At 68.5% G+C, this 113,604-nt stretch carries 100 protein-coding genes, 1 other RNA gene, 5 pseudogenes and 1 riboswitch (1 of these 107 only partly in view); of the genes and pseudogenes, 35 read left to right on the top strand and 71 right to left on the bottom strand.

Features of this window, described 5'->3' with window-relative positions; translation table 11 throughout:
* The 8 genes in view from ftsW to mraZ are tightly spaced (each overlapping or abutting the next) and all read right to left on the bottom strand, a layout consistent with a single transcriptional unit that may run on beyond the window.
* Positions 1-1,251, bottom strand: the 5' portion of a protein-coding gene (gene ftsW, locus AC1Q5B_RS07170; protein ID WP_492631046.1) for a putative lipid II flippase FtsW. The gene continues 66 nt to the left of window position 1, outside the view; only the first 1,251 of its 1,317 coding nucleotides appear in the window; its start codon is at positions 1,249-1,251; the stop codon falls past the left edge of the window.
* Complete coding sequence (mraY, locus tag AC1Q5B_RS07165; protein WP_492631045.1) at positions 1,251-2,336, bottom strand: phospho-N-acetylmuramoyl-pentapeptide-transferase; 1,086 nt, start codon at positions 2,334-2,336, stop codon at positions 1,251-1,253. The genes ftsW and mraY overlap by 1 nt, the downstream gene beginning before the upstream one ends.
* Positions 2,326-3,705 (bottom strand): UDP-N-acetylmuramoyl-tripeptide--D-alanyl-D-alanine ligase, encoded by a 1,380-nt coding sequence (locus tag AC1Q5B_RS07160; RefSeq protein WP_492631044.1) that lies wholly within the window; start codon positions 3,703-3,705, stop codon positions 2,326-2,328. The genes mraY and AC1Q5B_RS07160 overlap by 11 nt, the downstream gene beginning before the upstream one ends.
* On the bottom strand, positions 3,702-5,186 hold the full coding sequence (locus tag AC1Q5B_RS07155; RefSeq protein WP_492631043.1) for a UDP-N-acetylmuramoyl-L-alanyl-D-glutamate--2,6-diaminopimelate ligase: 1,485 nt from the start codon (positions 5,184-5,186) through the stop codon (positions 3,702-3,704). The genes AC1Q5B_RS07160 and AC1Q5B_RS07155 overlap by 4 nt, the downstream gene beginning before the upstream one ends.
* Positions 5,183-7,030, bottom strand: a complete 1,848-nt coding sequence (locus tag AC1Q5B_RS07150; protein WP_492631042.1) for a peptidoglycan D,D-transpeptidase FtsI family protein — start codon at positions 7,028-7,030, stop codon at positions 5,183-5,185. Before AC1Q5B_RS07150 ends, AC1Q5B_RS07155 begins: the two co-directional genes overlap by 4 nt.
* The gene (gene ftsL, locus AC1Q5B_RS07145; protein WP_492631041.1) at positions 7,027-7,290 is read right to left on the bottom strand and encodes a cell division protein FtsL; all 264 of its coding nucleotides are present in this window, start codon (positions 7,288-7,290) and stop codon (positions 7,027-7,029) included. The genes AC1Q5B_RS07150 and ftsL overlap by 4 nt, the downstream gene beginning before the upstream one ends.
* Positions 7,287-8,255: a 16S rRNA (cytosine(1402)-N(4))-methyltransferase RsmH gene (rsmH, locus tag AC1Q5B_RS07140; RefSeq protein ID WP_492631040.1), complete on the bottom strand. Its 969-nt coding sequence runs from the start codon at positions 8,253-8,255 to the stop codon at positions 7,287-7,289. Before rsmH ends, ftsL begins: the two co-directional genes overlap by 4 nt.
* Positions 8,252-8,698 (bottom strand): division/cell wall cluster transcriptional repressor MraZ, encoded by a 447-nt coding sequence (gene mraZ, locus AC1Q5B_RS07135; protein ID WP_492631039.1) that lies wholly within the window; start codon positions 8,696-8,698, stop codon positions 8,252-8,254. The genes rsmH and mraZ overlap by 4 nt, the downstream gene beginning before the upstream one ends.
* Positions 8,699-9,018: 320 nt before the next feature.
* On the opposite strand from mraZ, the gene AC1Q5B_RS07130 reads away from it, so the two are divergent.
* On the top strand, positions 9,019-9,789 hold the full coding sequence (locus AC1Q5B_RS07130; protein WP_492631038.1) for an NRDE family protein: 771 nt from the start codon (positions 9,019-9,021) through the stop codon (positions 9,787-9,789).
* Between the two features lie 289 nt (positions 9,790-10,078).
* Here the strand turns inward: AC1Q5B_RS07130 and rnpB are convergent.
* Positions 10,079-10,428, bottom strand: an RNA gene (gene rnpB / locus AC1Q5B_RS07125) — RNase P RNA component class A.
* 39 nt (positions 10,429-10,467) lie between these two features.
* Positions 10,468-11,286, bottom strand: a complete 819-nt coding sequence (rsmI, locus tag AC1Q5B_RS07120; protein ID WP_492631037.1) for a 16S rRNA (cytidine(1402)-2'-O)-methyltransferase — start codon at positions 11,284-11,286, stop codon at positions 10,468-10,470.
* Between the two features lie 215 nt (positions 11,287-11,501).
* On the opposite strand from rsmI, the pseudogene AC1Q5B_RS07115 reads away from it, so the two are divergent.
* Positions 11,502-12,767 (top strand): annotated as a pseudogene (locus AC1Q5B_RS07115) (penicillin-binding protein activator); the annotation flags it as partial.
* A complete protein-coding gene (locus AC1Q5B_RS07110) occupies positions 12,757-13,146 on the top strand; it encodes a YraN family protein (protein WP_492631036.1) in 390 nt (129 codons plus the stop codon). The pseudogene AC1Q5B_RS07115 and the gene AC1Q5B_RS07110, both read left to right, overlap by 11 nt.
* Before the next feature lie 7 nt (positions 13,147-13,153).
* Here AC1Q5B_RS07110 and AC1Q5B_RS07105 read toward each other — a convergent pair whose 3' ends face one another.
* Positions 13,154-14,560, bottom strand: coding sequence for an FAD/NAD(P)-binding protein (locus tag AC1Q5B_RS07105; RefSeq protein WP_492631035.1), 1,407 nt, complete (start codon positions 14,558-14,560; stop codon positions 13,154-13,156).
* A gap of 234 nt (positions 14,561-14,794) precedes the next feature.
* On the opposite strand from AC1Q5B_RS07105, the gene AC1Q5B_RS07100 reads away from it, so the two are divergent.
* Positions 14,795-16,171 carry an FAD-binding oxidoreductase gene (locus AC1Q5B_RS07100; RefSeq protein ID WP_492631034.1) on the top strand — a complete coding sequence of 459 codons (1,377 nt, stop codon included), beginning with the start codon at positions 14,795-14,797 and terminating at the stop codon, positions 16,169-16,171.
* A 15-nt stretch (positions 16,172-16,186) separates the two neighbouring features.
* Here the strand turns inward: AC1Q5B_RS07100 and AC1Q5B_RS07095 are convergent, their stop codons facing one another.
* The 6 genes from AC1Q5B_RS07095 to AC1Q5B_RS07070 all read right to left on the bottom strand — a co-directional run bounded on the left by AC1Q5B_RS07095 (position 16,187) and on the right by AC1Q5B_RS07070 (position 22,980).
* On the bottom strand, positions 16,187-17,767 hold the full coding sequence (locus AC1Q5B_RS07095; protein WP_492631033.1) for a CocE/NonD family hydrolase: 1,581 nt from the start codon (positions 17,765-17,767) through the stop codon (positions 16,187-16,189).
* Positions 17,768-17,909: 142 nt separating this feature from the next.
* Complete coding sequence (gene thiL / locus AC1Q5B_RS07090) at positions 17,910-18,857, bottom strand: thiamine-phosphate kinase (protein ID WP_492631032.1); 948 nt, start codon at positions 18,855-18,857, stop codon at positions 17,910-17,912.
* Between the two features lie 7 nt (positions 18,858-18,864).
* Positions 18,865-19,116, bottom strand: a complete 252-nt coding sequence (locus AC1Q5B_RS07085) for a helix-hairpin-helix domain-containing protein (protein WP_492631031.1) — start codon at positions 19,114-19,116, stop codon at positions 18,865-18,867.
* Position 19,117: 1 nt separating this feature from the next.
* Positions 19,118-19,585 carry a transcription antitermination factor NusB gene (gene nusB, locus AC1Q5B_RS07080; RefSeq protein WP_475496756.1) on the bottom strand — a complete coding sequence of 156 codons (468 nt, stop codon included), beginning with the start codon at positions 19,583-19,585 and terminating at the stop codon, positions 19,118-19,120.
* Positions 19,586-19,628: 43 nt separating this feature from the next.
* Positions 19,629-20,096 (bottom strand): 6,7-dimethyl-8-ribityllumazine synthase, encoded by a 468-nt coding sequence (ribH, locus tag AC1Q5B_RS07075; RefSeq protein WP_492631030.1) that lies wholly within the window; start codon positions 20,094-20,096, stop codon positions 19,629-19,631.
* 115 nt (positions 20,097-20,211) lie between these two features.
* Entirely contained in the window at positions 20,212-22,980 is a 2,769-nt protein-coding gene (locus AC1Q5B_RS07070; protein WP_492631029.1) for a tetratricopeptide repeat protein, read from the bottom strand.
* A gap of 108 nt (positions 22,981-23,088) precedes the next feature.
* Here AC1Q5B_RS07070 and AC1Q5B_RS07065 point away from each other — a divergent pair, with 108 nt between their 5' ends.
* From AC1Q5B_RS07065 to AC1Q5B_RS07050, 4 genes are read left to right on the top strand one after another with little or no spacing between them, the layout of a single operon-like run.
* Positions 23,089-24,801, top strand: a complete 1,713-nt coding sequence (locus AC1Q5B_RS07065) for a type II secretion system protein GspD (RefSeq protein WP_492631028.1) — start codon at positions 23,089-23,091, stop codon at positions 24,799-24,801.
* Entirely contained in the window at positions 24,798-25,520 is a 723-nt protein-coding gene (locus AC1Q5B_RS07060) for a hypothetical protein (protein ID WP_492631027.1), read from the top strand. The genes AC1Q5B_RS07065 and AC1Q5B_RS07060 overlap by 4 nt, the downstream gene beginning before the upstream one ends.
* A 22-nt stretch (positions 25,521-25,542) precedes the next feature.
* Positions 25,543-26,607: a hypothetical protein gene (locus AC1Q5B_RS07055; protein WP_492631026.1), complete on the top strand. Its 1,065-nt coding sequence runs from the start codon at positions 25,543-25,545 to the stop codon at positions 26,605-26,607.
* Positions 26,607-27,722 (top strand): hypothetical protein, encoded by a 1,116-nt coding sequence (locus tag AC1Q5B_RS07050; RefSeq protein ID WP_492631025.1) that lies wholly within the window; start codon positions 26,607-26,609, stop codon positions 27,720-27,722. Before AC1Q5B_RS07055 ends, AC1Q5B_RS07050 begins: the two co-directional genes overlap by 1 nt.
* 102 nt (positions 27,723-27,824) lie before the next feature.
* On the opposite strand, the gene ribB is transcribed toward AC1Q5B_RS07050, so the two are convergent.
* The 8 genes from ribB to AC1Q5B_RS07010 form a co-directional block, all read right to left on the bottom strand.
* Positions 27,825-28,919 carry a 3,4-dihydroxy-2-butanone-4-phosphate synthase gene (gene ribB, locus AC1Q5B_RS07045; RefSeq protein WP_492631024.1) on the bottom strand — a complete coding sequence of 365 codons (1,095 nt, stop codon included), beginning with the start codon at positions 28,917-28,919 and terminating at the stop codon, positions 27,825-27,827.
* The gene (locus tag AC1Q5B_RS07040; RefSeq protein ID WP_492631023.1) at positions 28,916-29,518 is read right to left on the bottom strand and encodes a riboflavin synthase; all 603 of its coding nucleotides are present in this window, start codon (positions 29,516-29,518) and stop codon (positions 28,916-28,918) included. Before AC1Q5B_RS07040 ends, ribB begins: the two co-directional genes overlap by 4 nt.
* Positions 29,519-29,657: 139 nt before the next feature.
* Positions 29,658-29,856, bottom strand: a riboswitch (FMN riboswitch).
* A gap of 80 nt (positions 29,857-29,936) precedes the next feature.
* Positions 29,937-30,701, bottom strand: coding sequence for a class I SAM-dependent methyltransferase (locus AC1Q5B_RS07035; RefSeq protein ID WP_492631022.1), 765 nt, complete (start codon positions 30,699-30,701; stop codon positions 29,937-29,939).
* Positions 30,702-30,711: 10 nt separating this feature from the next.
* Positions 30,712-31,809: a bifunctional diaminohydroxyphosphoribosylaminopyrimidine deaminase/5-amino-6-(5-phosphoribosylamino)uracil reductase RibD gene (ribD, locus tag AC1Q5B_RS07030; RefSeq protein WP_492631021.1), complete on the bottom strand. Its 1,098-nt coding sequence runs from the start codon at positions 31,807-31,809 to the stop codon at positions 30,712-30,714.
* Positions 31,802-32,320, bottom strand: coding sequence for a GNAT family N-acetyltransferase (locus tag AC1Q5B_RS07025; protein ID WP_492631020.1), 519 nt, complete (start codon positions 32,318-32,320; stop codon positions 31,802-31,804). The genes ribD and AC1Q5B_RS07025 overlap by 8 nt, the downstream gene beginning before the upstream one ends.
* Positions 32,321-32,323: 3 nt before the next feature.
* A complete protein-coding gene (nrdR, locus tag AC1Q5B_RS07020) occupies positions 32,324-32,860 on the bottom strand; it encodes a transcriptional regulator NrdR (protein ID WP_192202052.1) in 537 nt (178 codons plus the stop codon).
* 9 nt (positions 32,861-32,869) lie between these two features.
* Positions 32,870-34,123, bottom strand: a complete 1,254-nt coding sequence (glyA, locus tag AC1Q5B_RS07015; protein WP_492631019.1) for a serine hydroxymethyltransferase — start codon at positions 34,121-34,123, stop codon at positions 32,870-32,872.
* Positions 34,124-34,257: 134 nt separating this feature from the next.
* Positions 34,258-34,755 carry an RcnB family protein gene (locus AC1Q5B_RS07010; RefSeq protein ID WP_492631018.1) on the bottom strand — a complete coding sequence of 166 codons (498 nt, stop codon included), beginning with the start codon at positions 34,753-34,755 and terminating at the stop codon, positions 34,258-34,260.
* A 215-nt stretch (positions 34,756-34,970) separates the two neighbouring features.
* Between AC1Q5B_RS07010 and ettA the strand changes: the two genes are divergently transcribed.
* Positions 34,971-36,638, top strand: coding sequence for an energy-dependent translational throttle protein EttA (ettA, locus tag AC1Q5B_RS07005; protein ID WP_192272905.1), 1,668 nt, complete (start codon positions 34,971-34,973; stop codon positions 36,636-36,638).
* Positions 36,639-36,702: 64 nt separating this feature from the next.
* Here ettA and AC1Q5B_RS07000 read toward each other — a convergent pair whose 3' ends face one another.
* Together AC1Q5B_RS07000 and pncB are read right to left on the bottom strand one after the other, a co-directional pair.
* Positions 36,703-37,497 (bottom strand): DUF3667 domain-containing protein, encoded by a 795-nt coding sequence (locus tag AC1Q5B_RS07000; RefSeq protein WP_492631017.1) that lies wholly within the window; start codon positions 37,495-37,497, stop codon positions 36,703-36,705.
* 60 nt (positions 37,498-37,557) lie between these two features.
* A complete protein-coding gene (gene pncB, locus AC1Q5B_RS06995; protein WP_492631016.1) occupies positions 37,558-38,727 on the bottom strand; it encodes a nicotinate phosphoribosyltransferase in 1,170 nt (389 codons plus the stop codon).
* A 223-nt stretch (positions 38,728-38,950) separates the two neighbouring features.
* Here pncB and AC1Q5B_RS06990 point away from each other — a divergent pair, with 223 nt between their 5' ends.
* Positions 38,951-40,036 carry a methyl-accepting chemotaxis protein gene (locus AC1Q5B_RS06990; RefSeq protein ID WP_492631015.1) on the top strand — a complete coding sequence of 362 codons (1,086 nt, stop codon included), beginning with the start codon at positions 38,951-38,953 and terminating at the stop codon, positions 40,034-40,036.
* An 11-nt stretch (positions 40,037-40,047) separates the two neighbouring features.
* Here the strand turns inward: AC1Q5B_RS06990 and AC1Q5B_RS06985 are convergent, their stop codons facing one another.
* On the bottom strand, positions 40,048-40,371 hold the full coding sequence (locus AC1Q5B_RS06985) for a Rieske (2Fe-2S) protein (RefSeq protein WP_492631014.1): 324 nt from the start codon (positions 40,369-40,371) through the stop codon (positions 40,048-40,050).
* A 90-nt stretch (positions 40,372-40,461) separates the two neighbouring features.
* Here AC1Q5B_RS06985 and AC1Q5B_RS06980 point away from each other — a divergent pair, with 90 nt between their 5' ends.
* The 4 genes from AC1Q5B_RS06980 (at position 40,462) to AC1Q5B_RS06965 (ending at position 43,474) form a co-directional block, all read left to right on the top strand.
* Positions 40,462-40,737, top strand: a complete 276-nt coding sequence (locus tag AC1Q5B_RS06980; RefSeq protein ID WP_492631013.1) for a hypothetical protein — start codon at positions 40,462-40,464, stop codon at positions 40,735-40,737.
* A 66-nt stretch (positions 40,738-40,803) separates the two neighbouring features.
* Positions 40,804-41,511 carry a fumarylacetoacetate hydrolase family protein gene (locus AC1Q5B_RS06975; RefSeq protein ID WP_492631012.1) on the top strand — a complete coding sequence of 236 codons (708 nt, stop codon included), beginning with the start codon at positions 40,804-40,806 and terminating at the stop codon, positions 41,509-41,511.
* Positions 41,512-41,587: 76 nt separating this feature from the next.
* Entirely contained in the window at positions 41,588-41,992 is a 405-nt protein-coding gene (mscL, locus tag AC1Q5B_RS06970) for a large-conductance mechanosensitive channel protein MscL (RefSeq protein ID WP_492631011.1), read from the top strand.
* 93 nt (positions 41,993-42,085) lie between these two features.
* Positions 42,086-43,474, top strand: a complete 1,389-nt coding sequence (locus AC1Q5B_RS06965) for a M28 family peptidase (RefSeq protein WP_492631010.1) — start codon at positions 42,086-42,088, stop codon at positions 43,472-43,474.
* A gap of 100 nt (positions 43,475-43,574) precedes the next feature.
* Here AC1Q5B_RS06965 and AC1Q5B_RS06960 read toward each other — a convergent pair whose 3' ends face one another.
* The 7 genes from AC1Q5B_RS06960 to cysD all read right to left on the bottom strand — a co-directional run bounded on the left by AC1Q5B_RS06960 (position 43,575) and on the right by cysD (position 53,956).
* A complete protein-coding gene (locus AC1Q5B_RS06960) occupies positions 43,575-44,489 on the bottom strand; it encodes a TrmH family RNA methyltransferase (protein ID WP_492631009.1) in 915 nt (304 codons plus the stop codon).
* Positions 44,443-45,942, bottom strand: coding sequence for an alanine/glycine:cation symporter family protein (locus tag AC1Q5B_RS06955; RefSeq protein ID WP_492631008.1), 1,500 nt, complete (start codon positions 45,940-45,942; stop codon positions 44,443-44,445). The genes AC1Q5B_RS06960 and AC1Q5B_RS06955 overlap by 47 nt, the downstream gene beginning before the upstream one ends.
* 106 nt (positions 45,943-46,048) lie before the next feature.
* Positions 46,049-46,600, bottom strand: a complete 552-nt coding sequence (locus AC1Q5B_RS06950; protein ID WP_492631007.1) for a GNAT family N-acetyltransferase — start codon at positions 46,598-46,600, stop codon at positions 46,049-46,051.
* Positions 46,593-49,727, bottom strand: coding sequence for an efflux RND transporter permease subunit (locus tag AC1Q5B_RS06945; RefSeq protein ID WP_492631006.1), 3,135 nt, complete (start codon positions 49,725-49,727; stop codon positions 46,593-46,595). The genes AC1Q5B_RS06950 and AC1Q5B_RS06945 overlap by 8 nt, the downstream gene beginning before the upstream one ends.
* A 5-nt stretch (positions 49,728-49,732) precedes the next feature.
* Entirely contained in the window at positions 49,733-50,833 is a 1,101-nt protein-coding gene (locus AC1Q5B_RS06940) for an efflux RND transporter periplasmic adaptor subunit (RefSeq protein WP_492631005.1), read from the bottom strand.
* 164 nt (positions 50,834-50,997) lie between these two features.
* Positions 50,998-52,872: a sulfate adenylyltransferase subunit CysN gene (gene cysN / locus AC1Q5B_RS06935; protein ID WP_492631004.1), complete on the bottom strand. Its 1,875-nt coding sequence runs from the start codon at positions 52,870-52,872 to the stop codon at positions 50,998-51,000.
* 172 nt (positions 52,873-53,044) lie between these two features.
* Complete coding sequence (cysD, locus tag AC1Q5B_RS06930) at positions 53,045-53,956, bottom strand: sulfate adenylyltransferase subunit CysD (RefSeq protein ID WP_492631003.1); 912 nt, start codon at positions 53,954-53,956, stop codon at positions 53,045-53,047.
* A gap of 202 nt (positions 53,957-54,158) precedes the next feature.
* On the opposite strand from cysD, the gene AC1Q5B_RS06925 reads away from it, so the two are divergent.
* The 6 genes from AC1Q5B_RS06925 (at position 54,159) to AC1Q5B_RS06900 (ending at position 61,263) form a co-directional block, all read left to right on the top strand.
* Entirely contained in the window at positions 54,159-56,027 is a 1,869-nt protein-coding gene (locus tag AC1Q5B_RS06925; protein WP_492631002.1) for an assimilatory sulfite reductase (NADPH) flavoprotein subunit, read from the top strand.
* A 165-nt stretch (positions 56,028-56,192) separates the two neighbouring features.
* Positions 56,193-57,896, top strand: a complete 1,704-nt coding sequence (gene cysI / locus AC1Q5B_RS06920; protein ID WP_492631001.1) for an assimilatory sulfite reductase (NADPH) hemoprotein subunit — start codon at positions 56,193-56,195, stop codon at positions 57,894-57,896.
* Positions 57,893-58,606, top strand: a complete 714-nt coding sequence (locus tag AC1Q5B_RS06915) for a phosphoadenylyl-sulfate reductase (RefSeq protein WP_492631000.1) — start codon at positions 57,893-57,895, stop codon at positions 58,604-58,606. Before cysI ends, AC1Q5B_RS06915 begins: the two co-directional genes overlap by 4 nt.
* Before the next feature lie 145 nt (positions 58,607-58,751).
* Entirely contained in the window at positions 58,752-60,014 is a 1,263-nt protein-coding gene (locus tag AC1Q5B_RS06910; protein ID WP_492632056.1) for a sensor histidine kinase, read from the top strand.
* Complete coding sequence (locus tag AC1Q5B_RS06905) at positions 60,011-60,781, top strand: LytR/AlgR family response regulator transcription factor (RefSeq protein ID WP_492630999.1); 771 nt, start codon at positions 60,011-60,013, stop codon at positions 60,779-60,781. Before AC1Q5B_RS06910 ends, AC1Q5B_RS06905 begins: the two co-directional genes overlap by 4 nt.
* A gap of 113 nt (positions 60,782-60,894) precedes the next feature.
* Positions 60,895-61,263 (top strand): hypothetical protein, encoded by a 369-nt coding sequence (locus AC1Q5B_RS06900; protein ID WP_492630998.1) that lies wholly within the window; start codon positions 60,895-60,897, stop codon positions 61,261-61,263.
* 12 nt (positions 61,264-61,275) lie between these two features.
* On the opposite strand, the gene AC1Q5B_RS06895 is transcribed toward AC1Q5B_RS06900, so the two are convergent.
* The 5 genes from AC1Q5B_RS06895 to AC1Q5B_RS06875 all read right to left on the bottom strand — a co-directional run bounded on the left by AC1Q5B_RS06895 (position 61,276) and on the right by AC1Q5B_RS06875 (position 63,731).
* Positions 61,276-61,593: a type II toxin-antitoxin system RelE/ParE family toxin gene (locus AC1Q5B_RS06895; RefSeq protein WP_492630997.1), complete on the bottom strand. Its 318-nt coding sequence runs from the start codon at positions 61,591-61,593 to the stop codon at positions 61,276-61,278.
* Entirely contained in the window at positions 61,581-61,838 is a 258-nt protein-coding gene (locus tag AC1Q5B_RS06890) for a type II toxin-antitoxin system Phd/YefM family antitoxin (protein ID WP_492630996.1), read from the bottom strand. The genes AC1Q5B_RS06895 and AC1Q5B_RS06890 overlap by 13 nt, the downstream gene beginning before the upstream one ends.
* 106 nt (positions 61,839-61,944) lie before the next feature.
* The gene (locus AC1Q5B_RS06885) at positions 61,945-62,325 is read right to left on the bottom strand and encodes a DUF2809 domain-containing protein (RefSeq protein WP_492630995.1); all 381 of its coding nucleotides are present in this window, start codon (positions 62,323-62,325) and stop codon (positions 61,945-61,947) included.
* Positions 62,322-62,717, bottom strand: a complete 396-nt coding sequence (locus AC1Q5B_RS06880; protein ID WP_492630994.1) for a hypothetical protein — start codon at positions 62,715-62,717, stop codon at positions 62,322-62,324. Before AC1Q5B_RS06880 ends, AC1Q5B_RS06885 begins: the two co-directional genes overlap by 4 nt.
* A gap of 30 nt (positions 62,718-62,747) precedes the next feature.
* The gene (locus AC1Q5B_RS06875) at positions 62,748-63,731 is read right to left on the bottom strand and encodes a LysR family transcriptional regulator (RefSeq protein WP_394695571.1); all 984 of its coding nucleotides are present in this window, start codon (positions 63,729-63,731) and stop codon (positions 62,748-62,750) included.
* A gap of 176 nt (positions 63,732-63,907) precedes the next feature.
* On the opposite strand from AC1Q5B_RS06875, the gene cysG reads away from it, so the two are divergent.
* Both cysG and cysK read left to right on the top strand, forming a co-directional pair.
* Entirely contained in the window at positions 63,908-65,365 is a 1,458-nt protein-coding gene (gene cysG, locus AC1Q5B_RS06870; protein WP_492630993.1) for a siroheme synthase CysG, read from the top strand.
* A gap of 22 nt (positions 65,366-65,387) precedes the next feature.
* A complete protein-coding gene (gene cysK / locus AC1Q5B_RS06865) occupies positions 65,388-66,362 on the top strand; it encodes a cysteine synthase A (protein ID WP_492630992.1) in 975 nt (324 codons plus the stop codon).
* 4 nt (positions 66,363-66,366) lie between these two features.
* Here the strand turns inward: cysK and AC1Q5B_RS06860 are convergent, their stop codons facing one another.
* The 12 genes from AC1Q5B_RS06860 to gap form a co-directional block, all read right to left on the bottom strand.
* Positions 66,367-66,834, bottom strand: coding sequence for a DUF6265 family protein (locus AC1Q5B_RS06860; protein WP_492630991.1), 468 nt, complete (start codon positions 66,832-66,834; stop codon positions 66,367-66,369).
* A 225-nt stretch (positions 66,835-67,059) separates the two neighbouring features.
* The gene (gene gloA2, locus AC1Q5B_RS06855; RefSeq protein WP_492630990.1) at positions 67,060-67,446 is read right to left on the bottom strand and encodes an SMU1112c/YaeR family gloxylase I-like metalloprotein; all 387 of its coding nucleotides are present in this window, start codon (positions 67,444-67,446) and stop codon (positions 67,060-67,062) included.
* Between the two features lies 1 nt (position 67,447).
* Positions 67,448-69,004, bottom strand: coding sequence for an MDR family MFS transporter (locus AC1Q5B_RS06850; protein ID WP_492630989.1), 1,557 nt, complete (start codon positions 69,002-69,004; stop codon positions 67,448-67,450).
* Between the two features lie 139 nt (positions 69,005-69,143).
* Positions 69,144-70,235 carry an HlyD family secretion protein gene (locus AC1Q5B_RS06845; RefSeq protein ID WP_492630988.1) on the bottom strand — a complete coding sequence of 364 codons (1,092 nt, stop codon included), beginning with the start codon at positions 70,233-70,235 and terminating at the stop codon, positions 69,144-69,146.
* A gap of 9 nt (positions 70,236-70,244) precedes the next feature.
* Positions 70,245-70,718, bottom strand: a complete 474-nt coding sequence (locus AC1Q5B_RS06840) for a MarR family winged helix-turn-helix transcriptional regulator (RefSeq protein ID WP_492630987.1) — start codon at positions 70,716-70,718, stop codon at positions 70,245-70,247.
* Between the two features lie 358 nt (positions 70,719-71,076).
* Positions 71,077-72,081, bottom strand: a complete 1,005-nt coding sequence (locus AC1Q5B_RS06835) for a class I fructose-bisphosphate aldolase (RefSeq protein WP_162336790.1) — start codon at positions 72,079-72,081, stop codon at positions 71,077-71,079.
* A 136-nt stretch (positions 72,082-72,217) separates the two neighbouring features.
* Positions 72,218-73,687, bottom strand: coding sequence for a pyruvate kinase (pyk, locus tag AC1Q5B_RS06830; protein WP_492630986.1), 1,470 nt, complete (start codon positions 73,685-73,687; stop codon positions 72,218-72,220).
* A 274-nt stretch (positions 73,688-73,961) separates the two neighbouring features.
* Positions 73,962-74,603: an HAD hydrolase-like protein gene (locus AC1Q5B_RS06825; RefSeq protein WP_492630985.1), complete on the bottom strand. Its 642-nt coding sequence runs from the start codon at positions 74,601-74,603 to the stop codon at positions 73,962-73,964.
* A complete protein-coding gene (locus AC1Q5B_RS06820) occupies positions 74,600-75,775 on the bottom strand; it encodes a phosphoglycerate kinase (RefSeq protein ID WP_492630984.1) in 1,176 nt (391 codons plus the stop codon). The genes AC1Q5B_RS06825 and AC1Q5B_RS06820 overlap by 4 nt, the downstream gene beginning before the upstream one ends.
* Before the next feature lie 71 nt (positions 75,776-75,846).
* Entirely contained in the window at positions 75,847-77,205 is a 1,359-nt protein-coding gene (locus AC1Q5B_RS06815; protein WP_492630983.1) for a DUF3999 family protein, read from the bottom strand.
* Positions 77,202-79,901, bottom strand: coding sequence for a DUF2339 domain-containing protein (locus AC1Q5B_RS06810; RefSeq protein ID WP_492632055.1), 2,700 nt, complete (start codon positions 79,899-79,901; stop codon positions 77,202-77,204). The genes AC1Q5B_RS06815 and AC1Q5B_RS06810 overlap by 4 nt, the downstream gene beginning before the upstream one ends.
* Before the next feature lie 222 nt (positions 79,902-80,123).
* On the bottom strand, positions 80,124-81,128 hold the full coding sequence (gene gap / locus AC1Q5B_RS06805; RefSeq protein WP_492630982.1) for a type I glyceraldehyde-3-phosphate dehydrogenase: 1,005 nt from the start codon (positions 81,126-81,128) through the stop codon (positions 80,124-80,126).
* Positions 81,129-81,293: 165 nt separating this feature from the next.
* Here gap and AC1Q5B_RS06800 point away from each other — a divergent pair, with 165 nt between their 5' ends.
* The 8 genes and pseudogenes from AC1Q5B_RS06800 to AC1Q5B_RS06765 all read left to right on the top strand — a co-directional run bounded on the left by AC1Q5B_RS06800 (position 81,294) and on the right by AC1Q5B_RS06765 (position 87,995).
* Positions 81,294-81,914: an OmpW/AlkL family protein gene (locus tag AC1Q5B_RS06800; protein WP_492630981.1), complete on the top strand. Its 621-nt coding sequence runs from the start codon at positions 81,294-81,296 to the stop codon at positions 81,912-81,914.
* Positions 81,915-81,977: 63 nt separating this feature from the next.
* Complete coding sequence (locus AC1Q5B_RS06795) at positions 81,978-82,793, top strand: S1/P1 nuclease (protein ID WP_492630980.1); 816 nt, start codon at positions 81,978-81,980, stop codon at positions 82,791-82,793.
* A gap of 29 nt (positions 82,794-82,822) precedes the next feature.
* Positions 82,823-83,317, top strand: a complete 495-nt coding sequence (locus AC1Q5B_RS06790; RefSeq protein WP_492630979.1) for a hypothetical protein — start codon at positions 82,823-82,825, stop codon at positions 83,315-83,317.
* A gap of 26 nt (positions 83,318-83,343) precedes the next feature.
* Complete coding sequence (modA, locus tag AC1Q5B_RS06785) at positions 83,344-84,129, top strand: molybdate ABC transporter substrate-binding protein (protein WP_492630978.1); 786 nt, start codon at positions 83,344-83,346, stop codon at positions 84,127-84,129.
* A 6-nt stretch (positions 84,130-84,135) separates the two neighbouring features.
* Complete coding sequence (gene modB / locus AC1Q5B_RS06780; RefSeq protein WP_492630977.1) at positions 84,136-84,837, top strand: molybdate ABC transporter permease subunit; 702 nt, start codon at positions 84,136-84,138, stop codon at positions 84,835-84,837.
* Entirely contained in the window at positions 84,837-85,454 is a 618-nt protein-coding gene (locus tag AC1Q5B_RS06775) for a molybdenum ABC transporter ATP-binding protein (RefSeq protein WP_492630976.1), read from the top strand. The genes modB and AC1Q5B_RS06775 overlap by 1 nt, the downstream gene beginning before the upstream one ends.
* 38 nt (positions 85,455-85,492) lie before the next feature.
* Positions 85,493-85,915: pseudogene (locus AC1Q5B_RS06770) on the top strand (flavin reductase family protein); the annotation flags it as partial.
* Between the two features lie 139 nt (positions 85,916-86,054).
* The gene (locus AC1Q5B_RS06765) at positions 86,055-87,995 is read left to right on the top strand and encodes an acetyl-CoA hydrolase/transferase C-terminal domain-containing protein (RefSeq protein WP_492630975.1); all 1,941 of its coding nucleotides are present in this window, start codon (positions 86,055-86,057) and stop codon (positions 87,993-87,995) included.
* A 78-nt stretch (positions 87,996-88,073) separates the two neighbouring features.
* On the opposite strand, the pseudogene AC1Q5B_RS06760 reads toward AC1Q5B_RS06765, so the two are convergent.
* From AC1Q5B_RS06760 to AC1Q5B_RS06695, 14 genes and pseudogenes are all read right to left on the bottom strand, one after another.
* Positions 88,074-88,547: pseudogene (locus AC1Q5B_RS06760) on the bottom strand (REP-associated tyrosine transposase).
* A 124-nt stretch (positions 88,548-88,671) separates the two neighbouring features.
* Positions 88,672-90,669 (bottom strand): transketolase, encoded by a 1,998-nt coding sequence (tkt, locus tag AC1Q5B_RS06755; RefSeq protein WP_492630974.1) that lies wholly within the window; start codon positions 90,667-90,669, stop codon positions 88,672-88,674.
* A 98-nt stretch (positions 90,670-90,767) separates the two neighbouring features.
* Positions 90,768-92,081, bottom strand: a complete 1,314-nt coding sequence (locus AC1Q5B_RS06750; protein ID WP_492630973.1) for a dicarboxylate/amino acid:cation symporter — start codon at positions 92,079-92,081, stop codon at positions 90,768-90,770.
* A 131-nt stretch (positions 92,082-92,212) separates the two neighbouring features.
* Complete coding sequence (locus AC1Q5B_RS06745) at positions 92,213-93,883, bottom strand: BatD family protein (protein ID WP_492630972.1); 1,671 nt, start codon at positions 93,881-93,883, stop codon at positions 92,213-92,215.
* On the bottom strand, positions 93,880-95,631 hold the full coding sequence (locus AC1Q5B_RS06740; protein WP_492630971.1) for a VWA domain-containing protein: 1,752 nt from the start codon (positions 95,629-95,631) through the stop codon (positions 93,880-93,882). The genes AC1Q5B_RS06745 and AC1Q5B_RS06740 overlap by 4 nt, the downstream gene beginning before the upstream one ends.
* A complete protein-coding gene (locus AC1Q5B_RS06735) occupies positions 95,628-96,650 on the bottom strand; it encodes a vWA domain-containing protein (RefSeq protein WP_492630970.1) in 1,023 nt (340 codons plus the stop codon). Before AC1Q5B_RS06735 ends, AC1Q5B_RS06740 begins: the two co-directional genes overlap by 4 nt.
* The gene (locus tag AC1Q5B_RS06730; protein WP_492632054.1) at positions 96,647-97,102 is read right to left on the bottom strand and encodes a DUF4381 domain-containing protein; all 456 of its coding nucleotides are present in this window, start codon (positions 97,100-97,102) and stop codon (positions 96,647-96,649) included. Before AC1Q5B_RS06730 ends, AC1Q5B_RS06735 begins: the two co-directional genes overlap by 4 nt.
* A 2-nt stretch (positions 97,103-97,104) precedes the next feature.
* Complete coding sequence (locus AC1Q5B_RS06725; protein WP_492630969.1) at positions 97,105-98,001, bottom strand: DUF58 domain-containing protein; 897 nt, start codon at positions 97,999-98,001, stop codon at positions 97,105-97,107.
* Between the two features lie 20 nt (positions 98,002-98,021).
* A complete protein-coding gene (locus tag AC1Q5B_RS06720) occupies positions 98,022-99,011 on the bottom strand; it encodes an AAA family ATPase (RefSeq protein WP_492630968.1) in 990 nt (329 codons plus the stop codon).
* Positions 99,012-99,180: 169 nt separating this feature from the next.
* Positions 99,181-100,953, bottom strand: a pseudogene (locus tag AC1Q5B_RS06715) (type IV pilus secretin PilQ); the annotation flags it as partial.
* 161 nt (positions 100,954-101,114) lie between these two features.
* Entirely contained in the window at positions 101,115-101,636 is a 522-nt protein-coding gene (locus AC1Q5B_RS06710) for a pilus assembly protein PilP (protein ID WP_492630967.1), read from the bottom strand.
* Positions 101,636-102,325, bottom strand: a complete 690-nt coding sequence (locus tag AC1Q5B_RS06705) for a type IV pilus inner membrane component PilO (RefSeq protein WP_492630966.1) — start codon at positions 102,323-102,325, stop codon at positions 101,636-101,638. Before AC1Q5B_RS06705 ends, AC1Q5B_RS06710 begins: the two co-directional genes overlap by 1 nt.
* The gene (locus tag AC1Q5B_RS06700) at positions 102,322-103,077 is read right to left on the bottom strand and encodes a PilN domain-containing protein (protein WP_492630965.1); all 756 of its coding nucleotides are present in this window, start codon (positions 103,075-103,077) and stop codon (positions 102,322-102,324) included. The genes AC1Q5B_RS06705 and AC1Q5B_RS06700 overlap by 4 nt, the downstream gene beginning before the upstream one ends.
* Complete coding sequence (locus tag AC1Q5B_RS06695; protein ID WP_492630964.1) at positions 103,077-104,135, bottom strand: pilus assembly protein PilM; 1,059 nt, start codon at positions 104,133-104,135, stop codon at positions 103,077-103,079. The genes AC1Q5B_RS06700 and AC1Q5B_RS06695 overlap by 1 nt, the downstream gene beginning before the upstream one ends.
* Before the next feature lie 216 nt (positions 104,136-104,351).
* Here AC1Q5B_RS06695 and AC1Q5B_RS06690 point away from each other — a divergent pair, with 216 nt between their 5' ends.
* Both AC1Q5B_RS06690 and AC1Q5B_RS06685 read left to right on the top strand, forming a co-directional pair.
* A complete protein-coding gene (locus AC1Q5B_RS06690; RefSeq protein WP_492630963.1) occupies positions 104,352-106,775 on the top strand; it encodes a penicillin-binding protein 1A in 2,424 nt (807 codons plus the stop codon).
* A gap of 101 nt (positions 106,776-106,876) precedes the next feature.
* Positions 106,877-107,533 carry a hypothetical protein gene (locus tag AC1Q5B_RS06685; RefSeq protein WP_492630962.1) on the top strand — a complete coding sequence of 219 codons (657 nt, stop codon included), beginning with the start codon at positions 106,877-106,879 and terminating at the stop codon, positions 107,531-107,533.
* Positions 107,534-107,602: 69 nt separating this feature from the next.
* Here the strand turns inward: AC1Q5B_RS06685 and AC1Q5B_RS06680 are convergent, their stop codons facing one another.
* From AC1Q5B_RS06680 to AC1Q5B_RS06660, 5 genes and pseudogenes are all read right to left on the bottom strand, one after another.
* A complete protein-coding gene (locus AC1Q5B_RS06680) occupies positions 107,603-108,892 on the bottom strand; it encodes a citrate synthase (protein ID WP_492630961.1) in 1,290 nt (429 codons plus the stop codon).
* Between the two features lie 261 nt (positions 108,893-109,153).
* The gene (locus AC1Q5B_RS06675; protein ID WP_162336762.1) at positions 109,154-109,396 is read right to left on the bottom strand and encodes a type B 50S ribosomal protein L31; all 243 of its coding nucleotides are present in this window, start codon (positions 109,394-109,396) and stop codon (positions 109,154-109,156) included.
* Between the two features lie 73 nt (positions 109,397-109,469).
* Positions 109,470-110,408 (bottom strand): nucleoside hydrolase, encoded by a 939-nt coding sequence (locus AC1Q5B_RS06670; RefSeq protein ID WP_492630960.1) that lies wholly within the window; start codon positions 110,406-110,408, stop codon positions 109,470-109,472.
* Between the two features lie 136 nt (positions 110,409-110,544).
* Positions 110,545-111,735, bottom strand: a pseudogene (locus AC1Q5B_RS06665) (ATP-dependent DNA helicase RecG); the annotation flags it as partial.
* Between the two features lie 65 nt (positions 111,736-111,800).
* The gene (locus tag AC1Q5B_RS06660; RefSeq protein ID WP_056877930.1) at positions 111,801-112,031 is read right to left on the bottom strand and encodes a helix-turn-helix domain-containing protein; all 231 of its coding nucleotides are present in this window, start codon (positions 112,029-112,031) and stop codon (positions 111,801-111,803) included.
* Positions 112,032-112,115: 84 nt separating this feature from the next.
* Here AC1Q5B_RS06660 and AC1Q5B_RS06655 point away from each other — a divergent pair, with 84 nt between their 5' ends.
* The 3 genes from AC1Q5B_RS06655 to AC1Q5B_RS06645 are packed head-to-tail and all read left to right on the top strand — an operon-like array spanning position 112,116 to position 113,494.
* Positions 112,116-112,442 (top strand): hypothetical protein, encoded by a 327-nt coding sequence (locus AC1Q5B_RS06655; protein WP_162108761.1) that lies wholly within the window; start codon positions 112,116-112,118, stop codon positions 112,440-112,442.
* Positions 112,375-112,761 (top strand): BPSL0761 family protein, encoded by a 387-nt coding sequence (locus tag AC1Q5B_RS06650; RefSeq protein WP_338014929.1) that lies wholly within the window; start codon positions 112,375-112,377, stop codon positions 112,759-112,761. Before AC1Q5B_RS06655 ends, AC1Q5B_RS06650 begins: the two co-directional genes overlap by 68 nt.
* Positions 112,762-112,771: 10 nt before the next feature.
* Positions 112,772-113,494, top strand: a complete 723-nt coding sequence (locus tag AC1Q5B_RS06645) for an SseB family protein (protein WP_238394868.1) — start codon at positions 112,772-112,774, stop codon at positions 113,492-113,494.
* Positions 113,495-113,604: the final 110 nt, after the last annotated feature.

The raw sequence follows: 113,604 nt of genomic DNA, 5'->3' as shown, positions 1-113,604 counted from the left end.
CGACAGCGACATCGCGGGAGCCGCGGACGCAGGTGCGGGCGACGCCGGGCGCGGATCCCCCGATGCACGCGGCGGCTCGTTGCCGCCATGCAGCGCTTCTCCGCGCAGCGCGACCTGGCGCTGCGTGCGCTCCAGTTCGTACGACACGCGCAGCAGCAAGCCCATCGCCACGCAGGTCATCAGGATGCTGGAGCCACCCGACGAGATCAGCGGCAGGGTCAAGCCCTTGGTCGGCAACAGGCCCAGGTTCACGCCCATCGACACGAAGCTCTGCATGCCGATCCACAGCGCCACGCCGAAGGCGACGTAGCCGGCGAAGTGGCGGCGCATTTCCACACAGCGCAGGCCGATGACGAAGGCGCGGCCGACCAGCAGCGCGTACAGCGCCACCACCAGGCAGATACCGACGAAACCGAGTTCCTCGCCGATCACCGAGAAGATGAAGTCGGTGTGCACTTCCGGCAGGTAGTTGAGTTTCAGCACCGAACCGCCCAGGCCGATGCCGGCCCACTCGCCACGACCGATCGCCATCAGCGCGTTGGTCAGCTGGTAGCCGCTGCCGAACGGATCCGCCCACGGATCCGAGAACGAGGTCAGGCGGCGCATGCGGTACGGTTCCGCGATGGCGATGATGGCCAAGATCGGCAGGCCCACCAGCACCGGGCCGAACATGCGCGGCATGTTCACGCCTCCCAGCACAAGCATGCCGGCGGTGATCGCCAGCAGCAGCGACGACGAACCAAAGTCCGGCTGCATCAGCAGCAGCGCAACCAGCACCACCACCACGCCGAGCGGCTTGAGCATCGCCGCCCAGGTCGCGTTGACCTCGTCGCGGAAGCGCACCAGGTAGCTGGCCAGCCAGACGATGAAGAACACCTTCACCACTTCGACCACCTGGAAATTCGACACGCCCAGGTTGATCCAGCGGTGCGCGCCCTTGACGCTCACGCCCAAGCCCGGCACGAACACCATCAGCAGCAGCACCAAGCAGCCCAGCAACAGCAGGTGATTGCGCGCCTCGATGCTTTTCAGTTCGGTACGCGTCACCCACCACGCCAGGCCCGCGCCGGCCACCAGGAACATGCCGTGGCGGATGAGGTAATAGAACGGGTTGCCGTGCTGGTAGATCGAGGCCGACGCCACCATCACCACGCCCAGCGACGCCAGCGCGAGCATGGCGCCGAGCAACCAGGGGTCGAAACGGCCCCCGATGGCTTCCAGTCGCGTGGCCTGGCGCGGCGTGTCGTTCATCAGCGCACCTTCAACGTGGCCAAGCCGACGAGGACGAGCACGACGGAGATGATCCAGAAGCGCACGATCACGCGCGGCTCCGGCCAGCCCTTCAGTTCGAAGTGGTGGTGGATCGGCGCCATGCGGAACACGCGCTTGCCGGTCAGCTTGAACGACGCGACCTGGATCATCACCGACAGCGTCTCGATGACGAAGATGCCGCCCATGATCACCAGCACCAGTTCCTGCCGCACGATCACGGCGATGGTGCCCAGCACGGCGCCCAGCGCCAGCGCACCGATGTCGCCCATGAACACCATCGCCGGGTAGGTGTTGAACCACAGGAAGCCCAGCCCCGCGCCGGCGATCGCGGCGCAGATGATGGTCAGTTCGCCCGCGCCCGGCACCGGCGGAATCTGCAGGTAGTTGGAGAACACCGCATTGCCCGACGCATAGGCGAACACGCCCAGTGCGCAGGCCACCAGCACGGTCGGCATGATCGCCAAGCCATCCAGGCCGTCGGTCAGGTTCACCGCGTTCGAGAAGCCGACGATCCAGAAATAGGCAATGGCGACGAAGCCGATGCCGGCCAAGGGCAGCGCGATCGACTTGAAGAACGGCACGTAGAACGTCGTCGCCGCCGGCACGTCGGCGTAGAGGTACAGATACAGGCCGGCGGCGAGGCCGAAGATCGACTGCAGCAGGTACTTCCACCGCGACTTCAGGCCGTTCGGATCGCGCTTCACGATCTTGATCCAATCGTCGTACCAGCCGATGGCGCCGAACGCCAGCATCACGAGCAACACAACCCACACGTACTTGTTGCGCAGGTCGCCCCACAGCAGCACGGACAACAGCACCGTCATCAGGATCAGCGCACCGCCCATGGTCGGCGTGCCGGCCTTGGAGAAGTGGGACTGCGGACCGTCCTTGCGGATCGGCTGGCCGCCCTTCAGCTGGCCGAGCTTGCGGATGACCGCCGGACCCAGCCACAGCGACAGCGCAAGCGACGTCAACGCGGCCAGGATGCCGCGGAACGTCAGGTAGCCGAACAGGCCGAAGAAGTTTTCCAGGCTCTGCAGCCAACGGGCCAGTTCAAGCAGCATGCGATGCGTCCTCCCCGGTGGACAGCAGGGCGGCGACGATCCGGTCCATCGCGCTGCCGCGCGAACCCTTGACCAGACAGCGCACGCCGGCCCGCAGGTCGGCGCGCAGGGCGTCGGCCAGCGAAGCGTGGTTGTCGAATGAGTGCGCGCCTTCGCCGAAGGCGGCGGCAGCGGCGGCACTGAGCGGACCCAGCGTGTACAGGCGGCGCAGTCCGGCGGCTTTGGCGCGGCGGCCGGCATCGGCGTGCAGCGCTTCGGCATCGTCGCCGAGTTCGCGCATGTCGCCCAGCACCAGCCAGCCCTCCCCGCCCGCCTGCGCGCTTGCGGCCGCCAGCGTATCGATCGCCGCGACCAGCGAGCCGGGATTGGCGTTGTAGCTGTCGTCGATCACCACCGCGCCGTTCGGCAGCGCGTGCGCGATCTGGCGACCGGCCACCGGCTGCGCGGCCGACAGGCCCTCGGCGATGATGGCCAGCGACACGCCGCACGCCATCGCGATGCCGGCGGCGGCCAGCGCGTTGAGCACGTTGTGGCGGCCCGGCAGGTGCAGCTCGACCGCGACCTCGCCGTGCGGGGCCACGAGGACGAAGTCCGAACCGTCCGCGGTCGCGCGGATGTCGCGCGCGGTCAGGTCGGCGGTCGCTTCCAGGCCGAAGCGCAGGATGCGGCGGTCCGGCACGCGGCTGGCGAAGTACTCGGCGAAGGCATCGTCGGCATTGATCACGGCGGTGCCGTCGGCCGGCAGCGCGTCGTAGATGGCGCCCTTGGTCTCGGCCACGCCCATCAGCGAGCCCATCCGTTCCAGGTGCGCGGCGGCGATGTTGTTCACCAGCGCCACTTCCGGCGTGACGATGTCGGTCAGGTAGGCGATGTCGCCCGGCTTGCCCGCGCCCATCTCGTAGACCGAGAAGTCGGCATCGTCCGGGCCGTCGATCACGGCCATCGGCAGGCCGATCTCGTTGTTGCGGTTGCCGGGATTGAAGTAGGTGACGCCGGCGCGCTGCAGGATCGACACCACCAGCGTCTTCACCGAGGTCTTGCCGTTGCTGCCGGTGATGGCGACCGCCTTCTCCACGCGGTCGCGCTGCAGGCCGGCGGCGATACGTGCCAGGGCCAGCAGCGTGTCGGGCACCACCACCTGCGGCACGTCGACCTTCACCTCATGATCGACCAGCACGGCGGCGGCACCGCGCATCGAGGCGTCGTAGGCGAAGTCGTGCCCATCGAAACGCTCGCCGCGCAGGGCGACGTACAGGCTGCCTGGCACCAGCGCGCGGGTATCGTGGGTCAGCGAACCGATCACCAGGTCGTCGCCCAGCAGTTCGCCGCCCGCCCAGTGCGCCAGCAGGGAAAGGGGAAGCCGCTTCATCGACGGTCCTCCAGCGCCTGGCGCGCCACGGCGGTGTCGTCGAACGGATGCTTCACGCCGTGGATTTCCTGGTAGGGCTCGTGGCCCTTGCCGGCCACCAGCACGATGTCGTCGGGTCCGGCCTGCGCGACCGCCTGCGCGATCGCCTGTGCGCGGTCGCGCTGCACGAAGACCGCATCCGGCTTCGCGAAGCCGGCCATGATGTCGGCGACGATGCGGTCGCCGTCCTCGGTGCGCGGGTTGTCGTCGGTGACCAGCACCACGTCGGCGAGGCGCTCGGCGATGGCCGCCATCTGCGGGCGCTTGCCGGTATCGCGGTCGCCGCCGCAGCCGAACACGCAGAACAGCCGGCCCTGCACGTGGTCGCGCAGGCTGGCCAGTGCCTGCTCCAGCGCATCCGGCGTGTGCGCGTAGTCGATGACGACCAGCGGACGACGGTTGCCCGCGGCATCGCTGTCGCCGCCGAGCCGGTTCATCCGGCCATGGATCGGCGCCAGCCGCGACAGCGTGCGCGCGATCTCCGCGGTCGTATCGCCGAGCGCATGCAGCACGCCCGCCACCGCCAGCAGGTTGTCCACGTTGAAGCGGCCCAGCAGGCGCGACTGCACCGGCTGCGTGTCGTCGCCGATAGCCAGGTCGAAGGCGATGCCGCTGCCGTCCAGCCGCAGCGCATCCGCGCGCACGACCGCCTCGTCCTGCCCGCGCGAACTCACACCGATGCGCTGCAGGCCGTGCGGCAGGCGCGCGAACAGCTCGCGCCCATAGGCGTCGTCGAGATTGACCACGCCGGCCTTCAGACCGTCGCGCGAGAACAGCAGCGACTTGGCGGCACCGTAACGCTCCATGTCGCCGTGGTAGTCCAGGTGATCGCGGGTGAGGTTGGTGAACACGCCGACATCGAAGTGCACGGCGTCCACGCGACCCTGGTCCAGCGCATGCGAACTGACTTCCATCGCGACCGCCTTGGCGCCGGCATCGCGGAACTGCGCCAGCAGCGCATGCATCTGCAGCACCAGCGGCGTCGTGAAGCCGGTCGGCACCACTTCGCCATACATGCCTGCGCCCAGCGTGCCGACGGTCGCGCAGCGGACGCCGCGCAGATGCCAGGCCTGCGCCAGCAACTGCACCGTCGACGTCTTGCCGTTGGTGCCGGTGACGCCGACCATCTTCATGTCGTGCGACGGCGCGGCATGGAAACGGTCCGCCATCGTGCCCATGCGCGCGCGCAGGCCGGGCACCGCGATCGCATCGCGCGGCGCCTCCAACCCGTCCGGCACCGGCGGTTCGAACAGGATCGCGCTGGCGCCGTTCTCCTTCGCCTGCACGGCGAAGTTCAGGCCATGCGCGCCGAAGCCGGCGATGGCGACGAAGGCATCGCCCGACTGCACGCTGCGGCTGTCCAGCGTCAACCCGCGCACGACGATGTCGCGCGGCACGTCCACGTCGGGCAGCAGTTCGGCGAGGGCCATCATCCGCCTCATCGCGTCGCCTCCGTCGCCGGCAGCGCCGCCTGCGGCGCATCGAACGCGGCCGGATCCGTCGTGTCGACGGCATCGTCGGCGATCGGGGTCGGCGCGGGCGCCTGCGCCACGGCGCCCGGCTTGCCCGCGTTCTTGGCCTGTGCGGCGAGCCACGCCTCGATATCGTCCGGCGGCACATCCATCAGCCGCAGCGTCCCGTCCATCACGTCATGGAACACGGGAGCGGCGACCAGGCCACCGTAGTAGCCGCCTTCCTGCGAGTCGTTGATCACCACGACGGCGGCGAAGCGCGGGTTGCTCGCCGGCACCAGGCCGGCGAAGAACGAGGCGTAGCGCCCCTTCGCATAGCCGCCGCCCGACGCGATGCGCGCCGTGCCGGTCTTGCCCGCCACGCGGTAGCCGAGCACGCCGGCGCGCTTGGCGCCGCCCTGCGTCACCACCGTTTCCATCATGCCGACGACTTCGTGCGCGATCGCCGGATCCAGCACCTGCGGTGCCTCGCCGCGCTGGCCCTTCACGAACGTCGGCGTGACCAGCCTGCCGCCGTTGCCCAGCGCCGAATACGCACGCGCGATCTGCAGCGGGGTCACCGCCAGACCGTATCCGTACGACATCGTCGCCTTCTGCAGACCGTTCCAGCGGTCCGGCGGCGCAAGCATGCCGGCGGACTCGCCCGGGAAGCCGCTGCCCGGCTTCTGGCCGTAGCCGAAGCTGTGGATGCTCTCGTAGAAATAGGCGTTCGGCAGCTTCTCGGCGATCTTGATCGAGCCGATGTTCGAACTCTTGGTGATCACGCCGGTGACCGTCAGCACGCCGTTGTTCCGTGGCACGTCGCGGATCGTGTAGCGGCTGTTCAACGCCAGGTAGCCGGGGTTGGTATTGACCAGCGTCGACGGCGTGACCACGCCGGCCTTCAGCGCGGTCGATACGGTCAGCGGCTTCATCGTCGAACCCGGCTCGATCATGTCGGTCAGCGCGCGGTTGCGGCGCGCATCCGGCTTCACGCGATCGATCGCGTTGGGGTTGTAGGTCGGCAGGTTGACCATCGCCAGCACCTCGCCGGTGGCCACGTCCATGATCACGATCGAGCCGCTGCTGGCCTGGTGCGCGAGCAGCGCGTTGCGCAGTTCCCGGTGCGCCAGGTACTGGATGCGGCGGTCGATGCTGAGCGTCAGGTCCTTGCCCGGCTGCGCGGAGCGGATCAGGTCGACGTTCTCGACGATGCGGCCGCGGTTGTCGCGGATCACCTTCTGCGCGCCCGGCGTGCCGCTGAGCCATTCGTCGAAGGCCAGTTCCAGGCCTTCCTGGCCGCGGTCGTCGATGTTGGTGAAGCCCAGCACATGGGCCATCGCCGGCCCCTGCGGATAGAAACGACGGAACTCGCGCTGCGAGAACACGCCGGGAATCTTGTGCGCGAGGATCTTCTGCGCCTCGTCCGGATTGATCCGGCGCTTGAGGTACAGGAATTCCTTGTCGGCCTTCTGCGACAGGCGGTTGGTCAGGTGGTCCAGCGGCACGCCCAGCGCCTGCGCCAGTTCCGGCAGGCGGTCGGGCGTCTTCAGCAGTTCCTGCGGATTGCCCCACACCGACTCCACCGGCGACGACACCGCCACGGGCTCGCCGTTGCGGTCGGTGATCATGCCGCGCGAGGTGGGAATCGGGATCTCGCGCAGGAAGCGCGCATCGCCCTGGCGCTGGTAGAAGTCGTGGTTGATCAGCTGCACGTAGGCCGCGCGGCCGACCAGGCTCACCGAGCACAGACCCATCGCACCGAGCACCAGCGCGAGGCGGCCACGCAGGTTGAAGCGCGCGCGGTTGCGGTTCTTGGTGGGCGCGGCGTTCATGGGCGGATCACCACCACGTCGGCCGTTTCCGGGAACTTCATGCCCAGGCGCACGCGTGCGACCTGGTCGATGCGGGTGGCTTCGGCGACCGTGGCCTGTTCGAGCTGCAGGCGGCCGAACTCGACGTTCAGTTCGTCGCGCGCGCGCTCCAGCCGCGTCACCTCATCGAACAGCACGCGGTGGCGGTGGCGCGCGTAGACCACCCCGATCGCCGACGCGATGTTGGCCAGCACCAGCACGATGATCAGGAAGCGGCTCATGCGGCCACCGCCAGCTTTTCCGCCACGCGCAGCACCGCGCTGCGGGCGCGGGGATTGGAGGCGACTTCGTCGGCCTCACCCTTCTGTCCGCTGCCGATGGCACGCAGCGTCGGCGTGAAATCGATCGCCACCGGCAGCCGGCGGTTCGCCGGCGGCGCCTTGGCGTGCTTGTTGATGAACTGCTTGACGATGCGGTCTTCCAGCGAGTGGAAGCTGATCACCGCCAGCCGGCCGCCGGTCTTGAGCCGCGCCAGCGCCGCGTCCAGACCAGCTTCGAGGTCGGCCAGTTCGCGGTTGATATGGATACGGATGCCCTGGAAGCTGCGCGTGGCCGGATGGATCTTCTCGCCGCGCGGCATCACCGACGCGATCACGGCGGCCAGGTCGCCGGTCCGGGTGAAGGGCTGGGTGGCGCGACGGGCGACGATGGCGCGCGCGATGCGGCGGCTCTGCTTCTCTTCGCCGTGGGTCCACAGCACGTCGGCGATCTCGCGCTCATCGGCGCGCGCGATCCAGTCGGCGGCGCTTTCCCCGGAATCCGGGTCCATGCGCATGTCCAGCGGACCGTCCTTGCCGAAGCTGAAACCGCGCTCGGCCACGTCCAGCTGCGGCGACGACACACCGAGATCCAGCAGCACGCCGTCCAGGCCGGCAGCGGTTTCGTTCCACTGCGCGAGGGAAGCGAAACTGCCACGGAAGATCGACACGCGCGCATCGCCCGCGAACGTCCGTTCGGCATGTGCGATCGCTTCGGGATCCTTGTCCATCACCAGCAGCCGGCCTCCCGGGCCGAGGTGTTGCAGCACGCCGCGCGCATGGCCTCCGCGCCCGAAGGTGCCGTCCAGATAGGTACCGTCCTCTTTCACCTGCAGCCCTTCCATGACCTGCGTGTACAACACCGGCAAGTGCAGCGCTGGGAGGTGACCGGCCGGCGCGGACTGCCGCTCGCCGTCACCCCGGGTCACAAGCGCAGCTCGAGCATGTGCGCGCTCAGATCGTCGTCAGTGAGGGTCTGACGGATCTGCGCGTGGTGCGCCTGTTCGCTCCAGAGTTCGAACTTCTCGCCCATGCCGAGCAGCACGGCCTTCTTCTCGATGCCCACCGCGCTGCGATGGCTGGCCGGGACGCTGATGCGCCCGTTGCCGTCCAGTTCGACCGGCGATGCCGCACCGATGAGCTTCAACTGCAGGCTGCGGTGCGCCTTCTGGGTGCTGGGCAGCTTGCTGACGTCGTCGCGGACGCGTTGCCAGACCTTCTCGGGGTACAGGTACAGGCTGCCGGCTTCGAACGGGTTGTAGGTGATCACCAGGCGGTTGCCGCACTCGCGCGCAACGACGTCGCGGTACGCGGTGGGCACCGCGAGCCGTCCCTTGTCGTCCACTGTGATGGCGGTCTCACCCTGAAACACGACCCCTGCCTTCCCGACCCGCTAAAGAGCGATCAATTGAACCACGAAAAACCACTTAAAACCCGGTTTTACCTCTGTTGCCCACCTTAGCACCGCGCACAGGGTTGTCAACAGGAATGCGGACCGGAAATCACTTGGAGGATCAATGGCTTGCAGCAAACTTCAGAGACTTGTTCAAGCCTTATCCACAAGTTGCTGTTTCGTCTCAAATTTTGAGATTGAGGAATGATTCAGTGAGGTGACCGTCGTTTCACATCGAGACGGACGCGGCCTCCGCGGCCGGAGTGGAACTGCGCAAACCGGAGGGCGAGAATCCGCTCATGTGCCTGGTCGCCTTCGCCTGGAAAGTCCACCCGCGCTGGCGCCTGATGCTGGCCGGCAACCGGGATGAATTCCATGCCCGTCCCACCGCTCCGTTGGCCCATTGGGCGGACGCGCCGGCCCTGATGGCGGGCCAGGACCTGGAATCGGGGGGTACGTGGGCCGGGGCGGACGCGACCGGCCGGGTCGCGGTGGTGACCAATGTGCGCGATCCGGCGATCAGGATCCCCGGCGCGCCCTCCCGCGGCCAGCTGGCGGCCGGCTTCCTGCGCTCTCGGGACAGCGCGGACCACCGCGCCAACGGATTGCTGGTGGCGGCGGAGGTGTTCGCTCCGTTCAACCTGCTGCTGGCCGATGCGACGGATTGCGAATACATCAGCAATTACCCCACGCCCCGCCGGATCACCGTGGCGCCCGGCCTGCACGGGGTCTCCAACGGCGACCTGGACGAGCCCTGGCCGAAGACCGTGGCGCTCAAGCAACAGCTGGCGGCGTGGCTGGCGACGGACGCGGACGACGTGTCGCCGCTCTGGCAGGCGTTGGCGGACGAGACGCGGGCGCCTGACGACCGGCTGCCCGACACCGGCGTAGGCATCGAACTGGAGCGCATGCTGTCCCCCGCCTTCATCCGCGGCGACCGCTACGGCACCCGCGCCAGCACCCTGATCGCCATCGATCATGCAGGGCATGGGTGGATCAGCGAGCGGAGATTCGGGCCGGAGGGGGTATTCGAAGGAGAGACGACCCTGCGTATAGGTTCCGGCGCTTAGTCAGCCCTTCTGCGGCTGAAAATTCGCGATCGCGACTTACGTCGCTCCCACAAGAAGCATCGAGATGTGTCAGCGCCGTGCTTTGCCAGCCCCCTGAGTCAGGGGGCGATTCGCACCAGCGGTGCGAATGGGGGTGTGGCAGCGACGGCCCGGGGCCCGAAGTTCGCGCAGCGAACTTTGGGAGCTGCATCGCGCGTCGCGCGATGCAGCTGGAGGCCAACGGCTTGGGGCCCAAGGTTTGCGCCGCAAACCTTGGGGCTTTTCAAAGCGCCGGTGGCGCTTTGAAAAGCGGCGGAGCCGGCCGGTAAGCCGGGTTCTGTCGTGGACAGTCATTCCTCTAGGCGCAACGTCACCGTTACGCTCAAGCAACCTACCCGGAGACACTGCGGGCCGCAGCATAGCCTCCCTATTTGGTCTTGCTCCCGGTGGGGTTTGCCGTGCCGGTCCGTTGCCGGACTCGCGGTGCGCTCTTACCGCACCATTTCACCCTTGCCGTCCTGCCGAAGCAGTCTTGGGCGGTATCTTTCTGTTGCACTTTCCGTCGGCTCGCGCCGCCCAGGCGTTACCTGGCACCGTGCCCTGTGGAGCCCGGACTTTCCTCGGCATTGTTTCCAATGACGCGACTGTCTGGCCGGCTCCGCCGTGCGTATTGTCGCACGCGGGCGCCGCCGTGCGGGATCAGCTGCCGTACAACGCCTTGCGCGGCGCGCCGGTGATCTCGGCGGCGAGCTTGGCGGCCGCCGAGGGCGGCAAGTGTTCGTTGAGCAGTGCGTAGACGCGGCGGCCTTCGACCAGCCGCGCCTCCAGATCGTCGCCGGCGCCCTGCACCATCACCACGAATTCGCCCTTGCGCTGGTTGTCGTCGGCTTCGACCTGCGCCAGCAGCTCCGCCAGCGTGCCATCAAGGACGGTTTCGAACAGTTTGGTCAGTTCGCGCGCCAGCACCGCCGGGCGGTCGTCGCCGAAGGCGATGCGCATGTCGACCAGCGATTCGGCGATGCGGTGCGAGGATTCGTAGAACACCAGGGTGCGTGTCTCGCCGGCCAGGCGCTGCAACTGCTCGCGCCGCGCCGACGCCTTTGCCGGCAGGAAGCCCTCGAAGGTGAAGCGGTCGCTCGGCAGTCCGGCCACGCTCAACGCGGCGATGGCCGCGCAGGCGCCCGGCAGCGGGCTGACCTTGATGCCCGCGGCACGGGCCGCGCGGACCAGCCGGAAGCCGGGATCACTGACCAGCGGCGTGCCGGCGTCGCTGACCAGGGCCAGCGAGTCGCCGGACAGCAGGCGCTCGACCACACGCTGGGCCAGCGCGTCCTCGTTGTGTTCGTGCAGGGCGATCAACGGTGTGGAAACCCCGAAGTGCGACATCAACTGGCCGCTCCGACGGGTGTCCTCGGCGCAGATTGCGGCCACCCCGCGCAGGGTCTCCAGCGCACGCGGCGTCAGGTCGCCCAGGTTGCCGATCGGGGTGGCGACGATGAACAGGGTTCCGGCAGGCATTCCAGTGAGGCTCGGTGGCTGGGGGTAGAATCGTAGCCGGTTCCCCTGCCCGAACATCGACGATGCCCCTGGACCTGCCTGTCGCACGCTCGCTTTCCGCACGCCTCCGTCCTGCGCGGACCCTCGCGGCCCTGCTGCTGGTGGCCCTGCTGGCCAGCTGCGCGACCACGCCCGGGGCAGGCCCGGTCACCTCGGCGGCGCGTTTCGCGCCCGCATTCGCCAATGCCGCCACGCTCGCGCGCCAGGACGCCGCCCTGAGCGGCCAGGCCCGCAGCGACAACGCACGCGAGATCGATCGCCTGCTGGCGACGCTCGACGACGCCACCCTGACCCGCGATGCCGCGGCGTTGCCGTCCGGCGACCCGCTGTACAACTTCGCCGGTCGCGCACTGCAACGCCGCGGCCTGCCGCTGCCGCGGCCGTTCGACCGTGGCACCCAGTGGCGCTTCGATACCGGCAACCGTCCGCCGGCCGAGTCCGACGGCTACCGTCCGCCGATGAAGCTGGCCGTGCTGCTGCCGCTGTCGGGCAACCTCGCCACTGCCGCTGCACCGGTGCGCGACGGCCTGCTGGCGGGCTATTACGGCGAACGCCGCCGCCGTCCCGACATCCAGTTCTACGACACCACCGGCACCGCCGCCGGCGCGACCGCCGCCTATGCGCGCGCCACCGCCGAGGGCGCCGATTTCGTGGTCGGCCCGCTCGGTCGCGACGAAGTGAGCGCGCTGTTCCAGCAACCGCAACTCGCCACCCCGCTGCTGGTGCTCAACCGTGGCACGGTGGCCGTGCCGGAGGGCAACGCCGGCTTCTCGCTGGCGCCGGAAGACGATGGCCTGGCCGCGGCGGAATACCTGTTCGCGCGCGAACGCCGCGCGGCGCTGGTGATCGAAGGCAGCGACGACAACGGCCGCCGCGCCTCGCAGGCGTTCGCCGAACGCTTCGCCGAGCGGGGCGGCAAGGTCACGCGCGTGATCCGCGTGCAGGACGTCCCGGGCGACCTCGCGGCCGTGCTCGCCACCGCCGCACAGGAGGGCGCCGATGCGGTGTTCCTGGCCGTGCGTGGCGGCACCGCACGCGCACTGACGCCGCAGCTGGCGCTGGCCGGCCTGGGCGGCAAGACGCGCGTGGGCACCTCGCAGCTCACCTCGGGCACCGGCAAGCCGGAAGAAGACATGGCGCTCGACGGCATCGCCTTCCCGACCGAGGTGTGGACCTCGCGCGGCGTGCCGGCCCTGCCGGCTGCCAGCGTGACCGGCGAGCGCGTGCCGACGGCGCGCGGCCCCGCGGCGCGCCTGTTCGCCTTCGGCTATGACGCGTGGCTGCTGACGGCGTATCTGGAAAGGTTGGCCACCGGCGCGAATGCCGAATTGCGTGGCGCCACCGGGCGCTTGCAGCTCGACGGCTTCGGCAACGTCGTGCGCACGCCGTCGTGGTCGACGTTCGCCGGCGGCCGCCCCACCCCGATCGCGGATGGCGGTTGACCGGCGCGCCCGCGGGCGCGCCGTCGAAGTCGCCGCGCGCGCACTGCTGCTGCGCGCCGGATTGACCGAGCTCGCCACCAACGCGAACTACCGTGGCGGCGAACTCGACCTGGTGATGCAGGACCCCCGCCGGCCCGGCGCGCCGACCGTGGTGTTCGTCGAAGTGCGTTACCGCCGTTCGCAGGCGTTCGGTGGCGGGACCGCATCGATCGATGCCGGCAAGCGCCGCAGGCTGGTGCATGCGGCGCAGCGCTTCCTGCAGGAGCATCCCGCCCTCGCCAACGCCCCCTGCCGCTTCGACGTGATCGACGCGCAGGGCGATCCCGACGCGCCGCACCTGGAATGGATCCGCGACGCCTTCCGCGCCGACGAGATCTGAGGCCGCGTCAGAGTCCGGCCGACAACGCCAGCTCGCGCGCCAGCCCGGCTCCCCGGTGTCGTACCGAAGGCGCCGCACCCGCACGCAGCGTTGCGGCAAGGGCGGCCGCCGCCGCGCGCAGTTCGGGCACGGCGGTGATTTCCCACAGCCGCCCACGCAACAGCGGCCCCAGACAGTAGAGCCCGCGCACCGGTGCCCCGTGACGGTCGCGCACCTGCAGGTCGTCCCCGACTTCCACGCCGAGTCCGTGCGGATCGGGCGCGAGCAAGCCCGACTCCAGCAGGTGCGACACCAGCGGATGCGTGGTGCGCACGATGTCGGTATCCAGCCCGGTCGCGCGGATCACGTAGTCGTATTGCGCCACGTCAGCGTGGTCATGCCCACGTTCCTGCAACAGCACTTCGGCGCTCTGCGCGCGCAAGCCGGCCCGCAGCAGACGCGCGGCGCGCACACGCAACCGGCCGCTCGCCTGGAGGGACTCCAGCACGTCGGCCACGCGCGGCGCGATGCGATGTCGCGCCACTTCCCAGTGCGAACGCAGGTGACGCAGGAAACGGGCGCGCTGCGTGTCCGGCAGACTGCGCCAGAACGCCTGCGTGTGCGGACGCAGCGCGTCCACCACGCTGCGCCAGTCGGGCGCCACGTGCACCAGCGAGCAGACCGCGGCGAGCAGTGCACGCAGGTCGCGCCCGCCCAGCGCCTGGCGGACGCTCGGCGGCAGTTCGATCGCCGGGCCCGGCACCGCCGCATGCGCGCGCGGCAGCAACCCGTGGCGCGAGATCGCGGTCAGTTCGCCGCGATGTCCACGCGCCGCCAGCGTCGACACGACGTCGGCCATGGTCAGCCCGGTGCCGACGATCAGCACGCGCGCATCGGCTTCGATGCGTTCCAGCGCGTCGTCCTGCCACGGCCAGCCGATGTAACGCGGGCTCTGCGCGAGCCGCGGTCCGATCCCGGCCAATCGCTGCGGCGGCAAGGCGCCCAGCGCCAGCACCACGCGATCGCTGGCGAAGTAGCCACCGTCATCGAGGTGCACGCGATAGCCTTCGCCGACGCGACTGAACGAAACGGCCTCCTGCCGCACCAGCGACAGGTTGCCGGCGGCTTCGTGCGCTTCGCGAAGGCGCTCGGCCAGATAGTCGCCATACGCCACGCGCGGCAGGAACTCGTCGCGGCCGCGCGCCCCCAGACTCAGCCACGTGGCGAAATCGTCCGGCGCATCCGGACGCGCACCCAGCTGGCCGGCGCGCACGTTGAGCAGATGCTCGGGGCGAGCCTGCCCGTACGCCACGCCGCGCGCGAACGTATCGCCCACGCCGACCAGGCAGATCTCCGGCGCGCCTTCTTCGGTCGACGCCAGTTGCGTCGCCAGCACGCTGCCGCTGAAACCCGCTCCCACGATGGTGATGCGCATGTGTGTCCTCCGGTCGAATGGGCCGGGCGATTTCTAGCAGTCGCGGTGCGCGCGGTTGTAAGGAATCGGTTAGCGCATCGCGCGCACGCGCCTTCCGGCGATCGGCTTGGCGGCGAAGACGTTGATTTACCGGCGCTGAGGCGGCCTGCCGCATCGACATGGCAAACCGGCATGAGGACATGCCGTCGCAGTATCAGGCCGGGACAGCGCACACGCGATCCGTACAATGCCGCCATGGATGGAACACTGCCCCCTGCGTTGCACACGGCGATGTCGGCCCGCCTGGGCGATGGCTGGCTGACCGGTGACGCATGTCGACCGTTCGGCGGCGACGATTCGCGACGGTGGGCGATGCCGGGCGCGGTCGCGTTGCCGCGCACGCAGGACGATGTCGTCGCGATGGTGCGTGCCTGTCGCGAACATCGCATGCCGATTGTCGCGCGCGGTGCCGGCACGGCCACGACCGGTGCCGCGGTACCCACGCAGGGCGGCGTGGTGGTGTCGTTCTCGCGCATGAACCGCATCGTCGACGTGCGCGCCGCCGATCGCTGCGTGGTGGTGGAACCCGGTGTGCTCAATGGCGAGCTGCAGCAGGCGCTCGCACCGCACGGCCTGTTCTGGCCGCCGGATCCGTCCAGCGCCGAGTTGTGCAGTGTCGGCGGCAACCTCGCCACCAATGCCGGCGGTCCGCGCGCGGTGAAGTACGGCACGGCGCGCGACAACGTGCTCGGCCTCGTCGCGGTGACCGGTGCGGGTGAACTGATCCGCTGCGGCGGCGCGTATACCAAGGATGCGACCGGCTACGACCTCACCCACCTGATCGTCGGCAGCGAAGGCACACTGGCGATCATCGTCGAAGCGACGCTGAAGCTCGCACCGCGTCCACGTGCGCAGGCCGGTTTGCGCGTCCTGTACCGCGATGCCGCGACCGCGGCGGCGGCGGTGTCGCGCATCATGGCGCGGCCGGCGACGCCAGCGATGCTCGAGTTCATGGATCGCAGCGCGATCGCGCTGATCCGCCGCAACGGCAGCGACGTGCCCGACGCCGGCGCCATGCTGCTGGTCGAAGCCGATGGCGACGACGAGACGCTGCCCTACGCATTGCAGGCGCTGGCCGAGGCAGCGGAAGGCGACGGCATGATCGCGCTGGACGTCGCCGCCGACGGCAGCGCGCGCGACCGGTTGTGGGCGGCACGACGCGCATTGTCGCCGGCGCTGCGCACGATCAGGCCCGGCAAAATCAACGAGGACGTGGTGGTGCCGGTATCGCGCATCCCCGAGCTGGTCGCGGCGATGGAAGCGCTGTCCGCCGAGGCCTCGTTGCCGATCGTGGTGTTCGGCCATGCCGGCAACGGCAACCTGCACGTCAACCTCATGTACGACGACGCCGATGCCACCGAGACGGCGCGTGCGTACGCCGCACTGCCGAAGGTATTCGCCACCGTGCTCGCGCTGGGCGGCACGCTGTCCGGCGAGCATGGCATCGGCCTGAGCAAGCGCGATTACATGGCCGACGCGTTCTCGCCGGCGACGCTGGCGGCGATGCGCGCCATCAAGTCGGCCCTCGACCCGGACGGCATCCTCAATCCGGGCAAGGTGCTGCCGCCCTGACGGCGCGAACGCCGGTCAGCGCAGCGGAACGCGCAGCCGCGATGGCGCGGCGGCCGGCGACGAGAACGTCACCGTGCCGCCCAACCCTGCCGCTTCCGTGTAGCGTGGATCGTGCGTGTCGACCAACAGTACCAGGCGATGGCCGGCCGGCACGCGCGCGGCATTCGCTTCCAGTGTCATGTCGATCGTGCGCGCCTGGCCGGCGGTGACGCCGCGCAGGCTGTAGGGCTTGTGGGTGATCAGCGTGCCGATCCCCCACGCGTCCATGCTGTAGAGATAGGCGAACAGGGTGACGTCGCGCTGGCTGGGCGTCACCGTCACGCGCAGCGCCGGCGATCCGGCCACGGTACGCTCGCCCGCCATCGCCGGCCCTACCCACACGCCGGCACCGGCGCGGTTCACCAGCGGTACCGACGCCGTCGTCGGTGCGCCCAGGCCCTGCAGCAAGCCGCTCAACAGCACCACGCCGGAATCGGCGACGGTCGGCACGCCGGTGGCGATGCGATGGCTCCAGCCGGTCGAGGCACCGCTTACCAGGGCGCCGGTGGGCGCGAGCCATCCGCTGGGTGCAGCCAGCCCGTATTCGGTCGGCGCGGCCTGCACCGCATTCCAGTCCGCATACGACAGCCAGCGGCCCTCGCGCGTGGACAGGCGCACCGGCGCCTCGCCGTCGACCCCGTTGATCCGCCCCTTCAAGTGGCGATCGAACCAGCGCGTCGCCGCGTCGTACACCTGGTTCGGCAGGCCGAGCGCGCCCGGCAGTTCCGCTGTCGCGTGATCGCCCTGACTGAAGATCAGCTGCTTCGGTCCGCGCAGGCGGTTATAGAAATCCACGTACTGGTTGGGCGGGAACAGACCGTCGTTGAACGCGTTCGCCAGCAGCACCGCGGTGCCCTGCCGGTTCAATGCGTCCACTTCATGCACCACGCCGCGACTCGATGCCTGCGGCAGGAAACCCTGCACCGCGCCCTCGAAATCGCCGAGCAAGGCACGCGCCGTGACGCGCGCCAGGTCGGGTCCCGGGCGGCCAGTGGCCGCGCCCGCGGCGACCAGCAGGGTGACGCCCTGCTCGCTGACGGTCTGGTGCGCGTACAGCGAAGCCTCCAAGTCCGCCCAGCCGCTCAGCGCGGCGACCGCCCGGATGCGTGGATCGCGGGCTGCCGCCAGCAGGCTGGTCCCCGCGCCGTAGGAGATGCCGGAGGCGCCGACCGCGTTCGGATTCGATGGCGTGTTGGCCAGCGCCCAGTCGATGACCGCGCTGACGTCCTCGACCGTCGCCGGTCCGGCGATATCGATCTGTCCGGCCGAGTCCCAGAAGCCGCGCGAGGTGTAGCTGACGACGACATAGCCGTTGGAGGCGAGTTGGCTGGCGCGGCCGACGTATTCCAGGTTGGGCAGCGCCCAGCTGGCGGGCATGACGATCAGCGGGAACGGGCCATCGCCTTGCCCCTGCGGCACCAGCACGAGCGCGCCGAGTGGCGTGCCGTCCCAACTGCGGATGCGTTCGTAAGTCTTGCTGTAGCCGGCCGCGAAGGCCGCCGAAGAGAACACCAGCAACGCGACGGCCAGCAGGCCGCGCCAGATGGATCGGTTCATGCAGAGGTTCCTCACAGGCGAGGCCGGGCCGGAAGACCTGGCGGGTAAGCGATGCGATGGAACCCGTCGGGGGGAACGAGCGGGCAGACCATACCACCAGGTATGGGGTCGGCCACGCTGCGGTGCAGCGCGGCGCGCGGGATCAGCCGAAGTGGTCGTAGCCCGCGCGCGGCGGTTGCCAGGGCGCGCCGGTGGCATCGACCGCCGCTACGCCGCTGCCGGCGGCGAGGTGGCCGATGCGGGTGATGCGCAGATCGAGGCGGGACGCGAGCGATGCGATGCGTTCGCGGTGCGATGGATCAGCGGTGAAGCAGAGTTCGTAATCGTCGCCACCGCCGGCCTGCAGTGCGGTGCGCGACTCGGCATCGAATGCGTCGGACAGCGCCCCGGAGGCCGGCAGTGCGCACACCTTGACCCGTGCGCCGACACCGCTGCGTGCACAGATATGGCCCAGATCGGCCAGAAGGCCGTCGGACACGTCCACGCACGCGCTCGCCAGCCCCACCAGCGCACGCCCGGCGCGGACGCGCGGCGTGGGGCGATCCAGCCGCGCACGCAGCGCATGGGCCGGATCGCGTTCCAGCAGCGCCAGCGCGCCCGCCGCGTCGCCCAGCGTGCCGGTGACCCAGATGTCGTCGCCGAACCGCGCGCCATCCCGCCGCAGCGCGCGGCCCGGGTCCACGAACCCCATCGCGGTGACCGACAGCGACAATGGCCCACGTGTCGTGTCGCCGCCCACCAGAGCGACGCCATGTTCGTCAGCCAGCGCGACGAAGCCATCGAGGAAACCTTCGATCCATGCCGCATCGGACTGCGGCAACGACAGCGACAGCGTGCACCACGCCGGCTCGGCGCCCATCGAGGCGAGATCGGAGAGGTTCACCGCCAGCGCCTTCCAGCCGATGTCGGCCGGCGGCGTGCCGTGCGGGAAATGGACGCCATCGTTCAGCGTGTCGGCGGTGACGACCAGCTGCCGGCCCGGAGGCGGCGCCAGCAGCGCGGCATCGTCACCGATGCCGAGGACGATGTCGTCGCGCGTCGCCGCGCGGGCGCGGATGCGGGCGATCAGGTCGAATTCGCTGCTCGCCATGGCGGAGTCAGCCGCGCGAACGCGCCAGATCGACGGCGGCCTGGATCGCCGCGCGGGCCTGCGGGCTGTTCTTCCAGCAGGACGAACCGGTCAAGCCCGCGGCGCTGGCGACGATCCCGGACGGTTCGGCGGCGGCCAGTTGCCGCAGCGACGCGATGCCCATCTGCTCCAGCCGCTGCACGACGGTAGGACCGACGCCCTTCAGCGCCAGCAAGGCGTCGCGTTCGTCCGCGGGAAACCGTGCGTCGCCGACGGACACGTCAGCGCCGCGCCTGCGCCTCGGCGGGCCGCCATTCGACGGCGGCGTGGTCGAGCACGCCGTTGATGTAGGTGTGGCCGTGCTCGGACCCGAACCGCTTGGCGGTCTCGATGGCCTCGTTGAGCACGACGCGGTACGGCACGTCGAGGCGGTGGATCAGTTCGTAGGCGGCGATGCGCAGCACGGCGCGCTCGATGGGGTCGACTTCCTCCACCGTGCGGTCGAGGAACGGCAGCAGCGCCTCGTCCAGCGAGGCGCGATGGCGGACGACGCCACGCACGAGGTCCTCGAAGTACTCGAGGTCGGCGATCTCGTGCGCCTGCTCGTGCGCGAACTGCGCGATCACCTGGCCCACTTCGCCGCCCGACATCTGCCACGCATAGACAGCCTGCAGCGCACGGCGGCGCGCACGGGCGCGCGTGACCGGATCGACGCCGTCCTTGCGGTGGGGATGTTGATGTCGGCTCACGTCGGCTCCTGTACTGCGGGCTAGTCGGTTTGTCGGGTCGGGATCAGGAGAACTGCGCCATCAGGTGCGCCATCTCGATGGCGGCCAGCGCGGCTTCCTCGCCCTTGTTGCCGTGGCTGCCACCGGCACGCGCTTCGGCGTCCTCGATGCGCTCCACCGCCAGCACGCCGTTCAGCACCGGCACGCCGGTATCGAGTTGCACGCGCATCAGGCCTTCGGCGCAGCGGTCGGCGACGTGCTCGTAGTGGCGGGTATCGCCGCGGATCACGCAACCGAGCGCGATGATGGCGGCGTGGTCGCCAGCAGCGGCCAGGCGTGCGGCGACCAGCGGGATTTCCCACGCGCCCGGTACGCGCACCACGTCGATCGCGTCCTCGCCCACCCCGTTGCCGGCCAGGCTCTGGCGCGCGCCGGCGACCAGCACATCGGTGATGCGCGGGTTCCAGCGGCTGGCGATGATCGCGAAGCGGGCGCCGTCGGGCGCGCGCAGATCGCCTTCGTAGTGGGACATGGCGGGTTCCTTGGGGGTGGGCAAGTCTACCAGCCGGGGCGACCGGCCGGTCTGCCGGCGAGGGTCAGGGCCGGACGTACACGATCACGTCGCGGCCGACGCCGGCCCGGCAGGTTCAGCGCGCGGAAGCCCCCGCCGCGGCCGCGCCTCCTGCGCGACGGGTCTGCTCGCGCAACGCGATGGCCTGCCGCGTCCGCTCGTTGCCGGGTCCCAATGCCTTGTCGAGCAGCGCGATGGCAGCCTCGAAACGCTGCTCGGACTCGGCCGTACGGCCGAGCCGGCCTACGATGGCCGCATAGGTGTAACCCACCACGCCGATGAAGAAATGGCTGTCGCCGAACACCGGCGGCGCCTGCGCCATGGTGCGTCGCTCCAGTGCTTCGGCCTCGCGGTAGCGGCCCAGGTCGACCAGCGCCCGGGCCAGGTTGTGGTCGCAGATCAGGGTGTTGGGGTGGGTCGCGCCGGCAACGGCATGCTCGGCCTCGCAACTGCGCTGCAGATAGTCGTACTGACGCTGCAGGTTTCCGGTCTCGCCGTACAGCACGCCCAGGTTGTTGAGCAGGCTGCGATAGTCGCTGGAATCGTGCCCGTAGTCGGCGGCGCGCGCGTCCAGCGTGGCCAGCATCAGCGCCTCCGCCTCGGGATAGCGCTTGAGCGATTGCAGCACCAGCGACAGGTCAGACGCGATGGTCAGCGTGTGATCGTGGCGTTTGCCCAGGACATCGCCCGCCAACACGTGCGCCGACTGCAGCACGGGCAGCGCCTGCTCGTGACGCTCGGCCAGGAACAGCGCGCCGCCTAGTCCGCGCATCGCTTCCAGCGTGGCGATGTGGCCGCGCCCGTGCAGTGCTTCGCGCCCGGCCAAGGCCTGGCGGTAGTCGGCGATGGCGGCATCGTAATTGCCCAGTTCGCGCTGGGCGTTGGCGCGGTAGACCCGCGCGGTCAGGCTCTCGGTCGCACTATCACCGAACTGCGAGACCACGGCCGGCAGCAGCGTGTCCAGCGCCGCCAGCGCACCGGCCGCATCACCGGCATGCAGCAGGGCGAAGGCGTCGTCCAGCCCGGCACGCGCACGCACCGCCGGATCCGCATGGGTCAGCAGCGGCGCCAGCATCTGCCGCGCGCGCGCCTGGTCTCCCTTGCGCGTCCACAGTTTGGCCAGGTCCGTGCGTACCTCGACCTCCAGTTCCACCTGGCCTGCCTGCGCGGGTGCGATCTCCAGCGCCGTCTCCAGCTGGCGCTGCGCCTTGTCGAACTCGCCCAGGTTCAGATACGCGCGACCCAATGCAAGACGCACCGAGGCTTCGGTGGCCGGCTGTTCGGGGAAACGGCTGCCGACCTCGCGCGCGGCGGCATCGAGCAGGTCGCGCACCTGCACGTCGCTGCGCCCGGACACCAGCGGGTTCGCTTGGCCGAGCAGGTCGTCGGTGAGGAAACGGTTGACCGCTGCCGCGATCCTCGCCTCGGACTCGGCCTGCTGGCGGGCGCTGCGCACCTGCAGCAGCAGGCCCGCCACCACGCACAGGACCACGCCCAGTACACCGCTGGCCATGACCCAACGTCGTCGACGCGCCGCCGACAACGCGAGGGTACGGCGCATGCGCTCGGCCTCTTCGTGCAGATCCTGCTCGCGCTGCCGCGCCTCGCGACGCGCATCCAGCGTGCGCAGGCGCCGGGCCAGCTCCGAGGCATCGCCCAGCCGGGCGGCCGGTTCGCCGGCAGCGGCGGCGGCGATGTCCTCGCCCAGCAGCGGATCGTCCACGTGCTGTTCCCAGCCGGGCGCGAATGGCCGCAGGTTGTCGCCGGCCAGCATCTGGTAGAGCAGCACCCCCAGCGCATAGATGTCGGAGCGCGCGGTCGGCGGCTGTCCGGCCAGCACTTCCGGCGCCAGGTACAGCAGGGTGCCGCCCGAATCGGCGCCGGCGGCGTCGGCAACGGTGAACCCCATGCGGGTGATTTCCAGCGCTTCCAGCCGGGCCAGGTCGATCAGCCGGCCGCTGCCGAAGTCGGCGAGCCGGACTTGGGGAGCGCCCGTCGCGTCGACATCGACCAGCACGTTGCCCGGCTTGAGGTCCTTGTGCAGCACACCGACCGAATGCGCGGCGGCCAGCGCGTCCGCTATCTGCGCCACCATTTCGAGCCGCTGCGTCATGGGCACTTGGGCCAGGCCACCTTCCGTGGCCGCCCAGTCCAGCAGCGAACCGCCTTCGACGTAGTCGTACTCCACGTAGAACGGCGACTCTTCCAGATTCCAGTCCAGCAGCCGCACGAAATCGGCGCGCGGACCGAGCGAATCGGCCAACACCCGCTGCAAGGTGATCTCGCGCTTGAGCGAGGTCAGGCTGTCCGGGTCCAGGGCGAACTTGAACACACGCCGCTCGCCCGTCTTGGCATGACGCACGCACCAGACTTCACCGGAACCCCCGGCACCCAGGCGCCGCTCCAGCCGCCACAGCGGACGCAGCGGCGGTACCCCGTCCACCTCCAGCTCAGGCAGCGCCGGCAACAGCGGCTGCGGACCACTGGCCTCGACCTGGACGGGCGCGATCAGCCGGTAGCCGTAGCCGTGGATGGTCTTGATCAGGGCCTGCGATTCGTCGCGCAGGCCCTGCCGCAGGCGTGCCATGGCCTTGGTCAGGACCGCGTCGCTGAGGATGCGGCCGTCCCAGACCGCATCCAGCAGTTCCTGCTTGGTGACCACCTCGCCCGCGTGCTGCAACAGGTGCCAGAGCACTTCCAGCGGCTTGCGCTCCAGCTTCACCGGCGCGCCGGCGACGCTCAGGTCGAGGCTGCGGCCGTCGAACAGGCACTCGCCAAAGCGGAAACGCCATTCGCGCCGCCCGTCCAACCCTGTCGGAGCGCCTTCTTGATCGTTGATTTTCAAGGAAAAGCTCCAGCGTCCCGCAAAAGTAGGGAAAAGGTAGGAATTCCGTCACGCCCCATGCCGGGAACGGGCCCACCGTGCGTCCCTTCGCCACTGCAGGGGACTTCGATGGGGACCACGCTCGACCCGACTATCAATACAGGACGCCGGTTGGCCGGCGCAATCGCACTCGCGCTGGCATTGTCGGCCACGGCCTGCAGCAGCGTGCCGCGCCGCGACGCCGCCGCGGAGGCGCCCGCAACGGTCGACCGCAGCCAGTTGCTGCTGCAGGCACGACACGCGCTTGAACAGGGCCAGGGAACCCGGGCCCAGGCATTGGCCGAAGGCCTGCTCGCCCGTGACATGCGCGACCCCGGCCATCACCTGCTGCTGGCCGCCGCCCACCAGATCCAGGACGAGGCCTCGTTGCTGGACGTGGCCGGCTCCGGTCTGGAAGCCGCTGCCCGGCTCGGCGACAGCGGCCCCTGGCCGGCGTACTTGGCCGGCATCAACGCCATGCGCGAGCAGCGCCATGCCGCAGCCCAGGAAGCCTTCGCCCGCGCGGTGATGGCGGCCCCCGATGCCGCCTGGGCCTACGAGGGGCTGGCCGCCGCGTCCTACATGACCGGCGATCTCGCGCTGGCGCGTGCCTCGGCCACACGCGCCAGCGCGCTGGAACCGCAGGCCATCGGTGCGTGGCGCACCTCCGTCCTGGCCGCCGCCGGCGCCGACGACGCGCCTGCCGTCGCCCGTCTGGTCGCGAGCGCCCCCCTTGCCATGCCGTCGTCGCAACGCGAGCAGGTGGTCCAGCGTGCCGATGCCCTGCTGCGTACCGCGGCGGTCGACGCGACCACGCCCGGTGGCATCGACGGCGGTGACGCGTTCGCCGGAGACGCCGCGCCGGCCCCGCAGCAGCTCACCGTGGACGTGACCCTGATCCTGGGCGACCTGCGCCGCAGCCGCAGCCGGGGCGTCAACCTGCTGGAGTCGCTGCAGGTGCAGTTCGGCAAGAGCCACCAGCGCCAGCGCGTGAGCGATGTGTCCGGCACCGCCGAAAGCACCTCGATCACCCGCCTGATCCGCATCCCCGACATCACCTACAACCTCAACATCCTTAACCGCGGTCAGCGCAACTACGAAGTGATCGCGCGGCCCAGCCTGAGCGCATTCCTCGGCGAGCAATCCACGTTCTTCGTCGGCGAACAGCTCAACGTCGCGCTCAGCGGCGTGCAGTTCGCGCAGTTGGACAAGATCAACGTCGGTGTCGGCCTGAAGATCACCCCGGCCGAGATCCGCCAGGACGGCGCGCGCTTCCGCGTGGAGGCCGATCGCAGCTTCTTCAGCGACCAGGGCGTGGGCAGTTTTTCCCAGCAGCTGGCGACCTTCCAGCAGAACGTCGCGGCCACCGCCGACGTGCGCTTCGGCGAGACGCTGGTGCTCAGCGGCCTGAGCGAATCGGTCAGCGATGGCAACGAGTCGGGCGTGCCGGTGCTGGGCGACATCCCGGTGCTGGACATGGCCTTCAACCGCAAGACCGACCAGCGCCGGCAGCGCTCGGTGATCATCCTGGTGACACCATCGCGGCCTCTCGGCCTGGCCACCAGTGAGCGACGCGGCGACGCGGTGCAGAAGCTGATGCGGCTCTGGGACACGCTGGTCGAGCCGAACCATGGGATCGCGGCGACCGCCGACAGATTCCAGCAAAGCCGCTTTTTCTCGCGCGCCTCGGTCTCCGATGTCGGCGTGCGCGACCTGCACGATCCGCAGCTGCGGCACGCCTTCCTGGCTGCACTGCCGCAACCCGTGGCGTCGGCCGCCATGCCGGATGCGGCGGCTCGATGAACGCGACGCGCTTCAGGTCGGGCATCGCGTGGCTCGTACTGGGTGCGATGGCGGCACCCGGCGCGGCGTCGGCGCAGGCAAGCCCGCTGTGGCTGTGCGCCGACATCGAGGCACGGCCCGGAACGCGGTCCGCGCCGTCGACGTGCTACGCCGGCGTGCCCTGCATCGTGTCGGTCCAGGAGGCCGATGCGGATGCGCTGCAGATCCAGTCCGTGCCCGGCACCGTCGCCCGGCTGCGTGCCGGCACCGCGGTACCAAGGCACTGTCCGCGCACGCCGACCAGCACGATGTCACTGCTGCGCGTGGAGACCGCTGTACCCGGCCAGAAGCTGGTGTTGCGCCGACCGGCAGCACTGGGTGTAGCGCCGCGCGAACACCACATCCCGTTGCGGGTCGCGCCGGACCGCGCCTTCCTTGATCCGCGCCAGCCCGCCGCCAGCGAACAGGGCCGCGTCGGCGAGGGGCGGCTGTACACCTTCACCGGTCGCGGCCTCGATTCGATGCGCCTGCGCGCGGACGCACCGGTGTCGCGCAATGGCGAAGACGCCGCCCGCATCCAGTGGCGTTCACCGGACGGCCGCCAAGTCCGCATCCATCTCGCGCCACGCCACGCCGGTGTGCTGTCCACCGAAACGCTGTTCGAGTTTTCCGGCCAGTCCATCCCCGCGCTCAACCGCGACCTGGGATGGCCGGTCCTGCAGGTCCATCCCGCGCACTGAGCGCACCCACCAAGGAACCACCATGCCCGCCCGTCCGCTTTTGCTGTTGCTATGCCTGCTCGCCGGTGTTGCCGGCAGCGTGCCAGCACCGGCGCAGACTCCACCGCGCCTTATCAACCCGCCCACTGGCCCGCAGATCGATGCGCGCAAGCTACCGGTGCTGCGTGCGCTCGGCCCGCAGATGGAGCTGCTCAAAGCGTTCGACCGCAACGAGGCGCAGTCGTCGAACGGTCCGTTTCCGCTGGCGACCCGCCTGTATGTCGGTCGCCCGTTCGATATCTCGCTGGCGTTCCGCAACCTGCCCGAGGGAACCCTGCGGGTGGAGCTTGACCGCAGCCGCTATCCGGCCGATGGCGTCTCCCAGTTCAACCCGTCCACCAACCGCATCCTCTCGACCACCGAGGAGAAGCGCAACGTGTCGATGGTCGTGCGCGAAGGGGCGGTGCCGCCCGACGGCGTGGTCAAGCTGCACCTGCTGGCCCTCGTCGACCGGCCCGATGGCCGTCGCGAAACGTTCGCCTTCGACCACGCTTACGTGATCATGACCCGGATGCGGCGCGAGACGTGGACGCGCACCGGCGAGATGGCGGAGATGTTCAGCCTGCAGCCCTCGTTCGGCCCGAGCCCGTCGGTGTGCGAAGGCGAATCGTGGACACCGGCAGGCACCTACCCGGTTGGTAAAAGCGTACGCAACGGCAAGGTCGTGTTTACCATCCGCAGCGGCCCACTGGGCACCTGGTGCAACTGGATCAGCCGCACGACCCAAACCCCGGCGCTGGACTATCCGTCGAAGGTCGTGGCGATCACCTGGTCGGCGCGGGCCAGCGACCAATGCACCAAGCCCAAGCCGGACTTCGACCTCGATCCGCCCCCGATGGGCATGGACCAGCGCACCGACTGGGTGCAGGTCGGCAACGGCCGCCAAGTAGTGGCCAACCTGCGTAACCTCACGGGCAGCCGCCTGCCGGTCATGCTGCTGGCCATGCGCTGCAACAACACCCTGCTCAACGACCACTTCCTCGAAGTCACATGGGACTCGGTGGAAGTGGAAGTTCCGGAAGGTCGCCCGTGGTCGTGGGGCCGCTGATGCGCACCTTCCTCCGCGCCGGCGCGCGCATCGCCGCCCTCATCCTGTGCCTGATCTCAGCCACCGCCACCGCCCAGGTACAGGCCATCCCCGAGCGCAAGGTCGATCCCCCGCAAGCCGTGCCAACAATGCCGCAACCGGGCCAGTTGAAGCGGCCAGACCCGGTGGTCGGCCCAGTGCGCATGCCGCCCGCCGTGGCCATCATCCGCTACTACGACCCAGAGACAGGGCGCAGCAGCGATGTGTACCAGGGCAATCCGATCTACGTGAAGCTGGAGTTCACCAACCTGCCGCCTGGCGAAGTGAATGTGGACGTGTCCGCAAGCCGCAACCCAGGCAATAGCGTCTGGACGCGCGAAGATCTCACGCCCAATTCCCTCACTTCCTTCAGCACACCGCGCCGCGTCGGCCAAGATGGCACACTCACGTTGGAGACCTATGTCACCTTCAGCCTTGGACCCGTGCTGCCGACCGGAGGCTCGCCATTGCACATGGCCGTGGTCTACGCCGATCGCAGCAAGCCGAGGGTGGAGGTCAGCACAAGGCCGCTGCCGGTCATCGGGATGAAGGTCCACACGGCCGGACTCCCGGCCCATATCGTCGAACTGGGCGACTTCGGTGGCTGGACGTATGGCACCGGCTCACGGGACAGGGGTTGGGGCTGCTCCGCTCCGGGGACGCGGTTCTCGCGCCAGGATGTCGGTGTGTTCGCGGACGGCGGCAAGATGCGGATCCGCACCCGCAGCGGCCCACTCGGCACCTATTGCCCGTGGGAAACCCACAAGCGGATTGGCCTCCGCTACCCGTGGCGGGTGACCGCGATCCGCTTCGGCTCCAGCAGCTCGGACACCACGCGTTGCTGGGTGCAGTCGCCAGTCAGGCAGATGTACTTCAGCCACGGACGCGATGCCGACACGATCAGCATGATTCCTGGCAGGGTCGCATTGGGCTACGGCAACGAGGGCCTCGGCAGCGTGCCGCGCATGGTCGGCGTTACCGAATGCACTAACACCCTGGTCGACGACCAGTTCGTGGAGCTGCGCTGGGACAACATCGAGTTGCTGGGCCCCGTCAACGGAAATCCCGCCGATGCGTGGCCGTTCCCTCTACCGTGAGTGCATGCCGGACCCGGGCACTGAAGACGTCCCCGGCGCGTGGTGGCGAGTACGCAGTCCATCGCTGAAAGCCACCGTGAGGTGAGCACGCGACCGCCGACCTCAAGGCTGGACATACTCCACCACGTCCAGCCCGAAGCCGGCCAGGCCGACCTGCCGGCGTGGCGTGCCCAGCACCCGCAGCCTGCCCAGGCCCAAGTCGGCCAGGATCTGCGCGCCGGCACCGTTGCGGCGCCACTGGCCGACGTCCTTGGCGTTGGCCTGCACCTCCGGCTGCTTGCGCAGGCGCGCCAGCAACGCGTCGGCGCTGCGCGGTTCGGACAGCACCACCATCACGCCCTGCCCTTCGGCCGCGATCGCCCGCAGCGCATCGGTCGCGTGCACGCCGAAGTCGTCGCGGCGCCAGTGCAGCAGGTCGCTCAGCGGGTTTTCCACCTGCACGCGCACCAGCGTCGGCGTGGCCTTGTCGGGCGTGCCGCGGACCAGCGCGAAGTGCAGGTCGTGCGCGATGCGGTCGCGGTAGGTGACCAGTTGGAACGGGCCGAACTCGGTCTCGATATCGCGCGCGTCGATGCGCTCGACGGTGTGTTCGGTGGCCAGGCGATAGGCGATCAGGTCGGCGATCGACCCCATCTTCAACCCGTGCTCGCGCGCGAACACTTCCAACTGCGGGCGGCGCGCCATGCTGCCGTCGGGATTCAGCACTTCCACCAGCACGCCGGCCGGCTCCAGGCCGGCGAGCAGCGGCAGGTCGCTGGCCGCTTCGGTGTGGCCCGCGCGCGTCAGCACGCCGCCGGGCTGGGCGATCAGCGGGAAGATGTGGCCCGGCTGGCTGAGGTCGCTGGCCTTCGCATCCGGACGTACGGCGGTGCGCACGGTATGCGCGCGGTCGTAGGCGGAAATGCCGGTGGTCACGCCCTCGGCCGCCTCGATGCTGACGGTGAAGTTGGTATGGAACTGCGCGGTATTGGTCTGCACCATCGGCGACAGTCCGAGCTGCGCGCAACGCTCGCGCGTCAGCGACAGGCAGACCAGTCCGCGCGCATGCGTGACCATGAAGTTGATGTCCGACGGCTTGACCAGCTCGGCGGCCATGATCAGGTCGCCTTCGTTCTCGCGGTCCTCGTCGTCGACGATGACGACCATGCGGCCGTGGCGGATCTCTTCCAGCAGTTCGGGGATCGGGGCGAAGTTCATGCGCCGCTCCTTTCGCCCAGCAGGCGTTCGACATAGCGCGCCACCAGGTCGATCTCCAGGTTCACCGCATCGCCCACGGCGGTGGCGGCGAACGCGGTGTGCGACACCGTGTGCGGGATCAGCGCGACCTCGAAGCCCTCGCCGTCGACCTCGTTGACAGTCAGGCTGACGCCGTCGACGCAGATCGAGCCCTTCTTGGCGATGTACTTCAGCAGTGGCGCTGGCGCGGCGAAGCGCCAGCGTTGCGCGCGCGCATCGTCGTGCACGGACAGCACGCGGCCCACGCCATCGACATGGCCACTGACCAGATGGCCGCCGAGGCGGTCGGTCGGTCGCATCGCACGTTCCAGGTTCACGACGGCGCCTTCCGCCAGTCCGCCGAGCGTAGTCAGCGACAGCGTCTCGGTGGAGGCATCGGCCTGGAAGCTGGCGTCGTCGAACGCGATCACGGTCAGGCACACGCCGCTCACCGCGATGCTCTCGCCCAACCGAACGGCGTCGAACGGCAGCGAGCCGGTGGCGACGGTCAGGCGGACGTCACCGCCCAGCGGCTGCAGCGCGGCGATGCGGCCGACGCCTTCGATGATGCCGGTGAACATCAGCACACCTCCGCAAGGAGGACGGGAAAAGCACGGGACATCGTGGAAGGCATGGAACGTCTCTCGCGAAAGCGAAGCGGAGACGCCTCCGGGGCGCGAAGGCAGGCGCACGACGCCGCGCTCGCGCGCGGTTCGGCGTTGCCGTCTTCTTTCATCCGGACTATGACCGTCGGCTCCGGCATCGGACCGGATCTGCTGACCCTTCGGCAGCATTGGAAAGTCCGCACAGGGACGTGCGGGCTCTTGCGAGGGACTCGCATGCTGCCCAAGGCGCTCGCGGGCTCGTCGCTGCGCGACCTACCGCCGGTGGGGAATCGCACCCCGCCCTGAAGACGTCGTTGGTGGTGTGCCGGCGGACCGGCCGGCGCATTCTACACGCAGGGTCCGGCGGCGGCTCTGAACGGAGCGTTCCGCGGGCTCAGGTGGTCGGCTTGCGGCGCAGGTGCAGGATCAGCGGCCAGCGCATCGTGCGCACGCGCTGCGGATCGCCCCAGACTTCGGCCAGCGCCGGCGTGTGGGCGTAGACCGGGTCTTCTCCGGTGGCCGCGCGATAGCTGCCGGTCGCCGACAGGCTGCCGAAATAGCCCAGCAGCGTGGGCAGGTTCCATTCGGCGGTCAGCCACAGCCGCGGCGTGGGGATGGTCTCGAACGGCCATACATAATCGCCATAGCCCATGTCCACGTCGGCGCGCTCGGGCGGCCAGTACGGATCGATGTCGTCGCGGACCTTCTCGGCCGCCTCGGCCAGGTCGTCCTCGAAGATGATGTCCTGGTAGGTCCACGCCGCCAGCACGCCGCCGGGCCGCAGGACGCGCTCGCAGGTGGCGAAGAAGCGGTGGCGGTCGAACCAGTGCAGCGCCTGCGCCACCGCGATCAGCTCGACGCTGCCATCGGCCAGCGCCGTCGTTTCGGCCGGTTCGACCGCCAGGCTGACGTTGGCATCCGGCTGGCCGTTCGCCCAGTGGCGCTTGATCTGCGCGGCGCTGGGATCGGTGGCGTACACATGGGCGAAGCGCGCGGCCAGTCCGCGGGTGGCCTGGCCGCTGCCGCAGCCGGGCTCCCAGACCTGCGCGCTGGCCGGCACCGCCGCTGCGATCGCGTCGTACAGCGTCTCCGGATAGGTGGGGCGCGAGGCGAAATAGACGTCGGCGACGCCGGAAAAATGATCCTTGAAGGCCACCATGGCGTGCGTTCTAGCGGGCAGGTTGCAGCAGGAGGCGGTGATCTTCGCCAATCGCGCGGCTGTCCACAATCGTCAGTTTCATGCGGTCGGCCATCGCCTGGATGCCCAGTCCGCCGAACAGCGGGCGCGCCTGGTCGCCCAGCAGCACCGGCGCGACGTACAGCAGCACCTCGTCGGCCAGGCCCGCGGCCAGGAACGCACCCGCCAGCGTCGCGCCGGCTTCGGCGTGCACTTCGTTGATGCCGCGCGTCGCCAGCAACTCAAGCACCGCCTTCAGGTCGACGTTGCTGCCCGTCGCCGGCGCCACCACGCGCTGGACATCGACATCGCGCGGCGGCTTCGCGTCGGCGGAGTGGACATAAAGCGTCGGGGCATCGCCCTGGCGCACGTTGCCGCGTGCGACCGTGGCCAGGCCGGGGTCCAGCACCACGCGCAGCGGCGGCTCGAACGGCGTGTCGTCACCGAAGCGCACCGTCAGCGAGGGATCGTCCGCCAGCACCGTGCCGGCACCGGTAAGGATGGCGCCGGCACGCGCGCGCCAGCGCATCACGTCGCGGCGCGAGGCCTCGCCGCTGATCCACTTGGAGTCGCCATTCGCCATCGCGGTGCGCCCATCCAGGCTGGTGGCGAGCTTTACCCGCATCCACGGCCGCCCGCGCTCCACGCGCGACAGGAAGCCACGATTCAGACGTCGCGCCTGCGCTTCCATCAGTCCTGCCTGCACGGCGACGCCGGCTGCGCGCAACCGGTCGAAGCCGGCCCCGTCGACCTGCGGGAACGGATCGCGCATCGCCGCCACGACACGCGCGACGCCGGCCGCGATCAGCGCGTCCGCGCAGGGGCCGGTACGCCCGGTGTGCGCGCAGGGCTCGAGCGTGACGTAGGCCGTGGCGCCCTGCGCGCGCTCGCCGGCCGCCTGCAGCGCGAACACCTCCGCATGCGGGCCTCCGGCCTTCTGGTGCCAGCCTTCGCCCACGATCTGCTCGCCCTGCACGATGACGCAGCCGACCATCGGGTTCGGCCGCGTGGTGTAGGCGCCGCGCTCGGCCAGCCGCAGCGCGCGCGCCATGCACTGGTGGTCGAAGGCGGAGAAGGCGGTGTCAGTCATGCAGCGTCCACGCGACATCGAAAGGGGCGCCAGTATGCGCCACGCGCTGCGCGGGGTGGATCGACATGATCACCACCGGCGTGCCGTGCAGCGACGTGCGCTCTTCCGCCTGCCAGCCGAGCGAGGCATAGAAGTCCTCGTGCCAGAGGGTGAACAGCCGCAGCACCGCCACGCCTTCGCGGGCCGCGTGCGCGACGGCCGCATCGACCAGGATCCTTCCGCCGCCGCGGCCGCGCGCCGCGGGCACCACGAACAGACTGCCCAGCCAGGGGCTGCCGCGATCCTGCAAGGCGGGTGCATCCTCGATGAGAAGGCTGACCGAGCCGACCAGGTCATCGCCGTCAAGCAACAGCAGCGTGGTCGGCAGCGACGTACGCGAGGCATGGTCGCGGAGTTCGGCATCCGCGGCATCCAGCGTCCAGTCGTCGTAGAGCGCGCCCCATTCCCGGTGGTGCCAGCGCGCGAGCGATCCGATGTACGCCGGGTGCCGCCCGATCGCCTCGATGCGCACGATTCAGCGCTTCTTGTTCTTGTCCGCGTGCTTGTCGAACGGGACCACGTCGCCGCCGAGCAGCGACAGCTGGCCGGCCCCGGCGGGGAGATCGCGTTCGAGCTTCTCGATCTCTTCGCGGAAATCCGCGACATCCTCGAAGCTGCGGTAGACCGACGCGAAACGCACATAGCCCACGTGGTCCAGCTTGCGCAGCTCGTTCATGACGAACTCGCCGATCTTGCGCGATGCGATCTCGCGCTCGCCGCTCATGCGGATGGCATGGATCACCGCACGCACGGCGGCCTCGATCTGCTCTTCCGACACCGGCCGCTTCTGCAGCGCGCGATCGAAGCCGGCGCGCAGCTTGCGCGCGTCGAAGGTGTCGCGGCGGCCATCGCCCTTGATGACCGCCGGCAGCTTGATCTCGATGTTCTCCAGCGTCGAGAACCGCTCACCGCATGCCTCGCACTCGCGACGACGGCGGATCGTCGCGCCGTCCTCGGACACGCGCGAATCGATCACGCGGGTGTCGGTGTGCTGGCAGAAGGGGCAATGCATCGTCGTGGATCAGCCGTAGACGGGATACTTCCGGCACTGCGCAGTGACGTTGTCCCGCACCTTGGCCAGCACGGCCTCGTCGCTGGGTGCGTCGAGCACGTCGCAGATCCAGTTGGCCAGATCGACGCAGTCCTGCTCGCCGTAACCGCGCGTGGTGACGGCGGGCGTACCGATGCGCAGGCCCGAGGTCACGAAGGGCTTGCGCGGGTCGTTCGGCACGGAGTTCTTGTTGACGGTGATGTGCGCCTTGCCCAGCGCTTCTTCCGCATCCTTGCCGCTGACGTCCTTGCCGATCATGTCGACCAGCATCAGGTGGTTCTCGGTGCCGCCGGACACGATCTTGTAACCGCGCGCGATGATCGTCTTCGCCATCGCCTGCGCGTTCTTCACGACCTGCGCCTGGTAGGCCTTGAACTCCGGCTCCAGCGCTTCCTTGAAGGCCACGGCCTTGGCCGCGATGACGTGCATCAGCGGGCCGCCCTGGATGCCCGGGAAGACGATGCTCTGCAGCTTCTTCTCGATCTCCTCGCCGGCGCCCTTGGCGACGATGATGCCGCCGCGCGGGCCGCGCAGCGTCTTGTGCGTGGTCGAAGTGACCACGTGGGCATGCGGCAGCGGGTTCGGATAGACGCCGGCGGCGACTAGGCCGGCCACATGCGCCATGTCCACGAACAGGTAGGCGCCGACCTTGTCGGCGATGGCGCGGAAGCGCGCCCAGTCGACCACCTGCGAGTAGGCGGAGAAGCCGGCCACGACCATCTTCGGCTTGTGCTCCAGCGCCAGCTTCTCGACCTCGTCGTAGTCGATCAGGCCCTGGTCGTTCACGCCGTACTGGACGGCGTTGAACAGCTTGCCGGAGGCGTTGACCTTGGCGCCGTGGGTCAGGTGGCCGCCATGGGCCAGGCTCATGCCCAGGATGGTGTCGCCCGGATTCAACAGGGCGAAATAGACCGCCTGGTTGGCCTGCGAGCCGGAATGCGGCTGCACGTTGGCATAGTCGGCGCCGAACAGCTGCTTCACGCGGTCGATCGCCAACTGCTCGGCGATGTCCACGTACTCGCAACCGCCGTAGTAGCGCTTGTGCGGGTAGCCCTCGGCGTACTTGTTGGTCAGCACGCTGCCCTGGGCTTCCAGCACGCGGGGGCTGGCGTAGTTCTCGCTGGCGATCAGCTCGACGTGATCCTCCTGCCGGCGCGCCTCGTGGGCGATGGCCTGGGCCAGTTCGGGATCGTAGGTTTCGATGCGGGCGTCGCGCGGGAACATCGGGTCTCCGGGGAGCAAGGGCGGGCGGGATGGCCGATTGTAGCCCGCCCGGCCCGGGGCCACCCCGTCCCGTCGGCCTCCGGAAAAGGAAAAGCGCGCCGGAGCGCGCTTTTCGGGGCATCGGACCGCTCGGCTCAGTGGTGCAGCAGCAGGTCGGCGATGATGCCGGTGGCGATGGCGACCATCAGCAGGTTGCCGCGGTCGTCGCGCACCCAGTGGTAGCCACGGGGGGGGTGACGCACGTGGTACCGGTTGTAGTCGTTCACCACGTAGACCGGGCCCTGGTAATAGTCGCGGTAGCGCTGGCCCTTGGCCCAGCGGTGATAGCCCGGAGCCGGACGGTAGACCACGCGCGGCGGCGCGTAATAGCGGCGGTCGTCGTAACGACGGTCGTAGCGGCGATCGTCCCGACGGCCATCGTTATAGCCGTGGCGATAGGCCTGGCGCTGGTCGCGGTAATCCCGGCGGTCGTCCCGGCGATCATCGCGCCAGTCGCGACGGTCATCGCGACGGTCATGGTGGTGCGAACGGCCGCGATCATGGCCGCGATCGTCGCGCGCCAGCACGGGAGCAGTGACGGCGAAGGCCAGGACAGCGCAGGCCATGCTCTGGAAAATACGCTTGGTGTTCATGTGAAAGCCCTCTGTGTGGCACGTGAGCCCATCATGCCGATCACATCTGAACGGTCTCCGGCTGGAAACGGTTACGGCCATGTCAAAACGGTGTGGACGAATCGTATTCAGCCGCCGGTCGGCCGTGCCCGAAAGGCTATAATCGCCGCCTTCCCTTCTGCCTCCCCGCCCGCCGCTGCCCGGCCGGGCGCCGGGGCCTGCGTACCGGAGCCTGCATGTCCTCGCAATACATCTACACCATGAACCGGGTCAGCAAGGTGGTCCCGCCCAAGCGGCAGATCATCAAGGACATCTCACTGTCGTTCTTCCCGGGCGCGAAGATCGGCCTGCTGGGCCTGAACGGCGCCGGCAAGTCCACGGTACTGAAGATCATGGCCGGCGTGGACACCGATTTCGAAGGCGAGGCCCGCCCGCAACCCGGCATCAAGGTCGGCTACCTGGCGCAGGAGCCGGAGCTGAATCCCGAACACACCGTCCGCCAGGCCGTCGAGGAAGGCGTGGGCGACGTGCTGCAGGCGCAGGCCGCGCTGGAAGCCGTCTATGCCGCCTACGCGGAAGAAGGCGCCGACTTCGACGCGCTGGCCAAGGAACAGGAGCGCCTGGAAGCCATCCTCGCCGCCGGCGACGCGCATACGCTGGAAAACCAGCTGGACGTGGCCGCCGACGCGCTGCGCCTGCCGCCGTGGGACGCCATCGTCGGCAAGCTGTCCGGCGGCGAAAAGCGTCGCGTGGCGCTGTGCCGCCTGCTGCTGCAGAAGCCCGACATGCTGCTGCTCGACGAACCGACCAACCATCTGGACGCCGAGTCCGTCGAGTGGCTGGAACAGTTCCTCGCCCGCTACACCGGCACCGTGGTGGCCGTCACCCACGACCGCTACTTCCTCGACAACGCCGCCGAGTGGATCCTCGAACTCGACCGCGGCCGCGGCATCCCGTGGAAGGGCAACTACACCGACTGGCTGGTCCAGAAGGACGAACGCCTGAAGCAGGAAGATAACCAGGAGAAGGCCCGCCAGAAGGCGATCCAGAAGGAACTGGAATGGTCGCGCCAGAACGCCAAGGGCGGCCGCTCCAAGGGCAAGGCCCGCCTGGCGCGCCTGGAAGAGCTGCAGTCGGTCGACTACCAGCGCCGCAACGAGACCAACGAGATCTTCATTCCGCCGGGCGAACGCCTGGGCAACTCGGTGATCGAGTTCAAGAACGTCTCGAAGAAGTTCGGCGACCGCCTGCTGATCGACAACCTCAGCTTCCTGGTCCCGGGCGGCGCGATCGTCGGCATTATCGGTCCGAACGGCGCCGGCAAGTCGACGCTGTTCAAGATGATCACCGGCCAGGAGAAGCCGGACTCCGGCGAGATCGTCAAAGGCCCGACCGTGCAGCTGGCCTACGTGGACCAGAGCCGCGACAAGCTGGAAGGCAACCACAACGTCTTCCAGGAAATCTCGGGCGGCCTGGACATCCTCAACATCAATGGTGTCGAGATCCAGTCGCGCGCGTACATCGGCCGCTTCAACTTCAAGGGCCAGGACCAGCAGAAGATGGTCGGCTCGCTGTCCGGTGGCGAACGCGGCCGCCTGCACATGGCGAAGACGCTGCTGCAGGGCGGCAACGTGCTGCTGCTCGACGAACCGTCGAACGATCTGGACATCGAGACCCTCCGTGCGCTGGAAGACGCGCTGCTGGAGTTTCCCGGCAACACCTTCGTCATTTCGCACGACCGCTGGTTCCTGGACCGCATCGCCACGCACATCCTCGCCTTCGAAGGCGACTCGCACGTGGAGTTCTTCCAGGGCAACTACCGCGAGTACGAGGAAGACAAGAAGCGTCGTCTGGGCGAAGAAGGTGCGCGTCCGCACCGCCTGCGGTTCAAGGCGCTGAAGTGACGTCCGCGCGCTGAGCTCCACGAAAAAGCCCGCCGAAAGGCGGGCTTTTCACGTACCGATGGAATCAGTACATCAGGAGCGCTACGACCAGGATCAGCGCCTGCGTCATCACGCCGCTGACCACGAAGAAGATTGCGAAACCCAACCCGGCACGCAATAGCGTCTTCCACCATGGATATCTCCGGAAGAGCTGTATCAGCGAGAAGACTCCGAACAGCACCGACAATGTCGTCGCCCACACTGCATGCTGTGGAAGCCATCGACTAAACAACAGCAGCACCCCCCAGAACACGAACGACTGCACCGTCAGGAATGCCGTGATCACGAGCCATTCCGGATAGTTGAAATTCGCGAAACGATGGAAAGACAGCCTGAAGGCTGCGGCTTCGAATGGGAGCAGCAACAGCGTGAACAGCGCGAAATACTGATTCATCCAGCCCGCAACACGTCCTGACGCCTTCATGGCCGTCGCCATGCCCTTGCTGACCTCGCCATTGACCGCAGGCATCGAGGCGGAGACCTGGTCCATTACGCCTTCGCCCAGCCAGTATTTGCTCAGAAACACGACGACCGCCGCCATGACCATGATCAGCAGCATCGGCTTGACCTGGTTCGCCCGGCGCCCTTCCAGGTACGCACGCATCATGTGGCCCGGCCGCAGCATCAGTTCCTTCAGCGAGTAGAGGATGCCGCGATCCATGTGGAGCACGCTGTGCTCCAGTTCGTGACCGAGGAAATGCCAGTCGATGCGGTGCGCCGGCGTGGGTTGACCGCATGCCGGACAGAACTTCTGCTCAGGACCCTCAATCGCCCGCGCGCAATTGGCGCACGCCCCCGTCTCCGACATCGCCATCCCCATGGCAGCAAAGCGTCGCATTCTAGAGTGACGAGCCCGCGTTTTGGGAACGCGGCGCGCACCCTAGTCCATCGGCAACCCGAACACCTTGCGCAGATAAGCGACGAAATCGGGATCGTCACTCATGCCCTTGCCGGGCGTGTCACTGACCTTGGCGACGGGCTGTCCCTGGCAGCGCACCATCTTCAGCACCAGCTGCAGGGGCTTCGGGCCGAGATCGTTGGTCAGGTTGGTGCCGATCCCGAACCCCACCTTGCAACGGCCACGGAAGTGGGCGTGGATGCGCAGCACCGCTTCGATATCCAGCCCGTCGCTGAAGACCAGCGTCTTGCCCTGCGGATCGATCCGCTGCGATTCCAGATGCGCGATGACGCGATCACCCCACGCCAGCGGATCGCCCGAATCGTGGCGCATGCCGTCGAACAGCTTGCTGAAGTACAGATCGAAGTCGCGCAGGAAGGCGTCCAGCCCCACCACGTCCGACAGCGCGATGCCCAGATCGCCGCGGTACTCCTGCGCCCACGCCTCGAACGCGGCCCGCTGCGAATCACGCAGGCGCGGCCCCAGTTGCTGGAAGGCCTGCAGCCACTCGTGCGCCATGGTGCCATGCGGCGTCATGCCGTACAGCCGGGCGAAATGGATGTTGCTGGTGCCGACGAACTGCCCGCCCAGCACCTCCCGGCAGATCGGCAGCAGCCTCGCATGCCAGTCGTACGAGTAGCGGCGTCGCGTGCCGAAATCGGTAATGGTGCAGTCCGGCGCGGCATCGCGCAGCTGTCCCAGCTTGGCGCGCAGGCGGCGCTCGCCTTCCTGAAGGTCGCCACCGGGCTGCGCGCGCATCCAGGTCTCGCTGATGATCGCCAGCACCGGCACTTCGAACAGGATGGTCTGCAGCCACGGGCCGTCGATGGTCAGGTCCAGTTCGCCGGGCACGTGCGTGGAAGGCGCGATGTGCACATGGCGCCGGCGCAGCTGGAACTGCTCCAGGAAGTCGACGAAGTCGGGCTTGATGTAGCGCAGCGTGGACAGGAAGCGCAGCTCTTCCTCGCTGAAGCGCAGTTCGCACAGCCGGTCGATCCCGGTCGAGATCGCCTCCAGGTGCTGCGCCAGGTCCACGCCCGGCGTGCGGCACTTGAAGCGGTACAGCACCTGCGCGCCCGGATGCTGGTGCAGGACCGCCTGCATCATCGTGAGTTTGTAGAGATCGGTGTCGAGCAGCGAAGGGATCGTCATGCCGGTCGCACAGCCTGCGTTGGGGGGACGCCATCGTCGCATGCCGGACGGGCATCCTTGGCGCGGACGGCACCCTTCGCCCCAAGGCGGGGAAATCCCGCACCTTGATAGTGCCAATTAAAGCGGTACGTCTCCACGCCGATAGCGCTTCAATACCGGGACAGACGTCTCGCCGGCGTCCACCGGCATGCCGTGGTCCCGTCCCTTTTCCCCAAGGAGCGCCATGAACGCCTGCACCACCGCTTCCGTGTCCGACGTCGGCATCGACGACCACATCCAGTCCGTGTCCGGGCTGTCGGATTCGTTGTTGAAGCAGTTGCGGCAGTCGCTGCAGAAGATCGACGAGATCAACCGCGTCACCCGCATCATCTCGATGAATGCCCGCATCGAAGCCGTCCGCATCGGCACGGCCGGCCGCAGCTTCGGGGTGATCGCCGAAGAGATGGATACGCTGTCGCGGCGGGTCAGCGATACGGCGCAGGAGATCGACCGCATGGCCGGCCACACCAGTACCGATCTGCGGGAACGGCTGGACCAGTTGCAGACGAACGTGCGCCGTACCCGGTTGACCGACCTGGCACTGGCCAACATTGACCTGATCGACCGCAACCTCTACGAGCGCAGCTGCGACGTGCGCTGGTGGGCCACCGACGCCGCCATGGTGGCCGCGCTGCAGGACGCGCAACCCGCCGCCCTCTCGCACGCCAGCCAGCGGCTCGGCCAGATCCTCGATTCGTACACGGTCTACTTCGACCTGGTGCTGGCCGACCTCCACGGCAACATCATCGCCAACGGACGGCCTCGCCAGTACCGCTCGGTCGGGCAGTCGGTGGCGCAGCAGGCGTGGTTCCAGTCGGCGATGGCCACCGCCAGCGGCGAGGAGTTCGGCTTCCAGTCGATGCACGGCAGCCCGCTGGCCGGCGGCGAACGCGTGCTGGTCTACGCCTGCACGGTGCGCGAAGGCGGCCGGGTGACCGGACGTCCGCTCGGCGTGCTCGGCATCGTGTTCCGCTGGGACGCGCTGGCGCAGACCATCGTCGAACGCACGCCGCTGTCGGAGGCGGAATGGGGGCGCAGCCGGGTCTGCATCGTGGATCCGCAGGGCCAGGTACTGGCCGACACCCCGGGCGGCGACACCGCGTCCACGCGACTGGACTTTCCCGGCCGCGCATCGTTGTTCGGGGAGTCCCGTGCCGCGGTCGACCTGGTCATCGACGGTCGCCCGCACTGCGTGGCGCAGGCGGCTTCACCCGGCTACGAGACCTACCGCACGGGCTGGCATTGCGTGATCGTGCAAAGCCTCGGCTGACGCCTTTCCCGTCAGGCCAGCCACACCTCGCCGTCGCGCACCTGCACGGCGACGGCCCTCAGTGCGTCGCCACGGCAGGGCCCGGCGACGCAGTCGCCGCGCACCAGCTCGAACGACGCGCCGTGGGCGGCGCAGACCAGATGGCCGTCCTTGCTCCTGAGGAATTGGCCGGGCGCCCAGTCGAGACGCCGGCCGGCATGCGGACAGACATTCAGCCAGGCGCGCACCCCGTCACTGTCGCGATAAAGAATCAAAGACTCCGCATCGTCACCGATCGTGGCCTCAACCTCGGCGAAACCGCCTTCGGCGATGTCGTTCAGTGCACTCAGTCGCATGGCGCTTAACGAAGTCCTCACACTGTCATCTAACAGTCACCCGATACTGCGCGTACCGGCTCCGGCCGCATTCTGTCACGACGCAACGCCATGTACGCACGCCATTTCCAGTTCAACGCTTTCCGCCACGTCTTCGCGCCGCGCAAGCCGCGCCATCCGCTGCTGCGGGTCGGTCTGGGCCTGCTGGGTGTCGCCCTGCTGGGGGTGCTGGTGTTCTTCAGCGTGTTCGTCGGCGCCGCAATGATCGCGGGCGGTCTGGTCTACAAGCTGGTGCGCCAGCGCGGCAAGCCGCCGGCGCGCGATGCGCGCGTGATGGATGCCGAGTACCGCGTGGTCCGCAAGCAGGCGCTGCCGCTCCCGCGCTGATCGCAACAGGGCGGAACGCCGTTTCCCGCCTACACTCTGCGGCCGTTCTTCTTGTCCACGGCCGCCATGACCGACCTGATTCCTGCCCCGCCCGTCCCGCGCGTGCCCGTGCGCGGCGGCGCCACGTTCCCCGTGCGCCGTATCTTCTGTGTCGGACGCAATTTCGCGGACCATGCTCGTGAAATGGGTGCGGCCGCTCCGGCCTCGAAGGCGGAACGCGGAACGCCGGTGTTCTTTCACAAGCCGGCCGACGCCCTGGTCACCGGCGATGCCGACGTGCCCTATCCGCCCGGCACGCAGGACCTGCACCACGAGGTGGAACTGGTCGTCGCGCTCGGCGTCGACGCGCCGCCGGGCGAACTGGGTCGCGATGTCGCGGCGTCGCTGGTGATCGCCTACGGCGTGGGCCTGGACCTCACGCGCCGCGACCTGCAGGCGGCCGCCAAGGCCAAGGGCCTGCCGTGGGACACCGGCAAGGGCTTCGACCACTCCGCTCCGATCAGCGAACTGGTCGCGGCAGTCGACGTCGCGGCGCTGGAAGACCGCACCCTGACCCTGCGCGTGAACGGCGAAACGCGCCAGCACGGATCGCTGCACGACCTGATCTGGGACGTACCCGACATCCTGCACGAACTGTCGAAGCTGTATGCGCTGAAGGCCGGCGACCTGGTTTTCATGGGCACGCCGGCGGGCGTGGCCGCGCTCGTGCCGGGCGACAGGTTCGTCGCCTCTCTGGACGGTGTGGTGGCGCTGCAGGGCCGCATCACGCCCTGAGTGGCGCAACAGCGGTCGCCATGCGCGCTATAGTCCCCGCCGAGGGCGCGACGACGCCGACAGACAGGACAACAGCATGGGCATGGTCAGCGAGTTCAAGGAGTTCATCGCGCGCGGCAACGTGGTCGACCTCGCGGTCGGCGTGGTGATCGGCGCCGCGTTCGGCAAGATCGTCACCACGCTGGTCGACAAGATCATCATGCCGCCGATCGGGCTGCTGGTCGGCGGCATCGACTTCTCGAAGTGGGCGTGGACCTTGAAGGAAGCCACGGTAGACGCGGCCGGCAAGGAAGTCCCTGCCGTCGTGATCGGCATCGGCGAGTTCCTCAACACGGTGATCCAGTTCGTGATCGTGGCGTTCGCGATCTTCGTGCTCGTCAAGGCCGTCAACCGCCTGCACCGCAAGCCCGAAGCGGCGCCTGCCGCACCGCCCGAAGACGTCCTGCTGCTGCGCGAGATCCGCGATGCGCTAAAGAAGTAAGCGGACGCTGCATTCCGAACCGGCAACACCGGCAAAGGAACCGCGAGGCCACGGGCTGCTAAGCTCGTGGCCTTCGTTTTTCCGGGATATGCCATGCGCCTTGCTCCGCTGCTGCTCGCCCTGACCCTCGCCGTTCCGGCCTTCGCTGCCCAGCGCGAGACCCGCATCCCCGACGCCGCGCTCGCCACCGCCGCCACGCTGCGCGAGCAGGCGCTGGCCGACGACACCGGCTGGAAGGTCGTCGAATCGCTGACCACCGAGATCGGTCCGCGCCTGGCCGGCAGCGAGGCCGATGCGAAGGCGGTGGCGTGGGCGCAGGCGAAGTTCAACGCGCTCGGCTTCGACAAGGTGTGGCTGGAGCCGGTGACCTTCCCGAAATGGGTACGTCGCAGCGAGCACGCCGCCATCGTCGGTGCGCACGCCCAGCCGATCACGATCACCGCGCTGGGCGGCAGCCCGGCCGGCACGGTGGAGGCGGAGATCGTCCGCTTCGCCGACCTGGCCGCGCTGGAAGGCGCACCGGACGGTTCGCTGGCCGGCAAGATCGTCTTCGTCGATTACCAGATGAAGGCCGCGCGCGATGGCAGCGACTATCGCAACGGCGGCGCGATCCGCTCGAAGGGGCCGTCGGCGGCGATCCGCAAGGGTGCGGTCGCGTTCCTGATGCGCTCGGCCGGCACCGACCACCATCGCGTCGCGCATACCGGCATCACCCGCTTCGACGACGGCCTCACACCGGTGCCGTCGGCATCGCTGACCATTCCCGATGCCGACCAGTTGGCGCGCCTGCTGCAACGTGGACCGGTGCGCGTGTCGCTGGCCCTCGATTGTGGCTGGGACGGCGAATACACCTCGCACAACGTCATCGGCGAGATCACCGGGCGCAGCCTGCCGAAGGAGGTCGTGGTGATCGGCGGGCATCTGGATTCGTGGGACCTGGGCACCGGCGCGATCGACGACGGTGCCGGCATTGGCATCACCATGGCGGCCGGCCACCTGATCGGGAAGCTCAAGCAGGCGCCGAAGCGCACGATCCGCGTAATCGCCTTCGCCAACGAGGAACAGGGCCTTTACGGCGGCAAGGCGTATGCCGAGAAGCACCTGGCCGACATCACCCGCCACCAGATCGCCGCCGAAAGCGACTTCGGTGCAGGCCGTATCTATGCCTTCAACACCGGCGCGCCCGAGCACGCACGCAAGGCGACCGAGCAGATCGCTCAGGCACTGGCGCCGCTCGGAATCGAGTACGCGCCCGGCAAGGGCAGCGCGGGACCGGACATCAGTCCGTTCGCGGCCAAGGGCATGGCGTGGGCGTGGCTGGCGCAGGACGGCACCGACTACTTCCACCTGCACCACAACGCCGACGACACGCTGGACAAGATCGATCCCGCCGCGCTGGCGCAGAACGTGGCGGCGTACACCGTGTTCGCGTATCTGGCGGCGGAAGCCGATGGCGACTTCGGCAGTCAGCTCAAGGAATGACGGCGTAGAGCCGAGCTTGCTCGGCTACGTGACATCGAAAGGGAGCAGCGGAGCAAGCTCCGCTCTACAACGGCAGAGGAGCAGCGGAGCAAGCTCCGCTCTACAGGCGCTGTTTCCACTGCGCCAGGAACACCGCGGTCGCGGCGGCGACATTGAGGCTTTCGACGGCGCCCGTGCCGGGAATCGACAGCTGCTGATCGCAGGCCTTCGCGAGCTGTGCATCCATGCCCTCGCCTTCTGCGCCCATCACGTAGACAAGACGTTGCGGCAGGTTCGCTGCGAACAGGTCGTCGCCACCGCGCACCACCGTGGCCGCGAGCGAGAAGCCGGCGCCGTGCAGTTGGCCGATGGCATTCTCGGGATTGCCCATGCGTACCAGCGGCACCTGTTCGGCGCCGCCTTCGGCGACACGCGCGGCCGCGCCGGAAATAGCCAGCGTCGAATCGCGCGGTAGCAGGAGGCCGGCCACGCCGAAGTGCGCGGCCGACCGCAGGATCGCGCCGAAGTTGTGCGGATTGCCCACGCCGTCCAGCCACAGCGCCGCCACGGGCTTGCCCTCCGGCAGCGTGCGCAACCAGTCGCCCATCGGCATCGGTTCGACCTTCAGCACATCGGCGACGACGCCCTCGTGGTGCGTGCTGGCGGCGAGACGATCGAGGCCGCCCTCCTCCACCACGCGATAACCGACCCGCTGCTTCACGCACCACGCCAACAGGGGCTTCAACGCCGGGATACGCGCTTCGGTCAGGTAAACCTTGCGGATGGCCTCCGGCCGACGCGCGAAGACCGCGTTCAGCGCATTGAGTCCGTACAGGCGCAGCTCGCTGCGCGATCCTCCCGCGGATCGCTCCTCGCGCGGCGCGTCGGCACGCGGTGGGCGATCATCCTGCGCGCGCGGCGGACGCCGCCGGTCCCCCGGCGGGTGGCCGGGACCGCGCGGCGGGCGATTGTTCCAGGGATTGCTCACGTCAGGCCTGCTTCTTCCAGAAATGGGCATTGCGGATGCCCAGCGCATCCGGGTCGAAGATCGGGTCGAGGCCGAGCTTCTTCTGCCGCTCGTAGTCGCGCAGCGCGATCAGCGCCGGCTTCTGCAGGATCAGGATCGCGATGACGTTCAACCACGCCATCAGGCCCACGCCGATGTCGCCCAGCGTCCACGCCATCGCGGCGTTGTGGTACGCGCCGAAGATCACCATGCCGACGATGCCCAGGCGCAGCAGCAGCGTCGCCAGCGGATGGGTCTTCTTCACGCCGGCCAGGTAGGTCAGGTTGGTCTCGGCCATGTAGTAGTACGCCATGATGGTGGTGAAGGCGAAGAAGAACAGCGCCAGCGCCACGAAGCCCGCGCCCCAGCCCGGCAGCACCGACTCCACCGCGGCCTGGGTGAACATCGCGCCTTCGGACGGTTGCACGCCGGGCACGCCGGAGAAGATCTCCACCAGCGTCTCCTTGCCGTTCTCGGTAACGCTCCTGAAGGTGTTGTACATGCCCGTGGACAGCACCAGGAACGCGGTCGACGTGCACACCAGCATGGTGTCGAAGTAGATCGCGAAGGCCTGCACGTAGCCCTGCTTGGCCGGATGCGAGACTTCGGCGGCGGCGGCCGCGTGCGGACCCGTGCCCTGGCCGGCCTCGTTGGCGTAGATGCCGCGCTTCACGCCCCAGATGATGGCCTGGCCGATGATCGCGCCGAAGGCCGCATGCGCGCCGAACGCGCTGGAGAAGATGTCGGCGAACATCGTCGGCACCTTGTCCGCGTTGACGATCATCACGGTGACCGCCATCAGGATGAAGCCCAGCGCCATGAACGGCACCACGACCTCGGCGAAGGTCGCGATGCGCTTGATGCCGCCGAAGATGATGACCGCCAGCAGCGCCGCCACGGCCAGGCCGATCCACAGCTTCATGCCGCCCACGCCGCCCAGCGATTCGCAGCCGACGGCGCCGCACAGCACGTTCGTCGCGCTGTCGGCGATGGCGTTCGCCTGCACCCCCGGCAGCAGGAAGCCCGCGGCGATGACGGTGGCGAGTGCGAACGTCACCGCATACCACTTCAGGCCCATCGCCTTTTCGATGTAATAGGCCGGGCCGCCGCGATAACGGCCTTCCGCATCCTTTTCCTTGTAGATCTGCGCCAGCGTGCACTCGATGTACGAGGTCGATGCGCCGAGGAAGCCCATCACCCACATCCAGAACACCGCGCCGGGACCGCCGTAGGCGATCGCCGTGGCGACGCCGGCGATATTGCCGATACCCATGCGTCCGGCCATCGAGATCGCGAGCGCCTGGAACGACGACACGCCCGCTTCCGACTTCTGTCCGGTGACCGTCAGCCGGCACATCTCGGCGAAGCCGCGGACCTGCATGACGCGGGTACGCAGGGTGAACCACAGGCCGGCGCCCAGACACAGCGCGATCAGCGCGTTGCTCCAGATGATGCCGTTCAACCAATTGAAAAAAGCTTCCACGGGGAGGGATCTCCGGTCGGTGATGCGCGGGATGCGGCGGGCAGACACGCCGCCTGCCCCTGCAAGATAACCGCAACACCCGCCGTCGCGCAGTCCCCGCGCGCGGTCAGTCGATCCAGATCCGGCCGAAAAGGCGCAGATCGTGCAGCCCGTCCGGCTTGCGGATGGCGTCGCGGCGCCGGCCCTCTTCGACGAATCCGTTCTTCTCCAGTACGCGCGCGGAGGCCGGGTTGGTGTCCAGTACGTTGGCTTCGACGCGATGCAACGCAAGCGCAGGCACCACCCAATCGAGATAGGCCGCGACCACGCGGGTCATGCGGCCACGGCCCCAGTGCGCGCTGCCGAGCCAGTAGCCCAGTTCGGCGCCGTGCGCCTTATCGCCCGCGTGGGGGCGCGCGGCGATGCCGCCGCACGCCTCACCGTCGATCTCGATGGCGAACACCGGATCCGTCAGGTCCACCACGCGCCCGGCCAGGAACGCCTGTCCATCCGCGCGGGTATAGGGATGCGGGAAGCGGTCGCTCAGGCCCCGCGGCACCCGCGGATCGTCCGCATGCCGCACCAGCGAGGCCAGGTCGTCCTGCCGCCACGCACGCAGCAGGAACCCCTCGCCTTGAATGCGCACGCCGTCGAACGGGCGTACGCCGGCCTCAGCCATGCCCGCCGACCGAGGGCGTTTCCGCCTCCAGCCTGCTCAGCTCGTGCGCCACCGCTTCCGGCGAACGCGTGAACGGCGCGAGCAAGGCGTAGAACGCCGGCACCACGTACAGCGACAGCAGCGTGGAGAAGGTCACGCCGAAGATCACCACGATGCCGATGGTCGCGCGGCTGGCCGACCCCGGTCCGCCGGCCAGCACCAGCGGCACGGCGCCGACCACGGTGGCCACCGACGTCATCAGGATCGGGCGCAGGCGCACGCGGGCGGATTCAGCGATCGCCTGCGCCACGCTGGCGCCGTCGTCGCGCAGCTGGTTGGCGAACTCGACGATCAGGATGCCGTTCTTCGCCGCCAGGCCGATCAGCATCACGATGCCGATCTGGCTGAAGAGGTTGAGCGTGCCGCCGGTGACCCACAGGCCGATCAGCGCACCCAGCACCGCCAGCGGCACCGTCAGCATGATCACCAGCGGATGGATGAAGCTTTCGAACTGCGCCGCCAGCACCAGGTAGACGATCAGCAAGGCCAGCGTGAAGGTCAGCAGGATCGCGCCGCCGGCTTCCTGGTACTCGCGCGATTCGCCCTTCCAGTCGATCTGCGCGTAGTCCGGCAGTTCCTCGGACACCGTCTGCCGCGTCCATTCCAGCGCTTCGCCCATCGTGTAGCCGGGCGCGAGGCCCGCGCTGATGGTGATCGCGCGCAGGCGATTGAAGCGGTTGAACGTGCCCGGCTCGGCGATCTCGCTGAGCGTCACCAAGTTGGACAGGGGCACCAGCGCGCCGTCGCTGCCGCGCACGTAGGTGTTCGCCAGGTCCTCGGTGTTGGCGCGCTTCTCGCGGCCGGCCTGCAGCATGACGTCGTACTCCTCGCCGTTGTCGACGTACGTGGTCACCTGGCGCGAGCCCATCATCGTTTCCAGCGTGCGGCCGATTTCCTGCACCGACACGCCGAGGTCGGCCGCGCGGTCGCGGTCGATGTTCACGCGCATCTGCGGGCGCGTTTCCTTGTAGTCCGAGTCCGGATCCTGGATGCCCGGATTGCCCTCCATCCGCTGCAGGATGCGGTCGCGCCATTGCGCCAGCTCGGCGTAGTCGGGACCGCCCAGCACCAGCTGGTAGCGCTGGCCGCGGCTGCCGACCAGGCCACCGGCCACGTTGGCGCGCGCCTGCACGCCGGGCAGCTTGGACAGCTCCGCGCGCAGGCCGTTGACCACGTCGTCGGTGGTGGCGTCGCGCTCGTGCCAGTCCTGCAGGAACACGATCACCTGGCCGGTGTGCATGTCCTCGCTGCCGCCGAAGCCGCGCGGTACGCGCGAGTTGGCGCGCTCGATCGGCTTGTCGCCGCCGACCTGGCCCATGACGATGCGCTCGACCTGCTGCATCTGGTTGACCATGTAGTCGAAGCCCGCGCCCTCGGGCCCGTCAACCATCACGAAGAAGCGACCGCGGTCTTCGGCGGGCGCCAGCTCGCTGGGCACGCGCAGACCGAGCGCGACAATCGCCACGCCGCACAGCGCCATCGCCACCAGCACCAGGCCGAGGATGCGCTTGCCGGTCATCCCGACCAGGCGCTCCACGTGACGCCCATAGCCGTCGCTGATGCGGGTCAGCGTGCGGTTGGTCCACTTGTTCAGGCCACGCGGCTCGGTATGCGGCCTCACCAGCTTGGACGACATCATCGGCGTCAGCGTCAGCGCGACGAAGGCCGAGATCGCCACCGCCGCCGCCAGCGCCACCGACAGCTCGCGGAACAGGCGACCGGTATTGCCTTCCATGAAGCCGACCGGCAGGAACACCGCCACCAGCACCGCGGTGGTCGCGATCACCGCGAAGGCCACCTGCGTGGTGCCGCGGCGCGCCGCCACCAGCGCCGGCTCGCCCAGGTCGGCGCGTCGTTGCACGTTCTCCAGCACCACGATGGCGTCGTCGACCACCAGGCCGATGCAGAGCACCAGGGCCAGCAGGGTCAGCAGGTTGATGGAGAAGCCGAATGCGTACAGCGCGATGAATGCGGAAATCAGGCAGACCGGCACCGTCACCGCCGGGATCAACGCCGCGCGCAGGCTGCCGAGGAACAGCCAGATGACCAGGAACACCAACACCATCGCCTCGGCCAGCGTCCAGTACACGCGCTCGATGGAGGCTTCGATGAAGGTGGTGCTGTCGAACGCGACGAAGATGTCGGTGCCTTCGGGCAACGTCTGCTGGATGATCTCGGCTTCGGCGCGCGCGGCGCGCGCCACGTCCAGCGCGTTCGCGGTCGAGGTACGCACGATGCCCAGGCCGACGTTCGGCACGGCGTTGCTGCGCAGGTACGAACGGCGCTCCTCCGCGCCCAGTTCCACCTGCGCCACGTCGCCCAGGCGCACGACGTAGCCGTCCGTGCCCTTGCGCAGCGGCAGCTGCGCGAACTGTTCGGGCCGCTGGTAGCCGCGTTCGACGCGCAGGGTGAAGTCGCGCGTCTGCGACTCGATGCGGCCTGCGGGCAGTTCCACGTTCTGTGCGCGCAGCGCGGTCTCGACATCGCTGGTGGTCACGCCGCGCGCCGCCATCGCCTCGCGGTCCAGCCAGATGCGCATCGCATAGCGCTGGCCGCCGCCCAGCTGCACGCGCGCCACGCCGTCCAGTGCGGACAGGCGGTCCAGCACATAGCGGTCGGCGTAGTCGGTCAGCTCCATCGTGTCCATCACGGTGGAGCGCATGTTCAACCAGATGATGACGTCGGCGTCGGCCTCGACCTTGGAGATCTGCGGCGGATCGGCTTCGTCGGGCAGGCGGTTCATCACGCGGCTGACGCGGTCGCGCACATCGTTGGCCGCGGCCTCGATGTCGCGGCTCAGGTTGAATTCGATGGTGACGTCGGCGCGGCCGTTGCGGCTGCTCGACTGGATGGTCTTGATGCCCTCGATGCCGGACAGGCCGTCCTCGAGGATCTGGGTGATGCGGGTCTCGACCACGGCCGCCGAGGCACCCGGGTAGTTCACTTCCACCGACACGATGGGGGGATCGATGTTGGGCAGTTCGCGCAGGGTCAGGCGCAGGAACGACATCACGCCCAGCACGACCAGCAGCAGGCTCACCACCACCGCGAAGACGGGGCGCTTGATCGAGAGATCGGAGAGCTTCATGGCGCTCAGCCCTGGCCGTCGGCGGCGGGCGCGTCCTGCTTCGCCGGGGCGACCGGTGCGGCGTCGGCGACCTTCACGCCGGGACGCAGCTTGCCGGTGCCGTCGATGACGATGCGCTCGCCGGCCGCGATGCCCTTGACGATCTCGACCCGGCCGTCGCGGCGCACACCGGCGGTGACCGCCGCCTGCTCGACGCTGCCATCGCCCTTCACGCGGTAGACGAAGGAATCGCGGCCGACCTGCACGACCGCGATCTCCGGGATGACCAGCGCCTGCCGTTCGGGACGGAACAGGCGCACGTCCAGCAACATACCGGGGCGCAGCTTGCGATCGGGATTCGGGAATACCGCGCGCACGGTCACCGCGCGCGTGGCCGGATCGATGCGCGCATCGACGGTTTCGACCGTGCCTTCGAACGTTTCACCGGGATAGGCCGTGGCGCCCGCGGTGACCGCGTGGCCCGTGGCGACCGACGCCAGCGCCGCCTCCGGCACCTGGAAGTCCACGTACATGCGCGAGATGTCGTCGAGCGTGGCGATGCTGCTGTTGGCGGTGATCAACGAACCCGGGCTGACCTGGCGGATGCCGAGCACGCCGGCGAACGGGGCGCGCACGCTGCGGTCGCCGATATCGGCGCGCGCCTGGCGCACGCGCGCGGCCGCGGCATCGCGCAGGGCGAGCTGGGTGTCGAGCTGCGAGCGTGCGATCAGCTGCTGGTCGGCGAGTTCCTTCTGCCGGCGGTACAGGCGCTCGGCTTCGGCGTAGGTGGCCTCGGCCTGCACCAGGGCGGCCTGCGCGGCATCGCCCTTCAGCGTGACGAGCTTCTGTCCTGCACCGACCTGCTGGCCGCTCTCGAAGTGCACGTCCTGCACGATCTCGCTGACCTTGGCGGTCAGGGTGACGGATTCACGGGCCTTCGCCGTACCCAGTGCCTGCAGGGTGTCGTTCCAGGCGCTGGGCTGGACGACCTGGGTGGTGACGGGGATCGGACGCTCGGCTGCGTTGCCGTTCGGCTTCGCCTGCGCGCCCTTGTCGTCGCCGCAGGCGGCGAGCAGCAGAAGGGGCAGCGCGACCAACAGCGCGCGGGGAGCGAATCGGTTGAGCATGGAGCGTCCCGTAATCTTCGTTATTCACGCAGTTTACCGGCCGTGCGTGAAACACGCTGCAGCGGATGCGCCGGTTCGTGCGGGAAACGCGCCAAAGGGCACGGGGTGCACACGCCCGACCATGACCAATGACCCTTGCCGGCCGCGGACGACCGGCGGGATGGCTACTCCAGTCCCAGCGTCGCCAGCACCTGCAGCGCCAGCACTTCGGGATCGTGCTCACCCGCATGCAGGTGCACGTCGGGGTGTTCGGGCGTCTCGTAGGGGGAGTCGATGCCGGTGAAGTTCGGAATCAGGCCCGCACGCGCCTTGCGGTAGAGCCCCTTCACGTCGCGCGCTTCGGCCAGCGCCAGCGGTACGTCGACGAAGACTTCGATGAACTCGCCTTCCGCGAAGCGCTCGCGCGCCATCCGCCGTTCCGCGCGGAACGGCGAGATGAAGCTGACCAGCACGATCAGGCCGGCATCGGTCATCAGCTTCGCGACTTCCGCGACGCGGCGGATGTTCTCCACACGGTCCTCGTCGGTGAAGCCGAGGTCGCGGTTGAGGCCGTGGCGCACGTTGTCGCCGTCCAGCAGGAAGCTGTGATAGCCCAGCGCGTGCAGGCGCTTGTCGACCAGGTTGGCGATCGTCGACTTGCCGGCGCCGGACAGACCGGTGAACCACAGCACCTTCGGCGCCTGGCCCTTCTGGCGCGCGCGCGCTGCCTTGTCGACATCGACATGCTGCCAGTGCACGTTGCCGGCGCGGCGCAGAGCGAAGTCGAGCGTGCCCGCACCCGCTGTGGCGTTGTCGTAGCGGTCGATCAGGATGAAGCCGCCCAGCGCGCGGTTGCGCGCGTAGGCCTCGAAGGCGATGGGCTCATCGAGACTGAGGTTGCAGTAGCCGACCTCGTTGAGCTCCAGCCGCTTGGCGGCCAGGTGTTCCTGCGTGTTCACGTCGATGCGGTGCTTGATCTCGGTGACCGTGGCCGACACGGTGCGGGCCCCGATCTTCAGCCAGTACGGCCGGCCCGGCAGCAGTGGCGCATCGGACATCCACAGCACGTGCGCGGCGAACTGGTCGGCCACCTCGGGCGGATCGCCCCCGGCGGCGATCACGTCGCCGCGGCTGATGTCGATCTCGTCCGCCAGCGTCACCGTCACCGCCTGCCCGGCGGAGGCCGACGCGACCTCGCCATCGGCGCCCAGCACCTGCGTGACGCGCGACCGGCGCGCCGACGGCAGCACGACGACCTCGTCGCCCGGCTTCACCTCGCCAGCCGCGATCGTGCCCGCGTAGCCGCGGAAATTCTGGTGCGGGCGGTTCACCCATTGCACGGGCAGGCGCAGGCCGCCGCCACGTTCCCGTGCATCGACCTGCACCTGCTCCAGGTGTTCGAGCAATGCGGGACCGCCGTACCACGGCGTGCGCGCGGACCGCGTCGACAGATTGTCGCCTTCCAGCGCGGACAGCGGGATGCAGGTGACTTCGGCGATACCCAGCCGCTGCGCCAGCGCGCGGTAGTCGGCGGCGATGCGCTCGAACACGGCGGCATCGAAGTCGACCAGGTCCATCTTGTTGACCGCCAGCACCACGTGGCGGATGCCGAGCAGCGAGACGATGTAGCTGTGCCGGTGCGTCTGCGTCAGCAGGCCCTTGCGCGCATCGACCAGCACCACCGCCAGGTCCGCGGTGGACGCACCGGTGGCCATGTTGCGCGTGTACTGCTCGTGGCCGGGACAGTCGGCGACGATGAACTTGCGCTTCTCGGTATCGAAGTAGCGATAAGCCACGTCGATGGTGATGCCCTGCTCGCGCTCGGCGGCCAGGCCATCCAGCAACAACGCGTAGTCGACGCGCTCGCCCTGGGTGCCGTGCTTGCGGCTGTCCTTCTCCAGCGCGGCCAGCTGGTCGTCGAACAGGCGCTTGCTGTCGTACAGGAGGCGGCCGATCAGCGTGCTCTTGCCGTCGTCCACGCTGCCGCAGGTGATGAAGCGCAGCAGCGGCTTGGACTCGTGCTGCTTGAGGTAGCTGGCGATGTCGTCTGTCGTGCTCATGCCGCCGCTGCCTCGATCTTTCTAGCTTCGGGTGCGTCAGCCCCGGTATCGTCATCCCAGCGAACGCTGGGATCCATCTTGATTTTGCTTGGCATCACTGCGCGAGACACGAATCGCGCGAACGTCAACCTGGGTCCCAGCGTTCGCCGGGACGACGGGGCAAGGGCGCTCATCAGAAGTAGCCCTCCAGCTTCTTCTTCTCCATCGACGCGCCGGGATCGTGGTCGATCACGCGCCCCTGCCGTTCCGAGCTGGTGGTCACGAGCATCTCGGCGATGATCTTCTCCAGCGAATCGGCGTCCGACTCGATCGCGCCGGTCAGCGGATAGCAGCCCAGCGTGCGGAAACGCACGCGGCGCGACTGCGGCACTTCGCCCTCGCGCAGCGGCAGGCGCTCGTCGTCGACCATCAGCAGCGCGCCATCGCGCTCGACGACCGGCCGTTCGGCGGCGAAGTACAGCGGCACCACAGGGATGCGCTCGCGGTAGATGTAGAGCCAGATGTCCAGCTCGGTCCAGTTCGACAGCGGGAACACCCGCACGCTCTCGCCCGTGTGGATGCGGGCGTTGTAGAGGTTCCACAGCTCGGGACGCTGGTTCTTCGGGTCCCAGCGGTGCCTGTCGTTGCGGAACGAGAAGACCCGCTCCTTGGCGCGCGACTTCTCCTCGTCGCGGCGGGCACCGCCGATGGCGGCGTCGAACCTGTAGTGGTCCAGCGCCTGTTTCAGGCCCTGCGTCTTCATCACGTCGGTGTGGACGGTGGCGCCATGGCTGATCGGACCGATGTCGCGGGCGATGCCGTCGGGATTGATGTGCACCCGCAGGTCCACCCCGGTTTCGGCGGCGCGGCGGTCGCGGAAGGCGATCATCTCGCGGAACTTCCAGCGGGTGTCGACGTGCAGCAGCGGGATCGGCGGGCGCGCCGGGGCGAACGCCTTCAGCAACAGATGCAGCAGGACCGAACTGTCCTTGCCCACCGAATACAGCAGCACGGGATTGCGGAACTCGGCGGCGACCTCCCGCAGGATGTGGATGCTTTCCGCTTCCAGGCGGTCGAGATGGGACAAGGGGGGTACGGCGGTCATCGAGGCGGGCAGCGGGGGCGGTGGAGCCGGACGCGGTAGCCTAGCAGGGCACCGCCACGGGATCCGGGGCCGGCAGTATTCGTCCCCCTGCTCATACCGGCGAAATAAGCGGGCGACATAAGCCCATAACCAGCTGTCCTTTCAGGCCGCCTTGGCGCCTCCCTAACATCGGTCGTCCCAGTCGCGCCCACGGGCCACGCCGATGTCCGCCACCCAGCCTGTCCTCGCCCCCATCCCCCTTGCGGAGGAACGGCGGGCGCTGCTGGCCCAGGCGGTGGCCGGTCTGGACGGTGCCAGCCTGTGGTGGGTCTCCGGCTATGCCGCCGGCCTGGCGCAGGCGCAGCTCGCACCGCAGGCCACACCGGCAACGACGGCGCCCAAGGCGATCGCTCCGACCGCCAGCGCCCAGAGCGCACAACGCCTGACCATCGTCTACGGCAGCCAGACCGGCAACGCCCGCCGGGCCGCCGAGTCACTGGCCCAGCAGGCCGAGGCCGCCGGACTGTCGGTGCGCCTGCTGCGCGCGGATGCCTACCCGCAGCGCGAACTGGCCAGCGAGCGCCTGCTCTACATCGTCATCAGCACCCAGGGCGAAGGCGATCCGCCGGACGACAGCATCGGCCTGGTCGAATTCCTGCGCGGCAAGCGCGCGCCCAAGCTGCCGGAACTGAAGTACGCCGTGCTCGGCCTGGGCGACTCCAGCTACGCCGACTTCTGCGGCATCGCCACCCGGCTCGACGCCCGCCTGGCCGAACTGGGCGGCAGCCGGCTGTTCGCCACCGGCCTGGCCGACCTCGACATCGACACCGTCGCCACGCCATGGCGCGAACAGGCCCTGACCCATGCCCGCGACCTGCTGAAGGCGCCGGTCGCGGCCGCCACGCCGCTGGCGACGGTCACCCCGCTGCGCCCCGGTCACGCCGCCGCGTGGTCGCACGAGCATCCTTTCCCCGCCGAACTGCTGCTCAACCAGCGCATCAGCGGCCGCGACTTCAAGGGTCCACGCTTCGGCCAGCATGGCGTCGCCGACAAGGACGTGCGCCACATCGAGCTGTCGCTGGACGGCAGCGGCCTGCACTACGAGCCCGGCGACGCGCTGGGCGTCCGCCACCGCAACCCTGCCGCCCTGATCGATGGCGTGCTGGAGGCGCTGAAGCTGGATGGCGACACCGCCGTCAGCGACGGCGGCGACACGCTGCCGCTGCGCGAATGGCTGGCCGCGCGGCGCGAACTGACCCGCCTGTCGCGTCCGTTCCTGGCCACCCACGCCGCGCATGCGCAGGCCGACGATCTCAACGCACTGCTGGCGCCCGCGCAGAACACCGCATTGGCGCAGCTGTTCAACACGCACCAGCTGGTCGACGTGCTGCGTCGCTGGCCGGCGGGCTGGTCCGCGCAGGAACTGGTCGCCGCGCTGCGCCCGCTGGCACCGCGCCTGTATTCGATCGCCTCCAGCCGCAAGCGCGTGGGCGAGGAAGCCCACCTGACCGTCGACGTGCTGGGCTACGACGCCTTCGGCCACGCCCACGGCGGCGCGGCCAGCGGCTTCCTGGCCGCGCGCGAGGAAGGCGACCAGGTGCCGGTCTACATCGAGGCCAACGAACGCTTCCGCGTGCCGGCCGATGGCAGCCGCGACATCCTGATGATCGGCCCGGGCACCGGCGTCGCGCCGTTCCGGGGCTTCGTGCAGGAGCGCGCCGAGACCGGCGCACGCGGCCGCAACTGGCTGCTCTTCGGCGCGCAGCACTTCAACCACGGCTTCTTCTACCAGAGCGAATGGCAGGACGCGCTGCGCAGCGGCGAACTGCATCGCCTGGACCTGGCGTTCTCGCGCGACCAGGCCCGCAAGATCTACGTACAGGACCGCCTGCGCGAGCGCGGCCGCGACGTCTACGACTGGCTGCAGAACGGCGCGCACCTGTACGTCTGCGGCGCTATCGCGATGGGCAAGGACGTGCACGCGGCGCTGCAGAGCATCGTGGTCGAACACGGTGGACTGGATGAGGATGCGGCGCGGGAGTATCTGGTGCAGCTGCAGACGGAGGGACGCTATAGCCGCGATGTGTATTGACGACCCGTCCTCCTCCCTTCCCCCGCCTGCGGGGGAAGGTGCCCGAAGGGCGGATGGGGGCAAACGCAGAAGCCGAACGAAGACGCAAACATCTCGGTCTCGCCCCCACCCCATCCCTCCCCCGCAAGCGGAGGAGGGAGCACATCCCGAAGCCATCGCACCGCCATGAGCAATCACTCCGTCGAAGACATCAAATCCGAGAGCCACCGCCTGCGCGGCAGCCTGCTCGACAGCCTGGCCGACCCGGTCACGGGTGCGTTGCGCGAATCGGACCAGACCCTGATCAAGTACCACGGCAGCTACCAGCAGGACGACCGCGACCTGCGCGACGAGCGCCGCCGGCAGAAGCTGGAGCCCGCCTACCAGTTCATGATCCGCACGCGCACGCCGGGCGGCGTGGTCACGCCGGAGCAGTGGTTGAAGCTGGACGCCATCGCCACCCGGTACGCCAATCACTCGCTGCGCATCACCACGCGGCAGGCTTTCCAGTTCCACGGCGTCATCAAGCGCGAACTGAAGGCGACGATGCAGGCGATCAACGCCGCCCTCATCGACACGCTGGCCGCTTGCGGCGACGTCAACCGCAACGTGCTGGTGGCGGCCAATCCGCTGGCGTCGCAAGCGCACGCCGAGGTGCAGGCGTGGGCGGCGAAGCTGTCCGAGCACCTGCTGCCCAACACCCGCGCCTACTACGAGATCTGGCTGGATGAGGAGCGCGTGGCCGGCAGCGGCGAGGAAGAGGAGCCGATCTACGGTGCCACCTACCTGCCGCGCAAGTTCAAGATCGGCTTCGCGGTGCCGCCGGTCAACGACGTGGATGTGTTCGCCAACGACCTCGGCTTCATCGCCGTGCTGGAGGACGGCACGCTGACAGGCTTCAACCTGGTCATCGGCGGCGGCATGGGCGCGACCCATGGCGATGCCGAAACCTATCCGCGCGTCGGCAACGTGGTCGGCTTCATCACGCCGGAGCAATTGCTGGAGGTCGCCACCGCGGTGGTGACCACGCAGCGCGACCTCGGCAACCGCGAACAGCGCAAGCGTGCACGCTTCAAGTACACCATCGACGATCACGGTCTGGAGAAGGTGGTCGGCGAGATCGAGCGCCGCAGCGGCGTGATGTTGGCGCCGGCGCGGCCGTTCCGCTTCGAGCACAACGGCGACCGCTACGGGTGGGTGGAAGGCGAGGACGGCCGCTGGCACCTGACGCTGCACCTGTATGCCGGCCGCATCGCCGATACCGCGCATGCGACGCACCTGACCGGCCTCCGCGAGATCGCCAACGTCCATCGCGGCGAGTTCCGGATGACGGCCAACCAGAACCTCGTCATCGCCGGCGTGCCCGCCAGCGAGCGCGAACGCATCGACGCGCTGGCGAAGGCGCATGGACTGGATGCCGGCGAGCGCCTCGGCACCGCCCTGCAACGCGCCGCCGTGGCCTGCGTGGCGCTGCCGACCTGCGGCCTGGCGATGGCCGAGGCCGAGCGCTACCTGCCGGACTTCACCGACCGCCTGCAGCCGCTGCTGGACAAGCACGGCCTGCGCGATGCTCCGATCGTGCTGCGCATCTCCGGTTGCCCGAACGGCTGCTCGCGTCCGTACCTGGCGGAGATCGCCTTGGTCGGCAAGGCACCCGGCCGCTACAACCTGATGCTCGGCGGCGACGCGCGCGGCCAGCGCCTCAACACGCTGTACCGCGAGAACATCGACGAGCCCGCCATCCTCGACACGCTCGATGCCCTGTTCGCGCGCTACGCCGCCGAACGCGACGCCGAAGAAGGCTTCGGCGATTTCCTCCATCGCAGCGGCGTGGTCGCCCTGCCCGCCTACCCCACCCACCGACAGATCGCACTGGACCTTTACGCATGAGCGCCCTCGCCCTTTCCCTGGACACGGACCAGATCGCGGAGCACAACGCGTGGCTGGAAACACAGACCGCCGAGCAGCGCGTCGCCTGGGCGCTGAAGCACGGGCCGGCGGAAGCCGCGATGTCGTCCAGCTTCGGCGCGCAGGCCGCGGTGCTGCTGCACATGGTCACCCGCCAGAAGCCGGATATCCCGGTTGTGCTGATCGACACCGGCTACCTGTTTCCCGAGACCTACCGCTTCGCCGACGAGCTGGTCGAGCGCCTGCAGCTCAACCTGCAGGTGTTCCGGCCACTGGTCAGCCGCGCCTGGATGGAAGCCCGCCACGGTCGTCTGTGGGAACAGGGCCTGGTCGGCATCGAGCAGTACAACAGCCTGCGCAAGGTGGAGCCGATGAAGCGCGCGCTCAAGGAGCTGGGCGTGGGGACCTGGTTCACCGGCCTGCGCCGCGTCCAGGCCACCAGCCGCGCCAGCGCGCAGGTCCTGCAGCAGCGCGAGGAGCGCTGGAAGATCAACCCGATCGTCGACTGGACCGACCGCGACGTGTGGCAGTACATGAAGCAGCACGACCTGCCTTACCACCCGCTGTGGGAGCAGGGCTACGTGTCGATCGGCGATTTCCACACCACGCGCCGCTGGGAGCCCGGCATGCGCGAGGAGGACACCCGTTTCAACGGCCTCAAGCGCGAGTGCGGCATCCACATCGAGGTCTGAGCGGCACAGGGCGGCGCCGGCCTGATCCGTTCGCGCCCGTCCTCCCCGGTTTCGTCGCCGCATCGCGGGGTCCGTCGCGGCCCCTCTTCCCTCCAAGGACCAGCGGGCTATCCTCCACGGCACTCCCGAAGCCGTGGTGTCCGACGTGTTCCCCAGCCTGCTCCTGATCATCCGCATCCTCGCCGCCTGGTTCGGCGCGGTGCTCATCGCCGGGCTGGTGTGGAACGGCATCTTCGAACGCACTGCCATCGCAGGCGGCGCCAGTTGGCTGTTCAACCTGGCCATGACCCTGGTGATGGCCTCGGTGCTGATCGGCACGATCAGCCACCTGCGTCGCATCTGGCTGATCACCGGCCGTCTGGACAGCACCACGCTCGCGAGCCGGCAGCGTCGCCAGATCGAAGTGCCGCTGGACACGGCCGACGCCTTCGCCCTGATCGAAGGTGCGCTGCGCGAACTGCCGCGCGCCGAGGACGCGGAAAGCGCGCCCGACAGCCTGCAGGTGCGCGTCAAGGTGCGCCGGGTGGACAGCTTCGACGGACCCAGCCAGCCCTCGCGCTTCAACATCATGGCGCGCTTCGCAGTGAAGCGTGACCTGGTGCAGGCCACGGTCACGCCGGGTAACGGCACCAGCAGCATCACCCTGATGGTCGGCCCGGATGCAAGCGCCTGGCTGGACCTGTTCGTGCTGGACGACGGCGTCAACGTGGAGAACGCGGAAGCCGTGACCCGTGCGATCACCCGCCGCGTCGCCGACCAGCGCCGCCAGGAACAGGCCGACGTGGTGAAGACCGTCAGCGAGAAGGAACTGACGGTGGCGCGCCTGAACCTGCTCAATGCGCAGGTGGAGCCGCACTTCCTCTACAACACGCTGGCAAGCGCGCAGGTGCTGACGCGCACCGATCCGCCGCGCGCCGACGTGATGCTCGGCCACCTGATCCACTACCTGCGCAGCTCGCTGCCGCGCACCGACGACGCCTTGTCGACGCTGGGCGAGGAACTGGAGCGCACGCTGGCCTACCTGGAAATCCTGAAGATCCGCATGGGCAGCCGACTGGCGCTGCAGATCGAAGTGCCGGAATCGCTGAAGCCGGTGCCGATGCCGTCGATGATGCTGCAGACGCTGGTCGAGAACGCGATCAAGCACGGGCTGGAACCGAAGACCGGCGGCGGCACCATCTGGATCCTGGCGCGGCAGCACGACGACCACGCGACGCTGACCGTGGCCGACGACGGCCAGGGCTTCGGCGGCCAGAGCAGCGGCACCGGCATCGGCCTGAAGAACCTGCGCGAACGCCTGCGCCTGACCTTCGGCAGCGAGGCCTCGTTCGCCATCGTGTCCAACTTCCCCAGTGGCGTCGCCGCCACGCTGACGCTGCCGCTGGCCGGCAAGGCAGGTGCCGCATGAACTTCCGGGGCGTGATCGCCGAAGACGAGGAGCTGCTGCGCACCGCACTGTCTTCGCTGCTGAAGGAGGCCTGGCCGCAACTGGACATCGTGGCCGAGTGCGAGGATGGCGCCAGCGCGCTGGAATCCATCGCCGAACTGCGGCCGGACGTGGCCTTCCTCGACATCCGCATGCCCGGACTGACCGGCATCGAGGTCGCGCGCGGCTTGGCCGAAGCCAGCCCGCGCACGCAGGTGGTGTTCGTCACCGCCTACGACCAGTACGCGATCGATGCGTTCGAACAGGGCGCGATCGACTATCTGCTGAAGCCGATCACCCACGAACGACTGTTGGCCACCGTGCAGCGCATCCAGGCACGCGCCGCCGCGGGACATCCCGACGGTGCCACGCTGGACGCGCTGCTGCGCCACCTGTCGGCACGCCAGGGCGCGTCGGACAAGCCGCCGCTGGCATGGATCACCGCCAGCGCCGGCAAGGATACGAAGCTGATCATGGTGGACGATGTGGCCTATTTCCAGGCCGACAACAAGTACACCACCGTGATGACCGCCGACGGCGAATCGCTGCTGCGCACGCCGTTGCGCGAGTTGCTCGACGCGCTGGACACGAACACGTTCAAGCAGATCCACCGCTCCACCATCGTCAACATGAAGCAGGTCGCCTCGGTCAGCCGCGACGACGCCGGCCGCGGTCGCCTGAAGCTGAAGACACGACCCGAAGTGCTGACCGTCAGCCAGCCCTTCATGACGCTGTTCCGCAACATGTAGCGCCGCTCTAAACCCGACCGCCCCGCGCGGCATCCAACGTGGCATCGCCGGCACGACGCACCTGCGTCGTGGAGGGCATGCCTTTGCCCAACGGAACACCCGAGGAAAACGCCATGCGCATCATCACCTCCCTGATGTCCTGCCTGCTGGCCCTGGCAGGATGCGACGACAAGCCCAGCGTCACCCGGATCCACCACAGCAGCGCGAACGGCGTGGACACGCTCTTCAGCAAGAGCACGCTGAAGGAAGGCGTCGCGACGTTCGAGTGCTTCGCCAGTGAAAGCGGGCAGTGCCACTACCGCGTCTACACCGAGCGCTGCCCCGCGCCGGCACCCGGCGAGAACCCGGCCGCCTGCACCCGCATCACGCTGGAAGACTTCGTGCTGGCGCCCGGCAAGGCGCACGAGATACGTGGCTTGCCAGAGGACTTCCAGCAGTGCGTATCGAAGGATGCCGATGCCGATCGCGCGTGCGGGGGCTGATCGGTAAAGACGTCAGCGCGCGTCAGGCGAGCGTGGACGCAGCATGCCGGGCCGCAGCAGCCGTTCGCTGCGCATGACGTGCAGGACCAATACGCGGCCAGGTTCATGGCGATACAGTACGCGGCACGGAGGCTCGACGATCTGGCGATAGCGCCCGCGCTTAAGTTCGGCCGGACGGCTGCCACTGTCGGGATGGTCAGCAAGCTGATCGACGTGACCGAATACTCGCCGCACCAGTTCCGCCGCAGCCACCGGATCGTCCAGCGCGATGTAGTCCGCGATGGCGTCGAGATCACTGAGCGCGGGTTCGGACCAGACTATTTCAACCATCGCGCAAGCCGTTCCTTGGCTTGGTCATGCGGGACAGCCCGGCCTTGGGCGATCGCCTGCTCACCGCGTGCGATGCCTTCCAGCATCGCCATGCGCGCCAGCATGGTCTCGTAGGTTTCCACGTCCACCAGGTAGGCGCTCGGTAGCCCGTGCTGGGTGATGAGGATGGGCTCGCGCCTGCGCTCGATGTCGGCCAGCAGATCGGTGGCCTGACGCTTCAGCGTGGTAACGAGTTCGGTACGCATGGAGTGACACTACAGTATCACTCCCCCCCCTTACAAGCCGAACGATGGGCGGTACGCTTGGCTTGGATCGCAACCTGCGACGATCCTCGCGTCGGGTGTGTCATCGCTACATGGAGCGACCTGTCTCGCGGCGCTCGACCACGCACGCCAGCACGAAGCCGATCAGGTAGGCGACCACGTCCAGCAGGTCCGGCGTGCTGCCCAGCACGATGCGCAGCACCGGCGAAGCGACCTGCCAGCCCGCCTCCTGACTGATGCACTGCATCGCTTCGACGATCAGACCCACTCCCAGCGCCAGCAGCGGCCGCATCGGCGGACGCAGCCACACGACGCTGGCGAACAGCCAGTACACCCAGACAACGGCGACGGCGTCGCCGGCGAAGCTGCGGATCCCGCCCAGCCCCGCGCCGGCGGTCGCCAGCAGGACGAGCAGCACGAACAGGCCCAGCGCCCACCCCGCCGCCAGCCGGTCGAAACGCCACCTCACGTACCGCCGCAATGCGCGCCCTCGAGACTCTTGCTGCCGCAGGCGAGGCACTTGCGGTACTTCTGTCGCTGCCGGTCGTAGCGAATGCGCGACAGCATGCCGCCGCAGGCGCACCGCAGTTCGCGCCCACGCGCCCAGCGGTAGAGACGCCAGCTGGAATGCAGGGCCCAGGCCGTGCCCAGTAGGATCGCCAGCAGGAACGAGAGCGAGGCCAAGCGCTGTGGCGTGACCTCGCCGAACGCGCGTTCGGTGCGCGTCACCACTTCCGCGGTGGCGAAACCGCCCACCGCGATCACCACGGCCGGGGCGTACATGCGGGCGACCATCCGGGAGATGCGGTTCATCGGCGACGGGGAGGGGAACGTGGCGTGCAGGCTCGCCCGCGCCGGCATGCCGCGTCAATCACACCGCCGGGGGAGCCCTCAGCTGGTGATCGTCTGGGTCAGCGATTGCCAGGTCGGCGGTTCCGGCCAGTCCGGATCCTGGTTGCCGTCGATCACCCGGCGCAGGTCGCGACGATCAATCTGCGGTGCCAGCGCGCGCACGAGGTCCAGCGCGTAATCGCGCAGCACGCGTTCGCGCGGCAGCACGGCCCAGGCGATGCACTCCTTCACCTCCGGCGGCGCCGGCCAGGCGCGCAGGTCGGTGTCGGAGGCGTTCACCGCCATCTCGGCGAGCAGGCCGACGCCGAGGCCGGCGCGCACGTAGGTCTTGATCAGGTCGGCGTCGAGCGCGGTCAGCGCGATGTTCGGTTCCAGCCCTACCTTCGCGAAGGCGCGCTGCAACGACGATCCCGGGCGCGTCGACGACTCGTAGCTGATCAGCGGCTGGTCGGCCAGATCCGCCATGCCGGGGACACGGCCGAGCTGTTCCAGCGCGTGGCCGCGCGGCACCAGCACCAGACGCCGCCAGCGATACAGCGGCACGGCGATGCCGGCCTGCGGCTGGTCGCCCGCCGTGCTGACCACGGCCATGTCGGCGTCGCCCTGCGTCAGCAGGTCCAGCGCCTGGCTTTCCGGCGCCTGCTGCAGATGGACACTGACCTGCGGGAAGTCCCGCTTGATCTGTGCGATGGCCGGCGGCAGCACGAAGCGCGCCTGCGTGTGGGTGGTGACCAGCACCAGCTGGCCCTGGCTCTCGCGGCGCTGGTTGGCGGCGTAGGTGCGGATGTTGTTGGCCTCGGCCAGCACCAGGCGCGCGCGATCGATCACTTCCTGGCCCGCCGGCGTCACGCTCTCCAGGCTGCGGCCCTTGCGCACGAACAGCAGGAAACCGAGTTCGTCTTCCAGCTGCTTGAGCTGCTTGGACAGGCCGGGCTGGGTGGCGTGCACGCGCGCCGCCGCCAGCGTGATGTTCAGGTCGGCATCGGCGATGGCCACCAGATAGCGGAGTTGGGTCAGCGTCATCGGCGTTGGAGGACCCAAGGGCCCACCGGGTAGGGGCCTTGGACTGTAGAGGATTTGCCGGGACCGTAGCCGTCGCCGCTTATAACTGCAAGGCATATGGTTTTCGTCGGATGTCATTTCCGACCGCCATGTGCGGCCAGTACGGTCAGCAGCCCAGCCGCCCTTCCCCGACGCCCGTGAGCGCTCCGCTGTTTCCCCTGTTCGCCGACCTGCAAGGCCGCCGGGTTCTGGTTGTCGGCGGCGGTCCGGTCGCGGAGCGCAAGACGGAGGCGCTACTGCATGCCGGCGCCCGCCCCCGCGTCGGGGCGCCCGACCTGACCCCACGCCTGCGGACGTGGCACCGAGAAGGCCGCATCGATTGGATCGCCGGGCGTTTCGATGCCCATTGGCTGTCGGGCGCCTGGCTGGTGGTCGCCGCGACCGACGACGCGGTCGTCAATCGCGCGGTCGCCGCCGCCGCGGAAGCACGCCACGTGTTCGCCAATGTCGTCGACGACGCCGAGTTGTCCACGTTCCAGGTCCCCGCGATCGTCGAACGCGGCACGCTGCAAGTCGCCATCTCCAGCGGCGGCGGCGCGCCGATGCTGGCGCGGCACCTGCGCCGCCAGCTCGAGACCCTGCTCGACGATTCCTGGACGTCGCTGGCCGAACTGTTCACCCGCCAGCGCCAGCGCATCCGCCAGCGTTTTCCGCAGACTGCCGAACGCCGCCGCTTCTTCGAGAAGCTGCTGGCCGGCCCCTTGCCGCGCCTGTTCCGCCAGCAGCTGCATGCGCAGGCCGAACAGCATTTCCAGGCGATGCTGGACGAGCACGCCGCCGCCACGCGCAGCAGCGGCTCGGTCGCCGTGGTCGGCGCCGGTCCGGGCGATGCCGGCCTGCTCACGCTCAACGCGCTGCGCGCGATGAACGAGGCCGACGTAATCCTGCACGACCGCCTGGTCAGCGAGGACGTGCTGCGCCTTGGCCGTCGCGACGCAAGCTACATCGAAGTCGGCAAGTCGGCCACCGGGCACAGCACGCGGCAGGACGACATCCATGCGCTGATGCTGGAGCACGCGCAGGCCGGCAAGCGCGTCGTCCGTTTGAAGGGCGGCGACCCGTTCGTGTTCGGTCGCGGTGGCGAGGAACTCGAGTTCCTGCGCTCGCACGGCGTGCCTTACGAGGTCGTTCCCGGCATCACCGCCGCGGTGGCCTGCGCTGCGTACGCCGGCATTCCGTTGACCCATCGCGACCATGCGCAGGCGGTGCGGCTGGTGACGGCGCACTGCAAGGATTCGTTCGACACCCTCGACTGGCAGGCGCTGGCCCAGGAGCGTCAGACGCTGGCGGTCTACATGGGCGTCGCCGCACTGGACGGCCTGCGCGACCGCCTGGTCGCGCACGGCAGGGCCGCTTCCACACCCTTCGCACTGGTCGAGAATGGTTCCCGCCGCGACCAGCGCGTGGTGACCGGTACCCTGGCCGATCTGCCGGAAACGGCACGTTTCCACCATGTGCGCTCACCGGCCCTGCTGATCCTCGGCGAGGTCGCCGCGCTGACCGGCACGCTGCACTGGTTCGGCGCGCCACCCGTCGGCACCCCCGTCCCCACACATTCCCGCAACCTTCCGGCGCCCACACTGCAGGCCGCCTGAGCCCACGCCCCTCGGAGATCCCATGGCCGTTTACGACAGCATCCTGGACACCATCGGCCGTACCCCGGTCGTCAAACTGCACCGCATCGCGCCCGAGCACGTGACGCTCTACGCCAAGGTCGAGTCGTTCAATCCCGGCGGCTCGGTGAAGGACCGCCTGGCGCTGGCCATCATCCTCGACGCCGAAGCCAAGGGCCTGCTGAAGCCCGGCGACACCATCGTCGAAGCGACCTCGGGCAACACCGGCGTGGCGCTGGCGATGGTGGCCGCCGCGCGCGGCTACAAGTTCGTCGCCACGATGGTGGAGACCTTCTCCATCGAACGCCGCAAGCTGATGCGTGCGTACGGCGCCAAGGTCATCCTGACGCCGGCCGCCGAACGCGGCAGCGGCATGGTGCGGCGCGCCGAGGAACTGGCGAAGCAGCACGGCTGGTTCCTCGCCCGCCAGTTCGCCAATCCCGCCAATCCGGCCTATCACCGCCAGACGACGGCCGCGGAAATCCTGCGCGATTTCGCCGGCCAGCGGCTCGATCACTTCGTCACCGGCTGGGGCACGGGCGGCACGCTGACCGGCGTGGGCGAAGTGCTGAAGGTCGCGCGTCCCGAGGTGCGCATCACCGCCTCCGAGCCCGCCGGCGCCTCACTGCTGCAGGGCAAGGAATGGCAGCCGCACAAGATCCAGGGCTGGACACCGGACTTCGTGCCGGACGTGCTGAACCGCGAGGTGGCCGACGAGATCCTGCCGGTCACCGACGTGGATGCGATCGCCACCGCGCGTCGCCTCGCCGCCGAGGAAGGCATCTTCGTCGGTATTTCCGGTGGCGCCACGGTCGCCGCCGCGCTGCAGGTCGCGCAGAAGGCCAAGCCCGGCGACGTGCTGCTGGCGATGCTGCCGGACACCGGCGAGCGCTATTTCTCCACGCCGCTGTTCGAAGGCGTCAACGAAGGCTCGGACGACGAGTGGCTGGCCTCGCTGGGCGACGCCGCGCTGCCGTAACCGGTCAACCGGACGGCGGCGCGTCGCAGTCGCGCCGCCATGTCCATTCCATCGCCTTGCCATCATCGTGGCCGTCGTCGACGCGCGCGCGCAGTGTGCCGGCGTCCGGTCGCGCATAGATCACCCGCTTCGGGAAATCGTGCGCGGGGTTCGCGAACACCACGCGATCCGAGTCGACGCGTTCGGCCGGAAATGCGGTGACCGCACCACCTCCCGGCTGCGCGAGGAACACCCATCGCCCGTCCTGCCACGCGATGCGCATGAACTCGAAACCGGTCGCCTTGCCGTCGCGCGTATCGCGATGCATGCCGACCAGCAGCCCGCCGCGCGGCGCCATCCACGTTTCCTCGCTGAAGGTCCTTCCCTGCTGCCCGCACCAAGAGCCGGCCAGCCAGTCGAGGTCGCCGGCCGATGCCGGCACGGCCATCGACAAGGTGGAAAAGGACAGGAAGGACTTCGCCAGGCGCTTCATGGGATCGCTCGCCGCAAGGGATCACGCGTCGCGGAACCCTAGCAGGTGCCGGGCCCGACTGGCGATTCGGAGGTTGTTGTGGGAGCGACGTAAGTCGCGACCGTGAATCCGGAAAGCCGGAGGTCTTGCCGCGTCGCCAGACCTCCGCCCGTGCAAGAGCCGACCATCGTTCGCTTCAGCTGACTACGTGCGGTCGCGACTTACGTCGCTCCTACAACAAGCGGATCACTGCTCGTAGAGCTCCAGCGGCAAATCGTCCGGATCCGCGAAGAAGGTGAAGCGGCGGCTGGTGTATTCGTCCACGCGGACCGGCTCGGTGGCCACGCCGTGGGCGTGCAGATGGGCGACGCTCTCCTCCAGGTCGGTCACCCGTAGCGCCAGGTGGCGGAGGCCGCAGGCTTCCGGCCGCGACACGCGCGGTGGCGGTGACGGAAACGAGAACACCTCGACCTGCGTGCCGTCCGGCAACGCGAGATCGAGCTTCCACGAATCGCGTTCGGCCCGGTAATGCTCCGCGATCACGCGCAGACCCAGCACGTCCGTGTAGAAGCGCCTGGATCGCGCGTAGTCCGACGCGATGATCGCTACGTGGTGCAGGCCGGCGAGGCGCATGTCAGTGCGCCGCCGCCGCGTCGGCACCCGCGTTGCCGCCCGACGGCGCCTTGCCGCCGCGCATCAGCAGGACCAGCGGCATCGATACCAGCGTCAGCAGCATCATCAGCTTGAAGTCGTTGAGATAGCCGATCGCCGCGGCCTGGCGGTTGACTTCCGCGTTCAACAGCGCCAGCCCGGTCGCGGTGGACGGATCCATCGCGGCGGGCAGCAGCGTGGTCTCCGCGCCGAAGGCCGGGATGCGCGAACCGATCTCCGCATGGTTCACCTGCATCGCACGCGACAGCATCGTCATCACTACCGAGATGCCGACCGACGAGCCGATGTTGCGCACCAGACTGAAAAGACCGGCGGCCTCGGTACGCTGGTGCGGTTCCAGCGTGGCGTAGGCGACGGTGGAGATCGGCACGAACACCAGGCCCAGGCCCATGCCCTGCACCACGCCCAGCCAGACGATGGATTCCATCGACGCATTCGGTCCGAACTGGGTCATGCCATGCAGCGACACCACCATCAGCCCCATGCCGACCAGGATCGGCCAGCGCGCATCGATGCGGCCCAGCAGGCGCCCGACGATCATCATGCTGAACATCGTGCCGACGCCGCGCGGCGCGAGTACCAGGCCGATGGTCAACACCGGGTAGTTCATCAGCGTACTCAGGTACGGCGGCAGCAGCGCCAGCGTGGCGAACAGCACGATGCCGACGACGAAGATCAACGCGCAACCGACCGCGAAGTTGGCGTTCTTCAGCAGGCCCAGGTCGAGCAGCGCCCGGTCGCGCCGGCGCCACCACCACAGGCCGTACATGTAGAGGGCGAGGAAGGCGAGCGCGGCTTCGATCTGGATCTCGACGCTGCCGAACCAGTCTTCGCTCTGCCCGCGGTCGAGGAACAGCTGCAGCGCGCCGATGCCCAGCGCCAGCAGCGCGAGGCCGATGCCATCGAGCGGGCGTTCGTGCGGCACGTCCTTCTTGACGCTGGCCATGATGCCGAGCAGCGCGAGGATGCCGATCGGCAGGTTGATCAGGAACACCCAGTGCCAGCTGTAGTTCTGGGTCAGGAAGCCACCCAGCGGCGGGCCGAGGATGGGGCCGACCATGATGCCCATGCCCCACATCGCCATCGCGGCACCGTGCTTCTCTTTCGGGAACGCATCGAGCAGCAGCGACTGCGAGATCGGCACCAGCGAGGCGCCGAACACGCCCTGAAGGATGCGGAACATCACCATCTCGCCGATGCCGGTGGCGATGCCGCACAGCAGCGAGGCGACGGTGAAGCCGCTGACCGCGATGATCAGCAGGCGACGACGGCCGAGCCGGCCGGCGAGCCAGCCGGTGACCGGCGTCAGGATCGCCGCAGCGACGATGTAGCTGGTCAGCACCCACGACACCTGGTCCTGGGTGGCCGACAGCGAGCCCTGCATGTCCGGCAGCGCGACGTTGGCGATGGTGGTGTCCAGCGCCTGCATCAGCGTGGCCAGCATCACCGAGCCGACCAGCAGCGTGCGCTTGCCGGTGTCTTCCTGCGCGGGGGCGACGGGAACGACGGTTGTGCTCATGGAGAGTTCCGGAAGGGACCGACGCGCACGATGCGCGCCGATCCAGAGGTCACCCGGGGCGCGGCGTCAGCGGGGCCGGGCCCCACCACAGTGCCCTCGCCCGCGTCCGCACACGCCCGGGATGACATGGAAAGAGGCCTCAGCGCGCGGCGGTCGCGCGGCCGGAGGCGCTACCGCCATCGCGGAGTTCGACATGGACGTCGGCGCTCATGCCGGCGCGCAGTTGCGGCGCATCGGCCGCGGCACTGTCGATCTCGAGGCGGACGGGAATGCGCTGCACGATCTTCACCCAGTTGCCGGTGGCGTTCTGCGGCGGCAGTACGCTGAACTCGGCGCCCGAGGCCGGCGCGATAGAGGCGACGTGCGCCTTCCACTTCACGCCGGGATACGAATCGACCTCGACCGTCGCGGCCTGGCCGACCTGCATCTTCGTCAGTTCGGTTTCCTTGAAGTTGGCTTCCACCCAGATCGGCGAGGTGGCGACCAGCGGCATCGCCGTCTGGCCGACGTTGATGTACTCGCCCACCTGCAGGTCGTGCAGGCCGACGATGCCGTCGACCGGTGCACGCACTTCGGCATGGGCCAGGTCCAGCTTCGCCTTCGCCAGCATGGCGGCGGCGGCGCGGTATTCCGGCAGGTCCTGCGTCGGGGTGCCCGGGCTGCCGCTCAGCGACGCGGTGGCTTCGGATTGCGTGGCGATGGCGTCGGCGAGGTCGGTGCGCGCTTCGGCGACGGCGTGGCGGGCGTCGTCCAGCATCTTGCGCGAGACCAGTTGCTGGCCGGCCAGCTGCTGCATGCGCTGGAAGTCGCGCTGCGCCCAGGCCAGCGTCTCGCGCGCGGCCTGGATGGAGGTGCCGGTGCCGACGACCTTGGCGCGGCTGGCGCTGGCGCTGTTCGCCATGCGCGCGACCAGCGCTTCGTTCTGCGCGACGGCAATCGTCAGCGGATCGGCGTCGATGCGGAACAGCAGGTCGCCTTTCTTCACCGGCTGGTTCTGCTGCACGGCCACTTCGACCACGCGCCCGCCGACCTGCGGCGCGATCAGGATGCGCTCGGCCTTGATGTAGGCGTTGTCGGTGCTGACTTCGCGCTGCGAGGCGACGTACTCCCAGCCGAAGAAGCCGGCGACGGCGAGCGGCCCGGCGACCCACAGCCACACCGGCACGCGGCGACGCTTGGGAGCGGGAGTCCTGGCCGCGGTTTCGGCGGCCTCGTTGATCTTGCTGGTCATGGTGGGGTTTCAGCTCTTGCGGAGGGAGGACTCGCCGCGACTGGCGCGGTCGAGCAGGGAGAGGTTTTCGCGGATCTGGCCGAGCACCTTCAGCGCGGTCTCCAGTTCGTCCGCATCGATGCCGGCCAGGCAGTCCTCGCGGACCGAGGTGGCGACGGCTTCGATGTCGTGCATCACCGCATCGGACTGCGGCAGCAGGTGCAGGCGCCACACGCGCCGATCGTCCGGATCGCTGCGCCGCTCGACGAAGCCGGCCTTCTGCAGGCGGTCGATCACGCGACCGACCGCGATCGGCTCCATGTCGAGCAGGTCGGCCAGCTCGGACTGGGTGATGCCCTCGCTCTGGTGGATGCGCTTGAGCGCGCGCCACTGCACGCGGGTCAAGCCCAGATGGGCGGCGCGGCGGTCGAACACGCGACCGAACAACCGGCTCAGGTCCGCGATGAGGTAACCGATGGTGCTGTGGCCGGCAGGTGTCTTCATGAGTGCCTATGATATAGATGCTTAGGCAATTATATTCAAGGCGAAGAATTGCCGTTCAGCCACGCTTTCGCTACGGTCCGGGTCTTGAGGCACAGGGACGCTTTCCGAAGACGGTCGCCGCAGCCCCCCGTTCAAACGAATCAGTGCGAGACCGGGCACGGGAGGTAGTGGCGTCATCCCCACGCCGGGGGGAATCCGGCGACTTTTCTTGCTCGGCAGCCGGAGGCGTGGGGCCCCGCCTGCGCAGGAATGACGGTTTGATGGACCGGATGCCGCCGCCGGCAGGGAGGTCGACCCCCACAAACGACGACGCCGGCACGAGGCCGGCGTCGGAATCACTCCAGAGGGGCGGAGGCGATCAGCCTTCCCACTTGCCGAGTGCGGCCAGACCGTTTTCCTTGGCGCGCTCGTACACCACGGCCTGGGCCTTGGCGAAGTTGCCGGTCAGGTCCTGCGACCACAGCTTCAGCGCGGCCTGCTGCATGGCGCGGCCGTAGGAGAAGCTCAGCGGCCACGGCAGGTTGCCCAGCTGGTTCATGGCGTTGAGGTGGGCGGTGGACTGCTCGTCGGTCTGGCCGCCGGACAGGAACACCACGCCCGGCAGGATCGCCGGCACGGTGCTCTTCAGGCACATCACGGTGGACTCGGCTACTTCGTCGACATCGGCCTGCTCTTCGCAATCCTTGCCGGCGATGACCATCGAGGCCTTCAGGATGGTGCCTTCCAGCAGCACGTTCTGCTCGTACAGCGCGCCGAACAAAGAGCGCAGCACGGCCTCGGTCACTTCGTAGCAGACCTCGATGTTGTGGTCGCCGTCCATCAGCACTTCCGGCTCCACCATCGGCACCAGCCCGCATTCCTGGCACAGCGCGGCGTAACGGGCCAGCGCATGCGCATTCGCCTCGATGCACGTGCCCGACGGGATGTCCTCACCGATGGTGATGACCGCGCGCCACTTGGCGAAGCGCGCACCCAGCTTGTAGTACTCCTTCAGGCGGTCGCGCAGGCCGTCGAGGCCTTCGGTGACCACTTCGCCCGGGCAGCCGGCCAAGGCGTGCGTGCCCTTGTCGACCTTGATGCCGGGAATGATGCCGTGGTCGGCCATGTACTTGGCGAACGGCACGCCGTCCTTCGTGGACTGGCGCAGGGTCTCGTCGAACAGGATGGCGCCGGAGATGTAGTCCGACAGCTTCGGCGTGGTGAGCAGCAGCTCGCGGTAGGCGCGACGGTTCTCTTCGGTGTTCTCGATGCCCACGCCCTGGAACCGCTTGGCGATGGTGGTGGTGGACTCGTCGATCGCGATGATGCCCTTGCCTGCGGCCACCATGGCCTGGGCGGTTTCGGCAAGCTGTTCGATGCTCATGGGATTCCTGTGGCGGGGCGAAAAAGAGACCAATTATAGACCGCGCCCCGCCGACAGCGGGCAATCGCGATGATGAGCGCGCCGCAGCGCGCCCGGACCTGGAAGCGCAGACGGTGGCGCCTGGCTCGGAAACCGATTACAGCTCGCCCAGCCCCTCGGCTTTGCCGCGCTCGCCCATCTGCAGCAGGCGCAGCGTGTTGGTGGCGCCATGGCGTTCCATGTGATCGCCGCTGGTGAAGATCACACGGTCGCCCTCGGCCAGCAGTTCGCGGTCGTGCAGCACGCGCATCGCGTCGCGGGCGGCCTCGCGCGGCGCCAGGCCGCGGCTGTCGAACGCGATCGGGAAGACGTCGCGGATCATCGCCATCTTGCGGCGCGCGCCGTCGTGCCGCGAGAACGCGTAGATCGGGGCGCTGGAGCGGAAGCGCGACAGGAAGCGCGCGGTGCCGCCGGATTCGGTCATCGCGACGATCGCGCGCACGCCGATGTGCTCGGACAGGAACATCGTGGCCATCGCGATGGCCTGGTCCGCGCGTTCGAGATTGCGCGGCGCCTTCTCGAAATCGGTATCCATCTCGAACTGCTTCTCGGCACCCAGGCAGATGCGCGCCATCGCTTCCACCGCGCGCACCGGGTAGCTGCCGGCGGCGGTTTCGGCCGACAGCATCACCGCATCGGTGCCGTCGATGACGGCGTTGGCCACGTCGAGCACTTCGGCACGCGTCGGGATCGGGCTGTCCACCATCGACTGCAGCATCTGGGTGGCGGTGATCACGACCTTGTTGCGCGCCAGCGACTCGCGAATGATCTTCTTCTGCAGGCCGGGCAGTTCGGCATCGCCGATCTCCACGCCCAGGTCGCCGCGCGCCACCATCACCACATCGCTGGCGTCGACGATCTCGGCCAGGTTCTCGATCGCTTCGGTGCGCTCGATCTTGGACACCAGCGCGGCATCGCAGCCGTGTTCGCGCGCGATGCGGCGCGCCTCGTTCATGTCCTCGGCATTGCGGCAGAACGATACGGCGATGAAATCCACGCCGATGTTTTCCGCCACATAGGCGATCAGCTCGCGGTCGCGCTCGGTCAGCGCACCCAGCGACAGGCCGCCACCCTGCTTGTTCAAACCCTTGCGGTCGGACAGCACGCCGTCGTTGAGCACGCTGCAGACGATGCGCTCGCCCTCGACCGACACCACTTTCAGCTGCATCAGGCCATCGTCGAGCAGCAGCACATCGCCCGCCTCGACGTCGCCGGGCAGGCCGAGATAGCTGACGCCCACCTGCGAGGCATCGCCCGGCGGCGCATCGGGATTCGCCACCAGATCGAAGCGGTCGCCGGTCTTCAGCACCACCTTGCCTTCCGCGAAACGCTCGACGCGGATCTTCGGGCCCGGCAGGTCGGCGAGGATGCCGACTTCCGCGCCGACGCGCTGCGCGGCGAGGCGAACCGCGGCGGCACGCTTGGCCTGGCCGGACGGATCGCCGTGCGAGAAGTTCAGGCGCACCACGTTGACGCCGGCGCGGAACAACTCCTCCAGCACGCCGGGCGGGTCGGTCGCCGGTCCGAGGGTGGCGAGGATCTTGGTGCGGCGCTGGCGTTCGGTCATGGTGCGGATTCCCTGTGAGCGCGCAAACGCTACCACAGCGAAACCGGGCCGTTGCCGCGGGCATTCCTCACCTCATGCAGCTGTCCCGGGACAGCCGGCCGCACGTCTGCAACGGCTCATCGAAACCGCTGTTTTCAAGCGGTTTTATGCGGTTCCGCGACACCGCGCGACTGGTATTTTTTTGGTCTCTGCGCATAGGCGGGATGCTGCGCACGCACACCCGACTGCGCAAAAAACGCGACGATGAAGCGCGCGCTTCATCGCGCGCTTCCGATCAGACGAGCAGCGACCGTAGCTGGTCAGGGGCGCCTGCGAGGCGTGTCGCACCCGCATCGCGCAACTCGTCCTCGCCCCCGAACCCCCACAGCACGCCGATGCTGCGCATGCCGTGGTGGCGCGCGCCGTCGATGTCCATGTGGCGGTCGCCGATCATCCAGCAGGCATCGGGTGTCAGCGAAAGACGCCGCAAGGCTTCGCCGATCAGATCCTTCTTGTGGCTCAGGCGACCATCGGCGGTCGCGCCGATGATGTCCTCGAAGCGGTGCCCGAACGGCAGGTGGGCGAGGATCTTGCGCGCGTGCGGCTCGTTCTTCGCGGTGACCACGGCGAGCCGGTGCCCGTCCGCGTGCAGCGCGTCGATGGCGGCGCCGATGCCGGGATACACCTGGTGTTCCAGCCAGCCATGCGACTCGAAGCGCTCCAGGTAATGCTCTACCGCGGCTTCGACCTTCACCGGATCGCCCAGCAGCGGCAGGAAACTGGTCCGCAGCGATGGCCCGATCCAGCCGCGCAGCTCGGCCTCCGACGGGATCGGGTGCTCGAGCTGCGTCAGCGCATGCGCGATGCAGCGCGTGATGCCGACGGCCGAATCGATCAGCGTGCCGTCGAGGTCGAAGAACAGCGTGTCGCGGCTCACGCGGCGCGCGCTTCCAGCGCGGCCACGGCCGGCAGCGTCTTGCCCTCGAGGAACTCGAGGAACGCGCCGCCGCCGGTGGAGATGTAGCTGACGTCGTCGGCGATGCCGTACTTGTCCACGGCCGCGAGCGTGTCGCCGCCGCCGGCAATGGAGAAGGCGTTCGACTGCGCGATCGCGCGTGCCAGCGTCTCGGTGCCCTTGCCGAAGGCATCGAATTCGAACACGCCCACCGGCCCGTTCCACACCACCGTACCGGCCGATTGGATCAGCTCGGCGTAGCGCTGCGCGGTCTGCGGACCGATATCGAGGATCAGGTCGTCGGCGGCGACAGCGTCCACGGCCTTCACGGTCGCCGGCGCGTCGGCGGCGAACGCGGTGGCGACCACCACGTCGGTCGGCAGCGGGATCTCGGCGCCGCGCGCCTTCGCGTCGGCATCGATCTTCTTCGCGGTGTCGATCAGGTCGGCTTCGTACAGCGACTTGCCGACGGCATGACCTTCCGCCGCGATGAAGGTGTTGGCGATGCCACCGCCGACGATCAGCTGGTCGACCTTGCCGACCAGACTGGTCAGCAGTTCCAGCTTGGTGGAGACCTTGCTGCCGGCGACGATGGCCAGCAGCGGGCGCGCCGGGTTGGCCAACGCCTTGTCCAGCGCGTCCAGCTCGGCCATCAGCAGCGGACCGCCAGCGGCGACCGGGGCGAAGCGGATCACGCCATGCGTGGACGCCTGAGCGCGGTGCGCGGTGCCGAAGGCATCCATGACGAACACGTCGCACAACGCGGCGTACCGCTTCGACAGCGTCTCGTCGTCCTTGCCCTCGCCGACATTCATGCGGCAATTCTCGAGCAGCACGATCTGGCCCGGCGCGACATCGACGCCATCCACCCAATCCTTCACCAGCGGCACCTCGACGCCCAGCAGTTCCGACAGGCGCGCCGCGACCGGCGCCAGCGAATCGGCTTCGCTCCACACACCTTCCTTGGGACGGCCGAGGTGCGAGGTCACCATGACCGCCGCGCCCTTCTGCAGCGCCAGCTTCAGCGTCGGCAGGGACGCGGTGATGCGCTGCTCGGAAGTGATGCGGCCATCGTCGATCGGTACGTTCAGATCCTGGCGGATCAGCACGCGCTTGCCGGCGAGGTCGAGGTCGGTCATGCGGACGATGGGCATGGGAGGTCCTGGGCAGCGGGAAAGACCGCTATTGTCCCGCCTGCCCCCGCATGCCGCAAACGTGGGGTGGACTACGCAGGCGGACGGCTGCGCAGCAGGCTGAAGGCGAAGGCGGCCACCAGTGCGGCCCCCAGCACCAGCAGGCCCCACAACAGCCATGTCTTCCAGTCGCGCGGCGTGGGCGGCGCGACCAGCGCGGCATCGCCGGCGAGCGCCACGGACGTGGACAGGTAGGCGGGTGCGGGCTGCCAATCCTCGCCGCGGTCGCGACGCAATGCATCGACAAGTTCGGGCATGGGCACGATGGCGCGGCGCGCGCTCGCACTGCCGGCGACCAGCGCGTACGGCGGCGTACCCTGTGCGAGGAACACGACCACTTCCGGCCGGTAACCGAGCCGCAGCGTCGGCGACTGCTCGGGCAGCGCGCCGCGACTGCGCAGTCGCCAGTAGCGGTCGCGCGCCGGTCCGCTCGACAGCGGCTGCGCGGGCGACGTACTGGGCTGCTGACCGGCGACGCGGTATGCCACCCAGGGGCCGGCGCGCAGGCGCCACGGCGCGTCCAGCGCATCGCGGCTTTCCAGCGTCCACTCGCCCACGGCGTAATCGTCCACCGCCAGGTCGGCGAGCGCCACCGGGTAGCGTCCATCGCTTTCGTACGCGAAACCGTCCACGCCCTGCTCGGACACCGGGCGGCCCCTCAGCGCCGACCACAGGATGGCCTGTTGCCGGTGCACTTCGTCGAGGCGGACACGTACTTCACGGATCGGCAGTGCGGGCGATGCGTCGAGCGGCGTGAAGCGGATGTAACGCAGTCCGCCGTGGATCGGGGCTTCGTCGCGCAACAAGCGCTGCGAGCCGCGCTGCAGTTCCACCAGCGTCACGCGGTCCTGCACCACCTCCCAGGCCTGCAGGTCCTGACTGCCTTCGACGCGATAGTGGGCCTCGCGTGGCGTACCGGTCTCCCAGGTGAATTCGAGCGCTTCGGGGTTGTCGCGGATGCCACTGAGGTCGACGAGGAACGCGCGCGCCGGCGCGGACGCACCGGCAGCACCGCCGTCGGCTTCAATGCGGACGATGCGGCCGTTCTCGCCGAACTGAGCCGACACGCGCGACGGACCGGCGACATCCTTCGGCGATGCAGGCAGCGGAAACCAAGGCACCACGACGCGTCGCGCGGGCAGCGCCGTCGGCTGCTCCGGACCGAACAGCGCGGCGGCGACCGGCTTGCCGTGCGCATCCAGCACGTCGACATCGCGCAGGTCGGGCCAGGCGGTGGTGGTGTAGACCTCGCGATCCAGCACGACGCGGTACGCGCCGGCGTGTTCCGCCGACAGCACCAGCGGCCATCGCTTGACGTACGGCGCGGGCGCAGGCGCCTGGGCGGCGGCGATCACGGGCAGCAGCGCCAGGGCCATCAGGAACTTCTTCATGCGGTCGCTTCCTCGTTGTCGATACGACGCGGCGGTGCCGGCGCCAGGTACCCCACTACCGTGCACAGCAGGCCGTACGCGATGAACGAACCGATGCCCAGCAGGTTGCCGAGGTGGTGACGGTCGACCAGCATCAGTTTCGCCAGCACCACGCCCATCAGCACGGCACCGCCCAGCCACAGCATGCGCTGGCCGCGCCGCGACCCGATCACCCATCCCAGCACGCCCAGCACGCTCCACGTGACCGTCAGGCTGGTCTGCGCCAGGCTGGCGGAGACCAGGCGCTCGCTCCACGGCAGGCCACCCCAGTGGTGGACGGCGTGCAGCACCACCGAGGTGATCCACACGAAAGCGAGCGACGACAGCAACACGATGCGCGACGGCGGCAACACGCGGGTTTCCGGCATCCACCAGCGCAGCAGCAGCACCAGCGTGGCGAGCTGCGCCAGCTCCATCGGATTCAGCACGGGAATCCACGGCAGCGGACGCGCACCGCCGGACATGAACAGCGAGACCAGCCACCACAGGCCGAGCGCGGCGAACAGGACGAAGAACAACGGCGTGCGCCATGCGACGAAACGTTCGCCCAGCGGCGCGGCCAGCCACTCCCAACGGAACAGCGCCAACGCCACCACCACCAGCCACGGCAGCGCGATCAGGCCCGCCTGCCAGCCGCCGCCCATGCCCTGCACGTAGCCGGGCAGCCAGGCCAGCAGCAGACTGGCCACCAGCGGCCACACCAGCCACCACACGAACTGCGCGGCACCGGCGAGGCGATGATCACTGTCGCGCAGGCACATCAGGCTGCGCACGCCCATCGCGGCATACGCCAACCACGCCCAGACGCCGTATCCGGCAAACGGCTGCTGATGCACGTCGGACTGCCACAGCGCGAATGGCGCGGCGGACGCCAGCGCGGCCAGCGTGGTCCATGCCAGCGCGCCGGCGGGACGCCAGCGATGCACTTCCGCGGCCAGCCAGCCGGTCAGCGCGACGAACACCAGCAGGGCGTCGGGCTCGTCGCGACGCGCGAGGTACTCGAAGATCTCGACCGTGCCGTTGCCCAGCCACCAGGCGAGCGCCCACAGGTAATACACCAGCGCGACACCATTGATGCGTGCGCGATAGGCCCACGCGCTGGCGAAGCCGGCGATGGCGATCAGCAGCGCACTCATGAAGCCCGCGTTGGCGAACATCGGCACCGTCGTCTCCACCACCTGCCACGACGTGGCATCCGCCTGCGCGATGGAGAACGCGGCCGCCGCCGCGAGCTGCAGGCCCGCACCGGTCAGCTGCGGCAGCAGGCGCGACTGCCGCAGGCCCAACCAGGCCAGGGCCGCACCTTCCAGCGCAAACACGCACGCCGTGGCCTGCGCCGACAGCGCAAGCGGCACGGACAAGGTGGCGAAGCCGACCGCCAGCAGCGCGTACGACTGCGCCAGCACGCCGTAGCCCGCACGGCGACGCAATGCCCAGGACAGCGCCGCGTACAGCACGCCCAGGCCAAGCGCGCAGAACGCCAGCGGCAGGCGGCTGTCTTCGAAGCTGCCGCCCTGCATCAGCCCGGCCTGCAGCGAGAACGCCACCAGCGGCATGCCGAACACCAGGCAACCATCGATGAAGTCGCGCCGGCCCGCCGGCTGGCGACGTGCGAACAGCAGCGGGATCAGCAGGTAGAAGACGAAGAACAGGGCGAGGAACGGTTGGGTGCTGGCGTACTTCTGCGGCGCGTAGTCGAACAGGCCCCACGCCGTGCCGATGCCGAAGGTGAAGAAGAAACCCAGCAGGTTCAGCAGGCGCCACGACTTGTGCCACGCGATGCCGACGATGGCGGCGTTCAACACGGCGTAGTACGAGAACAGCGCGACATGGTTGCCGCTGCCGGTCGACAGCCAGATCGGTGCCAGGAAACCCGCGAGCAGCGCGAACACGGCCAGCGCCTTCGCATCCTGCAGCACGGCCAGCATGCCGGCGCCCGCCACCAGCACGATGCTCAGCGCGAACGCCGCGCCGGCCGGCATCACACCAAAGATCTTGAACGCCGCGAACACCACCAGCAGCAGGACGCCGATGGCGCCGCCCTGCAGGCTGAGCGCGAACGCGCGGTGGCTGTCGCGCTTGCGCCACGCGAGCACCAGCGCGCCCAGCGCGGCGGCCGCGATGCCGGCCAGCCGCAGTTCGGGCGGCAGCGAGAACCAGCCCTGGTCGGCGCCGTATTTCAGCAGTGAGGCCACGCCGGCGAACAGCACCATCACGCCGATCTTCACCGGCACGTTGCCTTCGGTGAACCAGCGCCGCACCGCGCGGAACGCGACGGTCACCACATCCGGCTTCGTCGGGCGAGAGGGCGTCTCGTCGCGCGGCGGGTACGGCGCGGGCTCCACACGTTCCACCGGTGGCGATTCCGCCGTCACGGGACGCTGCGGCGGAATCGGCGGCGGCGCGGCTGGCTGCACGGGCGGCGGCGTCGGTCGCTCGGGCACGGCCACAGCGGGCGTGGGAGAGACCGGCATGGGCGCGGGCGTCGCCATGTCGGCACGCGTCGCGGGGGACGCCGGCGACATGCGCAACCCTTCGACCTCCTGCTCGAGCACCCCCACGCGTCGCTTCAGCCCGCTGATCGCAACCAGCGCCACGATCAGCAAGACCGGCACCGCCAGCACGGCCAGTCCCAGCAATACCAGTATCCCCGCCAGATCATCCATCGCCCACCCCGCCTTTGCGTGTTCGGTGCAGGAACGGCAGCCCGTTCCCCGGCCGTCCATTCAGCCTCGCGGCAGACTCGGGCAAGCCGGCGGGATTTGCAAGAATCCGATCCGCCGGTGGCGTGATCCCGCCCGCCTCGTATCACATGACGATACCCGGAAACGACACGGGCGCCCCTAGGGCGCCCGTGCGGTACTGCGGAAACGAGCGGCTTACTTGCCGGCGACGACGCGGACCATTTCCAGGCACTTGTTGGAATAGCCCCACTCGTTGTCGTACCAGCTGACGATCTTGACGAAGGTCGGGTCCAGCGCGATGCCGGCCTCGGCGTCGAAGATCGAGGTGCGGGTGTCGCCGCGGAAGTCGGTGGCGACCACCTTGTCCTCGGTGTAGCCGAGGATGCCCTTCAGCGCGCCCTGGCTCTGCGCCTTCATCTCGGCCTTGATCTCGTCGTACGTGGCCGGGTTCTCGAGCTCGGCGGTCAGGTCGACCACGGACACGTCGCTGGTGGGCACGCGGAACGACATGCCGGTGAGCTTCTTGTTGAGCGAAGGGATCACGACGCCCACGGCCTTGGCCGCACCGGTGGACGACGGAATGATGTTCTCGAGGATGCCGCGGCCGCCGCGCCAGTCCTTGTTGCTCGGACCGTCGACGGTCTTCTGCGTGGCGGTCGCGGCGTGCACGGTGGTCATCAAGCCGCGCTTGATGCCCCACTTGTCGTGCAGCACCTTGGCGATCGGCGCCAGGCAGTTGGTCGTGCACGACGCGTTGGAGATGATCGCCTCGCCGTTGTAGGTGTCGTGGTTCACGCCGTAAACGAACATCGGCGTGTCGTCCTTCGACGGCGCCGACAGGATGACCTTCTTCGCGCCCGCATCGAGGTGCTTCTGCGCGGTGGCCTTGTCGAGGAACAGGCCGGTGGATTCGATGACGACGTCGGCGCCCACCTCGTCCCACTTCAGGTTGGACGGATCGCGTTCCTGGGTCAGGCGGATCTTCTTGCCGTTGACGAACAGCGCGCCGCCCTCGACCTTCACGTCGCCGTCGAAACGACCGTGCACGGAGTCGTACTGCAGCATGTACGCCAGGTAGTCCGGCTCCAGCAGATCGTTGATGGCGACGATCTCGATGTCGTTGCCGAAGTTCTGCACGGCGGAACGCAGCACGTTGCGTCCGATGCGGCCGAAGCCGTTGATACCCACCTTGATCGACATTGCTCAGGACTCCTGCGGCCACGCGCGCGGCGCGGCGGGGTTGACGGGGGCGGTCATTCTAACAGGCCGCCCCCGCCGCGAGCCCTGGCGGGCATTGATCAGGATCAAGGCGATGCAGGAAACGCGGGCAGAGACTGGCGCCACATTCCCACGAGCGTCGCCACCATGAAGAAGACCCTGATCCCGATTGCCATCGCCCTCGCCCTGGGCGCCGCCGTTCCCGCCTTCGCCCAGTCCAAGGGTGACTGGACGCTGGGCGCGGGCGTGCACCAGGTCAACCCGAAGTCCGACAACGGCACCCTCGCCGCCGGCACGCTGCCGCTGGAGATCGACAGCGACGTCAAGCCGACCGTGACCTTCGAATACTTCCTGCGCGACAACCTGGGCCTGGAAGTGCTGGCCGCGCTGCCGTTCAAGCACGACATCTCGGTGAAGGGCGTCGGCAAGGTCGGCGAGACCAAGCACCTGCCACCGACCGTCTCGCTGCAATACCACTTCAACAGCAAGGGCAGGGTCTCGCCTTTGCTCGGCGTGGGCCTGAACTACACGACGTTCTTCAGCGAGGACACGACCGGCGCGCTCGAAGGCGCGAAGCTGAAGCTCGACGATTCGTGGGGCCTGGCCGCCCATGCCGGCCTGGATTTCAAGGTCAGCGAACGCAGCGCCGTGCGCGTGGACGTGCGCTGGGCCGACATCGACACCAAGGTAAAGGTCGATGGCGCGAAACTCGGCACCGCCAACATCGATCCGCTGGTGTACGGCGTGGCTTATGTCCTGAAGTTCTGAGCAGGCGGACGATCCGTCGGCTGCGGCAAATCGGGGACGGCCCGTGTCGGTTAAAGTACCGGCATGGTCCGTCCCTTCTTCGTCGCACTCGCTTTCGTCGTTTCCCTCGCGCTTGCGCTGCTGCCCGTGCCTGCGCAGGCGTGGGGCCTGCTCGGCCATCGTCTCGTCGCGCTGCTGGCGTGGGACGACCTGACGCCCGATACGCGCCGCCAGATCGACGCGCTGCTGCAGGGCGAGCCCGACCCCACGCTGGCCGGGATCGCCGGCTGGGCCGACGACCTGCGCAAGCACGATGCCGTGCTCGGTCGCCAGACCGCGAACTGGCACTTCGTCAACATCGGCGAACACGATTGCGCCTATCGGCAGCGTCGCGACTGCCCCGGCGGCAACTGCGTCGTGGAAGCGATCAGAACGCAGACGGCGATCCTTGCCGATGCGCGACGCCCGCGCGCCGAGCGCCTGCAGGCGCTGAAGTTCGTCGTGCATTTCGTCGGCGATGCGCATCAGCCGCTGCATGCGGGGTACGGTCACGACAAGGGCGGCAACGACGCGCAGGTGAACTGGAACGGGCGCGGCACCAATATGCATACGTTGTGGGACAGCCACATGCTGGTGTCCACCGGCCGCAGCGAGCAGGCGTTCCTGGACCATCTGCGCACGTTGCCGCGCCCCGCCCTCCCGGCGATGACGCTGCCGCCGCCGGCAGCGGCCTGGGCCGAACAGTCGTGCCGCGTGGTGACCCAGCCGGATTTCTATCCGCGCCGCGCGAAGCTCGAACAAAGCTACGTGGACAAGCACCTGCCCATCGCCGAGCGCCAGCTGCGCGCCGGCGGCGCGGCGCTGGCAGCGGTGTTGAACAAGGCGCTGGACCCGCGCTGACCCTTCCCCTGGACACCGCGAGACCGCACATGCAGATTCGGCCCCGTCGCCCGCTCCTGATCGCACTTTGCCTTGCCGCACCGGCACTGTCCGCTGGCGCACAATCGCATGGCACGCATGCGCCTTCCGCGCCGCCACCGGACCGCATCGAAGTGCCGTGGAGCGCGGACCTGCTGCGTGATCTCCCGCGCCACGACGTCAGCATGGACGTGCATGGCACGCCGCTGGCGTGCAGTGGCGTGGATCTCGTCGACCTGCTGCGACGCGCGGGCGCCATGCCCGCCGAGCCCCTGCGTGGCGCCCACCTCGCACGACATGTGCAAGTCCGCGCGCGCGATGGCTACACGGTCGTGTTCTCGCTGGGTGAACTGGACCCCACGCTGGGCAAGCAGCGCGTCTACGTGACCGACCGGTGCGACGGCAAGCCCCTGCCGGCCGACGCCGCGCCGGCGCGATTGCTGGTTCCCGGGGATTCGCGCCCCGCCCGCAGCGCGCGCCAGCTCCAGACGCTGATCATCGAGTAGTCCCCTTCCCCACAGGAGTCGTTCGCATGAACCTGTCCGCGTTGCTCCGCACTGTCGCCGCCACCTTCCTGCTCGCCACCGCATTCGCCCCCGCCGCCGTGCGTGCGCAGGACGCTGCGGGCCTCACCGTCTTCGCCGCCGCCAGCCTGAAGGAATCGCTGGACGAGGCCGCCGCCGCCTACCAGAAGCAGACCGGTACCCCCGTGCGCGTGTCGTATGCCGCAAGTTCGGCGCTCGCACGGCAGATCGAACAGGGCGCGCCGGCCGACGTGTTCTTCTCCGCCGACCTGGAATGGATGGACTACCTGCAGGAGCGCAACAAGCTGGAGACCGCCACGCGCCGCAACCTGCTGGGCAACCAGCTGGTGCTGGTCGCACCGAAGGCGAGCAAGGCGCGGGTGGACCTGAAGCGGCCGGCGACCTTCCTCGCCGCGCTCGGCGATGGCCGCCTGGCGGTGGGCCAGACGCAGACCGTGCCGGCCGGCAAGTACGCGAAGGCGTCGCTGGAATCGCTGTCGTTGTGGAACGGCGTGAAGGCGCGCCTGGCCGAATCCGAAAGCGTCCGCGCGGCGCTGATGCTGGTGGCGCGCGGCGAGACACCGCTGGGCATCGTGTACGCCTCCGATGCGAAGGCCGAGCCGGCCGTGCGCGTGGTCGCCACGTTTCCCGAAGACTCGCATCCGCCGATCGTCTATCCGGTGGCGGCACTGCGCGGCACGCGTTCCGCCCAGGCCACGGCGTTCGTGCAGTGGCTGGCCTCGCCGGCCGCCGATGCGATCTTCCAGCGTCGCGGCTTCGCCGTGAAAGACTGACGACGCATGCTCGACGCCTTCTCACCGGAAGAGCTCACCGCCATCCGCCTGAGCCTGAAGGTGGCGGTGGTGGCGGCGCTCGCCAGCCTGCCATTCGGGATACTGGTGGGCTGGCTGCTCGCGCGCACGCGCTTCCCGGGCAAGGCGCTGCTGGATGCCGTCGTGCACCTGCCGCTGGTGCTGCCGCCGGTGGTCATGGGCTACGCGCTGCTCGTGACGCTGGGCACGCAGGGCACGATCGGCGCGTTCCTGCAGGAGCACTTCGGCATCGTGTTCGCGTTCCGCTGGACCGGTGCGGCACTGGCCTGCGCGGTCATGGGCTTTCCACTGATGGTGCGCTCGATCCGCCTGTCGCTGGAAGCGACCGATCGCCGCCTGGAACAGGCGGCGTCCACGCTCGGTGCCGGGCCGTGGCGCGTGTTCTTCACCATCACCCTGCCGCTGGCCTGGCCCGGCCTCGTCGCCGGCAGCGTGCTGGCCTTCGCGAAGGCGCTGGGCGAGTTCGGCGCCACCATCACCTTCGTCTCGAACATCCCCGGCGAAACGCAGACGCTGTCGTCCGCCATTTACGGCCTGATGCAGGTGCCGGGCGGCGAAGCCGGCATCTGGCGTCTCGCCGCGGTCGCGGTCGTGATTTCGCTGGCAGCGCTGCTGTTCTCCGAGTGGCTGGTCAGGCGCCACTACATGCGCCAGGGGGAGGACAGCTGATGCTGCAGCTCGATATCGAACTCCAGCGCGGCCACTTCCACCGCCACGTGCGTATCCAGGACGATGCGCGGGTGATCGCACTGGTGGGTCCGTCGGGCGCGGGAAAGACGTCGGTGCTCAACGCCATCGCCGGGCTGGTGACACCGGTCTCCGGACGCATCGATGTGGAAGGGCACTGCCTCTTCGACAGTGCGCGGCGCATCGACGAGCCGGTGCATCGCCGGCGCGTGGGCTACGTGTTCCAGGACGCGCGCCTGTTCCCGCACCTCGACGTCCGGCGCAACCTGCTTTACGGGCGGCATGGCGGACGCGGCACTCCACGGTTCGGCTTCGATGCCGTGGTCGATCTGCTCGGCATCGCGCCGCTGTTGGCGCGGCGCACGCGCAACCTGTCCGGTGGCGAGGCGCAGCGCGTCGCGATCGGCCGCGCCCTGCTGTCGCAGCCCTCGCTGCTGCTGTTCGACGAACCGCTGTCGGCGCTGGATCAGGCCCGCCGCGAGGAACTCATTCCCTATCTGCAGCGCGTGCGGGACGAGATCCGCCTGCCCATCGTGTACGTCAGTCACCATCCCGATGAAGTGCGGCGCGTGGCCGACTCCATACATTCCCTCGACTGATCTGCGCGTAGGCTGCTGCCGGACACCGGAGGCCGCGCATGAGCAGCAAGCGTTGGAAAAATCTGCCCGTCGACCAGACGCGACGCTACCTGGAGCCCGGCCCTGTCGTGCTGCTCAGCACGGCGCACCAGGACGAGCGCGCCATCATGACGCTGGGCTGGCACATGATGCTGGGTTACGACCTGGTCGGCACGTATCTCTGGCAGGCGAACCGCAGCCACGCACTGGCCCGCGCGAGCCGCGAGTGCGTGATCAACCTGCCGACCGAGGACCTGCTGGACACGGTGGTGCGGATCGGCAACTGCAGCAGTACCGAACAGGACAAGTTCGAGCGCTTCGGACTGACCGCCTTGCCATCGCGCAAAGTCGGTGCGCCCAGCATCGGCGAGTGCCACGCGCGCTTCGAATGCCGCCTGCACGAGACCCGCATCACCGCGGACTATCCGCTGTTCGTCTGGCGCATCGTCCACGCCCACGTCGCCACCTCGCCACGCCTCCCGCGCACCATGCACTACCGCGGCGACGGCTGTTCCGGCCGGACATGCTGGAGCAGTGATCCAGCCCATGGCCGGTTAACGCCTGGCTGGGTACGCTGGCGGCATGGCCAAGCACCTCACCGACCTCGACGACGCCGTCGACCTGATCCTGTCCCACACCTACGGTCCGCTGCGCATGGGCGCGCCACTGGGCATCGGCAAGCCGCACCGGTTGCTCAATGCGCTGTATGCCCGCATCGCCGCCGACGCGTCGCGGTCCTGGACGCTGTACACGGCACTGTCGCTGGATCCGCCGGGCGCCGGCAAGGGACTGGAGGGCCGGTTCGTGAAACCGTTCGCCGCGCGCCAGTTCGGCGAGGATTTCCCGCAGCTCGCCTACGTGCAGGCGATCAAGCGCGATGCACTTCCGCCGCATATCGAAGTCGAAGAGTTCTACATGCAGGGCGGCGCATTGCTGCGCTCGACGACGGCGCAGCGCCACTACGCCAGCCTCAACTACACCCACGTGGCCCGCGCGCTCGCGGATCGGGCGCTCAACGTCATCGTGCAGAAGGTCGCGCGCGAACCCGACGGCACGCGGCTGTCGTTCTCGTGCAACAACGACCTCACCCAGGATACCGTGGACGTCATCACCGCTCGCGGCCTGCCCCGCCCGCTGCTGGTGGCCGAGGTCGATCCCGAGCTGCCGTGGATCGGCGGTACGGCGGCGGTGGACGAGGACTACTTCGATCTCATCATCACGCCGCCCGGGCCCTACCCGGCGCTGTTCGGCCTCCCGCGCCAGCCGGTCTCGGACGTCGACTACGCCATCGGCCTGTACGCCAGCGCGCTGGTGCGCGATGGCGGCACGCTGCAGATCGGCATCGGCGCGCTGGCCGATGCGCTGTGCCATGCGCTGGTGCTGCGCCACACCGACAACGCGACCTACCGCCGCGTGCTGGCGGCACTGGATCCGGAACTGGAGCGCCATCCCGCCGTACTCGCGAGCGGCGGTCTCGATCCGTTCGTCCTCGGCCTGTACGGCTGCAGCGAGATGGTCAACGAGGGCTTCAAGCGGCTGGTCGAGACGGGCGTGATCCGCCGCAAGGTGGTGGACGACGAAGCCCTGATGCAGCGGCTCGCCGACGGTACCGCCAACCTCGGCGACCAGGCGCGGCTGGAGCGTGATGGCGAATACCTGCACGGCGCGTTCTACCTCGGCTCGCCCGCCTTCTACGACTGGCTGCGCACGTTGCCGGACGACCAACGCCGTGCGATCGGCATGCGCCGCATCAGTCTGATCAACGAACTGGAGCGCGGACGCGAATCGCTGGCCCGCCTGCAGCGGCCCGATGCCCGCTTCTTCAACTCCTGCATGATGGCGACCGCGTTGGGCGCCGCCGTATCCGACGGGCTGGAAGACGGGCACGTGGTATCGGGCGTCGGCGGGCAATACAACTTCGTCGACATGTCGAATGCGCTGGATGGTGCCCGCAGCGTGCTGATGTTCCGCGCGGTGCGCGAGGACGCCGGCGCAGCGGGATCGAACGTGCGCTGGAACTACGGCCACACGACCATCCCTCGCCATCTGCGCGATCTCTACGTCAACGAGTACGGCATCGCCGACGTGCGCGGCAAGAACGACGAGGACTGCATCATCGCGATGGGTGGCATTACCGACGCGCGCTTCCAGCAGGGACTGATCGGACAGGCCCAGCAGGCCGGCAAGCTGAGGGCGGGTTTCCACGCGCCCGCCCACTGGATCGACAACACGCCCGTGCACCTGTCGGCACGGCTGCGCGCATTCCGCCACGACGGCACCCTGCCCGACTATCCGCTGGGCAGCGATTTCACCGGGGTGGAGCAACGCATCGTCAAGGCGCTGGGCTGGCTGAAGGCGAGTACCACCACGCCGTGGAAGAAGATCGGCACTGTGCTGCGTGCGCTGTGGGCGCGAACGAACGATGCCGAGGCGATGGCGCGCATGGAACTGACGACACCGGGAACGCTGGGCGAACGCCTTGAAGCGAAGCTGCTGGCGCTGGGATTGCGCGAGACCGCATAAAGTGGTCGGGGCTAAAGCCCCTCCTGCAGAGAGCATCACCTGTAGGAGGGGCTTTAGCCCCGACTGCCTTGCGATCCGTCATTCAAGCCAGACCGCATCCCAGTAGGGATAGTCGCGAACTCGACGGACCAACCCCGCGCGGACGGGGTTGGCGATGACGTAGCGAGCAGCGAGCAGTACATCGCCATCCTGTCGCAACGCACGATCATGGAATCCATTCGCCCATATTGGGCGCCCAGCAACAACGTCCCGTAGTGCGTGCGCGGACCGCCCCTTCGCCGCGCCTACAAGATGGGAGAGCGAGGCTGTACCGGTCAGTCGGAGCAGTCCATGCCAATGGTCCGGCATCAGCACCCAACAAAGCAGCTCTGCCTATGGCGACCATGCGTCAATGCAGGCGAGTGACGCCGACATTCTGCTGGCTGCCTCCCAAAGACTGAAGTGAGGCGCGCGTCGGTGGGTCGTGGTTGTCACAAGATAGATGCGCCCGGGCTCGGACCAGCGACCTCGTCGCAGTGCTTGGTGACCACGGCCTGGATATGAAAAAGCCATGGCGCAGATTCATGCGCCATGGCTTCGTTTCGTATCAGCTTTCTGCTCGCCGCATGGCGGGAGAAATCTGATCCGGTGCAGGTCCGTCGTCGGGGCTAAAGCCCCTCCTACAGGGCGATGGGCCTCAGAGCGACTTCGCCGCCTCGACCACCGCCTCGGCGGTGATGCCGAAGTACTTGTACAGCGCGTCGGCCGGGGCGGAGGCACCGAAGGTCGTCATGCCGATCACTGCACCGTCCAAACCGACGTACTTGCCCCAGAAATCGGCGATGGCGGCTTCGATGGCGACGCGCTTGCGCACCGCCTTCGGCAGCACCGCTTCGCGGTAGGCGGCGTCCTGGCGATCGAACACGTCGGTCGACGGCATCGACACCACGCGCGTCTTGATGCCCTGTCCATCGAGCGTCGCCTTCGCCTGCGTGGCCAGGCCGACTTCCGAACCCGTGGCGATCAGGATCACGTCCGGCGTGCCGTCGGCATCGGCCAGCACGTAGCCGCCACGCGCGATGTCGGCGACCTGCGCACCGGTGCGCGGCTGGTGCGCCAGGTTCTGGCGCGAGAACACCAGGCAGCTCGGGCCGTCCTGGCGCACGATGGCCTGCTTCCACGCCACCGCCGATTCCACCGCGTCGCACGGACGCCACACGTCGTTGTTCGGGATATAGCGCAGCGAGGCGAGGTGTTCGACCGGCTGGTGGGTCGGGCCGTCTTCGCCCAGGCCGATGGAGTCGTGCGTGTACACGTGGATGGCGTGCGCCGGGATCAGCGCGCTCATGCGCACGCCGTTGCGCGCGTAGTCGCTAAACACCAGGAAGGTGGCGTCGAACGGCACGAAGCCGCCGTGCAGCGCCAGGCCGTTGGCGATCGCGGTCATGCCGAACTCGCGCACGCCGTAGTACACGTAGTTGGCGTTCGGATCGGTGGTGGACACCGACTTGCTCGCCTTCCACAGCGTGAGGTTCGAATGCGCCAGGTCGGCCGAGCCGCCGACCAGTTCCGGCAGCAGCGGCGCGAACGCTTCGATAGCGTTCTGCGACGCCTTGCGCGATGCGATGACCGGACCTTCGGCCTGCACCTTGGCGATGTAGGCATCGGCCTGCGCGACGAAATCGGCCGGCAGTTCGCCGGACGCGCGACGCTTCAGCTCGGCGGCCTGCTCGGGGTACTGCGCGGCGTAGGCGTCGAAGAGCGCATTCCAGTCGGCTTCCAGGGCCTTGCCGGCGTCGACCTTGTTCCAGCCGGCGTAGATGTCGGCGGGCACTTCGAACGGACCGTACGGCCATTCCAGTGCGACGCGCGTGGCGTCCAGTTCGTCCTTGCCCAGCGGTGCGCCGTGGCTGGACTCCTTGCCGGCCTTATTCGGCGAACCGAAACCGATCGTGGTGCGGCAGCAGATCAGCGTAGGCTTGTCGGCCTTCTTCAGCGCGGTATCGATGGCGGTCTTGATCTCGACCGGATCATGGCCGTTGACGTTGCGCACCACCTGCCAGCCATAGGCCTCGAAGCGCGCCGGCGTGTCGTCGGTGAACCAGCCGTCGGTGTTGCCGTCGATGGAGATCTTGTTGTCGTCCCAGAAGCAGACCAGCTTGCCCAGGCCCCAGGTGCCGGCGAGCGAAGCGGCTTCGTGCGAGACGCCTTCCATCAGGCAGCCGTCGCCCATGAAGACGAACGTGCGGTGATCGACGATGTCGTGGCCTTCGCGGTTGAAGCGCTGCGCCAGCAGCTTCTCGGCCAGCGCGAAGCCGACCGCGTTGGCGAAACCCTGGCCGAGCGGACCCGTGGTGGTCTCGACGCCCGGCGTCTCGTGGCGCTCCGGATGGCCGGCGGTCTTGCTGTGCAGCTGGCGGAAATTCTTCAGTTCCTGCAGCGGCAGGTCGTAGCCGGCCAGGTGCAGCAGCGCGTACTGCAGCATCGAGCCGTGGCCGTTGGACAGGATGAAGCGGTCGCGGTTGAACCAGTGCGGGTTCGACGGGCTGTGGCGGTAGTAATCGTTCCACAGCACCTCGGCGATGTCGGCCATGCCCATGGGCATGCCGGGATGGCCGGAATTGGCGGCCTGCACCGCGTCGGCGGCGAGGAAACGGATGGCGTTGGCGAGCTGGCGGCGGGTGGGCGTCGTCATGGGAGTCGGAGCAGGGGGCGGCGCCCGGCGGGCTGCGGGCGCCCCATTGTCCCACCCCCCGCCCGCCGTGTCGCGGTTGCGGGGCTACGGCGAGGGTGTTAGTCCGTCTGGCCCGGCAGCGTCACGTCGTTGCGCTCGCCCTTGGCCACCAGGGAGGCCAGGGTCAGGTCGCCGGTGACGTTGAGCGTGGTGCGGCACATGTCGAGGAAGTGGTTCACGCCCAGGATCAGGCCGATGCCGATCGGGTTCACGCCCACCATCGCGCAGATCAGCGCCACCACCGGCAGCGAGCCGGACGGCACGCCGGCCGTGCCGATGCCGCCGAGGATGCACACCAGCATCACCATGAACTGCTGGCCCAGCGACAGGTCCACGCCGAAGAACTGCGCCAGGAAGATCACCGTCACGCCCTCGAACAGCGCCGTGCCGTTCTGGTTGGCGGTCGCGCCCACGGTCAGCACGAAGCGCGAGACCGTGCGCGGCAGGCCCAACTTCTCGTCGGCCACGCGCAGCGCGGTCGGTAGCGTGGCGTTGCTGGACGCGGTGGAGAACGCCATCACCATCGCTTCCTGCGCGCCATGGAAGAACGTCAGCGGCGAATAGCCGGCCAGTTTCAGCGCGACCGAATAGCTGACGAACTGGTGCAGCGCCAGCGCCAGCACCACCACGAACACGTACTGGCCCAACCGCACCAGCAGGTCGAAACCGAAGATCGCGGCCAGGTTGAACATGAAGCAGGCCACCGCGTACGGCGCCAGGCGGATGACCAGCCCGATCAGCGTCATCGAGATCTCGAACACGCCTTCGATGCCGCGCTTGAGGGTACCGGTGTTCTCCGACGGCGTCAGCACCAGGCCGATGCCGAACATCACCGCGAAGAACATCAGCGACAGGATGGCGGCATTGCTCGATGCGGCGCCGATCACGTTGTCCGGCACGATCGACAGCAGCATGTCCATGCCGGTCGGCTGCGTGCCGACACTGGCGACGATGTCCTTGGTGCGTTCGGCGTTCTCGGCGATCAACTGCTGCGCCATCACCGGATCGACGCCGACGCCCGGCTTCAGCAGGTTCACCAGCACCAGGCCGATCAGCACCGCGACCGCCGACAGTACGACGGTGTAGGCCAGCGTCTTCCAGCCGATTCGACCCAATGCGCGGATGTCGCCCATCTCGGCGATGCCGCAGACCAGCGCCGAGAACAGCAGCGGCACGATCAGCATGAAGATCAGGTTGAGGAAGACCTTGCTGAAGGGCGTGGTGACGTACTTCGTGACGTCCTGCACCCAACCGGCATCGCCCTGCCCCGTCGCATGGACGATGAGCCCTGCCAGCAGACCGATGCCGAAGCCGATGGCCATCTTCCAGTGCAGGGGCAGTTTGGCGCGGGTGGCGGGCGTGGCGTCGGTCATCGGCGGGTCCTGCGGAGACAAAGTCGGGAGCTTAGCAAACCCGGCATGGCGCTCCCTCCACGCTCAACGGGCGAGTCTGCGGCGTTGGCGCGCTGCCGCTATCGGCATGACGAACGGCCGCGCCGTTTCCCTTACCGGGGATAGAGCGGCGGCAGGGGCTCTTCGACGCCCCCCGCTTCCGGGGTCCGCCATTGCGGTCCGCCACGGAACGCTTCGCGCAAGGCCAGACGGGCCTGCGCAGGGTCGCCGCCGGCCCAGCGGGCGCGGCGCAGCAGATCCACCGCCGCGCGTTGCGCGGGCGACGCCAACCGGCGCTGCAGATCGTCGAGATCGGCGGCCACCGGACGCGCCATGCCGCACAGCACCGCCTCGATGTCGTCGAGATCACCGGCATCGAGCACGCGCTTCAGGTCGGCGGCGGTGTGCGTCGCGGACGAGACCACGCTGGCTTCCATCCGAGACGGGCGCACACGCGACATGTTCACGCCGCCCTGCCGACGCGACAGTCCCCACACCAGCGTGGCCAGCCAGAGCAGGGCGAAGCCGGCCGCCAGCCAGGGCCACAGCTGCACGGGTATCTGCCGCTCGCCCGCCAGCGCGATCGCACCGTCCTCCGTCGTGCCCTGCGACGCCGGTGTGGCGTCCGCGGGTGTCGGCGGACGCGATGCCTGGCCACTCCCCGCCACGACGGGAAGACTTAGGTCGGGCAGGGTCGCGCGCTTGCCGGTTCCCGCCCGCACATCCCACCAGGCCATTGCGACACCGGGTACGGACAGCGTGCCCGGCTGCGACGGCACCAGGGAATAGCGGCGCGTCAGCTTCACCTGCGGGGTGCCGCTCACGAAGCTCTCGTCGTACTGCGGAGGTTCGGCGAACACCTGCGCGCCGGGCACCACGGGCGCCGGCAACTCCGGCAACTGCGCCTGCGTCGCGCCGATGACCGTGGTCTCGATGGTGAGGGTGGCGGCTTCGCCGGTGCGCATCTGCTCGGGCACGGCGGTATAGCGCAAGCGCAGGTCGCGCACCGGCAACCAGGGCTGCGGTGCGTTCGCCGGCTGCGGTCGAACCTGCAAGGTGCGCGGCGTGCCGGTGAGGTTGACCTCGCGGCTGTTGCCACCGAGCAGGTCGTCCATCCAACCGCCGGCACCGCGCCCACTGAAGCGCGCACCCGGCAACGTCAGCGGGCCGCTGCGCTCGGGCACCAGCAGGAACCGCCGCTCGGCCGTGTTGTAGCGGCGCCCGTCGATCTCGCGGCTCGACTGCACGATCTCACCCACGCGCTGCAGCAGCGCGCCGTCGGGCGGATCCAGATCGAGCTGGCCCGACACCAGCGGCGTGGCGTAGAACAACCGCACCGTGACACCGACCGACTGCTGCACATAGGGACTGGCGTCGTCGACCTCGGTTTCGACGAACACCAGGCCATTGGACGCCGCACTCGCCGTCGGGGTCGCGGATACCTCCAGCATCAGCGGCACGGTACGCTCGGCACCGACCTGCAACGCGGGAATCGCCAGCGTGCCGGCGCGGCGCGGACGCAGCGTCAAGGCGAACGTCGTGCTGCTGCTCACGCGCCCGTTCACCATCCGCACGCTGCGGCTGTCGGACTGCCCTTCGACGTCGAACTCGCGCATCAGCGGCGTCAGATCCGGTGTCGCGGACACCGCATCGGTTTCCACGTTCAACGTTACCGCTTGACCGAGCGCGACCTGCGTCTGTTCCAGCCATGCGCGCGTGGCCGCCAGCGACGACAGCGGCCAGGTCACCAGCAGGCACAGGAGCAGCGCTATCCGATGTTTCATCGTCCTTCCTTCTGCCGGCGTTCCTGTTCGAGCCGGAATTTCGCCTTCAGCAGTGAACCGGGCTCATCCGGGACGCGCTTCAGCCAGGCATCGACCGCCTGGCGTCGCTCGCGTTGCTCGGCGGTTTCGGCCTGTACGGCCGGTTTGTCTTGTGGCGCCTGTTCCGCGCGTTGCGCGGCGGCCTGCGCCATCGCCTCGCGCATGCGTTCGCGCTGGGCGGCGTCGGCGGCCGATTGTGCGGCGGCATCGGGCGGCGATGACGATGGCGCACGCGACGGTGCGCTCGCCGCAGGCGGTGTCTTCCCCTGGTCCTGCGACGAAGGTGCGCCCTTCGCTTGCGAGGGCGACGCGTTCTTCTGTTCGCCCGGAGAGGACTTCGCATCGTGCTGCGATCCTTGGGATCCCTGCTTCCCATCGCCCTGCTGTCCGGATTTGCCCTGGCTGTCGTCCGACGACGGCGGCCGCTTTCGCGCGGCGTCGACCGCGGCGCGATTCGCCACGGCGTCGGGCATGCCGGGCCGCGCGCGCAACGCGCGGTCGTAAGCGGCGATGGCGTCGTCGTAGCGCTGCTGTTTCGCCAGCGCGTTGCCGAGGTTGTACCAGCCTTCGGCCGTGTCGATGCCTGCAAAGGCTTTCTCGGCCGCCGCGAAATCGCCTTGCCGGTAGGCATCGGCGCCCTGGACGAGGCGCGCGTGTTCGGCCTGGTCGGCACGCTGCCACCAATCGGCACCGGCAGCGGAGGCGGGCGACGCCATCGGCAGCCATAACGCACCGACCAGTACGAGCGGGGCACCCCGACGGAACGCCAGCAAGGCGAGCGCCATCAGCGGAATCAGCAGCCAGTAGCCCTCATCGCGCCACGCCTTGCCGCCACCGGCCGACGTCGTGCCCGCCGCCATCAGCCCGGTCGACGGCATGCCCAACGCGGCAAAGTCGCCGGCGTCGGCCGTCAAGACCTGATAGCGCCCACCGCCGGCCGCCGCGAGTCCGCGCAGCGACGCCGCATCCAGTGCGGCGCGCCCGATCACGCCATCGCTGCCGCGATACGCGGCGCCGGCGGCGGTGCCCAGGCCCAACACGGACACCGTGTAACCCCGCGTTCGCGCTGCCGTCGCGGCAGCCACCGCCGCCGTGTTCGCGCGGTCGGTGAGCACCAGGATGTCGCCGGCCCGCGCATCCGCCTGTGCCAGCAGCTGCGCCGCCCACGCGATACCACGGTCCGTGCGCTGGCCGTCCGCCGGCATGATGTCCGGCGCCAGGTCATCCAGGAACAGGCGGATATTGGCGGTGTCGTCGGTGAGGGGGGTCACCGTGAACGCATCTTCCGCGTACGCCACCAGCGCGATCGGACTGCCCGCGCGCGCTTCCAGCACCTGCGCCAGCTTCGCCCGTGCCTGCAGCAGGCGCGAGGGAGGCAGATCGGAGGCGGTGATGCGGCTGGACAGGTCGAGCACCACGACGAGCGGCCGTTGCGCCTGCCACAGCGGCTGCTCGGCCTGACGCCAACTGGGGCCAGCCAATGCCAGCACCGCGAGCACGTACGCGAGCGCGGCCACGACGACGCCGGCACGCACTCGTGCACCGCCCCGGACGAGAAGATGCGGCAACAGATGGGCATCGACATGCCCGCGCCATGCGCTGCGACGCTGCCGCTGCATGCGCCACAGCCAGGCCAGCAGCGGCAGTGCCGCCAGCGCCCAGAGCCAATGCGGGCGCAAGAGGTGCAGCGCGGCCCAGTCGAGGCTCATGTGCGCCTCCGCGGCAGCGCGAAGGCGAGCAGCGACACCGCCAGCGCGCCGGCGAGCGGCCACGCATAACGCTCGATGCGCGGGCGCACCGCCTTGCCGGGCTGTTCCACCGGCTCGAGCCGGTCCAGCTCGGCATAGATGCCCGCCAGTTCCCGCGTATCGCGCGCGCGATAGAAACGCCCGCCCGTCTGCTTCGCCACGTCGCGCAGGGTCGCTTCGTCGATGGCCTCGGCCGAACTGGCCGGCATCGGCAGTGGAATGCCGAACACACTGAGTCCGCCGTCGCTGCCGAAGGCGATGGTATGGATGCGTACGCGCTCCTCTTTCGCCAGTTCGGCCGCCTTCTGCGGCGTCAGTACGCCGGCGGAGTTGACGCCGTCGGTCAGCAGGATCAGCACACGCTGGCCGTCCTGCTGCATGCGCAGGCGCCGCACCGCCAGCGCGATCGCGTCGCCGATGGCGGTTTCGCGTCCCGCCAGGCCGGCCACGGCATCGTGGAGCTGTTCGCGCACGGTCTTCAGGTCGCGGGTCAACGGCGTCATCGCATACGCGCGCTGTCCGAACACCAGCAGGCCGACGCGGTCGCCCTCGCGACGGTCGAGGAAATCCGCCAGTACCGCTTTCGCGGCCGTCAGCCGGTCGACGACGGCGCCGCCCAGTTCCATGTCGGGTTCGGTCATGCTGCCCGACAGGTCCACCGCCAGCATCAGGTCGCGGCCGCTCACGGACGGCGTGACCGCATCGCCGAACTGCTGTGGCCGTGCGGCAGCGGCGCACAAGAGGAACCACGCCAGCCAAGCCAGCGCCGCCGCACGCCTCGGCAGTCCCCGCCCACCCTGTCGCGCGATCGCCTGCACCGACGTGCCATAGGGCACCTTGAGGGCGTCCTCCTGGCTGCGCCTCGGGGGCAGCAACCAGCCCACCAGCCAAGGCAACGGGAACGCCAGCCAGATCCACGGCCACGCGAATCCCGCGTACCCGTCCTGCAACCATTGCCATGCGGGCAGCGACACGCTCATCGCGTTCCCGCCATCAGTTCGAGAAAGCGCGCGCGCGCCACCGAGGCCGCCGCAGCCAGCTCGGCAGGCGCGACGTCGCGACGATAGGCACCGTCGAGCAGCAGGCGTCCGGGGCCTTGCGAGAACGCATGGCCTCCGCCTTCGCCGTCGAGGAACCGCAACCAGGCGTCGCCTTCCAGCCGGTCCGCCGAAGGGTCGAGGCGGCGCGCGGCGCGGCGCAACCGCTCCGACATCGCGGCCACCTGCCCGGCGGGTGTGAGCGCGTCGCCCGCCGCATCGAACCAGCGTTGCCATGTGCGACGCCTGCGGCGGACGGCGACCCGCCACGCAACGGTCCCTGCCGCCAGCAGAAAGAGCCCTCCCAGCACCAGCCACCAGCCCGGCGCCAGCGGCCACCACGATGGCGACGCCGGCACGTGCACATCCCGTAGCACCAGCGTCGCCAGGCCCATGCTCATGCCACCTGCGGCTGCGCGCGGCCCAGCGCGACCAGCCACGCATCGCTGGGGGCATCGGTGGACAGCGTGCGCACCTGCACGCCCCGCGCGGGCAGCCGGTCCAGCGCGCGCTCGAGCGGCAGCTGGAATTCGGCGCGCCACGCCTCGCGCTGCGCGTCGCTGGCCAGGTCGAGTTCGACGCGCTGGCTGCCTACGACGAACGGCAGGCGGTGCGGGGGCGGCGCAGTCTCCAGCGGATCGGTCAGCAGCAGGACGACCACGTCGTGATGCGCCGCCAGCGCCGGCCAGCGCGATTCCGGGATGGCTGCCAGGCTGTGGGGATCGGCGAGGACCAGCAGGCGCGATCCCGGCCGCAGCAGGCGGGCCGCATGGTCTAGCGCGAATGCCAACCCCAGGTCGTCCGTCGGCGGTGCCTCGTACCAGCGCACCAGCGCATCCAGCACCCGCAGCGCCCCGCGCGTACCGGGGGCGGGGGGAACCGGCGCTTCCACCATGCTGCCGCGCAGGATGGCCAAGCGATCGCCCTCGCGCACCGCCTGCCATGCCGCGACAGCACCGGCGCGCGCGGCCTGCACCGACTTGAAGCGCGTGCGCGTGCCGAAATACAACAGCGGTGAGGTGTCGGCGACGATCAGCGTCAACCGTTCGCGCTCGGCCTGGAACAGCTTGGTATGCGTGCGTCCGCTGCGCGCGGTCAGGCGCCAGTCGATGTGGCGGACATCGTCGCCGGCGACATATTCGCGCGACTCCGCGTACTCCATGCCGCGTCCGCGCAGCGGCGATGCGGACGGGCCGGTCACGGAATGCCGTCCACGCCGCGCGGGCGGTCGTCGCTGCGCACTGGCGCGCAACGCGATCAGTTCGGCCAGCGTGGGCGTGATGCCTTCGTTCATGGGCCGTGCGCGATCCAGGCTCAGGGCAACGGAACCACGTCGAGGAGGGCCTTCACCAGGCGGTCGCCATCCCAGCCTTCGGCCGTCGCCTCGTAGCTGGGCAAAACGCGGTGACGCAGCACGTCCGGTGCGATGGCGCGGACGTCGTCGGGCGTCACGAAGTCGCGACCCGCCAGCCAGGCACGCGCACGCGCGCACCGCTCGAGCGCGATGGAGCCACGCGGACTGGCGCCCCAGGCGATGCGCCGCGCCAGCGACGCGTCGTAGCGGGACGCATCGCGCGAGGCGAGCACGAGCTCGATCAGGTAGCGCTCGAGCGCGGGCGCGAGGTGCAGGTCCAGCACCTGCCTGCGCGCTTCGAAGACATCCTCCAGCGGCATGCGGGCGCTGAGGTCCGGAACGGACTGCATCTGCTCGCGAGCCCGGTCGCGCGCCAGCCGCAGGATGTCGGCTTCGGCCGCCGCTTCGGGATAGCCGATCTTCACGTGCATCAGGAAGCGGTCGAGCTGCGCCTCCGGCAACGGGAACGTGCCTTCCTGCTCGATCGGATTCTGCGTCGCCATCACCAGGAAGAGCGCCGGCAGCGGATAGGTATGCCGGCCCACCGTGACCTGCCGCTCGCCCATGGCCTCCAGCAGCGCCGACTGCACCTTCGCTGGCGCACGGTTGATCTCGTCGGCCAGCAGCAGCGGATGGAAGATGGGCCCGGCCTGGAATTCGAAGCGGCCGTCCTGCGGGCGCCATACCTCGGTACCGGTCAGGTCTGCCGGCAACAGGTCGGGGGTGAACTGGACCCGGGCGAAATCGGCCTGCAGGCGCGACGCCAGCGCGCGGATGGCGGTGGTCTTCGCCAGGCCTGGCGCACCTTCGACCAGCAGATGGCCATCGGCCAGCAGCGCGATCAGCAGGCGTTCGACCAGCGCCGCCTGCCCGACGATGGTCTGCGACAGGTCCTCCCGCAGGACGGTGAAGCGGTCGAACAGGCGGGCATCGGGTGACGTGCTATCCATGGGCTTCCGGACGGTACGGGGGTGCGCTTGGGACACCAGTGTGCCACGCAGGTTCCCACCCTCCCCGTGAGAAAGGGCACGGGTTCAGCGGGAGTTCGCGTCGCACGGCGCCCAGACGAAGACGGGCCGCATCCGCGGCCCGTCTTCTGCACAGCGTCGAACGCAACGATCAGCGCTTGGCGACCGACAGCACCTTCGGGGTGATGAAGATCAGCAGCTCGGCCTTCTGCTTGCTGCGGCCCTTCTTCTTGAACAGGTTGCCCAGGAAGGGAATGTCGCCGAGGAACGGGACCTTGGCCACGCTGCTGCGGTCGGTGAACTCGTAGACGCCACCGATCACGACCGTCTGGCCGTCTTCCACCAGCACCGCGGTGTTGATCTCGCGCTTGTCCAGCTCGGGCACGCTGCCATAGCCTTCGAGCGTGATGAAACGGCGCACTTCGTCCTTCTTGACGTTGAGATTCATGAAGACGCGATTGTCGTTGGTGATCGTCGGCATCACCTTCAGCTCAAGCAAGGCTTCCTTGAACTGCACGTTAGGCGTCGCGACGCCGCCCTGACCGGCCGTGATGGTGACGTAACCCACCTCGCGACCCTGGCGGATCACGCCTTCGCGCTGGTTCGCGGTCACGATACGGGGATTGGAGATGACTTCGCCGCGCCCTTCTTCCTGCATCGCCGACAGTTCGAGATCGAGCGCGAAGTTGCGGCCGAGCAGCGTATAGGCCAACGCACCCGCAGGAGAATCCGTGAATCCACCGGCCGGCAGGTTGACGTTGAGTCCGCCCGGCGTGATCGGATCGGCGGGGTCCCCGATATTGCCGGCGTTTCCGCCGAGCGAGCCGCCGATACCCTGGCTGCGGTCGCCGAAACGACGACCCTGGATGCCGAAGCGAGCGCCCAGATCGCGCGCGAACGTATCCGTCGCGATCACGATGCGGCCCTCGATCAGCACCTGGTCCACCGGCCGGTCGACCTTCGCGATCAGCTCGCGCATCTGCGCGACCTTCTTCGGAATGTCGCTGATCATCAGCATGTTGGTGCGCTCATCGGCGACGATGCGCCCGCGCGGCGACAGGAAGCCGTTTTCCTGGTCGCGACCGCCACCGCCGCCACCGCCGCCGCTGCCCTGGCCGCCGATGCCCTTGGCCTCGGTCAGCGCTTTGAAGATCGCGCCCGCGCTGTGGTAGTTGATCTGGATGTAGTCGGTGACCATGTCCTCGCGATTCTCGATCGCGATGCGGGCGTCTTCCTTGTCCTGCTCGAACTTGGCCAGTTCGGGCTGCGGCGCGACCCAGATGACCGCGCCGTCGCGGCGCTTGTCCAGGCCCTTGGCGCGCAACACGATGTCCAGCGCCTGGTCCCACGGCACATTGACGAGGCGCAGCGTGACGTTGCCCTGTACCGTGTCGGATGCGACGATGTTGAGGTTCGATTCTTCCGCGATCAACTGCAGCACCGTGCGCACCGGCACGTCCTGGAAGTTGAACGTCACCGGGCGGCCGCTGTAACGGCGCGCATCGGAGGCGACCCGCTGCGCGGCGGCGACCACCGCCGAGGCGCTGGTACCTGCCGTGGCGCTCGCGTCGCCCATGGCCTTCTGGCCGGCGCGCGGCACGATCTCGACCACGTATTCGTTGCCGGACTGGTAGGCGAGCGATTCGAAGTCGCCGCGCGTGCTGAGCACCAGTTGCGTGCCGCCCCCCTTGCTCTGGGCATCGACGCGCTGCACCGGCGTCGCGAAATCGACGACGTTCAGCGGACGCTGCAGTGAGGCCGGCAACGTCGCGTTGCCGACGCTCACCACCACGCTGTCACCCTGGTTGCGCAGGTCGGGCGCGGCGCCCTGGCCGTCGAACTTGATGACGAGTCGACCGGCGCCGTCTTCTCCGCGGCGGAAGTCGATGTTCGATACCGACACGGCCGAGGCAGGCTGGACGGCGACGGGGGACGTTGCTTGCGCCGTCGGCGAGACGGCACCGGCGGCGCTGGCCGCGGCAAGCAGGCCGATGGCCAGCCCCAGAGAGCAGAGCCGGAAAATGGCCAGGCGCCGGGACGGCCGCAGGCGGTAGGCATTCGTAGCGGTCATCGTGTATCCCCCAATCATTGATCTTCAAGCGAGAGCGACGCCGGCCGTTCCAGCCAGCCGCCCGCGCCATCCGGCACTAGTTCGACAAGTTCGACGCCATCTTCGCGGACCGACGTGACCCGTCCATCGCTCTGGCCCAGGTAGTTCCCCGGACGTACCCGGTAGGTGACCTTGTCGGGCCCCATCACCAGTGCCACCAGACCTGCCCCCTTGCCGATCGTGCCGACCATGTCCAGGCTGTCCAGCGGGTACTGCTCCAGTGTTTCCTTGCGCCGGTTCGGATCCGGCCGCAGCCCGCCCGCATCGGCATTGCTCCAGGCGTTGCTGAAGGGATCACGCAACGTCTGTGCTGCGTACTCGAAGGTCTCGAACTGCTGCATCACGGGCAACGGTTCAAGCGGGGGCGCGGGCCGCGCACGCACGTCCTCCACCCACTTCTCGAGATTCGGGGCGTCGCCCGGGGTGCTGGTGACTCCGCGCGCGCAGCCGGACGTCACGAGGACGACGAGGACCATCCAATGCCAGTTGCTGCGCATCACGGGGCTCCTCCCGAGGCGGGCGCACTCTTCTTGCGACTGGCCTTGGCCGCTTCGGCGGCCGCAGCCTCCTGCTCGGCCACCTCGGTCTCGTCCAGGTAGCGGTACGTCTTGACCGTGCCGGACAATTCGAGCGCGCCGCGGTTGATGCCGCCCTTGCCTTCCTTCGGTTGCAACGAGATGTCGTGCATGGTGAGGATGACCACGCGCGGCAGCGAGGCCACGCCGCTGACGAAAGCGCCGAACTGGTGGTAGTTGCCGACCATGCGCAACTGGATCGGCTTCTCGGCGTAGAACTCCTTGAGCGTTTCCGGCTGCGGCTGGAACAGCTCGTTGGTCAGGCCGCTGGACAGCGCGGTTTGCGAGATGTCGATGATCAGGTCCGGCATTTCCGTCTTGCTGGGCAGCTGGCGCAGCATCTGCTGCAACACCTGTTCCATCTGAGCGAGCTGCTGCTTCAGCGGTTCGAGGTTGGCGGCCTTGGCCTGCTCCTTCTCGAAGTCCTGGCGCAGGCGGACTTCTTCCTGTTCCAGCGACTGCAGCGTCTGCGTCTTGCCCCTCACGACGAGGAAGTACGACAGGGCCAGGATGAAGATGGCCAGCACGACGCAGAAGCCGATCTTGGCGTTCTGCGGCCAGGCCCCGATGTTGTTGATGTCCAGGTTCTTGAGCGATGTCTTCTGGCTCATGAGTTGCTCCCGGAAGCCGGAGTGGTGCTGCTTGGCGGCGCCGAAGGTGCGGGCGCTTCGGGCGCCGGTGGCGTCGGCTGGCCTTCCAGGGGTGCGCCGGCCGGCGGCGGCGCGGCGGCGGGCGCGTTCGGATCGGCAGGCGCGGCGCCGGCCGCGGCGGTTTCGGCCTCCTGCTCGGCGGTGGGATTGGCCAGCCTGACCTGCAGCGTGAACACGTAGGGCAGCGCGCTGCCGGCGCCGGTGTTGGTCAGCGTTTTGACCTCTTCCGGCTTGGCTTCGATGATCGACAGCTCGGGCTTGGTCATCCAGCCGGACGTCTCGAGGTTGCGCATGTAGGCGCTGACGCGCGCGTTGGACTGCGCGCGGCCCTGCAACGTCAGGACTTCGCCTTCCTGCTTGATGTTGGCCAGCATCACGCCATCGGGAATGGTGCGGACCAGCGAGTCGAACAGGTGGACCATCTGCGAACGGTTGGCCTGCAGCTTCTCGATGACGTCCTTGCGGGCCAGCAGGCGACGCTTCTGCTCGTCGAGCTTCTCGATTTCCTTGTTCTGCGCCTGGACCTTGGCGATCTCGTCCTTCAGGAAATCGTTGCGCTCGGTCTGGCCGGCCACCTGGCGGTCGTAATGGAACCACAGCAGGAAGGACAGCAGCAGGCCGGCGATCGCGGCGGCGCCCAGCATGACGTAGAACTCGCGCTGGCGCTGCGCACGGCGTTCGGCACGCCATGGGAGTAGGTTGATTCTTGCCATCAGTCGAAGCTCCTCAAAGCCAGGCCGGTGGCGATCATCAGCGCAGGCGCGTCCTGAGCCAGCGCATGCGCCTGCACGCGCGGGCCGAGGGTCATCTGCGCCAGCGGGTTGGCGACCACGGTCGGCACGCCGAGCTGTTCTTCCACCATCTCCGGCAGGCCGGGCAGCGCGGCGCAACCGCCGGCCAGCACGATCTGGTCGACGCGGTTGAACTCGCTGCCGGCGTAGAAGAACTGCAGAAGGCGGCTGATCTGCTGGACGGTGGCTTCCTTGAACGGCTCGAGCACTTCGACTTCGTAGCTTTCCGGCAGGCCGCCCTGGCGCTTGGCCAGGCCGGCCTCTTCATACGTCAGACCGTAGCGGCGCATCACTTCGTCGGTCAGCTGCTTGCCGCCGAATACCTGTTCGCGGCTGTAGAGGCTGCGGCCACGGCGGAGCACGTTGAGCGTGGTCATCGTGGCGCCGATGTCGACCAGCGCCACCACGCCGTCCTGCGGGACCGGCAGGTCGGTGGCCATCAGGGCGAAGGCGTTCTCGACGGCGAACGCTTCCACATCCATGACCCGGGCGGTCAGGCCGCCGAGCTCCAGTGCGGACTGGCGCAGCTCGACGTTCTCGGAACGCGATGCGGCGAGGAGTACCTGCACCATCTCCGGGTTGTTGGGCATCGGGCCCAGCACCTCGAAGTCGATGTTCACTTCCTCGATGGGATAGGGAATGTAGTTGACCGCCTCGAGCTCGACCTGGGCTTCCAGATCGCTCTCGTCGAGGTCCGCGGGCATCGGGATGATCTTGGTGATCACCGCCGAACCGGCGACGGCAGCGGCGGCGAACTTCGCCTTGCTGCCCGCACGGTTGACCGCGCGGCGAATGGCCTCGCCGACCGCCTCGACCTCGACGATGTTCTTCTCGACCACGGCATTCGGCGGCAGCGGCTCGACGGCGTAGTGTTCAACCCGGTAACGGTTGCCCACGCGCGACAGCTGCAGCAGCTTTACCGCAGTCGAACTGATGTCGACGCCGATGAGCGGCGACTGGCTTTTTGGGATTAGCCCCACGGTCTTTCCCCTTCCGACGGGCACTGGACGCACACTGTGCGCCGACATTAATAACCAACTTTTTACGCTTGGCAACCGCCGATGACGTGGCTGTGCGGCTTGTCACGTTTCACGAGGGTTGTTCCCCAAGTCCCTGTTCCCCTTGGAATCGCCTGTGGCGATCCCGGCGGTCATCTATACTCTGCCGCTACGAATTCTGCAATCGGAAAGCACTGGATGTCCCGGTTCCGTCGTCTTCTCCGTTGGACCCTCATCACGTTCCTGATACTTGCCCTGGCCGGCGCTGTCGGCCTGGGGGTGCTGTACTACACGGTCTCGTCCAAGGTCCCGGACGTCCAGGCCCTGCGGAACGTCGAGCTGCAGGAGCCCCTCTACATCTACGCCAGCGACGGCCGCCTGATGGGGCTGTACGGCGAGATCCGCCGCTACCCCGTGCAGATAGACAAGGTCCCGGCCCGGGTCAAGCAGGCCTTCGTGGCGGCCGAGGACAGCAAGTTCTACGAGCACAACGGCATCGACCCGACGGGCATCGCCCGCGCCGTGTGGCAGATCGCCAGCCGCAAGGAAGGCCGTGTGGCCGGCGGCAGCACGATCACCCAGCAGGTCGCCCGCCAGTGGTTCCTCAGTTCGGAGTACAGCTACACCCGCAAGCTGGTGGAAATGATGCTGGCCATGCGCATCGAGAACATGCTGACCAAGGACGAGATCCTGGAGCTGTACCTCAACAAGAGCTTCTTCGGGAACCGTTCCTACGGTGTGGCCGCCGCGGCCGAGTACTACTACGGCAAGACGCTGGACCAGTTGACCCTGGCCGAAACCGCCACCCTGGTCAGCGCGCTGAAGTTCCCGTCCAGCGGCAATCCGATCAGCAATCCCGGCCGCAACCAGCAGCGCAGCGCCTACGTGGTCGAGCGGATGCGCGAAGACGGCTACGTCACCGCCGCCGAGGCCGCCCAGGCCAAGGCCGAGCCGATGCATGCCAAGCCGCATGAGCGGCCGATCGAAGTCTATGCTCCTTATGTGGCCGAGATGGTGCGCCAGGAGATGGTCGCGCGCTTCGGGCCGGAGGCGCTGACCAAGGGCTACCACGTCACCACCACGCTCGATGCCACGCTGCAGGGCGCCGCCAACGACGCGGTCCGCGACGGTCTCGGCCTGTACGACCACCGCCACGGCTGGAACGGCGTCGAACAGCATTTCGACGTGCCTGCCGATGCGGATGCGGCGGCGCTGGCCGTCCATCTGCGCGGCATTCCCGCCCAGAACGGCCTGCTGCCCGTCGTCGTCGCCCGCGTCGCCGACGACGGCAGCGCGACGGTGGTGATGGCCGACGGCCGGGAAGTCACCCTGCCGGTGGCCGCCAGCAAGTGGACCGGGCGCTCCCCTGCGAAGCTGTTGAAGCGTGGCGACCTGACCCGCATCAAGGCGGGCAAGGAAGAAGGCAGCTACGTGATCGACCAGATCCCGCGTGCGCAGGCCGCGCTGGTTTCTCTCGATGCGACCAACGGCGCCGTACGCGCGCTGGTCGGCGGCTACAGCTTCGCCGGCAACAAGTTCAACCGCGCCACGCAGGCGCGCCGCCAGCCCGGCTCCAGCTTCAAGCCGTTCCTGTACGCCGCCTCGTTCGACAAGGGCTTCAACCCGGCGTCGATCGTACTGGACGCGCCGGTCGTGTTCCGCGACCGCCGTGGCCACATGTGGCGTCCGCAGAACGACGGCGGCGGCTTCCGCGGCCCGATGCGGCTGCGCGAAGCGCTGGTGCAGTCGCGCAACCTGGTGTCGGTGCGCCTGCTCGACGGCATCGGCGTGCCGTTCGCGCGCACCTACATCAGCCAGTTCGGTTTCGACGAAGCCGAACTGCCGCCCAACCTGTCGATGTCGCTCGGCACGGCCTCGTTGACGCCGCTGTCGGTGGCCCGCGGTTACGCCGTGTTCGCCAATGGCGGCTCGCGCGTGACGCCCTGGTTCATCGACCAGGTGAAGGACCGCGAAGGCAACGTGGTGTTCAAGGAAAATCCGGCCGTCGCCTGCCGCGGCTGCGGCGCAGGCGGCCAGCACGGCGCCGGCACGCCGGCCTCGCAGGTGGTGGACGGATTCAACTTCGGGCCTGCCGACGCGCCCAAGCCGGCGACGGCCGCCGCCGAACCGAAGGCCGAGGAGAAGCCAGCGGACCCGAACGTGGTGACGGCCCCGCGCGCGATCGACGAGCGCACCGCGTACCAGATGGTGTCGATGATGCGCGACGTCGTCCAGCGCGGCACCGGTACGGCGGCCAAGGTGCTGGGCCGCGAGGACGTGGGCGGCAAGACCGGCTCGACCAACGATCACCGCGACGCCTGGTTCGGTGGCTTCGGCGGCACCTACGCCACGGTGGTGTGGGTGGGCCGCGACAACTTCCAGTCGCTGGGCTACCGCGAGTACGGCGGCAAGGCCGCACTGCCGATCTGGATCGACTACATGCGTGCGGCCCTGAAGGACGCACCGGTCGCGCGGAACGATCCGCCCGAGGGCATGGTGCAGGCCACGCTCAACGGCGTGACCGAATGGGTCAAGGTCGAGGACATGGAGCGGATCCAGGACTACGACCTCTATGGCCCGGCAGATGCCGTGCCCGACGAAGAAGCCTTCGACATCTTCTGACCGCCCGCCGCCGTTGGCTGCATGACGGCGTCATGGCGCCGTCATGGACGCGTCGGGGACATGGTGTACATTCGCGGTCAGTTTCGACGCGGAGGCCTGCCATGCACCACGCCCGCCAACATGCCGAAACGCGCACCCGCGAGCGTCGCCAACGGCTTGCGCACGAGGCGGCCCGGCTGATGGCCGAAGGCGGCATCCGCGACTTCCACCAGGCCAAGCTCAAGGCGGCCAGCCGGCTGGGCATCCACGACGATGCCTCCCTGCCCCGCAACCGCGAGATCGAAGACGCACTGCGCGAGTACCAGCGCCTGTTCGCGGGTGACGCGCACACCGCGGGCCTGCGGCAGCGCCGCGAGGCGGCCTTGCGCGCGATGGACTTCCTGTCGGCCTTCTCGCCGCGCCTGGTCGGCCCGGTACTCGAAGGCACGGCCGATGCCAGCACCCCGGTCCATCTGCACGTTCACAGCGACGACCCGGATGCGATCACCCGCCTGCTGGAAGAACACCGCATCCCCGCCGATTCGCGCGAACGCCGGCTTCGCCTCGACCGCGAGCGGGTGGCTGACCTGCCGGTGTGGGTGTTCAGCGCCGAAGACTTGGGCTTCGACCTGACCGTGTTGCCACACGATGCGCTGCGCCAGGCGCCGCTCTCCAGCGTCGACGAGAAACCGATGAAACGGGCGTCCTCGGTCCAGCTGCGGCAGCTGCTCGCCGAAGAGGACATCGCGAGCTACGAACTGGATGCGGCGCGCCGCTGAGGCCGCGCATGACGCCCGCAACGAAAAAGGCCCCGTGAGGGGCCTTTTCCATCGTGCCGCCGACCCGTATCAGCGCTTGTCGGTGGGCACGTAGTCGCGCGGCGCGTAGCCGGTGTAGATCTGGCGCGGACGGCCGATCTTCGCTTCCGGGTCGACCTGCTGTTCCAGCCAGTGAGAGACCCAGCCCGCCGTGCGGCCGATGGCGAACATGACGGTGAACATCTCGGTCGGGATCTTCAGCGCCTTGTAGATGATGCCGCTGTAGAAATCGACGTTGGGATAGAGCTTGCGCTGGATGAAGTACTCGTCCTTCAACGCGGCCTCTTCCAGCTTCATGGCCACTTCCAGCAGCGGATCGTCGACACCCAGTTCGCCCAGCACCTTGTGGGTCATCTCGCGGATGATCTTGGCGCGCGGGTCGAAGTTCTTGTAGACGCGGTGGCCGAAGCCCATCAGGCGGAAGCCCGATTCCTTGTCCTTCGCCTTGGCGATGGCGGTCTCGACCTTGTCCGGCGTGCCGATCTCTTCCAGCATCTTCAGCACGGCCTCGTTGGCCCCGCCATGCGCGGGACCCCACAATGCGGTGATGCCGGCGGCGACCGAGGCGTACGGGTTGGCGCCCGTCGAACCCACCAGGCGAACGGTCGAGGTCGACGCGTTCTGCTCGTGGTCGGCGTGCAGGATGAACAGCAGGTCCAGCGCCTTGGCGATGACCGGGTTGGTCTCCAGCGGCTCGCTCGGCACTTCGAACATCATGTGCAGGAAGCGGTCGACGTATTCGAGGTTGTTGCGCGGGTAGCGGATCGGCCAGCCGATCGAATAGCGATAGGCGGCGGCGGCCAGGGTCGGCATCTTCGCCAGCAGGCGGATGGCCGCCAGGCGGCGCTGCTCGGGATCTTCCAGATCCAGCGTGTCGTGGTAGAACGCCGACAGCGAGGCGACGGTGCCGGCCAGCATGGCCATCGGGTGCGCGTCGTAATGGAAGCCGTGCAGGAAGTTCTTCAGCGACTCATGCATCATCGTGTGATGCGTGACTTCGTGCTCGAACTTGGCGAATTCGGCCGGGGTCGGCAGTTCGCCGTTCATCAGCAGGTACGAGACCTCCAGGAAGCTGGAGTGCTTGGCCAACTGCTCGATGGGATAGCCGCGGTACAGCAGCACGCCGTTGTCGCCATCGATGTAGGTGATGGCCGACTTGCAGCTGGCCGTGGCGGTGAAACCGGAGTCGTAGGTGAAGAGACCCGTTTCCTTGGTCAGCTTGGAAATATCGACGCAGTCGTTGCCAAGCGTGGGCTTCAGGACTGGCAGGACGACCGATTTGTCGCCGGCATTCAGCGTGACCTGGTCAAGTTCGGACACAGTGTGCGCTCCTTCGTGGGGTAACGCCGGCCAGAGGTCCGGGCGGCGCGTGACGGGAGTCCAGGGAGTGAACCTTGGATGACGCGAATTATCGCACACGGCCTTTGGAGCCGTCGCTCGGTACCGCATCCGCGTCAGACCAAAGAATGAGGCCGCAGGCGCAACCGTGCGTTCCGGCGGAACGCACGATCCGGCACGCGCAAACGCGAACGGCCGCGCACAAGGCGCGGCCGCAGGCGGATCAGGCGAACGACGGTTCGATCAGCGCGCGTAGCGCTTCTGGAACTTGTCGATGCGGCCGCTGGTGTCGATGACCTTGTGCTTGCCCGTGTAGAACGGGTGCGAGGCCGAGGAGATTTCGACCTTGATCAGCGGGTATTCGTTGCCGTCTTCCCACTTCGTCGTTTCCTTGCTGCCCAGCGTGGAGCGCGTCAGGAACTTGAAATCGGAGGTCACGTCGTGGAAGACGACTTCGCGGTAATTCGGGTGGATGTCGGCCTTCATGGCGGGAACACCGTGTAGCGGGAATGGAAGAGCGGCATTGTAGACCGCCCTCCCCGTCCCGCGCAACCCGGTCTCAGCCGGCCGCCAGCGCCGCCCCGATCAGGGCCTCGAACCGGCTCTGGTCGTAGCGCAGCAGGATGTTGGCCTTGTCGGGCCGTCCCCCTTCCCGGCGCCAGTCGACGATCGAGGCGCCGCGGGCATGGGCGCCCTGAAGCTCGATGGCCAACGGGCGCTCGGCCAGTTCCAGCGCGCCCTCCGGCGCCAGCGCGAAGGCCATGGCCAGGGCGTCGGCCGCGAACCAGTGGTCGCCGCGGCGGTCGGCGGACCACAGCCGGGTCTTCTCGGAAATGCGGTCGTAGAAGCGGGCCCGGTCGGAATCCGCCCGCAACCAGTCCGCCACGCGCCCGTGATGCAGGCCATGGGCAATGGTGGACTCCCAGTCGGCCAGGTCGTACCGTTCGAAGGCGTCGAGCACCAGGTGGGCGGCTTCGGGATCGAAGTAGAAATTGAATTCCGCGGCCGGCGTGATGTTGCCGTGGCAGGTCACCGCGCCGCCCATCACCACCAGGCGCGCGATCCGCCGCGGCAGCGTAGGGTCCAGCTTGAGCGCCAGCGCCACGTTGGTCAGCGGTCCGAGCGCGACCAGCACGAGCCGGCCGGCATGTTCATGGGACAGACGCAGGATCGCCAGCGCCGCGTGCTCGGCGTCGGCCTGGCGCGCGGCCGGCGTGAAGCCGACATCACCGAAGCCGTCCTGGCCGTGCACGTACCCCGCATCCGGGGATGGATGCAGCAGAGGCGCGGGCGCGCCGGCGAACACGGGAATGTCGTCGCGGTCCGCGACCTCGCACAGCTTCAGTGCATTGCGCACGGTGTGCTGCAGGCCCACGTTGCCGGCCGCGATGGTCAGGCCGACGATGTCGTGGCGCGCATCGTTGAACGCCATCAACAGAGCCAGCGCATCGTCGACACCGGGATCGGTGTCGATCAGCAGGGGAATCCTGTCCGTCATCCTTCTTCTCTTCGTCTTTTCGGCCGCCGAGTCTCGCACCGCTGGAACGCGCAGGGAAGCTTCGCGCTTCTGCAGAGCGGCGCGTGCTCCGCTGAGACGGATCGTCCTCAGCCGAGCAAGCTCGGCTCTACGCAGGCTACGCCGAGGCGTACCGGGCAGCGCCGCCCACCCAGCGCTGGATCACGCGATCCGCCGCCGCCGGATCGTCCGCCAGCAACCGCTCCGCCAGCGCATGCACCTGCGGCAACAGGCCCGCGTCGCGCGCCAGGTCGGCGACGCGGAATGCGGCCAGACCGGTCTGCCGCGTGCCGAGGAGTTCGCCGGGACCACGCAGCTCCAGATCTTTCTCGGCGATGACGAAACCGTCGTTGGTCGCGCGCATCGTCGCCAGGCGGTGCTTGGCCATCATCGACAAGGGTGGCTGATACATCAGCACGCAGGTCGATGCGGTCGCGCCACGACCGACGCGCCCGCGCAGCTGGTGCAGTTGCGCGAGACCCAGCCGTTCCGCGTTTTCGATGATCATCAGCGATGCGTTGGGCACGTCCACGCCGACCTCGATCACCGTGGTCGCCACCAGCAGGTCGATCTCGCCCTGCTTGAAGCGGCGCATCGTGGCCTGCTTGTCGGCCGCCTTCATGCGCCCGTGCACCAGCGCGACCCGCAGAGCGGACAACGAGGCGGACAGGGTTTCGAACGTGGTCTGCGCGGCCTGCGCGACCACTTCGTCGCTGTCGTCGATCAGCGTGCAGACCCAGTAGGCCTGCCGCCCTTCCGCGCACGCCGTGCGGATGCGCTCGACCAGCTCCGGCCGGCGCTCCGCGCTCAACGCAACGGTGTGGACCGGCGTACGCCCCGGCGGCAGTTCGTCGATGGCCGACACGTCCAGGTCCGCGTAGGCGGCCATCGCGAGCGTGCGCGGGATCGGCGTCGCGGTCATGACCAGCTGGTGGGGCACGCGATCCGCGGCGGCGCCCTTGTCGCGCAATGCCAGTCGCTGGTGCACGCCGAACCGGTGCTGCTCGTCGACGATCGCCAGACCCAGGTCATTGAAGACCACCGCCTCCTGCATCAGCGCATGCGTGCCGACGACCACCTGCGCCTCGCCCGACGCCACCTGTGCCAGCACGGTCGCGCGCGCCTTGCCGGTAACCTTGCCCGCCAGCCACGCCACGCGCACCCCCAGGGGTTCGAGCCAGGCACGCAGGTTGGCCAGGTGCTGTTCCGCCAGCAGCTCGGTCGGTGCCGCCAGCGCCACCTGCTTGCCCGCCTCGACGGCGAGCATGCCCGCCAGCGCCGCGACCACGGTCTTCCCGCTTCTTATGTTAGCAAGCCCATATCAAGGAAATCGTTCAGACTAGCGGCGCCGGTCCCGACAGGGCAGGTAGCCCACTATTCACTAGCCTCGATTTGCTCGAACAACTGGCTCAGTGGGAGCCCGAGCGCCGTTGAGATCCTGACGATCGTTGAAAGCCGGCAATCCTTGAGCCCTTGCTCGATATGGCCCAGTTGGGTGCGATGCATACCCAATTCATCGGCCAAGGCTTCCTGAGAATAGCCCAAACGCATCCTTGCAGCCTTCACTGCCCTGCCCAGCCTGACCTGAATTCCCGCGCCTGCCATGGCGCGAAGGGTCCGACTCGTAGCATTTTCGGTCTACAGTATTTACGGTAGCATTCTGGGAGCAACGATATCCAGGTGAACCAAATGAACCTGTTCCTTGTCGCGCCGGATCTGGACCTCACTCTAGAGCTCTCCATAGCACCCGACTCTCTCGACGCGGTGTCCCGCTACTTGTCGGCAGTGAAAGACGGCTGGGAACACGAGAACTTCTGCAAGCGCCTTGCGGAGGAGATAAGTCGAGGACTTCCGGAAGTGATCGATTGGAAGTTCAAGCCACCTACCAAAGCCCAGCAAGCTTTCGCTCGAACACTATGCCGCCAGTTGGGAATTTCACTACCCACTGATGCCGCCACGATGCGTGGAGAGATGCATAGATTCATCGAGTTCAACTCGCAGCGGCTTCGCGACTGACTCAACGCTAGGTGCTGCGAATAGGAGAGCGGAGCGCTCAGCTATGACTATGCCAGTGGAACGCACAAGAAACCTCATCCAAGCCGGTGCATTCCTTCGGGATCTTTCCGCCAACCAACATGTACCCAGAGAGATTCGAACAGAAGCATATAGATTGCTCCGTCACTTTCCTTCAGTGTCGGACGTTGCCGCGATCGCCGAAAACGAGGCGCGTCTCCTAGAAGTAGCGAAGTCTCACCTCTTGCAGAACTACCTCGTAGCCGACTTTGACCCTGAATGGGTGCGGGGATACATGTCAGGCCCGCACATTGGAGGCTAGAGACGTGGCAATGGTCAGCGAACAACAGTTGGAGCGCTGTTTCGAGCTCGGGCTCAAGAGCTTCGTCAATGAGGCTCAGTTCTTCACTTGCCTACTGAACGCCATGGTCTACGTACATGCTCCCGTCTCGGATGACTCCAAGAATGTTCGACTAATCCAGTTCCGCCATCCAGACGGATTCGACGCCATTCCCTTCTTTACATCGGCGCATCGATCCGAACGGGCCGCCTCCCGTGCCGTAAGAACAATTCACCTGCCTTGCGCAGAACTTCTCAAGGCAACCCTCGGCGCAACTCTCATGGTCAACCCAAACGATGGTGGCGCAGTGCTATATCCGGAGGAAGTCCGCGTACTGTTGAGAACGGGAACTCTTGACACCTTCGAGAAGGTGGAATCAGAAAATGGCTTTGCTGTTCGTCCAGCAGAGAATTTACCTAGCGCGCTCGTGGAGACGCTCCGTATGGGTGTCGCCCAAAGCCCGTTCATCAAAACGATGTTTGTTTTAGAGAAGCGGCCGATCGATGGAAGCTCCGCACCCATGACGCTACTTCTATACCTAGGCGTAGAGCTTAAGCATATGGAGCGCGGCGCCCGAGCTGTCATCTCGGCGATCCATAACATGAATCCTAGAATCGACCAGATCATTGATGTGGCGGTCTACGATGCAGCTGGTCCGAAGCCTGAGTTTATCAACCAGGTAGGCGCGATCTGCATGCTGTCGCCAAATAGATAAGCAATTATGGACATGGCGAAGTCCTACGAGTTGCGACGTCCCCCCGCTTTCAGTAGCGGAACCATTTGGAGTCCGGGGTTACTGTAGCTGAGCTTCTGCCAATTGCTTTG

This window comes from Pseudoxanthomonas sp. GW835-FHT14C01 (assembly GCF_058793715.1).
This window is presented reverse-complemented; position numbering and strand designations above follow the sequence as displayed.

Coding starts and splice junctions, on each gene's coding strand:
- AC1Q5B_RS06835 (WP_162336790.1), bottom strand. CDS start 72,081: ATGAGCATCGAACAGCTTGCCGAAACCGCCCAGGCCATGGTGGCCGCA.
- AC1Q5B_RS07035 (WP_492631022.1), bottom strand. CDS start 30,701: ATGGTGGCCTTCAAGGATCATTTTTCCGGCGTCGCCGACGTCTATTTC.
- mraY (WP_492631045.1), bottom strand. CDS start 2,336: ATGCTGCTTGAACTGGCCCGTTGGCTGCAGAGCCTGGAAAACTTCTTC.
- thiL (WP_492631032.1), bottom strand. CDS start 18,857: ATGGCGAGCAGCGAATTCGACCTGATCGCCCGCATCCGCGCCCGCGCG.
- AC1Q5B_RS06925 (WP_492631002.1), top strand. CDS start 54,159: ATGTCCGCCACCCAGCCTGTCCTCGCCCCCATCCCCCTTGCGGAGGAA.
- AC1Q5B_RS06860 (WP_492630991.1), bottom strand. CDS start 66,834: ATGAAGCGCCTGGCGAAGTCCTTCCTGTCCTTTTCCACCTTGTCGATG.
- AC1Q5B_RS06850 (WP_492630989.1), bottom strand. CDS start 69,004: ATGAGCACAACCGTCGTTCCCGTCGCCCCCGCGCAGGAAGACACCGGC.
- AC1Q5B_RS06655 (WP_162108761.1), top strand. CDS start 112,116: ATGAACCTGTTCCTTGTCGCGCCGGATCTGGACCTCACTCTAGAGCTC.
- AC1Q5B_RS06675 (WP_162336762.1), bottom strand. CDS start 109,396: ATGAAGGCCGACATCCACCCGAATTACCGCGAAGTCGTCTTCCACGAC.
- AC1Q5B_RS07160 (WP_492631044.1), bottom strand. CDS start 3,705: ATGAAGCGGCTTCCCCTTTCCCTGCTGGCGCACTGGGCGGGCGGCGAA.
- AC1Q5B_RS06940 (WP_492631005.1), bottom strand. CDS start 50,833: ATGCTCAACCGATTCGCTCCCCGCGCGCTGTTGGTCGCGCTGCCCCTT.
- cysD (WP_492631003.1), bottom strand. CDS start 53,956: ATGACCGCCGTACCCCCCTTGTCCCATCTCGACCGCCTGGAAGCGGAA.
- mscL (WP_492631011.1), top strand. CDS start 41,588: ATGGGCATGGTCAGCGAGTTCAAGGAGTTCATCGCGCGCGGCAACGTG.
- ribD (WP_492631021.1), bottom strand. CDS start 31,809: ATGACTGACACCGCCTTCTCCGCCTTCGACCACCAGTGCATGGCGCGC.
- gloA2 (WP_492630990.1), bottom strand. CDS start 67,446: ATGCGCCTCGCCGGCCTGCACCACGTAGCGATCATCGCGTCGGACTAC.
- AC1Q5B_RS06890 (WP_492630996.1), bottom strand. CDS start 61,838: ATGCGTACCGAACTCGTTACCACGCTGAAGCGTCAGGCCACCGATCTG.
- AC1Q5B_RS06700 (WP_492630965.1), bottom strand. CDS start 103,077: ATGGCAAGAATCAACCTACTCCCATGGCGTGCCGAACGCCGTGCGCAG.
- AC1Q5B_RS07060 (WP_492631027.1), top strand. CDS start 24,798: ATGAACGCGACGCGCTTCAGGTCGGGCATCGCGTGGCTCGTACTGGGT.
- AC1Q5B_RS06745 (WP_492630972.1), bottom strand. CDS start 93,883: ATGAAACATCGGATAGCGCTGCTCCTGTGCCTGCTGGTGACCTGGCCG.
- modB (WP_492630977.1), top strand. CDS start 84,136: ATGCTCGACGCCTTCTCACCGGAAGAGCTCACCGCCATCCGCCTGAGC.
- AC1Q5B_RS07095 (WP_492631033.1), bottom strand. CDS start 17,767: ATGAACCGATCCATCTGGCGCGGCCTGCTGGCCGTCGCGTTGCTGGTG.
- AC1Q5B_RS06645 (WP_238394868.1), top strand. CDS start 112,772: ATGGTCAGCGAACAACAGTTGGAGCGCTGTTTCGAGCTCGGGCTCAAG.
- AC1Q5B_RS06815 (WP_492630983.1), bottom strand. CDS start 77,205: ATGAAGAAGTTCCTGATGGCCCTGGCGCTGCTGCCCGTGATCGCCGCC.
- AC1Q5B_RS06750 (WP_492630973.1), bottom strand. CDS start 92,081: ATGACCGACGCCACGCCCGCCACCCGCGCCAAACTGCCCCTGCACTGG.
- ftsL (WP_492631041.1), bottom strand. CDS start 7,290: ATGAGCCGCTTCCTGATCATCGTGCTGGTGCTGGCCAACATCGCGTCG.
- AC1Q5B_RS06650 (WP_338014929.1), top strand. CDS start 112,375: ATGCCGCCACGATGCGTGGAGAGATGCATAGATTCATCGAGTTCAACT.
- AC1Q5B_RS06980 (WP_492631013.1), top strand. CDS start 40,462: ATGTACGCACGCCATTTCCAGTTCAACGCTTTCCGCCACGTCTTCGCG.
- modA (WP_492630978.1), top strand. CDS start 83,344: ATGAACCTGTCCGCGTTGCTCCGCACTGTCGCCGCCACCTTCCTGCTC.
- AC1Q5B_RS06965 (WP_492631010.1), top strand. CDS start 42,086: ATGCGCCTTGCTCCGCTGCTGCTCGCCCTGACCCTCGCCGTTCCGGCC.
- pyk (WP_492630986.1), bottom strand. CDS start 73,687: ATGACCGAACGCCAGCGCCGCACCAAGATCCTCGCCACCCTCGGACCG.
- gap (WP_492630982.1), bottom strand. CDS start 81,128: ATGTCGATCAAGGTGGGTATCAACGGCTTCGGCCGCATCGGACGCAAC.
- AC1Q5B_RS06660 (WP_056877930.1), bottom strand. CDS start 112,031: ATGGCAGGCGCGGGAATTCAGGTCAGGCTGGGCAGGGCAGTGAAGGCT.
- AC1Q5B_RS06905 (WP_492630999.1), top strand. CDS start 60,011: ATGAACTTCCGGGGCGTGATCGCCGAAGACGAGGAGCTGCTGCGCACC.
- glyA (WP_492631019.1), bottom strand. CDS start 34,123: ATGTTCCCGCGCGACGCCCGCATCGAAACCTACGATCCCGAACTGGCC.
- AC1Q5B_RS06790 (WP_492630979.1), top strand. CDS start 82,823: ATGCAGATTCGGCCCCGTCGCCCGCTCCTGATCGCACTTTGCCTTGCC.
- cysN (WP_492631004.1), bottom strand. CDS start 52,872: ATGAGCACGACAGACGACATCGCCAGCTACCTCAAGCAGCACGAGTCC.
- AC1Q5B_RS06985 (WP_492631014.1), bottom strand. CDS start 40,371: ATGCGACTGAGTGCACTGAACGACATCGCCGAAGGCGGTTTCGCCGAG.
- AC1Q5B_RS06685 (WP_492630962.1), top strand. CDS start 106,877: ATGCACCACGCCCGCCAACATGCCGAAACGCGCACCCGCGAGCGTCGC.
- AC1Q5B_RS06945 (WP_492631006.1), bottom strand. CDS start 49,727: ATGAAGCTCTCCGATCTCTCGATCAAGCGCCCCGTCTTCGCGGTGGTG.
- AC1Q5B_RS06710 (WP_492630967.1), bottom strand. CDS start 101,636: ATGCGCAGCAACTGGCATTGGATGGTCCTCGTCGTCCTCGTGACGTCC.
- AC1Q5B_RS07110 (WP_492631036.1), top strand. CDS start 12,757: ATGGCGGTTGACCGGCGCGCCCGCGGGCGCGCCGTCGAAGTCGCCGCG.
- AC1Q5B_RS07105 (WP_492631035.1), bottom strand. CDS start 14,560: ATGCGCATCACCATCGTGGGAGCGGGTTTCAGCGGCAGCGTGCTGGCG.
- AC1Q5B_RS06670 (WP_492630960.1), bottom strand. CDS start 110,408: ATGACGGACAGGATTCCCCTGCTGATCGACACCGATCCCGGTGTCGAC.
- ribH (WP_492631030.1), bottom strand. CDS start 20,096: ATGTCCCACTACGAAGGCGATCTGCGCGCGCCCGACGGCGCCCGCTTC.
- AC1Q5B_RS06845 (WP_492630988.1), bottom strand. CDS start 70,235: ATGACCAGCAAGATCAACGAGGCCGCCGAAACCGCGGCCAGGACTCCC.
- AC1Q5B_RS06990 (WP_492631015.1), top strand. CDS start 38,951: ATGAACGCCTGCACCACCGCTTCCGTGTCCGACGTCGGCATCGACGAC.
- AC1Q5B_RS06730 (WP_492632054.1), bottom strand. CDS start 97,102: ATGGGCCTGGCGACGCTGGTGCTACGGGATGTGCACGTGCCGGCGTCG.
- AC1Q5B_RS06765 (WP_492630975.1), top strand. CDS start 86,055: ATGGCCAAGCACCTCACCGACCTCGACGACGCCGTCGACCTGATCCTG.
- AC1Q5B_RS06705 (WP_492630966.1), bottom strand. CDS start 102,325: ATGAGCCAGAAGACATCGCTCAAGAACCTGGACATCAACAACATCGGG.
- rsmI (WP_492631037.1), bottom strand. CDS start 11,286: ATGCCTGCCGGAACCCTGTTCATCGTCGCCACCCCGATCGGCAACCTG.
- AC1Q5B_RS07150 (WP_492631042.1), bottom strand. CDS start 7,030: ATGAACGCCGCGCCCACCAAGAACCGCAACCGCGCGCGCTTCAACCTG.
- AC1Q5B_RS06975 (WP_492631012.1), top strand. CDS start 40,804: ATGACCGACCTGATTCCTGCCCCGCCCGTCCCGCGCGTGCCCGTGCGC.
- AC1Q5B_RS07010 (WP_492631018.1), bottom strand. CDS start 34,755: ATGAACACCAAGCGTATTTTCCAGAGCATGGCCTGCGCTGTCCTGGCC.
- AC1Q5B_RS07100 (WP_492631034.1), top strand. CDS start 14,795: ATGGATGGAACACTGCCCCCTGCGTTGCACACGGCGATGTCGGCCCGC.
- cysK (WP_492630992.1), top strand. CDS start 65,388: ATGGCCGTTTACGACAGCATCCTGGACACCATCGGCCGTACCCCGGTC.
- AC1Q5B_RS07055 (WP_492631026.1), top strand. CDS start 25,543: ATGCCCGCCCGTCCGCTTTTGCTGTTGCTATGCCTGCTCGCCGGTGTT.
- AC1Q5B_RS06775 (WP_492630976.1), top strand. CDS start 84,837: ATGCTGCAGCTCGATATCGAACTCCAGCGCGGCCACTTCCACCGCCAC.
- AC1Q5B_RS06690 (WP_492630963.1), top strand. CDS start 104,352: ATGTCCCGGTTCCGTCGTCTTCTCCGTTGGACCCTCATCACGTTCCTG.
- AC1Q5B_RS06720 (WP_492630968.1), bottom strand. CDS start 99,011: ATGGATAGCACGTCACCCGATGCCCGCCTGTTCGACCGCTTCACCGTC.
- AC1Q5B_RS07065 (WP_492631028.1), top strand. CDS start 23,089: ATGGGGACCACGCTCGACCCGACTATCAATACAGGACGCCGGTTGGCC.
- AC1Q5B_RS06960 (WP_492631009.1), bottom strand. CDS start 44,489: ATGCGCTGGGCATCCGCAATGCCCATTTCTGGAAGAAGCAGGCCTGAC.
- cysI (WP_492631001.1), top strand. CDS start 56,193: ATGAGCAATCACTCCGTCGAAGACATCAAATCCGAGAGCCACCGCCTG.
- AC1Q5B_RS07050 (WP_492631025.1), top strand. CDS start 26,607: ATGCGCACCTTCCTCCGCGCCGGCGCGCGCATCGCCGCCCTCATCCTG.
- AC1Q5B_RS06915 (WP_492631000.1), top strand. CDS start 57,893: ATGAGCGCCCTCGCCCTTTCCCTGGACACGGACCAGATCGCGGAGCAC.
- AC1Q5B_RS06900 (WP_492630998.1), top strand. CDS start 60,895: ATGCGCATCATCACCTCCCTGATGTCCTGCCTGCTGGCCCTGGCAGGA.
- AC1Q5B_RS06950 (WP_492631007.1), bottom strand. CDS start 46,600: ATGGCTGAGGCCGGCGTACGCCCGTTCGACGGCGTGCGCATTCAAGGC.
- AC1Q5B_RS06725 (WP_492630969.1), bottom strand. CDS start 98,001: ATGAACGAAGGCATCACGCCCACGCTGGCCGAACTGATCGCGTTGCGC.
- AC1Q5B_RS06840 (WP_492630987.1), bottom strand. CDS start 70,718: ATGAAGACACCTGCCGGCCACAGCACCATCGGTTACCTCATCGCGGAC.
- ribB (WP_492631024.1), bottom strand. CDS start 28,919: ATGAACTTCGCCCCGATCCCCGAACTGCTGGAAGAGATCCGCCACGGC.
- AC1Q5B_RS06735 (WP_492630970.1), bottom strand. CDS start 96,650: ATGAGCGTGTCGCTGCCCGCATGGCAATGGTTGCAGGACGGGTACGCG.
- AC1Q5B_RS07040 (WP_492631023.1), bottom strand. CDS start 29,518: ATGTTCACCGGCATCATCGAAGGCGTCGGCCGCATCGCCGCGCTGCAG.
- AC1Q5B_RS06875 (WP_394695571.1), bottom strand. CDS start 63,731: ATGACGCTGACCCAACTCCGCTATCTGGTGGCCATCGCCGATGCCGAC.
- AC1Q5B_RS06820 (WP_492630984.1), bottom strand. CDS start 75,775: ATGCCCATCGTCCGCATGACCGACCTCGACCTCGCCGGCAAGCGCGTG.
- AC1Q5B_RS07000 (WP_492631017.1), bottom strand. CDS start 37,497: ATGGGGATGGCGATGTCGGAGACGGGGGCGTGCGCCAATTGCGCGCGG.
- ettA (WP_192272905.1), top strand. CDS start 34,971: ATGTCCTCGCAATACATCTACACCATGAACCGGGTCAGCAAGGTGGTC.
- AC1Q5B_RS06740 (WP_492630971.1), bottom strand. CDS start 95,631: ATGAGCCTCGACTGGGCCGCGCTGCACCTCTTGCGCCCGCATTGGCTC.
- AC1Q5B_RS06800 (WP_492630981.1), top strand. CDS start 81,294: ATGAAGAAGACCCTGATCCCGATTGCCATCGCCCTCGCCCTGGGCGCC.
- AC1Q5B_RS06880 (WP_492630994.1), bottom strand. CDS start 62,717: ATGCCGGCGCGGGCGAGCCTGCACGCCACGTTCCCCTCCCCGTCGCCG.
- AC1Q5B_RS07130 (WP_492631038.1), top strand. CDS start 9,019: ATGTGCCTGGTCGCCTTCGCCTGGAAAGTCCACCCGCGCTGGCGCCTG.
- AC1Q5B_RS06895 (WP_492630997.1), bottom strand. CDS start 61,593: ATGGTTGAAATAGTCTGGTCCGAACCCGCGCTCAGTGATCTCGACGCC.
- AC1Q5B_RS06795 (WP_492630980.1), top strand. CDS start 81,978: ATGGTCCGTCCCTTCTTCGTCGCACTCGCTTTCGTCGTTTCCCTCGCG.
- pncB (WP_492631016.1), bottom strand. CDS start 38,727: ATGACGATCCCTTCGCTGCTCGACACCGATCTCTACAAACTCACGATG.
- tkt (WP_492630974.1), bottom strand. CDS start 90,669: ATGACGACGCCCACCCGCCGCCAGCTCGCCAACGCCATCCGTTTCCTC.
- nrdR (WP_192202052.1), bottom strand. CDS start 32,860: ATGCATTGCCCCTTCTGCCAGCACACCGACACCCGCGTGATCGATTCG.
- AC1Q5B_RS07155 (WP_492631043.1), bottom strand. CDS start 5,186: ATGAGGCGGATGATGGCCCTCGCCGAACTGCTGCCCGACGTGGACGTG.